Source organism: Erythrobacter ani, from assembly GCF_019204025.1.
Taxonomy (GTDB): Bacteria; Pseudomonadota; Alphaproteobacteria; order Sphingomonadales; family Sphingomonadaceae; genus Erythrobacter; species Erythrobacter ani.
Window position 1 is genome coordinate 113,274 of sequence record NZ_JAGSPB010000003.1, and the last position, 113,374, is coordinate 226,647.

The following is a 113,374-nucleotide window of genomic DNA, read 5'->3' on the forward strand; positions in this document are numbered from 1 at the left end:
CGCTTCCGTGTTCCCGCGTCCTTCCAGCACGTCAAGGGTCGAGGGGATCTGTGGCGAAGGCTCGTAGCCCGGGAAGCCATGGACATTGAGCCCCGCACGGTGCGAGAGCAGTCGCCGTATCGTCACCCGCGGCGCATCCTCGAAGCCGGTGTAATCGACTTTCCAGCTTGTCAGGTACTCATTGATATCGGCATCGAGGTCCAATCCGCGCTGTTCCACGAAGCGCAGGATACCCAGAGCGCTCACCGGTTTGCTGATCGAAGCGGCCTGGAAGCGCAGGGGGGCGTCCGAAAATCTTTCATCGGCAGCAACGGTTCGAACGGTCGCGAGCTCGCCATTCTCGATCGTCGCATAGGAAATCGCCTGGACTCCAGTGCTTTCCATTGCAGCATTCAGCGACTGGGGTGCGGCTGTTCGCCCCTCGATCACGAGGTATGGCGCCAGTGGAGGTTCCCCCATATGCGTTGCCGGCTCCGCCACGATTGGCGCGGCTAAGCAAAGGCTGGCCACCCCTGCCAAAATTCCAAGGGTTTTTCCCGAGTGCTGTTCCTTAGTCTCTAAATCGTGAGCTAATCATCGCGCACCTATCGAGAGGCGTCCAGCATTAAGAAAACCCATGGAAACCATTCGCTCCCTTGACCTTCAGCTAGAAATCGCTATTTGCGCGCCTTCGCGAGTTGGCCCCGCACCCCGGTGAAGCGGTGGCCGCGTTGAGAGTGATCTTTCAGCGGTGCGATGCCGGGTTGAATGGCCACCATTCCGGGTGGCTCTGCAAATTTGAAGGAAAGACTTATGTCGAAGCGCAAGAGCGCCAAGTACAAACTCGACCGCCGGATGGGTGAAAACATCTGGGGTCGCCCGAATTCTCCGGTCAACAAGCGTTCTTACGGTCCCGGCCAACACGGTCAGCGCCGCAAGAGCAAGATGAGCGACTTCGGCCTGCAGCTCCGCGCCAAGCAGAAGCTGAAAGGCTATTACGGCGACGTAACCGAGAAGCAGTTCCGCTCTACCTACAAGGACGCCACCCGAATGAAGGGTGACACCGGTCAGAACCTGATCGGCCTGCTCGAGCGTCGTCTCGACATGATCGTGTACCGCGCGAAGTTCGCCCCGACGATCTTCGCCGCGCGTCAGATCGTGAACCACGGTCACATCTATGTGAACGGCGTGAAGTGCAACATCCCTTCGCGTCGCTGCGATCTCGGCGATGTCATCAGCCTCGGCAGCAAAGCCAAGGAAATGGCGCTGGTCATCGAAGCGCAGAGCCTGCCAGAGCGCGAGATTCCCGACTATGTTGTTCCAGAAGGCAATGACAAGGTCGCCTTCACCCGAGTCCCGAAGCTCGACGAAGTGCCTTACCCGGTCACGATGGAACCGAACCTCGTGGTCGAGTTCTATTCGCGCTAAAAACTTCGCGAATATCCGATTTCAAGAAAGGGCGGTCCGTGTGGGCCGCCCTTTTTATTTCCCCCTTCGCGACATACAAAAAAGGCGGCCCCGAATGGACCGCCTTAAATTGTGCCTCATAGAGAGACTTATCTTACGCATCACTTTCGAATTCGATCCCAGATTTCAAATTCATATGCGATAGAGCCTTCGACAAGCCGCTCCCAGATACTGGCAACGACGTCGGCCGGAAGTCTGCGGGCCTCTGCATCCTTCACCGCTGCACTGATTACCTCAGCTTTCCGCGCCTCATCGCGAACCGCATCGCGGGTGGGCTTTATACGAGCAGCGGCGCGCATGTACCCGAACCGGCGATCCAGCAATTCGAGCAGCTCGCGATCGGTCGCATCGACGCCCACGCGAACTTCGGACATTGATTGGCAATCTTCAGGGCTTTTGAAATCAGCAGACATGGCCGGGCATGTGGCCTTTCACGCGAGATTTGTCGAGGGGCATGACAGGCCTTCGGCGCTCTCGTCACGTCCCGAAAGCTTGCACAAGGAATTTGTCGATTTCCATCAGCATTTCGGCGCGCACATCGCTGTCAGCGATATTATGCTGGAGGTCGTCAAACTCACTGTAGCTCACTTGCTTGCCTGCTTCTTTCAAGGCTTCGGCCATTTCGCGAGAATGGCGCACTTCGACATTCACATCGTGCGTTGCGTGAAACAGCGCCACAGGCGCGCTGAATTTCTCTGCATGGCGGCGCGGGCTCCCTGCCCCGATGTGCGGCCCTTCACCCAGCTGTTCGTCACGCAAACGAGAACTCGTATACGCCCGCGCGTCGCTGCGAAGGTATTCAAGATCCGTGACAGGGGCGATCGCAACCACCGCTTTGTAAAGGTCGGGCGCGACGACTTGAGATTGCAATGCCGCATATCCGCCATAGGACCAACCTGCGATGGCGAGCTTATCGGGATCGGCGATTCCTTCGCTTACCAACCATCGGCCAGCATCATTTACGTCACCGATCGCAACGTCCCAAGCCTGATAACCGTTTTTACCGAACCAGGCCTCTCCATATCCAAAGGATCCTCGGAAATTCGGCTGCAACACTGCATAGCCGCGGGCAACCAGATATTGCACGATCCAATCGAAACCCCACACATCACGGGCTCCTGGTCCCCCGTGCGGTGAGACAATCGCCGGAAGATTCTGGCCGTCAGAATCTGGTGGGAGAGTGAGATAACCGGGAATTTCCGTGCCGTCATTGGCGGGAAAAGTGACCGGTTTCATGGGCCCCATCGGTTGATCGACCAGATAATTTCGCACAGCGAGCAATTGCTCAAGCTGGCCCTTGCTCTTGTCGTAGAGATAAACCGTGCCCGGATTAGTGTCGCTGGATGCCACAACCAGCAGCTTACTTTCGTCCTGGCTCGCGCCCACTATGTCGATCAAAGGCTGATCGGGCAGAGCCTGCTCCAGCTTCGCAGATAAGGCAGCAAGCTCTTCATCGAAATATGCGATCGCGCGCTTTTCCGTCGCATAGGCTACACCGACCACGCGTCGCTGACGTCCGATGGCGATCAATGCATCCACATCCACATCGTCTCGGGCGAACACAATCTTGCCCACAGTCGGATTGTTCAGTGACACCTCGATTAGCGCATCGAAGCCGTCCTTTTTCACAATTGCAAAGGCACGGTTTCCGCTCGCATCGACCGCGACCGGAAAAAACTTCTCAGCTGGCTCCCCGTCGACCATTACGTCGCCAAACTGGCGCCATTTGTTGCTGCCTTCGTCGCGAAAGAAGTGATAATAATCGCCGCTCAACACACCGCTGGCATCGTACTCAGCTCTCGTTTTGAGCCTGACTTGGCCGGTTTCGTCAGCGATATAGGATACCGCGCGATCATCCGGTCGCTCCTCTACGCGCTTGCGACCATTACTCACATCAACCCGGTTGATGCCGAGCCCGACCTTCTCGTTGGCAAGCCGGGTTCCGGTCGAGCGATCTTTGACATAGCTTTGTGTCATCAGGATCAGGCCGGGCTCATTTTCAACATCGAAGGCGACAACGTCGCCGCCATGCTGGCTGCTCCATATCGCACGGCTACTTTCCCGCTCGGAAAGGGATTGGATGTTTGTTCCGTCGTAATCGATTGCGAACATGCGAGTATACGGCAGCAAAACACCCAGATCGCTCTTGTTCATGCCATAGAGATTGCACACCAATCGTTCGTCTGTCGCCCATCGGCACCATGCGAGATCCCCGCTTGGCTCCGAATTCGTGAGAATCTGCTGAACGCCGCCGCCTGCGGCAAGATCGACGACATGGATAATCTCGCCATGCCCTGGTCCCGCGCCGATCCACGCGATCTTTGTTCCCGAAGGCGAAAGACTGATATCAAGGACTGACGCACGCGCGCCATAGCGCTTGGCCACTTCCGCGGCGTCCGCGTCCTGAGCCACTAAAGGCAATTCAAACGCACTGACTGCAACAGTAAACGCTCCGGCATAGCCGAGCATTTTTCTTATAGATTTCATAGATTGCGACCCCGTTTTGACCCGTCAGGAGCATAATCAACGGCTTCGCCGGCGCAAGTACGGAATTGACCTACTGTTTCAGATAATCGCACCTGAAATCGTTAGCGAATGTCGCGAACCGCTTTTCGGAAATCGCATTGCGCATCGCGCGCATCAGCGACTGATAGAATGCGAGGTTATGCTCTGTCACCAGCATCGCTCCGAGTATCTCGCCCGATTTTTGGAGATGGTGCAGGTAGGCGCGTGAATAACTGGCGCATGTGGGACATTCGCAGCGCTCGTCGAGCGGGCCGCTATCCTCCGCATGGCGCGCATTTCGCAGGTTGAGCGGGCCATTCCACGTAAACGCCTGACCATTGCGCCCGGACCGTGTCGGAAGGACACAGTCGAACATGTCGATCCCGCGCTCCACGGCCCCGACCAAATCGTCCGGCTTGCCGACCCCCATGAGATACCGAGGACGATCCTCTGGAAGCATGGACGGTGCGTAATCGAGCACACCGAACATCGCCTCTTGACCCTCACCGACGGCCAACCCACCAACCGCATAGCCATCGAACCCTATGTCGATGAGCTTCTGGGTACTGACTCTCCGTAGATCCTGGTCGAGTGCGCCCTGCTGGATACCGAACAAAGCAGATCGCGACGCGTGTTCCTCGCCGCTGTCGAACCCGTCGCGGCTGCGTTTCGCCCAACGCATGGACAGTTCCATGCTCGCAGCGATCTCGTCTCTCGGACGGTCCGCCCTTGGGCATTCATCGAAGGCCATGACGATATCACTGCCGAGCAACCGCTGGATCTCCATGGAACGCTCAGGCGTCAGCATGTGCTTCGATCCGTCGAGGTGGCTGCGAAACTCCACACCCTGTTCGGTCAGCTTACGCAGGTCCGAAAGGCTCATCACCTGGTACCCGCCGCTATCGGTCAAGATCGGGCGATCCCAGTTCATGAAGCTGTGAAGCCCGCCCAATTTCGCAACGCGTTCCGCTCCGGGCCGAAGCATCAGGTGATAGGTATTGCCGAGGATAATATCCGCGCCGAGCGCGCGGACGGCCTCCGGTTTCATGGCCTTGACGGTCGCCGCGGTTCCGACGGGCATAAAGGCAGGCGTCTGGATATCGCCGCGCATCATCGTAATCGCGCCGGCGCGCGCGCGTCCATCGGTCGCTTTCAACTGAAAAGAAAATCGCTCGGTCATATGCGCGCCGCGCTTAGACCGCTGTCAAACATCTGTCACGTGTCGGTTGAAATGAACAGGGCCCGAGCAGCATCTGCCACCCGCGCCCTGGAGTTGCGAATGAAGGCTGGCTCAGAACGCCAGAAGCACACCGCCTGTCACACGGGTCGAATCGAACGCGATGGTATCGACGCCGACCCGCAATTTGAGCGGACCGTCACCGATGCCGAAATCCGCGCCCGCTCCGACGAGGTAATCGCCATCGGTCGTGTCGAACCCGGCTGGCAGTGCAACGGGGGCAAACTGCGAGAAATCGAAATCGACTTCCTGATAGCCTCCGCGGACATACACCTTTCCGGTTTCGCCAACGCGCAGGCCCAACCGGGCCGCTACGCCGTATTCATTATCGATGAAGCCATCGCCAAAGTGAAAGTTTGCCTCCGCCCCGACAAAAATCTTTTCGCCAACGGGGACGTCGACACCGGCCACGACGCCGTAAATTCCGCCATCATCATCGGGGAGATCGGTGCCGATATCGTGGTAGCCGATCGACGCCCCGACAAAGGGCTCTGCAGCGCCATCGCCGCTTTGCGCGTGACCAACTGCGGGGATTGCCAAGGCAGCGCAGGTCGCCACAGAGACTGCAGCAGTTTTGAAATACTTCATTGAAATTCCTCCATATGCGTCCGTTAGGGGGACGAGGAGGAATTGCATCTACGCCTCTGTCGATTGCCTGAACGTGGACGTCCATCGGGACCGGATCGACAAGCGGTTCTCACACTCCGACCAACGTGCGAGCTGGCGCGACAAAGCGCTCTATTCGCGCAGCCTCCAGCCGGTCTTGAAAATAAACGCGATGATTGCCGTGCAAGCTGCGAGGAAACCCAAGGTGAGACCCAGGGAAATGCCGATGGATACATCGGATGTGCCATAGAACGTCCAACGAAGACCGCTGACCAGAAAAGCAATCGGGTTTGCGAGCGCGATCTTGTCCCACGGAGCCGGCAGCATCTCGAGCGAATAGAACGTGCCGCCAAGAAACGTGAGCGGCGTAAGGATAAGAACCGGAATGATGCCGAGCTTCTCGAAGCTGTCTGCCCAGATGCCGAGGATGAAGCCGAACAGAGAAAAGCTCGCCGCGACGAGCATGATGAAACCCACTGCCAAGAACGGATATTTAATCTGATAATCGACGAAAAGCGTGGCTGTGGCCAGTATGATCGCTGCGAGGATCAGGCTCTTCGTCGCGGCCGCACCGACAAAGCCGACAAGTGTTTCGGCCACTCCGACAGGGGCCGACAACAGTTCGTAAATGGTGCCGGTAAATCGCGGCATGTAGATACCGAAACTCGAATTGCTGGTCGTCTCACCGAGCAGAGTCAGCATTAGGAGGCCGGGTATGATAAACGCAGCGTACTCGGTGCCCTGGATCGGTTCCATCCGGCTGCCGATGGCCGAACCGAATACGATGAAATACAGCGACGTAGTCAGCACTGGCGCGATCACGGATTGAAAGGCTGTGCGAAAAGCCCGCATCAGCTCACGTTGGTAAATCGACCATGCGCCGCGTAGGTTGAAACCAATCATGCCTCCTCCGTTTCGGAAACGAGGCCCACGAAGATATCCTCAAGCGAGCTGTCGTGAACATCGATACCGCGATAATCGATGCCCGCGCGGACAAGCGCCTTGGTCAGCGCGGCCACATCCTCGCGGCCCTTACCGCTGCCATCGCCGCCGCGGTACCACAGCTCCAGCCCATCTGCGCGAAGTTCTACCGGGAACACAGAGATGCTGGCCGGAAGTTCATCGAGCGGCTGGCTCATTGTGATTACCGCTTCGGTTCGTCCCATACGCTGCATCATCGCGTCTTTGTCATCGACCATAAGGATCTTCCCGTTGCGGATGACGCCAACACGGTCGGCCATTTCCTCGGCTTCCTCGATGTAATGGGTTGTGAGGATAATGGTCGTACCGCGCTCGCGGAGGGCCGCAATCTGGCGCCACATGTCCTTGCGCAATTCGACGTCGACGCCCGCCGTGGGCTCATCGAGGAACAGTAGGTCGGGTTCATGCGCCAAGGCTTTCGCAATCAGCACACGGCGTTTCATTCCGCCCGAAAGCTCTCGAATCTGGCTGTCGCGCTTCTCCCACAGCGAAAGGCTGCGGAGGACCTCCTCGATACGGGCCTTGTCCGGCGGGAAGCCGAAGAGTCCGCGGGAATAACTGACCGCGCGCCGCACGGTTTCGAACATGTCGGTGCTGAGTTCTTGCGGAACGAGGCCTATCCGGCCCCTCGCCTCGCGCCAATTGCGCGCAAGATCCTCGCCAAACGCTGTGACTGTGCCGCTCGTCGGCCGCACCAGACCGCAAACCGCACCAATCAGCGTTGTCTTGCCTGCTCCGTTCGGTCCGAGCAGCGCGAAAATTTCGCCTTTGCGGATAGTCAGGTCGACATCGTCGAGAGCTCTGACGCCGCCTTTATAGACCTTGCTCAGGCCCGAAATTTCCAGGATCGCTTCATCAGTCACCTCCGCCATTTGGCACAGGCGGTCGGGAATGCAAGCTCGCGCTACGGCAGAAGCAGCGAAGAATCTCCATAGGAGTAGAAACGATAATTATTGGCGATGGCGTGATCGTACGCCGCCATCATGCGATCGCGTCCCATGAGCGCGCTTACCAGCATCATCAGTGTCGATTTCGGCAGGTGAAAATTCGTCATCAATCCGTCGACACCTCTGAAGGTATAGCCAGGCGTGATGAAAATGTCGGTGTCGCCTGAAAAAGGCTGGATAGTGCCATCTTTGCCCGCCGCGCTCTCAAGGAGGCGCAGCGCAGTGGTGCCGACCGCGATGATCCGTCCGCCCGCCGCGCGCGCGGCGTTGAGGCGCTCTGCGGTTGTTTCGGTGATGCGTCCAAACTCGGCGTGCATTGCGTGATCGTCGGTGTCGTCGGCCTTCACGGGAAGGAATGTGCCTGCGCCGACATGCAGGGTAAGGGTTTCGCGGTTGATCCCACGCCGATCAATTGCATCGATCAGTTCCTGCGTGAAATGCAGCGACGCAGTCGGCGCGGCTACCGCTCCATCCTCTTGCGCGAACATCGTCTGGTAGTCGGTGAGGTCCTGTTCATCCACACCCCGCTTCTGCGCAATATACGGCGGAAGCGGCATAGTCCCCGCGCGATCGAGCAAGACCTCCACAGGCTCATCACCTTCGAAGAGCAGCGTGATGCTGCCATCCGCGTGGCGCTGTTCGGCAATGGCGGTAACCCCTCCGCCGAACACCAGTTGATCAGTCTGTTTGACGCGTTTCGCGTTGCGGACGAAGGCCTGCCAACGGCGCAAGTCGATCCGTTTGTGCAAGGTTGCGCCGATTTTGGCCTCGCCACCCGCGCGCCGACCTTCGAGCTGTGCTGGGATGACGCGGGTGTCGTTGAAGACCAGGACATCGCCGGGTTCCAGCAGATCGGGAAGGTCGCGCACTCCGCGATCCTCGAATTCAGCATCCGCACCGCGCACCAGCAACATGCGCGCCGCGTCACGCGGGCGCACAGGACGGAGCGCTATCCGGTCCTGCGGGAGCTCGAAATCGAATAGGTCAACACGCATGGCAGCGCGCCTAGCGCGTGTCTCTTATTAGGAAAAGTCTTACTGCTCCTCGATCGGAGCGCTTAGCAGATCGGCAGTGATATCCTGCTCGGGAGGTGCTGGAGGCGCGATGACCGGCCGTGCCTTGTTGTCGCTGGCAATGGAAGCCTGCAGGATACGCGTTGGATCCTGGGGCGGCTCGCCACGATTGATCTCGTCCACAGCATCCATGTTGTCGATCACGCGGCCGAGGTTCGTGTACCTCTTGTCGAGACTGAAGCGCGGATAGAAAACAATGAAGAACTGGCTGTTGGCGCTGTTTTCTTCGGTCGCGCGCGCCATCGACACGGTCCCGCGGACATGCGGCATGGGATTGAATTCCGCCTCGAGGTCGGGAAGCTCGCTACCGCCCTGCCCTGTGCCCGTCGGATCCCCGCCCTGCGCCATGAAACCATCGATCACGCGGTGAAAGATGATTCCATCGTAAAAGCCTTCGCGCGTCAGCGTCTTGATCCGCTCCACATGCTCGGGAGCCCATTCGGGCATCAGGCGGATCGAAACCCGCTCACCCGTCGACAGGTCGAGAACCCAGACATTTTCCGGATCCTCGGTCTCGTCGAAATTCACAGGGACGAAGCTGCGGGTCTGGACTTCCGCCACCGCTTCATCTTGCGCAAAAGCCGCCGAAGGAACGGCGAACAGCGAAAGTGCGGCAAGCGTGCCAAGTGTTTTCTTGATCATTGGGTTCTTCATAAAGCTGAGGGTATGGTTTGGCGTTTAGCCGCGCGCGGCTGACACTTCAATGAACGAAGCTGGTCAATCGACAGGTCCGAATGAGGCCATGCTTGGTCAATAATCGCCTTTGCGCCCGATTTTCTCAACCCTGGCGATGACTTCGTTGCACACAGGCTCGCTGACGAACGGTGTTATGTCCCCGCCGTAGAGCGCGATTTCCTTGACCAATTTCGATGCAATCGGCTGCAGAGATACGTCTGCCATCAGGAATATCGTTTCGATATCGTCGTCGAGTTGCTGATTCATACCAGCCATCTGGTATTCGTATTCGAAGTCTGCGACCGCACGAAGTCCGCGAATAATCACGCTCGCGCCCTGCTTCTGCGCAAATTTCACGAGCAGCGCGTTGAAGCCGACGACTTCGACATTATCGAGGCCAAGATTGTCGACCTCTCGCGCGACCATCGCAAAACGCTCTTCAGTAGAGAACATCGGATTTTTCGATGGATTGGTCGTCACGCCGAGGATCAACTTGTCGACCAGTTTCGCCCCGCGCCGAATGATATCAGCGTGGCCGAGAGTGATGGGGTCGAAGGTTCCGGGATAAATGCCGATGCGATTGGTCATGGATTGATCTCCTCCCATTGGATGCCGCCGCGTCGCTGATCCTCAGCGCGTTCGATCGTTACCGTTTCAAGCGAGTTCCGCTCGCCGTGACGCGTGAACGAACCCGGCCCGGCCTCTTGGAAATCGAGGGCTGCAAGAGCCTTCACGAGGCTGTCGAGACAGGGCGCTTCCGCTGTGAATGTGCGCACGACTTCTCTCCCGTCAGGACCCTCCTTCCGCATAAGCCCTGCAGGCAATGCATTGGCACAGGCTGGCACATCGAACCGATCGACCAACATGTCCACAATCGGGTCAGCCTCGGAAACGGACGCGGTGGAGGCAGCGCCTGCAGGCTCAATGGTGTCCGCAGCCCGATCGTCCGAACACGCAGCAAGCAGTGCTGGAAGGTAAGCAAAAGCCAAGTATCGCCTCACCGATCACGCTCGACGATAAAGCGTGCAAGCGCGCGCAGCGTGTCGGCTTCCTCCCCGTGGCTGCCAAGATGCGCCACCGCCTGATCGACAAGCGCACGGGCCTGTTCGCGCGCTTTGTCGACGCCCATCAATGTGACGAAAGTCTGCTTGCCCTGACGTTCGTCCTTGCGAAGCGCCTTGCCCGCCTTTTCCTGATCACCGGTAACATCGAGCAGGTCGTCGGCAATCTGGAAAGCCAAACCGATGTCGCGCGAATAGGCGCGCAGGTGGGCGCGGCCTTCAGGCGGAACTTTGCCGAGTATGGCGCCCATCTCGACAGACGCGGCGAGCAACGCGCCGGTTTTCAATTGCTGAAGCCGGGTGATCGAATGCAGATCGTATTCCACGCCCTCTTCGTCCGCGACCATATCCATGATTTGACCGCCAGCCATACCGTTCATGCCGCTGGCCGTGCCAAGCGTCGCAATCAATTCGCTCCGCACGAACGGATCGCTGCTGGTTTCTGTGTCCGCGAGGATTTCGAATGCGAGCGCATGAAGCGCATCGCCAGCAAGCACTGCTGTAGCTTCATCGAAAATCTTGTGCAAAGTCGGCTTGCCGTGCCGCAGATCATCGTCGTCCATGCAAGGCAGGTCGTCATGGATCAGCGAATAAGCATGGATCGCCTCGACCGCTGCGCCTGCCCGCAGCGCTGCCGTGCGATCGACGCCGTAAAGTTCCGCGGTGCTCACCACAAGGAGCGGGCGCACCCGTTTGCCGCCGCCGATGGTCGCATATCGCATCGCCTCGACCAGCCTCGCGCGAGTGTCATCGGGCACCGGCAGAAAAGCGTCGAACACCGAATCGATCTCAGCCTGCACCCGTTTGAGCCCGCCGCCGAGCGGGTCGTTTTCGACACCCGTTACGGTCATCTCAGTTGGACCCGTCGAGCGGGGCCGTACCGCTCGGTTTACCATCGGCACTGGTCACGATTTTTTCGATGCGCGCCTGCGCTGTGTCGAGCCGTTTCTGGCAAGCGGCGCGCAATTGTTCGCCGCGCTCGTAAAGCGTGATCGATTCGTCGAGCGGAACGTCGCCGCGCTCCAGCTGCTGCACAATGCTTTCAAGCGCGCCGAGCGCCTGCTCGAAGCTCATTTTCGCGATGTCATCCGCACTAGGCGCGGAACCATTTCCCTCGTCCATGCGCTGGAGCATTGACCGCGCCAGACTGCCCGGTCAAGGCTGGCCAGATACAAATGCCGCCTGAATCGAAGCGCGTGCAACGGGGAACGCACATATGACCAAATTCATCGTCGCTTATGTCTGCGCAGCAATCGTGTTCGGGGTCCTCGACTCATTGTGGCTCCGTTGGGCCGGACCCAACCTTTACCGGCCAGTAATCGGCGAGATCATGGCGAAAGACTTCAACGTCGGAGCAGCTGCCGCCTTTTACCTCATCTATCTTGCCGGCATGGTTTGGTTCGCAATAAAGCCCGGGCTGGACAGCGGCTCGGTCGCGACGGCGCTCCTGAACGGCGCTTTGCTTGGCGCGCTTTGCTATGCAACGTTCGACTTGACTAGCCAGGCGGTGTTCAAGGTGTGGGCCACGAAGATTTCCGTGATGGACATCCTGTGGGGCGCATTCGCGACAGGCACGACCAGCGCTGTTGCTACATGGGCGACTTTGCGCTTCACCAATTAAAGTCAGCGCCACGGGATCAACACCATGTTCATAGGACATTTTGCGCCAGCTTTCGTCGCCGCAGCGATCAGCCCGAGCGGACCCAAACTGGCGACGTATTTCATTGCTGCGCAGCTTGTCGACTGGGGGTTTTTCTCACTCGCATTGTTCGGGATTGAACGAATGCGAGTCGATCCCGGTGCCACAGTGATGGTCCCATTGGACCTTTACTACATGCCGTTCACGCATTCCCTGCTGGGCACGGGGATCTGGGCCATCGCGATGGCCGGGGTGGTGCTTGTCCTGAACCGCAACCTGGTCGGCGGCCTGCTCGCAGGCATGGTCGTCATGTCCCATTGGGTGTTAGACTGGGTGACGCACGGCCCGGATATGACCATTGCGGGCGGCGAGGAAGCCTACGGTCTGGGACTCTGGAACTACCCATATGCTGCCATCCCGCTGGAGGCAGGTATTACGCTCGCGGCTTTTGCATTCTATCTGAAGCGGACCCGGGGTCCGATCGGACCACCGCTTATCCTGCTATTTGTGCTCACCGCGTTTCAAGCCATCAACTGGTTCGGACCTCAACCATCCGCGGCAGGCCCCGTGCTTTATCTTCAGGCGTTGCTGGCCTTTGCAATCGCCACCGCATTTGCATGGTGGGTCGGGGAGAATCGCTATTTCGTTCGACGTGGCGGGTTGGCGACAACGGCGGTCTGAATTACAGGGGCGCGCATGAGCGAAATTACCCCTGAAATCATCGAGCAGCATGGCCTCTCTCCCGAAGAATACGAGCGCGTCCTCGCAGGGCTTGGCCGTGAACCGAATTTGGTCGAGCTCGGGATATTCTCTGTCATGTGGTCCGAGCACTGCTCCTACAAGTCGAGCCGCCTGCATCTAAAGAAGCTCCCGACCGAAGCGCCGTGGGTGATATGCGGTCCCGGCGAAAATGCCGGTGTGATCGATATCGGGGACGGACAGGCGGCGATCTTCAAGATGGAGAGTCATAACCACCCCTCGTATATCGAGCCCTACCAAGGCGCGGCGACCGGAGTGGGCGGTATTCTGCGTGATGTCTTCACCATGGGCGCGCGGCCCGTGGCGAACATGAATGCGCTGCGCTTTGGCCGTCCCGATCATCCGAAGATGAAGCATCTCGTCCAAGGCGTGGTCACAGGGATCGGTGGCTACGGCAATTGCGTCGGCGTCCCGACCGTGGGAGGCGAGACCAATTTCCACCCAGCCTATGACGGCAACATCCTTGTCAACGCGATGACAGTCGGCGTCGCGGATGCGGACAAGATCTTCTATTCCGCAGCCACAGGCGTCGGCAATCCGATCGTCTATGTCGGGTCGAAGACCGGACGCGACGGCATTCACGGCGCGACCATGGCGAGCGCGGACTTCGAGGAGGACGCCGAGGCCAAGCGCCCAACCGTGCAGGTCGGCGACCCGTTCACCGAGAAGCTGCTGATCGAGGCGTGTCTTGAGCTGATGGCGACCGACGCAATCGTGGCCATTCAGGACATGGGTGCGGCGGGGCTCACCTCTTCAAGCGTCGAAATGGCAACCAATGGCAAGGCGGGCATCCGGCTCGACATGGACAAGGTGCCGTGCCGCGAAGAGGGCATGACGCCTTACGAAATGATGCTTTCCGAAAGCCAGGAGCGGATGCTCATGGTCCTAAAACCCGGCAAGGAAGAGATGGCTGCGGCGATCTTCGAGAAATGGGAGCTCGATTTCGCGGTGATCGGCGAAGTCACCGATACGCAACACATGGTTCTGGAATGGCAGGGCGAAGTCGTGTGCGACATCCCGCTCGGCCCGCTTGCCGCCGATGCGCCGGAATATGATCGTCCTTACCTCTCGAAAGAGAAGTATGCGGAGTGGGCCGGTATTAGGCCGATGAAGGATGTGCCCGACACCGACAATCCGGGCGCCGACCTGCTCAAGATGCTTGCCAGCCCCAGCCTCGGATCGCGGCGCTGGATTGCGGAGCAATACGATTCACAGGTTATGGGCGACACGCTGCAGACCGGAGGCGATGCAGCGGTGGTGCGCGTGCATGATACCGAAAAGGCGCTCGCGATCAGCACCGATTGCACCCCGCGTTATGTCCATGCCGATCCCTATGAAGGCGGGAAGCAGGCGATTGCTGAGGCGTATCGCAATTTGTGCGCGGTAGGCGCGCGCCCGCTCGCCGTCACCAATTGCCTAAACTTTGCCAATCCTCAGCGACCCGAAATCATGGCGCAGTTCGTCCATGCGCTGGAAGGCATGGGCGATGCCTGCCGCGCGCTCGATTTCCCGATCATTTCGGGAAATGTCTCGCTCTACAACGAAAGCAAAGCCACAGGCGGCGGGTCGGCAATTCTGCCAACTCCGGCGATAGGCGGTGTCGGAATACTCGACGATGCCTCGAAAATGGTCACGCCAGCTTTCAAGAACGAAGGCGACGCGATCTATCTGCTCGCACCGGAATTCTGGGCCAAGCCTGACCCGACCCGCTCGCATCTGGGCAAATCGCTGTGGCTGGATGTCGTCAAGGGCCGCGATGAAGGCCGTGCGCCTCCCGTAAATCTCGCTCTCGAATTCGGCGCGGGCCAGATCGTGCGCAAGCTGATCGGCGAAGCATTACTCAGCGCTGTCCATGATCTGTCGGATGGCGGCCTCGCCGTGGCGCTCGCTGAAATGGCGATGGCCGGAGGCATCGGCGCAGAGGTCACCGCAAACAACGCCTACTCCGCCGCACAATGGTGGTTCGGCGAAGACCAGGCGCGCTACGTGCTTACCGTCTCTCCGGAAAACGCCGAAGCCTTCAATCGCATCGTGGCCGAAGGGCCCGAAATACCCGAGGCTGAAATGGTCGGTTTCCACCGTATCGGGACGGTCGGCGGCGACAGCTTGCTGGGCGTCTCGCTCGATGATCTGCGCGAGGCGCACGAGAGTTTCTTCCATGCCTGGATGGAGGGGTGAGATTTAAGCACTCCGGCGCGTGCCATTGCGGCGCAATCGGGGTGGCACTGTCGACCGACCTCGCTGCGCACGAGATCGCTCCAAGAGCATGCGGGTGCGATTTTTGCCTGAAGCATCGACCAAACTGGTTCTCGGACCGGTCGGGACATCTAACCATCATCCACTCGATCACGCCCAATCGCTACCGGTTCGGAACGCAAACCGCAGACTTCCTAATCTGCCCGAATTGCGGTGTGGTGGTCGCGGCGGTCTGTGAAAGCGATGGGGAAGCCCTAGGTGTTTTCAATCTCAATTGCCTAGAGGCGAATCACGACTGGTCGCAACGCGCCGTGAGTGTCGATTTCGATGGCGAAGACACGGGTGACAGGCTCGCACGGCGCGCTGCTAACTGGATGCCGGTCGCATTGAAAGATGCCGATTGACCGAAAGCGCAAGTATCATCCAACCCTTGCTCCATTATAGCGGGCACTGGCTCGTTCCCTTCGCGATCGGATGGCTGATCTGGCGCGACAGCTGGCTGCGCGCCGGGGCGATAATTGCGAGCGCCAACCTGATCGACCTCGACCACTTGCTCGCCGATCCGATCTTCGATCCCGGCCGGTGTAGCATCGGCTTTCATCTCCTCCACGGTTGGGAAGCCACCATCGTCTACGCCGCCTTGCTCATGGTTCCGCATAGGTGGGCGCGCGCGTTGGGCATCGGCGCGTTGCTGCATCTCGGCGTAGACTACGGCGACTGCTTGATGCAGAACCTGCCCGCATGACGGCAGGCTACTCAGGCACACCACTGGCGAAGAAACTCACCCTGAAGGACGGCATGCGCGTCTGGTTCGACGATATGCCGGCGTCGATCCGTGCCGAGATAGAGGAATACGGCGTACGCCTGAGCGAACAGAAAAGCCCCGATGACGGCTTCGAAGCTGCCCACATCTTCGTCACTGCCGGAGCCAGCCTGATCAGCAAGATCAACGATTTACGCGGGAGAACGGACAAGAATGGCCAAGTATGGGTGAGCTGGCCGAAGAAGGCCTCTGGTGTCGAGACCGAGATCGACGAGCATGACGTGCGCAAGGCCGGGCTCGATGCGGGGTTCGTCGATACCAAGAAATGCGCCGTTGATGAAACCTGGTCGGGCCTGAAGTTCGTAATCCCCAAGGCTGATCGATGACCACGGCATCACCGGAGATGGGCGCAGAAACAGGCGCCACGAAGGCAACGCTCGGCTTCGTCGCGTTCATCGTATTCGTCGACATGGCGGGCGTCGGGCTGATTATTCCGGTCATGCCCGCATTGCTTAAAAACCTGACCGGGGAATCGATCGACCGGACAGCCGAGATCGGCGGATGGCTGATTTTCGCCTACGCCGTCATGCAATTCCTCTTTGCCCCTATTATCGGCGGACTGTCAGACCGCTATGGGCGCCGGCCGGTGTTGCTGGTTACACTTTTCCTGCTCGGTATCGACTACATCATCATGGCCCTGGCACCAGACCTGTGGTGGCTGTTTGCCGGCCGCATCCTGTCAGGCGCGATGGGTGCCAGCTGGGCCGCGGCCAATAGCTGTGTGGCCGATGTTGCGACACCGGAGGAACGAGGCAAATATTTCGGCATTCTCGGTGGTGCGGGTGCGAGCGGCTTTGTTATCGGCCCCGCCGTAGGAGGAGTTCTGGGCAGCTACGGTGATCGTTTGCCTTTCGTCGCGGCGGCGGTGCTTTGCATGATCGGGGTAGCGCTTGGCTATCTTGTTCTCAGGGAGACGCTACCCGCAAACAAGCGCAGGCAGTTTGCTGTGGCGCGCGCCAATCCATTCGGCACGATCGTGCAGATGGCCAAGACACCGGTTGTGCTCGCCTTCCTCTGCATCATCTTTCTGATGCAACTGGCCTCGCAATCGACATTCTCGGTCTGGGCCTATTACAATGTCCTTGCCTTCGGCTGGGACGAGATCGAGATCGGCCTGAGCGTGGCACTATACGGCTTGTTGCTTGCCATCGTGCAGGGTGCACTGACAGGGGTCTCCATCGCCAGGTTCGGGGCAAAGGCGACGTGCATGCTGGGGTTCCTGTTCGCGATCCCTGCCTATATCCTCTTCGCCTTCGCTCCGGGCAGCTGGGCTATGATTATCGGGATTGTGCTCGGCAGCTTTGCGGGGCTCACCTTCCCGGCCATGCAGCAATTGATGACCGAGCGGATCTCGGACGATGCTCAGGGAGAATTGCAGGGTGCCATCGCCTCGATGGTCAGCCTGACGAGCATCGTCGGACCGATCGTCATGACCGGCTTGTTCGGAGCATTTGCCGACGATCAGGGGTTGTTCTTCCCTGGTGCGCCATTCCTACTCTCAGTCGTGATCCTGTTTGTCGCGCTCGCCGGACTGCGCTGGAATCTTCGCCGAATGCAGCCGGCCTGATCTTCAGGCAGCAGCTTTTCCGCTTAGCGCGAGGTCCTCGCGCCGGTTGCCTTCGCTTTCGAGGATTTCAAGGCATTCTCGGTAGATTTCCGGCTTACCGATATTCAGCCGGGCACGCGCCGCGCCAATGTCCTCGCGCATCACGGCCTCGACATCCATATGCGCCAGCTTGGCCGCGGCTTTGCCGAGCCGCTGTCCTTCGCGGACGGCGGAAAAGAGCGGTGCCTTGGTGCCACTGACCTTCTTAATCTGGCGCGCCCCTGCATAGGCGATGAAGAGCACGCCCTTGTTGTGGTTCTGCGAATAGGAAAAGCCGAGCAGACTCGCCTCGCCCAGCGCGTCGCGGCCATAGCCCGTCAGCACGTGGAACAGATCGTGTGTGTCGCGCAGCCGGTCGAAATACCACTGCGTCAGATCCTGCGGCAATTGTTCTGGCGGCGCCCATTTGTGGCTTTCGGAGACAAGACCCGCAGCGGTCAGCCCTTCGCGCTTCATGAACGCCATGTAATGCTTGCCCACGCTGTTTTCAGGCAGCTCTGCCCAACGCGCGTGATCATCGAGCATGGCCGGAATATCGACCTTCTCCCGCAAAAACCGCTGTCCTTCGGGCGACTTGATGAAATCCCAGCCCTGTCGAACGCTCTTCTTGCCCTTCGTCGCCTCGATGATGTGGAACACCTGTTCGGTGTCTTCCTTGTCCTCGACCAGCTTGCCGAAATGCCGCAGCACCTTAAGCGGCTGGAATCCGGAAATCTCACGGTCAGAGGCAGCAAGTGGTAAATCGATAAGCGCCATCAGACATTCTCCAGCACGATTCAATTTAGGTTCTGGTAATGCAACCTACATCTGTGTCAGTAAATTGTCGAGTCGCCATTACGCTACGTCATACTTTCAATCGGGGTCCGTAATCGGCAAAGCAATTCTATGCGTGACCATGAAACCATACCCTATTCGCTTGCCGCCCTTCCCTCAGAGGAGAGCGTCGCCCGTGCACGGGCCATGCGCGACCGGTTGAAAGTGAGGCGAACCTGCCGATACTTTTCGGACGCTCCGGTCCCGCGCGAAGTCATCGAAGCCGCGATTGAGGCGGCGGGCACGGCTCCCAATGGCGCGAACCACCAGCCGTGGCATTTCGCGGTCATCTCCTCACCGGAGAAGAAACGTGCGATCCGCGAAGCGGCGGAGGCGGAAGAGCGCCGATTTTACGGGACCGATGGAGAAAACCCAAAGGCGAGCGAGGAATGGCTCGGTGCGCTAAAGGATCTGGGGACCGACGAGGATAAGCCGTTCCTGGAAACCGCGCCGTATCTGATCGTCGTCTTTGCGCAGCGCAAGGGTGGGATCGAAGAAGATGGCCAGACGCAGAACTATTACGTCAATGAAAGTGTCGGGATCGCCTGCGGCATGCTTATCACGACGCTGCACGAAGCGGGGCTGGCGACGCTCACGCATACGCCTTCGCCTATGGGCTTCCTGCGCGAAGCATGTCAGCGGCCAGAATGGGAAAAGCCGCTGATGATCGTGGTGGTCGGTCATCCGGCCAAAGACGCGACAGTCCCTGCTCACGCGCTAAAGAAAAAGTCGCTGAGCCAGATTGCAAGCTGGCTCTAGCGGCCTTTTTTGACCTGAATTTCAGCGGCTCAGGCGGACACCAGCTCGTCGCTCGGACTATTCTCGCTGCCGAGCAGGTTGTAGGGATCGATACCCTCTTCCTTCCAGATCCGGTGACAGTCACGATACTTTGTCGGCTCGGGAATGTTGAGCGCCTGGCGCACTTCGTCGATCTGCAGCTTGAGCAGCTCCCGGATCGGTTGTTCGATGAGACGCGACGCGCCTTTGCCGGTTGTCTTGGCTTGCATGACAGCCCCCATGACCGGTGCCTGACTGCCTTTGACCTGCATTTTGATATTAGCCGCGCCTGCAAAACCGATAAGCAGGTGGCCCTGCGTGGGTGACTGCCCGTGCGTGAACAGCAAGACGCACTGCTCGCCCAGCGCATCGCGGCCATAGCCGGTGAGCACATGGAACAAGTCATGCGTGTCGCGCGAACGATCGGCAAACCATTGCACGAGATCGGGATATTTGGGCCGTCCAAGCTTGTCGGCCTCGGCGACGAGACCCGCGGCGGAAAGGCCTTCGGTTTCCATGAAGTCGCAATAAGCATGCGCGAGGCTGCCCTTTGGAGTCTTGCGAAGCGCGGCATGGTCATCAAGGATTTCGGGCAGGCTCGGCTCGGTACGGCGCAAGCGCTCGCCGCGCTCGGACAGAGCGAGGTCGCGGACGCGCGGCATGAAATTGCGCGAAGGAAGCGATTCGTAAATCTTGAAGACGAGGCTGGTGTCTTCCTTGTCTTTCATCAACAGGCGGAAATTCTTGACCGCGCGCGGTAGAGAATAGCGCGGCTGCGGGCGCTCGGGATGACGCAGGACAGTGCCATCGGCGGCGAACTGAGAAGAGAAATCGGGGGCGGACATTTTCTTTTGGCCTCTTTGATGTGTTTCCAGGGCTGTCTAGCAGCTCTTACTTACATCAATGTTAATAACAGATTTCGGTTCCCGTTCAAAACTGTTTTTTCTTGCCCGCGGCTTCAGCCCTTCACCCAGTCTTTTGTCGGAATGCCAAGCAGCGAAAGAACGGCCGTGAGGTCACCGCGATCGATGCGGCCATTTGATGCGGCGCGAGCTTTCGGCTTAGCGCGGTAGGCGAACCCGTAATTTGCAGCCGCGATCATAGGAATGTCGTTGGCCCCATCGCCTGTCGCAAGGCTGAGCGCGCCCTGCCCCAACGCGGCAGTTTCTTCGGTCAACACCGATTTCTTCGTGCTCGAATCGGATATGTCTCCTGCAAGCTTTCCGGTCAGCTTGCCGTCTGTAACGTCGAGGCGATTGCCCACCACGCGGTGGAAACCGAGGCGTTCCGCCACGGGATCCGCAAAATGATGGAAACCGCCTGTCACCAGAACGCATCGCGCGCCGTGTGCGGCGAGCGTGGCGGTAAGCGTCTTAGCTCCGGGAGAGGCGCTTATCCTCTGATCGAGGCACAGCTGGATCGCCGCTTCTTCAAGCCCCTCAAGCAAAGCGACCCTCTCCCGCAGCGCGGTCTCGAAATCGAGCTCGCCCTGCATCGCGCGTTCTGTAATGGCGGCAATCTCTGGTTTGAGTCCGGCATAGTCGGCAAGCTCATCAATGCACTCCTGCCCTATCATGGTTGAATCCATGTCTGAGACGAAGAGATGCGGAACCGCAATCTCCCCTGCGCTCACCAACGCATCGGCCGGCGCGAAGAACTTGTCGAGACCCGCCAGCACGAGCACCGGATCGGCCTCAGCGAAGCTCAGTTGCAGAACCTCGCCACAAAAATCGAGCATCACTGCCGATGCGAGCGGTATACCTTCGTTCGCGAAAGCATCGGCAGCTGCATCAAGCCGTGTTTCAAGATCAGCCATGTCTGCTATCAGGCGGGCAATGAGCACAAAGAAAACTCCGAAATCGTCATCACAGGATCGGCTCGCGCTCATCGCAGGGCCGACCGCCAGCGGCAAGAGCGCAATCGCGCTCGAGCTCGCGGAGGCCCGCGCCCAGGTAAAACTCGACACCTGGATCATCAACGCCGACAGCATGCAGGTCTACAAGGACATCCCGATCCTTTCCGCCGGGCCGAGCGAAAAGGATCGGAAAAAGCATCCGCACCGACTCTACGGCGAATGGGATGGAGCTGAAAGCTGTTCGGCTGCCGAGTGGGCGCGCAGAGCAAAAGACGTCATCGCCGAAGCGCACAAGGCCGGTACACTGCCGGTGCTGGTCGGCGGCACCGGGATGTATATGAGAGTGCTGCTTGAAGGGATCGCGCCAATCCCAGCCATCGACCCGGAAATCCGCGAAGTGGCGCGCTCGCTCGATACGCAGAGTGCCTATTCCGCATTAATGATCGAAGATCCGCAGCGCGCGGCCGAGCTTGAACCGGGCGACAGCCAGCGGATCGCCCGCGCGCTCGAGGTAAAACGATCTACCGGGGTGACGCTGGGCGACTGGCAGCTCGCCAAGACGGGCGGGATCGGTGACTATGTCGATCTCCACGCTGCGGTCGTCCTGCCAGAACGTCAGTGGGTCTACGACCGCTGCGAACAGCGGTTCGAAGCCATGTTGAAAGAGGGCGCGATCGCTGAGGTCGAAGCATTGCTGAAGCGCGACCTCTCGCCTGAAATGCCCGTAATGCGCGCTATCGGAGTGCCCGAGATTGCAGCGTTTCTGGCCGACGAGATCGACCGCGACACGCTGATAGCGCGCGGTGCGCAGGCCACTCGAAACTATGCGAAGCGGCAGTTCACCTGGTTCAGGCGGCAGACGCCAGACGATTGGGCAAATATCGAGTCCGAAAATATCGATATCAAGGATGTCTTTGCATCAATATTACGTGAATAACCGTTGACACGTTAGAATATAACGAATAGCGGTGCGAACTCCGGCCCGACGCATCCCCCCTGCGCCGGGCCTCATCTTTTGATAGAAGCGCCATTCAATCACCGGGCCGCTCCGGCCCGCCAATGACAACGAAGTGAGAGAAGCCCCGTGTCGGATCAGCCAAAGCCGGACAAACAGACTGGTGCCGCCATCCTGACCCAAAGCCTGGTCGATCAGGGCGTCGAATTCGTCTTCGGTTATCCAGGCGGTGCGGTGCTACCGATTTACGACGAGCTTTTCGGGCATGAGCGCCTGCGGCACATCCTCGTCCGTCACGAAGCGGGCGCGGCTCATGCGGCGGAAGGCTATGCCCGCGCGACCGGCAAACCGGGCGTTGTGCTCGTCACGTCAGGCCCAGGCGCGACCAATGCGGTGACCGGCATCGCCGACGCCTTCATGGATTCCATACCTATGGTCGTCATCACCGGGCAGGTCCCCACCGCGCTGATCGGGACCGACGCTTTCCAGGAAGCCGACACTGTCGGCATTACGCGTCATTGCACGAAGCACAATTACCTCGTCAAAGACCCAGCCGACCTCGCCGCGACAATTGAGGAGGCGTTCCGCATTGCAACGACGGGTCGCCCCGGCCCGGTCGTCGTCGACATTCCCAAAGATGTGCAAATCGCTGTCCCTTCGATGAGCCGCGCCTCCAAGCTGACCGCGTCTCACCGCTATGCGCCGCAGATGGCGGCCTCTCCGGAGCACATCATCGAAGCGATCGAGATGCTCGAAAAGGCCGAGCGCCCCGTGTTCTATACCGGTGGTGGCGTGATCAACTCCGGTCCTGAAGCATCCAGGCTCCTGCGCGAATTTCAGGACATCACCGGCGCACCGGTCACGTCCACACTGATGGGCCTCGGTTGTTTCCCCAACACCCATCCAGACTGGCTCGGGATGCTGGGAATGCATGGCACGTTCGAGGCAAACATGGCGATGAACCGCTGCGATGTGATGGTCTGCATCGGCGCGCGTTTCGATGACCGGGTGACCGGCAGGCTCGATGCATTCTCGCCAGACAGCAAGAAAATCCACATCGACATCGACCGGTCGTCGATCAACAAGAACGTACGCGTCGATCTCGGCATTGTCGGCGATTGCGCCACGGTACTCGGTCAGATGATCGAAGCCTGGGGCGATAGACGGGCGCAGGATCTCGGCGAATGGAAGGCCCGCATTGCTGGTTGGCGCGCTCGCGAATGCCTGGCCTATCCGGACAAGTCGAAAAAGAATCCCAAGGCGATCATGCCGCAAAAGGCGGTGGAACGGCTATACGCCCTCACCCACGAACGTTCCCCGATCATCACCACGGAAGTTGGTCAGCACCAGATGTGGGCGGCGCAATATTTCGGGTTCGACCAGCCGAACAAGTGGCTCACCAGCGGCGGACTCGGAACGATGGGTTATGGCATGCCCGCAGCGATCGGCGCGCAGCTTGGCTTTCCCGATGCGTTGGTGATCGACATTGCCGGTGAAGCGTCGATCCAGATGAACATTCAGGAGCTTGGCACGGCGAGCCAGTACCGGCTGCCGATCAAGGTGTTCATCCTCAACAACGAATATATGGGCATGGTCCGACAGTGGCAGGAACTGACCTATGAAAGCCGCTATTCGAACTCCTATTCGGACAGCCTTCCGGATTTCGTGGCTTTGGGAGAGGCGTATGGCTGGAAAGGCATCCGCATACAGGGTGACGATGAACTGGATGCAGGCATCACGGCAATGATCGAGCATGACGGCCCCGTCATTGTCGATTGCTGCGTGGCGCAGGACGCAAACTGCCTGCCGATGATCCCTTCGGGCGCGGCACACACCGAAATGCTGCTTTACGGCGACACCCACGAAGGCACGATGGATGACGAAGCGAAGGCACTGGTCTAAAGCCGCGCTTGAGGGGGAAACCGAACATGAAAATCAAAAGCGCCGCATCGGAGCGCCACGTACTCAACGTGACGGTCGACAACGAACCCGGTATCCTCGCCAAGATCACAGGCCTGTTCACAGCGCGCGGTTACAACATCGACAGCCTCACCGTGGCCGACATCTCGGACGATCACGCGATCAGCCGGATCACGGTCGTCACCAACGGACCGCCCGAAGTGATTGACCAGATCGAAGCGCAGCTGGAACGTCTGGTCCCGGTCCACGGCGTCAGCGACCTCACCACCGCAGGCCCGCATGTCGAGCGCGAGCTGGCGCTCATCAAGGTTGCGGGCACCGGAGACAAGCGGGTCGAGGCCCTCCGTGTGGCCGATATCTTCCGCGCGAGCGTGGTCGACACGACCACCGAGAGTTTCGTTTTCGAGCTGACCGGCGCGCCGGACAAAATTGACAGTTTCATCGCCCTGATGCGCAACCTCGGCCTTGTCGAGGTTGGCCGGTCGGGGGTCGTGGGAATGATACGCGGCGCGACAGGCGCCTAAGGAGAACAGTACACATGAAAGTCTATTACGACGCCGATGCCGATCTGGGTCTGATCAAATCGAAGAAGATCGCCGTTCTCGGTTACGGTTCACAGGGCCATGCCCACGCGCAGAACCTGCGCGAGAGCGGGGTCCAGGAAGTCGCCATTGCCCTTCGCGAAGGCTCGAAGACTGCGAAGAAAGCGGAAGACGCCGGGTTCAAGGTGATGTCGAACACCGAGGCGGCTAAATGGGCCGATATCCTCATGGTTCTCGCTCCGGACGAGCATCAGGCAGGCATCTGGGAAAACGATCTTGCCGGGCACATGAAACCGGGAAGCGCGCTTGCCTTCGCTCATGGTCTGAACGTGCACTTCGGCCTTATCGAGCCGCAAGACGATATCGACGTCATCATGATCGCGCCCAAGGGGCCGGGTCACACCGTACGCAGCGAATACCAGCGCGGCGGCGGCGTGCCTTGCCTGATCGCAATCCACCAGGATTCCAGCGGCAGCGCACATGACGTTGCGCTCGCTTATGCCAGCGGCGTCGGTGGCGGCCGCTCCGGAATCATTGAGACAAATTTCCGCGAGGAATGCGAGACCGACCTGTTCGGAGAGCAGGCCGTGCTGTGCGGCGGTATCACTCACCTAATCCAGGCCGGGTTCGAAACCCTGACCGAAGCGGGATACGCGCCAGAAATGGCCTATTTTGAATGCCTCCATGAGACCAAGCTGATCGTCGACCTGCTGTACGAAGGCGGCATCGCCAACATGCGCTATTCCATCTCGAACACTGCGGAATACGGCGACATCAAGACCGGCCCACGCATCATCACAGATGAGACGAAGGCCGAGATGAAACGCGTTCTCGCTGACATTCAATCTGGGCGGTTCGTGAAGGATTTCGTGCTCGACAATCGCGCAGGTCAGCCTGAGCTTAAAGCGAGCCGCAAGACGGCAGAGGCGCACCCGATCGAAAAGACCGGAGCGGAGCTGCGGGCCATGATGCCGTGGATCAGCGCCAACAAGCTGGTCGACAAATCAAAGAACTGACCCCACCTTTGCGGGCGATATGTCGATCACTCGCAACAATGCCCTGATCCTGTTCGCCTGCGCGGCGGTCTGGTTGCTGATCGTCTTGCGGGTCGCCAATCGCGAGCCGGTGTACGAGCCGCGCCAGACCATCGCCGCGCGTGCGGACGTGCAAACCTATGCGCGCCAGCAGCTGAATGACCTGCAGCGGCGCTCATTCAGCGAAGGGCGCGAGTTTTGCGGCGTCATCGTCGAAGATGAGCGTGGCCAATTGTCGACCATGTCGGTCAGCGAAGGCGATATCGCGAGCTGTCAGTACAATTTTCAAGGCCGCTTCGGACTGACGCCCGTCGCCAGCTTTCACACACATGGCGGCGCCAGTGTCCAGTACGATGATGAGGCACCGTCCCTGCAGGATTTGCAAAGCGACATCGCGAGCCGCATGGACGGATACCTCGCAACTCCAGGCGGCAGATTCTGGAGAATCGATTGGCAGTCGCAAACTGCAAACCTGATCTGCGGCGAAGGCTGCCTGAAGATGGACCCGAGTTACGAGCCCTGCCCCGCTCACGCGCCAGCGGAGCAATACGATTTGAAACGGCTTCAGGCGCGGTATCGCAGCACGCCAGCGTATTGCTGAACATGCGCGCAAATGGCGAACGGCCCGCAAAAGCTTTCGCTCTGCGGGCCGCGATTTCCTCCTAATAGGATGGACCGATAAATGGTCCGGCTTAGTCTAAAAAGGTGTGACCGGAACACCTAGGAGGAAGTATATCCCGGCCACACCTCAAGTGGCGCACCGTCAGGCTTTCGGTGCGCAAGCTCCAGCTTCGCAAGCACTGGCCGAGCATGCGCTCGCTGCACAAGCGCTTGCCGCGCAAGCATCAGCTGCCGCACCGCAGGCCGCCGCGCCGCATGCTGCTGCGCCGCAAGCTGCCGCGCCACATGCTGCCGCGCCGCAGGCGCTGGCTGTGCATGCTGCCGCCGAACACGCGCTCGCTCCGCACGCTGCACCGGCGCAGGCATTGGCTTTCTGCTTCGAATAGCTGCTCGAGGTGCTTGGGCCGCAAGGTGCATCAGCAAGTGCGGGCGTTCCCATGCTGGCGACCGCAAGGCCACCGGCAACCATCAGCATTTTGGCGAGGCTCTTTGAATTCGACATAGTATTTTCCTTTCAGACTTTCGTCTCGTGTTGGGTGTATTCTCGACGTGTTGTTAGTATCGGACACCCCGGCAAAGGGTCGGAGGGGTCAGGGTGATGCCGGGGTGCCCAATTCGTAAATTCGATCAGTCGCCGAAGCGCTTTCCTTCAGGAATGGTTGGCCATGCAGCGTTCGCTTTTGCGATGAAACCGGGAATGTCCTTCAACCACATCTGCTGGACCTGCTTGTTGACGTTCAGGTAGAGCTTGCCGTCGACCAGCTTGTAAACTTGCGGATCACCCGGTGCGAGCGAGCCGCGGCTCATGGCCCAAGCGCAGTGACCGCCATATTGAGGCGCATATGCTGCGGGGTTTTCCTTGAACGCGTCGGCATTTGCCTGGCTCGAGAAATGCCATTCGGCATCCATGTACTCGACCGTGTAGCGAGCGTCGCCTTTAACCGGAACGCCGTCGCCCTGGAAATAGCTGACAGTGTCGAAGCCGCCCACGGCAACGTTGCCCTGGTTGACGCCGACGAAAATGCCGCCATCGGCTAGAACGGGTGCGCTGGTCAGCGCGAGCGGCGCGGTAATCGCGGCTGCTGCAATAAGTAGGGTACGAAACTTCATCGGGGTTCTCCTATAAACTTCTGTGAGGCGACCACTTGGGATGGGCTTCGGGAGGGGTCATCAGGGGGACGCCAGTAGGGGGGTCTGGCTGGGATTTCCTGAAGGCCGCCAAGTGGCCGCTCACATCATGGAGTTCGCCCAGTTCCCGGAATTGGTGACACAGTGTGAAAATTTTTTTCGGAAACTGCGATTATTGTTGCAGCAGCGCCGCTCTCGACACGTTTCCTGCAATCCGCCAAGGCTCAGGTCATTGTTGAACGGGGACCGAATGCGCCTTTCCGATTGCCACAACATTGACGATTTTCGCGCTCTTGCGAAAGCACGGCTGCCCTTCCCTGTGTTCGATTATATCGACGGGGCGGCGGACGACGAGCTTACCAAGGCGCGCAACACCGCCGCCTACGCGGAAGTCGACCTGGTGCCCGATGTACTAGCGGGTGTGAAGGACATCGACACCTCCTGCATGATCCTTGGTCGGCAAAGCGCCCTTCCCCTGATGCTCTCGCCCACGGCGGTCCAGCGCGCGTTTCACTGGCAGGGCGAAACCGCCGTCGCCAAAGCAGCCGACAAATTCGGCGTGTGGTTCGGCATCTCTAGTCTTGCGACGCGCTCCATTGAAGAAGTGGCCGCGCTCACCAGCGGCCCGAAGCTGTTCCAGCTGTACGTGCATAAGGATACCGGGCTCAACGATCACATGATCGAGCGGTGCCAGGCGGCGGGCTTCGATGCGCTGGCGCTAACGGTTGACACGATCGTTTCGGGAAAACGCGAAAGATGCCTGCGATCAGGGTTCACGACCCCGCCCCGTTTCACTCCCGCAAGCATGTGGAGCTACGCAACACGCCCTCGCTGGACGCTCGATTACCTCTTCCGCGAGAAATTCCGCCTGCCCAACCTCGATACGCATGTGGCCGAGGGATCGAGCAAGGCGGTCAGCATCGCCGAATACTTCAACACCATGCTCGACACCTCGATGGATTGGTCGAAAGCCGCCGCGATCCGAGAGCAATGGGGCGGTACTTTCGTACTGAAAGGGGTGATGAGCGCAAACGATGCACGCCGCGCGGTCGAGATCGGCGCCGATGCCATTATGATCTCCAACCACGGCGGCAGGCAGCTTGACGGAAGCCGTTCCCCCTTCGATCAACTGCCCGAGATTGTCGATGCGGTTGGCGGAGAGATCGAGATCATCTGTGACGGAGGCGTGCGCCGCGGAACGCATGTGTTGAAAGCGCTCGCGAGCGGAGCGACAGCGGCATCTGGCGGACGGCTTTACCTCTATGCACTGGCAGCAGCGGGTCAGGAGGGCGTAGAGCGGGCGCTCACAATTCTCAAAGACGAGATAGAGCGCGGAATGCGGCTGATGGGTGTAACGCGGGTGGGCCAGCTGACAGGCGAAAGGCTCAGGCAGCGTTAAGGCGGTTTGGATAAGATGTCAGACCATGAAAACAACTGGTTACTGCGGACTTTTAGCGGGTGTTCCCTTGGCGCTATCGGCCTGTGCGCAAGTGGAAGACGACGGGCCGTCCACCGACGTGCCTCCGTCCGTATCGGTTCCGGCGGATACGCCTCCGCCCATTCCGCCGAGCCCGCCCCTGGCTGAACGGCAGCGAGGCGATCTTCCTCCATGCCCGGGCATCAACCCAGACATCCGCCGCCCGCCGGGCAGCAACTGTCTTGGCATTACTCCCGATCAATGCGGTGCCGATCGCGCGCAGGACTTTGTCGGCCGTCGCGGCACAGATAATCTTCGGCGGGAGATTTCGCAGCTTGCGGTGGGAGGATATCGCTGGATTCCGTATTTGACGCCGGTAACCGACGATTTGAACCCGGTGAGGATGAATGTGCTTCTCAGTGAAGGTGGCCTGATCGACAGGATCGACTGTTACTAAAAATCTGGCAAGGCACGTGCCATCGCCAGACATCGACAGACGATTGCTGTCATAAAAACGAAACCTCGCTGACGCTTTACAGGGTCTCGATTTTCCAAAAGACGGGATCGGTGATGAAGATGCGTCATATTCTTGCGTTGCTTGCGGGGTCGCTGGCTCTGTCGGCGTGTAGCGGTGCCGATGATGAGACCGTTTCAACGGAGGCAGCCGACGATTTCGCCGCGCGCATCAACAGCTCCGGTCAAGGGGCCGCCGCCCCGGTCAGCCCTCCTGCAATAGCGCCCAGCGTCGCACCGCCGGTCGTCGAGACAGTCGTCGAGACAAATGCCCCGGTCGCTTTCACACCCGGCACTGCTACCGATCCGGAATCGGCGACGTGCGGCGCAAATCTGCTCGGATCCTACATTGGTATGATCGCCGATATCACGGTTCGTGCGGAAATTGTCGGAATCGCGACGCAATCGGAAGAAATCCGCTTCCTCGAGCCGGGTGCACCCTTCGTCGCTCCCGATGCAAGCAGCGCGCGGCTTAATGTCATGCTCGACGCGCAGGATATCATTCGGGATGTGCGCTGCGGATGAAGCCGAGGTTTCAATCCACAATCAGTGTGACAAGCGAAAACCCCCGCTAGCGGTAGGGACGCTAACGGGGGTTTTACATGCGACCCAGTCGGGGCTGGGTTGATTGATCAGTCTTGGAAATGCTCGTCCGGAGAGTGCGTCGGGTAGTTTTCGTCACCCGATGCAATAAAGCCCGGAATGTCGGCCTGCCACCGGCCCTGAACATCTTCGCTGAAATTCAGATAGAGCGTGCCATCGACGATTTCGTAGACGTTGGGATCACCCGGTGCGAGTGCATCATTGGCACCGATCGCCCATGCGCAGTAACCGCCATAAGCAGGCGCATACTTGGCTGGGTCTTCGATGAACGTGTTCGCATTGCCTTCACTCGCAAACTGATAATCGTACCCGTTATAACGCACGGTGTAGTCTTCAGAGCCTTCGACAGGAACACCGTCATCGGTGAAATAGCTGACCACGTCGAAACCGCGAACGGCGAGAGTATCACCCTTCGTTTGGGTGTAGACCGGGCCAGCGGGCTCACCGCCGAGATCGGCGAAAAGCGCTGCTTCCGCGGGTGCTTCGGCGGTCATGCTGTCGCCCGCATCGACCGTTTCTTCTGCCGGTGCGCTGCAGGCCGCTGCCGTAGCGAGCAATGCGATTGCAAAAAATGACTTCTTCATGGGGTATTCCTCCTAGAACTTTTTAGTGGGTATTCGATCAAACTCATTGTCATGTACCGGATAGCCTTCTGCCCGGTGACACTCGGTAATTCGCGCGAATGCGACCTGAGGTTACAGGTACGAAAAATTTCCAAGAAAATAAATTGATCGGCCTCCATGCCGCCGCCTTGGAGCTTGCACCCGGCGAAGTAATCGGCAACAACACACCGCAATGACACCGATGACCGGCCTGCTTCTACGACTTACGCGCCCTTGGGCGTGAGCGGCTGCGCATAAAATCGGCGCGGCCCCGCATCCAAGGGAACCGCAGCAGCCACCTTCTCATTGATACCGCGAAAAGTCGTACACCATGACCATGCTCAAGAATCCGTCCGTCAAATACCGTCCGTTCGGCCAGATCGACCTGCCCAATCGCCAATGGCCGGGGCGCCTCATCGATCAGGCGCCGCGCTGGCTTTCCACCGATCTTCGCGACGGAAACCAGTCGATTATCGATCCGATGGACGGGGTGAAGAAAGCGCGCTTTTTCGACCTGCTAGTAGAAATCGGGGTGAAGGAGATCGAGATCGGCTTCCCCAGCGCCGGGGCGACCGAGTTCACCTTCATCAAACACCTAGTCGAATCCGGCACCATCCCCGATGATGTGATTGTCCAGGTGCTCACCCAAAGCCGTGAAGACCTTATCCGAACCAGCTTCGAGAGCCTCGAGGGAGCGCATTCGGCGATCGTCCATCTCTACAATGCTGTAAGCCCGGCATGGCGCGACATCGTGTTCCGCATGTCGAAAGACGAAGTGCGAGAAATAGCGGTCGCAGGCGCGAAGGTTATGCGCGACGAAGCAGCCAAACGCCCCGACACCGACTGGCATTTCCAATATTCACCCGAAACGTTCTCAACCGCCGAACTCGATTTCAGCATTTCGGTGTGCGAGGCGGTGATGGAGGTGCTTGCTCCTACGCCCGAGCAGCCGATTATCCTCAATCTGCCCGCAACGGTCGAGGCGGCGACACCCAACATCTACGCCGATCAAATTGAATATTTCTGCCGCAACTTGCCGAACCGCAATTCGGCGGTCATCTCGCTTCACACACACAATGATCGCGGCACTGGAGTCGCGGCAGCCGAGCTCGGCCTTATGGCAGGCGCGGACCGGGTCGAGGGATGCCTGTTCGGAAATGGTGAGCGCACCGGCAATTGCTGCCTCGTTACGATGGCGCTCAACCTCTACACTCAGGGTGTCGATCCCGGCCTCGATTTCTCAGACATCGACCGCGTGATCGAGACGGTGGAATATTGCAACGATCTGCCCGTCCACCAGCGGCATCCCTATGGTGGCGAACTGGTCTACACGGCGTTCTCCGGCTCGCATCAAGACGCGATCAAGAAGGGTTTCGAAGCGAACGACGCGCAAAACGACGAGTACTGGCGCGTGCCCTACCTCCCGATCGACCCGGCGGACCTTGGACGCGATTACGAGGCTGTGATCCGCGTTAATTCACAAAGTGGCAAAGGCGGCTTTGCTTGGGTGCTCCAGCAAAAGCAGGGGCTTAAACTGCCAAAAGCAATGCAACGCGATTTCTCCAAGCATGTCCAGCGGCTCGCCGACCAAACCTCGCGCGAGCTGAACAGCGATGATATCTGGGACGCGTTCAGGGCAGCCTACCACGTCCAGACGCCAGACAAACACTTCCAGCTAGTCGATTACAACGAAACCCGGGCAAGCGATGGCACCCGCATTTTCAGCGGCACGATAGCGGTCCAGGGCCAGGAACAGAGCGTGAGCGGTCGCGGCAACGGCCTCATTTCAAGCGTCATGGCAACTTTGCGCGAAGTGTTCGACGTCGAACTTGAAGTGGTCGATTATTCGCAGCAATCGCTGGGTGCAGGCACCGACGCGAATGCCGCCACGTATCTTGAATGCGTGACGCCCAACGGAAAGACGATATGGGGCTGCGGCATTGACGAAGACGTAGCGACTGCGAGCGTGCGGGCCGTAATAAGCGCAGCAAACTCTGCGATCGCCCCCAGCGTGGCAGAATGAGCGGCTCGCTGCTCGGTGAGGAAACGCCTGCTGCGGCCGTCGAGGTGCTGCATTTCTGGTTTCTCGAGTTGATGCCGGAACACTGGTTCGGCGGATCGGACGCCGTCGACAACGCCTGCGAAAGCCGATTTGGCGGCACCCTCGCCGAAGCTGCTGCGGGGAAGCTGGATCACTGGGCCGAAACCCCGCGCGGTCTGCTCGCGCTGGTCATCGTGCTCGATCAGTTTTCACGCAACATCCACCGCGACACCGCGCGGGCATTTGCGCAAGATGACAAAGCGCAGGAACTGGTGAGACAAGCGCTCGAGCGCGAGTGGGACGACAAGCTCGGTATGGATGAGCGTCAGTTTCTATACATGCCGCTGATGCACGCAGAGGACCGAACTCTGCAAGAACTCTGCTTAGACAAGTTCAAGGCTATGGCCGAAACCGCGTCGCGCATTGTCGGATTTGCTGAAAAGCACCAAGCTATCGTCGAACGCTTTGGCCGGTTTCCCTATCGCAACCAGGTGCTCGGACGGGAGTCGACAGCTGAGGAACGCGATTTCATCGACAAGGAAGGCAATCCCTTCTCCTGAGCGTGCCGACAATCCTGGCCGCACACAACTGTTCCATGGAGCGGCTGAGGTTCAGCTTTAGCCCTTGGCAGCCTTGCCCTTGTGCGATTTGACCTTGTGTGACCCGGCCTTGTTCGACTTGCCCTTGAACGGTTTGCCCTTTCCTGCGCCGTTGCTGCTCCCCTTCTCTTTCCCTTTCTGGAAATTTCCGGGTTTGCCCTTGCGGAACGGCTTGGCTTTGACGTGGCCTCCCGGTCCGTCTTTGCGGTTGCGACGTCCGGCATCGCGCGGAGCTTCATCCGAAAGTTCGATGTGCACAGGCTTGTCGTCCTGTTCGCTCTCGGCGGTGCGCTGTACGGCGTCGGCAAACTTATCGGCATGTGCACGCGGTATCTGGAATAATGTCTCCGTCTGGGCGATGCGGATCGCGCCGATCTCGTTACGGGTCACATGACCGCGGCGGCAGATCAGAGGCAGGATCCAGCGCACATCGGCGTTTTGGCGGCGGCCTATGTCCATCTTGAACCATACCGTGTCCTCGAAGCCGGGTCGCTCGCGTTCCTTCTGCGCTGCGCGCCGGGCCTCAGGTGTGTTGGCAGTCAGTTCTTCGGGCTCGGGCATCTTGGAGCGATGCGACTGGACAAGCATTGCGGCGATGTCCTCTGCACTGCGCTCGGCAAGTATCTTCTTCGCCAGAGCGCGGTCGGCATCGTCGAAATCGACCGGCGCGAGGAACGCAGATAACAGACGTTCGTGATCTTTCGCCTTGATCGCATCACGGTCTGGCGCGTCGGTCCACTCGGCCGTGATCTTGGCACCGCGCAGCATGCTTTCGACCCGGCGGCGGCGCGAAAACGGCACGATCAGGACCGCAGTGCCCTTCTTGCCCGCGCGTCCCGTGCGCCCGGACCTGTGCTGGAGAGTTTCGGCATCGCGCGGTATCTCGACATGCACAACGAGGCTGACGGAGGGCAGGTCGATCCCGCGCGCGGCAACATCGGTTGCGACGCAAACGCGCGCCCGCTTGTCGCGCAGCGCCTGAAGCGCCTGATTGCGCTCCTGCTGGGAATGCTCGCCTGACAAGGCGACGACACCAAAGCCGCGCTCCTGCAAGGTCGCGTGAAGATGCCGGACCTTGTCGCGCGTTCCGCAGAACAGGATCGCGGTTTCGGCTTCGTGATAGCGGAGCAGGTTCACCACCGCGTTCTCGATTTCGGGCGGAGAGACCGTGACGGCCTGATAAGCTATGTCGCCGTGCCCGCGTTCTTTGCCGATCGTGGCAATGCGCAGCGAATTGAGCTGATACCGGCGAGCCAGCGCCTCGATCGGGCGCGGCATCGTGGCAGAGAACAACAGCGTGCGGCGACCTTCAGGCGTCGCGTCGAGAATAGCCTCAAGCTCTTCGCGAAAGCCCATGTCGAGCATCTCGTCAGCTTCATCGAGCACCGCGACTGCCAATTCCGACAGGTCGAGCGCCCCACGTTCGAGGTGGTCGCGCAAACGCCCCGGTGTGCCGACCACGATGGTCGCACCGCTTCGCAGCGCCTTGCGTTCCTGAGAGGGATTCATACCGCCAACGCATGTCGTCACGCGCCCTCCGGCCTTGCCATAAAGCCATGCAAGCTCGCGGCTCACCTGCAGGGCAAGCTCGCGCGTGGGCGCGATCACCAGTGCTTTGGGCGGAACGGCGAAGGGAACCCTGCCATCCTCACCGAGCAGTTCATCGGCCATCGCCAGGCCGAAAGCGACCGTCTTTCCCGAGCCGGTCTGTGCCGAGACCACGAGGTCGCGCCCGCGCGCCTCTGGTTCGAGAACGGCAGCTTGGACATCGGTAGCGGCGCTGTATTCGCGTTCGGTCAGGGCCTGCTGCAGGGTGGAGGGAAGTTCGGGAAATGACATAGAGTATACTCGGGGCAAATTGATAAGGATCGCACACGCGCGCAAGCGCCGTGAACGCAGGTCAGTGGCCGACAGTTTTCAAGGTGCTGGCGGGCGGGATGCACAGCGGATAGCCGGGCGATCTCGCAGAACGTTGGCGCGCGTATACCCGATGTTTGCCGGTTTGGCTTGTGAAAAATGCTGCAACCGCGAAGTCAGCCTTCGTCTGCCATTCGGCAATTTGATCCAGCGCAATGACGCGGGCCGGAACACGGTGCATCTTGCGGATGCCTTTTGGGAGAGGGAGGCGAGAATATGACCACGCTCGAGAATTCATACGAGCCACCGCAGCCGCCTGCGAAGATCGCCGATGACCTCACCACAAGCGATCTTTGGTCTGCGCTTGCCGCCGGTTGGAAGGACTTCGCGGCGATGCCGCAATACGGGACTGCGATCGGCGGGGTCTACGTCCTAACAGGTCTCGCGCTCGGCTATCTCGCGCTTGTCATGGGTCAAACCAGTCTCCTCATTCCGGCGATGGCTGGATTCCCGCTCGTCGCCCCGTTCGTGGCGGTCGGACTATACGAGGCAAGCCGCCGACGCGAGGCGGGCGAGCCGCTGACATGGGGTAGCGTGCTTGGTGCGTTGAAGGGAAAAGGCGACGAGCAGATTCTCTCGATGGGCGTGATCGTATTCGTGGCCTTCGCCTTCTGGATGATTATCGCCCACGCTGTTTCCGCCATCTTCATGGCCGAGGCAGGTCCAGGTTCGGAATCGCTGGCGTTTCTGGCGACAAATATGGGGATCGCGATGCTGGCCATTGGAAGCGCCATTGGTGCCTTGATGGCCTTTGCTTTCTATTCGATGACCGTCATGAGCCTACCGATGTTGGTGGACCGACCGGTCAGTTTCGCCACGGCAATCATAGTCAGCTTCAAAACGGTGCGATCAAATTTCGCGGTGATGCTTTTTTGGGCGGTGATTATCGCCGCTTTGCTCTTTCTTGCGATGATTCCGGCGTTCCTCGGCTTGATGGTCGCCCTGCCCCTGTTGGGTCACGCGACATGGCATCTTTATCGGCGCGCAGTGCACTGACCAGCAATTTCGCTGGACGACAGCACGCGAAGTCTATCCTAAAGTGCCTCGAACTTGGGAGCATGACAGCATGACAGAAGACATTCTCGAACCGGACCTGCCAATCATCGATCCACATCACCACTTGTGGGATTTGCGGCCGATGCTGCCGATGTTTCCCGAACCCCGCCATCGCTTCCTGGAAACGCTGGTTCCGGTTGCCCATTACACCTTCGACCAATTCCATGCGGACGTGACGACGGGCCACAACATCGTTGCCACGGTCTTCATGGAATGCGGGGCATTCTACAATGCCGACTACGGCGAAGCGAAGAAGCCGGTGGGCGAGGTCGAGTACGTCAACGGCGTCGCAGCACAATCGGCTAGCGGACTTTATGGCGACCTGCGCGCTTGCGCCGGAATCGTGGGCCATGCCGACCTGACGCTAGGCAGCGCGGCTGGAGAGGTGCTCGACGCGCTTCACGCCGCTTCGCCAATGCGCTTCAAGGGCATCCGCCATCAGGGCGCCTGGGACGCCGATCCCGAAGTGCTCGGCCCTCCGTTTCACGCACCTCCAGAGCTCTACCGCGACAGCACTTTCCGCGAAGGTTTTGCAGAGATCGGCAAACGCGGGATGAGCTTCGATGCGTGGATACTCGAGCCGCAGATCCCCGATGTCGTCGATCTCGCGCGCGCCTTCCCCGATACGCCGATCTGCCTCGATCATTGCGGAACTCCGCTCGGCTCGGCGAGCTACGCGGGCAAGTTGCATGAGCGTTTCGACACATGGCGGCACAGCATCAAGGAACTCGCTGCATGTGAAAATGTGGTCGTGAAGCTCGGCGGACTGGCGATGCACAATTGCGCACTGCCCGAGAAGGGGCCCGCCGCGGGATCGACATCCGACCATCTCGCAGGACTTTGGCGCCCCTACATTGAAACGTGCATCGAGGCATTCGGCCCGCAGCGCGCCATGTTCGAAAGCAATTATCCTGTAGATCGGTGGGGAGCGACCTACCCGGTTCTCTGGAATGCTTTTAAATGGCTGACCCACGGCGCGAGCGCGGACGAGAAAGCCGCACTCTATGCCGGGAACGCAGCGCGGTTTTATCGCATTGAAGAGGTGCTTGCGTAGAATTGCAGTGCCACCTACCGCGCTGCAAACGCATTTCAGGAGACATTGATGCCGCTTCCCGCCCCCTTCGACCGCCTTCGCCTGCCGCTGATCGGATCGCCGCTGTTCATCGTCTCCGGTCCGGAACTGGTAATCGCGCAGTGCAAGGCCGGAGTCGTCGGCAGCTTTCCCGCGCTCAACGCTCGTCCGCAGACGTTGCTCGACGAATGGCTTCACCAGATCACAGAGGAATTGGCGAAACACAACCGTGAGCATCCGGACCGCCCCGCTGCTCCGTTTGCGGTGAATCAGATCGTGCACAAATCGAACGATCGCGTCATGGCCGATATGGCAACCTGCGAGAAATGGCAGGTGCCGATGATCATCACTTCACTCGGTGCACGCGAAGAAATCTTTCAGGCAGTGCGCAATTGGGGCGGGATCACGATGCACGATGTGATCAACAACCGGTTTGCAAAAAAGGCGATCGAAAAAGGGGCCGATGGCCTCATCCCGGTCGCCGCGGGGGCTGGCGGGCACGCCGGGGCGCTGTCACCGTTCGCGTTGATGCAGGAAATCCGTGAATGGTTCGATGGGCTGGTCGCGCTGTCCGGCTCGATCGCTCACGGTTCGTCTATTCTCGCCGCCCAAGCGATGCGGGCCGATTTCGGTTATTCTGGCAGCGCCTTCATCGCAACCGAAGAAGCAAACGCGGATCAGGCATACAAACAAGGCATCGTCGAAGGTGACGCGAGCGGAATAGTCTACACCAACCTGTTTACCGGTGTGCACGGCAATTATCTGCGATCATCGATCGAGAACGCAGGCCTTGATCCCGACGATCTTCCGACGAGCGACCCATCGAAGATGAACTTCGGCAGCGGCGGTAACACCAAGGCGAAAGCGTGGAAGGACATCTGGGGCTCCGGACAAGGGGTTGGCGCGATCAAATCCGTCGGCACGGTCGAGGATCTCGTTGCGCGTATGGAACGCGAATATCACGAGGCGAAGGCGCGGTTGTCGGCCAATTCCAACTATTCTGCATGGACTGGCCTGGCAGAAGCCGCGGAGTAACTGCCTAGGTTTCCCTCCAAAGCGTTTCGGCCATTGCATCGAGTTCGCGAAAATCGAACCCGGTACCGAGCGGGTCCTTGCGGTTCAGCACAAACCTCCGCTGTTCCGTCAACAAACGGCGGCGCAGCGCCGATTGGAGGAGCGTCAGCCGAAAGATCGCTTCGCATAAAGCCGCCGCCGGGTCGGCCAAGCGAACTTGCGCCCAGCGGCGTTCGACGCTGCCCACCCGCTCAATGACGATCTCGTTATAACGCCGATGCGGCCCGCGGTGCAGCGGCAAGCCTGTACGCAATGTTGCGCTTTCGGTCGCAGGCAGGAGCAGCCCGTTGCTGCGAAAGTCATCGAAACCGACATTCGCGCGTCCAATCTCATCGAACATCGCGCCGAAGTACCGATATGACAGCAATTGCTTCGGCAGAATGTGATGCCGCTGGAGACTGGGATCGTAGTTTGCGGATAGCCTGCGATTGACCGTTTTAAACGGAATATTCGCGCGCAGAGGCGAGGATGTCTTCGTAGCCCCAAGTACAAGTTCAGTTGAATGAATTGCGACCCCGGCCAACTGCTATTCGCGCCAGACCCGCACAAATTTGGCGTTGCGGGACGGTTTTAAAACCAGCCGGCTGTTGTCCGGAGCCGTGATGCGCTCACTTTCGCTTAGCCCGCCCACGATCACGAGGTGGTTGATAATGCGCACGCCCAGGCGCGTCGCCGCCACCCGGTCATTGGAAATCGGAGGTTCTATGCGCAATTCTTGCCCCGTCCAATGCTTGAGCCCGACACTCTCCAACGCACCGTCGCTGGTTTCACGAAAAGCAGTCAGGCCAAGTGCGGGAAACGCCCCTCCATCGATCCATGCGGTCGCGACGGATTCAAAAAATCGCCGGCCGATCAGACTCTGCGCAGGCTCCCACAGCACAGCTTCCAAATGGTCGAAGGAATGGACAGCGTCGCGCGCGATCTCGACCATGCTCCGCAAGACCGGGACCACACCGGCACCAGTCCCCATATGTTGGCTTGGCAAGAGATGAACCCCTTCCAAGCGACGGGGTGTGGACAGCTGCTCTGTATCGAAACGGTACTTGATTTCGGGAAGCATGCTGGCCCTGCCGGGTGCAAGACCTTCCAGCTCGAAAGTCAAGCCATCCTTGAGAAGCTCAAGCCAGATCGCCTTTTCGGATGTTTGCCGAACTGATGGCTTTTGTTCATCACCTGAGGAATCGGCAGGGACGAGATGAAGCGAGCGTTCGCCACCTGGATCATGCGAAACGACCAGCGACCTGTGACCCTCGGCAAAATCCCGGATCGCAGCGCTGGTTGGCCGTTTGCCGGTCGCAAACAGCAGATGCAGTCCTGCGACTTCCTTGTGCTGCGATTCAAAAATCTTGCAAGACCCCCAAGCCTCTTAGTTCGATGCGCACGTATCAGCGTGAAACCCTGACGCGAAATCTCGATAGCGTCGAGTCCGGTTTACCCACAGAATATTGCGAGTTTCACAAGATCAGAAGATGCCCATTCGCAAACCCTCGGCAATGCCCTCGCCCAATTCCGCGCATTCCTGCAAGATTCGCTCAGAAACCTGTTTTTCCGCGAGAATTTCTTCAGGCGTTTGCGCATCGAAATTGGCGATCTTGGGTTCGGCGACACGTTTCAATCGCCATCCTGTCGCGATTCGATCCAGCTGTCGCTGGGCGTTTTCTCCGTCCGACCCCGCCGCAATTATCGTGGCGTAAGGACGTCCTTCGATGCGTCCGAGCAGTGGATAATACGTCCGATCGAACATCTCCTTCATTTCGCCACTGAGCGATGCGAGATTTTCGGGGCCGACGAAAAGATATCCGGCGGCGTCGAGCATTCTGCCTGCCTCAACTTCGCGCGCGCGGATCAGCACCGCTCCCTTTGCCCTCGCCGCTGCTCGCGCCATCTGCGCACTCGCGCCCGTCCGGCTGTGCCAGATCACAAGCAATTCGGGGGAGGCAGGATCGCTCGGCATGGCGGAGACAAGACAAGAGCGCTGTCGATTGTCAATGCCGGGCGGCTGTTGCGCAGCTCATGAACAGGGTAAGACCAAACGATGGCAACCCAATCACTGTCCCATGTTTTAGGCGTATCGCAGTCCCTTTCGGGTAAGGCGTGGAATTGGCGCGGAGGCAATATGGACCTCGGCAACGCCTTGGCCGGCAGCAACACGCAAGATCTTGGCCATGACATCCTGTCGCAGCTGCTGATGACGCGGGGTGTCGCTGCTGATGACGTCGCCCGCCATGCCAAACCGACAATGCGAAATTTTCTTCCTGATCCGTCAGAATTTCGGGACATGGATCAGGCTGCACAGAGGATCGCACAGGCTGTTCTGACCAATGAGGGGGTCACGATCTACGGTGATTACGATGTCGATGGGGCAACCAGCGCGGCCTTGATGGTCGAGCTGCTCCGCGGGCTCGGACTTGAGGCGGAATACTACATCCCCGACCGCTTGCTGGAAGGATACGGGCCCAGCGGCGAAGCGCTCGTCAAACTGGCGGAGTCTGGGTCCAGCCTGATCGTCACAGTGGATTGCGGTGCCATGGCGCATGAAGCCCTTGAGATGGCGCGCGATGCCGGCGTGGACGTGATCGTGGTCGATCACCATAAGTGCGCCGCTGACCTTCCCCCTACCGCCGCCCTGGTGAATCCGAACAGGCTGGACGAAAACGATCTCGCGGCAAGCCACGGTCATCTGGCGGCAGTCGGGGTCGCTTTCCTTCTCGCCATCGCGCTGGTTCGTACACTTCGTTCCCAGGGGTTTTTCGAGCAGCGCAAGGAGCCCGATTTGCTTGGCCTGCTTGATCTGGTTGCTCTGGGTACAGTGGCAGATGTTGCCGCGCTGCATGGACTCAACCGTGCGTTTGTTTCGCAAGGCCTGAAAATTCTAGCCCGGCGCGAGCGTGTTGGAATGGCCGCATTGCTCGATGCGAGCCGCTTGAAACGCGCTCCGCAGGCCAGCGATCTCGGCTTCGCACTGGGTCCGCGCATAAATGCAGGCGGGAGGATCGGCGAATCGACGCTGGGGGTGCGCCTGCTGACGACAAACGATCCCGAAGAAGCGCGAGAAATTGCAGAGCAACTTTCCGCCCTGAACGAAGAACGCCGTGCGATCGAAGCCGAAGTGCAGGAGGAAGCCGAAGCGCAGCTTTCCGGTCAGCACAACATGTCGGTGCAAGTTCTCTCCGGCGATGGCTGGCACCCCGGCGTGATCGGCATCGTCGCCGGACGAATCAAGGAGAAGACCGGCAAACCTTCGATCGTCATCGCAAACGAAGTCTCCAGCGGCACAGGCAAAGGCTCCGGTCGCTCGATCAGCGGCGTCGATCTTGGTGCGGCCATTATCGCTGCGCGCGAGGAAGGCCTGCTGGTTGCGGGCGGCGGACACGCAATGGCTGCCGGTCTCACGATATCGATCGATAAGCTGGCTGCGTTCACCGAGTTTCTCGACACCCGCCTCGCGCGCGATGTCGAGCGCGCGCGCGTTGGACAATCGATGCAGCTCGATCTTTCACTAGCCCCCGGAGGCCTGACACCCGACCTCGTCACGACACTTGAGACTGCCGGCCCTTACGGCGTTGGCTGGCCGGCGCCGCGCATCGCCGTGGGTCCGGTCCGCATCGTGAAAGCGGATATCGTCGGCACGGATCACTTGCGCATCATCGCATCGGGTGATGACGGAAGGTCATTCAAGGGAATCGCCTTCCGGGCGGCAGAGACCGAGATGGCGCAGACATTGCTCCATCGCAGCAAAGGACGCCGTTTCCACCTCGCCGGGCGAGTGAAGATCGACGATTGGGGCCCGCGCCCCGCAGCAGAATTGCATCTCGAAGACGCCGCTTTCGCCGATTAGTTGCCCTGCCGCGCAATTTTTCGCGAAACGGAGGCCAACAGGGCTTGACCCGTTCCTCGCTCCCTCCTAGATGCGCGCTCTCGCAAATGAGCGTGGCCCCTTCGTCTAGCGGTTAGGACGCGGCCCTTTCACGGCTGAAACACGGGTTCGATTCCCGTAGGGGTCACCACTCTCCTTTTACAGGTTTGGGAAATGGTGACGGCGCTTTTTGTGACGCCTGTGCGCACGCGCGCGCTCTACGCTTCCAACCGGCTGCGCTTGCGGTTAAGGCGCTAGCGCAATGGGCATCAGGCAGACCATCCCTCTCGCTGGCATATTGTTGGCCATCGTGACTTTCCTCGCGATGCTGATGCTTGGTGTGGATCCGATCGTGACAATTGCCGTTCTGGGAGTCTGGGTCGGTTCACTGATGCTGGCGAGCGGTCGCCCGCCCGAACCGCCCAAGGTCGTGGTTGAGCAGTCGTTCAGCATCGAGGCGATGCGCAAGCTGATCGAGAATTCCTCGACGCCCGTCCTCGTGACAAAACGCAACACGATCGCCATCGCCAATGCTGCCGCTCGCAGGATTCTGGGCCAGCACATGGTCGGTCAGGACGCGCGTGTCGCCTTTCGCCAGCCCGAGGCGATTTCCCTGCTGAGCAAGGATCGCAACGGCCGCGCCATTGTTCGCGGTCTCGTTCGGCGTCAGGACATCTGGGAAATCAACCGGCAATCGGTGGACCGAAGTCTCGCTGTGATCGAGCTGATCAATCAGACGGCAGAGGCTGATATCAGCCGCGCACACACCGATTTCGTGGCCAATGCCAGTCATGAACTGCGGACGCCGCTCGCCGCGATCCTCGGCTATGTCGAGACACTGAGCGAGAGCGCCGAGAGCCTCGATTCACCGACATCGCAGAAATTCCTCGGCACTATAGAGCGCGAGGGCAAGCGCCTGCAGAACCTGATCAGCGACCTGATGAGCCTTTCCCGGGTTGAAGCCGAAAAACACGATTTACCAAGCGAACTGGTCGAATTGGGACCGCTCGTCGAACGCGCGGCCCGCGATGCGGCTGGCCCGGGCCGGGTCGATCAGCTCTCGCTTGAAATTGCTCATCAATCGAGTGTCCATGGGGATCGCCAGCAACTAGAACAATTGGTTCGCAACCTCGTCGACAACGCTCTGAAATACGGAACCCCAGGTTCCAAAGTGGAGGTGTCCTTAGACGTTTCTCGGGACAATCAGGCGAGAATATCCGTTGTCGACCAGGGAGAAGGCATCGCGCCTGAACAATTGCCTCATCTCACGCGCCGTTTTTACCGCACCGACCCTGGTCGCAGCCGCGCCTCCGGAGGAACGGGGTTGGGGCTTGCCATCGTCAAACACATTGTCGAGCGCCACCGCGGAAGGCTCGACATCGATAGCGACCTCGGCAAGGGAACGCGCGTCGTTGTGCGAATTCCCAAGGCAGAACAGAAAGATACGGCTGATAACGTCCAAATCACGGCGGATACTTCAACAATTAGCCGAGAATTGTCTTAGCAGTGTCTTATTTTTTGAACATCGCACCGCCAAAGGACTTTGTCTCGTGTGGCTTCATGCGGGCAAAAACCGTTGTTCAGCACCTGCTGCGTAATTCGCTTCGGGTTTGCCGTTCATTCTATCTATCGACCTCGGGCAACTGACACCGCGCAACCAGCGTTCAGGGGAAACAGGTTTAATTCATGTCGCCGATTACGCTCATTCTGATTGCCATTGGGCTCGGGCTTGCAGGCTGGCTGGCTGGCCGCGCCAAGGCATGGAGCTTCCAGAAAGGCAATCCGGACGCGCGTCCGGTCGCTCGCCCGACTTATCATGCCTGGTACGTGGCAATCTGGATCGTCGTTCCGGTTCTCGCTTTTGTAACCCTGTGGTCGTTTATTGCACCGCAATTGATTACACAGAGCGTCCTTGCTTCACCCGGAGCACAAAACCTGCCGGCTTTCGGTTTCGAACGTGATTCGTGGCTTGCGGAAGCGCGCGCTGTTGCATTGGGCAACGCGCCGGGCGTCTTCAATGCAGGCGCGGAACCTCTGATCGAACCGTTCCGTGAAGCGATCGGCAGGTACAATCTGATAGGCGTCGTGCTCACGATCATGATCGCTTTTGCCGGAGGGACGTTCGCATTCCTGAGGATCCGCCCGGATTTCACGGCGAGAACGCGGGTCGAGCGCACGGTGATGATAGTCCTGCTGCTCGCTTCGCTGGTGGCGATCCTCACCACCTTCGGGATCTTCGCGAGCCTTGTGTTCGAAACCTATCGTTTCTTCAGCCTTGTTTCTCCGGTGGATTTCTTTTTCGGCACCTTCTGGGGTCCCGATCCCATGAGCAGCGCAGACAACCCCGATGGATCGCGCTACGGCGCGATTCCGCTGTTCTGGGGTACCCTGTTCATAGGCGCCATCATCGCCATGATCGTCGCCATCCCGCTGGGATTGATGAGCGCGATCTACCTGACCCAGTACGCCGATCCGAGATTGCGCCAGTGGGTGAAGCCCGCGCTTGAGATACTCGCCGGTGTCCCGACAGTGGTTTACGGGTATTTTGCAGCACTGACAGTCGCGCCGGCGATCCGCGATGCGGCCGTTGCGATCGGCATTTCCAGCGCCTCGACGGAAAGCGCGCTGGCTGCCGGTGTAGTGATGGGGGTGATGATTATCCCGTTCGTCTCTTCCATGGCGGACGATTCCATTGCCGCAGTCCCGAGCGCGATGCGTGACGGCAGCTACGCGATGGGCGCGACGAAATCCGAAACCATCAAGAAAGTGCTGTTCCCCGCTGCCCTGCCCGGGATCGTCGCTGGCATCATGCTGGCGGTAAGCCGCGCAATCGGCGAAACCATGATCGTGGTGATGGCCGCGTCGACGGCTGCGAACCTCAGCGCCAATCCGCTCGACCGCATGACCACTGTCACGGTGCAAATCGTCAAGTTGCTGACCGGTGAGCAAAGCACCGACCACCCGACCTATCTGAGCGCGTTTGCTCTTGGATTCGCGTTGTTCCTCGTAACTCTCGTTCTCAACGTCATCGCCTTGCGCGTCGTAAAACGGTTCCGTGAAGCATATGAGTAATTCAGCCAACCCTCCCGCGGGCGCCCTCGCCAACCCTGCGATGTCGCAGTCCGCAGACGATGTCGGCCCGACCCGCACGCCGAAGTTCGAGAAGCGCCTCGCGAAGCGCTACCGGTCGGAGCGCAATTTCAAGCTCATGGGACAGGGCGCGATTGTGTTCTCGGTTGCGGTGCTGATCTTTCTGCTTGGCAACATGCTCCTGAACGGCATTGGCGGTTTCCAGCGAGCCGAACTCGAAGTGCCCATCGACTTCCCCGAAAGCGGCATTACCGGGGACGAAGTCTCCCTGAGCGCGCCCTCTGCGCTCCAAGTGCTCGAAATGCAGGGAATATCGGAAGTCGTCCAGTTCTACGCTGAAGAATCGCTGGGGACGGAAGCAGCAGAGGAACTCAGCCGCGATGCTTGGCGCGATGTGGCGGCTGCCCTGACATCGGATCCGTCGCTTATTGAGCGGTCCGAGACATTCAACCTTCCCGCATCTTCCGATCTGGCGGCCGGCCTTGCCGGTGAGGGATCACCCGAAATGCAGGCGCTTGCGCAGCGGTTGCAGTCCGAAGGTAAGTTGGCGGAAAACTGGGATGCCGGGTTCCTCACACGCTCCGATGCGACCAGCCCGCAGGCAGCGGGTATCTGGGGTGCGCTGAAGGGATCGATCCTCACGATGATCGTAACCTTCATTCTCGCGTTTCCAATCGGCGTTCTTGCGGCGCTCTATCTTGAGGAATATGCGCCGAAAAACCGTTGGACCGATATTATCGAGGTATCGATCAACAACCTTGCGGCCGTCCCCTCGATCATTTTCGGGCTACTCGGGCTTGCCGTATTCTTGTGGCTATTTCCAAATTACCGCTCGGCCCCGCTGATCGGGGGTATGACCCTCGCGCTGATGACGATGCCGGTTATCGTGATTTCGGGCCGCAATGCGATCAAGGCGGTGCCGCCTTCGATCCGCGACGGCGCGCTCGCGGTGGGCGCCTCACCAGTGCAAGTGGTGTTTCACCACGTCCTGCCGCTCGCGATGCCGGGCATGCTTACCGGCACCATTATCGGAATGGCACGCGCGCTGGGCGAGACCGCACCGCTTCTCCTGATCGGGATGCGCGCTTTCGTTGCAACCCCGCCCGATGGCTTTACCTCTCCATCCACCGTATTGCCGATGCAGATCTTCCTGTGGTCCGATGAAATCGACCGCGGGTTTGTCGAGCGCACAAGCGCTGCGATCATCGTCCTCCTGCTGTTCCTCCTGTTAATGAACGGCCTCGCAATCTATCTCCGCAACAAATTCGAGAAGACCTGGTGACTGTCATTCACGAAAATATGGAAGACACCGGCGCCAAGATGAAGGCGCGCGATGTCTCGGTCTATTACGGCGACAAAAAGGCGATCGACGATGTGTCGATCGACATCTCGCCCGACTATGTGACCGCTTTTATCGGCCCGTCCGGCTGCGGTAAGTCGACCTTCCTGCGCTGTTTCAACCGGATGAACGACACGATTCCGTCGGCGAAGGTAACGGGGCTTATCGAGCTTGATGGTGAAGACATCCACTCGAATGCAATGGACGTCGTTCAGCTCCGTGCGCGGGTCGGAATGGTGTTCCAGAAACCGAACCCGTTCCCGAAATCGATCTACGACAACATCGCCTACGGCCCGAAAATCCACGGTCTCGCCGAGAAGAAACCCGATCTCGATGCCATCGTCGAAAAGTCGCTGACACGCGCCGGACTCTGGGACGAGGTAAAGGACCGGCTCGAGGATTCCGGCACTGCGCTGTCGGGCGGCCAGCAGCAGCGGCTCTGCATTGCCCGCGCGATCGCGGTCGATCCCGAGGTGATCCTCATGGACGAGCCTGCATCGGCCCTGGACCCCATCGCGACTGCGAAAATCGAGGAACTGATCGATGAACTCTCGGGGCGGTACGCAATCGTCATCGTGACCCACTCCATGCAACAGGCCGCACGTGTCAGTCAGCGCACGGCATTCTTCCATCTTGGACAGATCGTGGAATACGGTCGAACTTCTGATATCTTCACGAATCCGATCGAAGATCGCACCAAAGACTATATCACAGGGCGGTACGGCTAATGGCTGATCATACGGTCAAAGCATTCGATGAAGACATCACGCGCCTGCGCGGCTTGATCGCCGAAATGGGCGGCTTGGCCGAGGTCGCCATCCAGGAGGCGCTCGATGCCATGGTCCGCGGCGACGAAGAACTTGGCGACAGGGTGGTTGCGCGCGACAAAAAGATCGACGCGCTCGAGACCGAAGTGGACAAGCTCGCTGTCCGCATCATCGCCCTGCGTGCGCCGATGGCCGATGACCTCCGCGAGGTCATCGCCGCGCTGAAAATTGCCGGTGTCGTCGAGCGGATCGGCGACTATTCGAAGAATATCGCCAAGCGCGTTCACATGATCGAGGGCCGCGACCGCTTCGAACCGCTCACTCTGCTTCCTGCCATGGGTGATCTTGCGGGAGAAATGGTTCACGATGTGCTGACAGCCTATGCTGCGCGCGATCCCGGCCTCGCTCGCGAAGTCATCGCCACCGATGCCAAGGTCGATGCGTTCTACAACAGCATTTTCCGCAATCTTGTCAGCCATATGGTTGAAAACCCTGCGACCATTTCGAGCGCGGCGCAGTTGCTGTTTGTTGCCCGAAACCTTGAACGGATCGGCGACCACGCCACCAACGTCGCGGAGATGGTACACTTCGCCGCAACCGGTTCCTATCCTCCGGAGGAAGATCGGCCCTAATTCGAGCCGCCCGGAATAACCCGGACCGCCATGTCATCAAACGGTAGCCCAACTGAAACATATGATGGTCGTAGCTCCGGCCCGCACGGAGCAAGGGGTTAGGGAGGCCATCACCATGTCCGCTGCCAAATTGCTCTTGGTCGAAGACGATCCGGCTCTGTCCGAATTGCTCGAATACCGGTTCCAGAACGAAGGATACGACGTCCGCTCCACCAGTGACGGCGATGAAGCCCTGGTTCTGGCCAGCGAGGACGTGCCCGACCTCATCATCCTCGACTGGATGATCGAAGGCACCAGCGGCATCGAGGTATGCCGCCGCCTGCGCCGCGACAAGGAAACCGCCCACGTACCCATTATCATGCTGACCGCGCGCGAAGCGGAAGACGACCGTGTGCGCGGTCTGGAAACGGGCGCCGACGATTACCTGACCAAACCATTCAGCCCGCGCGAGCTGCTTGCGCGCGTTGCCGCCGTGATGCGCCGGATACGCCCTGCCCTTGCCGGAGAGGTGATCGAAGTTGGCGATATCAAACTCGATCCTGTCGCCCATAAGGTCCAGCGTCGCGGACGCTCCCTGCAGCTTGGCCCGACCGAATACCGGCTGCTGAAGTTTTTCATGGAAAGCCCGGGGCGAGTTTTCAGCCGAGGACAATTGCTCGACGGGGTCTGGGGCACGGGCAGCGATATCGAGCTTCGCACGGTCGATGTTCATATCCGCCGCCTGCGCAAAGCGATCGTGATCGATGGCGCGAAAGACCCGATCCGGACCGTAAGATCAGCGGGTTACGCGCTGGAAGTGAACTGACACCCTGCTACCGGCAAACGCCCGACCACCGACTTTCCTGATCGAGATGGAAATGATCTGAGTGGGCAGCATTGTAATCCGGTGACAGCACTGTCGCGAAAACTCCGCACGCTCCGTCCCGGACTTCGCGCAGGAAGCGGGCTTGCTCATCATCGGCGTCCCAATCGGAAAACACACTGATCCGAGTCCCGTCTTCGAGCACGAAGGCCGAGATATCGATGGCATTGCCAGTCGCGTGTTCGCTCCAAGCGCCTTCTTCGCGTCCATAAAGCCGGCGGCATGAATAGGCCCCAAGATGTTCGATCCGTCCAAGCTCGCTGCCAAGGATATCGCGCGCAGCGGGAGCCACGGTTTTCGCACGCCACAGTTCGAGCGCTGCGGCCACAGGACAGGTCACCGCTGGCGTATCGGGCGACAGCGGATAACTTTCGAGCTGGGTGCGGTCGGGCCGTTCGCACGCACCGTCGCCCGTGCTTTCTAGCGCGCGAAATTCAACATCGCTGCGATCCAGCGTCACACGGCACAGCTCGATATCTTCCTTAAGCGCGAGCAACTTGTTTGCGGTCGCCATCCCGATCGGATCACGCAGATCGAGCGGCGTCCAGGGGTTGTGTTCTGGGTGTTCTCCAAGCCAGCTCCAGCCCGCCACTAGGACAGCGAATACGATCATCAAGGACAGGACACGCCGATCCGCCGTAAAACGGCCTATGCGGCGGCTGATGGAGGGCTTGTTCGGGTTGCTAGGCATTGCAGGCACCTAGTGAAAATCGCGCGATTTAGGAAGTATCCTCACATTGCGCGGATGAACCCTCGTGTTGGGAGCATGCACTCGGCCGCGTTTCGGCGCTACGCCTGCATCGGGCAATTGATCGATCAGGTCGCGCGGGCGGATCGTATCGTTCTCCGCCTCGATCAGATTGTCTCTTGGGTTCATCACGCGTTTCCCGCCAACTTGTGAGGGGAGCGGCGAGTTCACATGATCGGCGCGCGCGATCGGCGCGTTCAGCATATCATCGGACAGTCGGTAAAGTTCATCGGTCGCATCGGTCATGTGATGCGCAATGACATGGATCACTTCGTCATCATATTCGACCCGCCCGCGCACTTCCATCAAGCGCGCGCCCATCACGACGCGGCGCTGCTTCTCCTTGAGATCGGGCCAGACGACGAGGTTGACGACACCGGTCTCGTCCTCGAGCGTGATGAAGCACACACCTTTCGCGCTGCCGGGACGTTGGCGGATCAGAACCACTCCTGCGACCTGCACCATCGAGGCGAACTTGCGATCACGCAGGTCGCATGCCCTTACGAAGCCGCGCTCGCCAAGCGATGCACGCAGGAATGCCATCGGATGCGCTTTCAGACTGAGCCGCGTGGTCTGATAATCGGCCACGACCTCCTCCGACATCGGCATTTGCGGCAGCTGTACCTGAGTGCGTTCCGCCCCCTCGTCACGCTCCGCAGCGGCACGGAAGAGCGGCAAGTCGGGCCCGGCGATCAGGCTGCGCGCATCCCACAATGCCTGCCTGCGCGACAGACTTAGAGACGAAAAGCAATCCGCGCTCGCAAGACGTTCGATATGCGCAGGGGAAAGCCCCGCTCTCTCTCGCAGTTCAGCGGCATCGCGATAGGGCCCGTTCTCCTCACGCGCCGCAACCAGCTGAGCGGCAATATGTTCGGGAAAACCATCGACCTGCCTCAGTCCGAGCCGCAAGGCGATGTGATTGTCCAACCTGTCGGTGCGCCTTGCCTCACCCCCTACTCCTGCTTCGCCGATTTCCTCCAGCGTGTTGTCCCACATGCTGCAATTCACATCCGCCGGAAGCACTTCGACGCCGTGCTCGCGTGCATCGCGGACGATCTGTGCGGGTGCGTAGAAACCCATCGGCTGCGAATTGAGCAGGCCGCATGCGAAGGCGGCCGGGAAATGGCATTTGAGCCAGCTGGACACATAGACAAGATGCGCAAAGCTCGCCGCGTGGCTTTCGGGAAAACCATATTCGCCAAAGCCGCGGATCTGGTTGAAACATCGCTGCGCAAAGTCGCGCTCGTACCCGCGTTCGACCATCCGTTCGACCATCATGTCCTGAAGCTCGTCGACCATGCCGCGCGATCGGAAAGTCGCCATCGCCTTGCGCAGCCGGTTCGCTTCCTGGCTTGAGAATTTCGCAGCATCGAGCGCGATCTTCATCGCCTGTTCCTGGAAAATCGGGACGCCGAGCGTGCGCTTCAGAATACTGCTCAGTTCATCGGGCGGCCCATGCTGGGGCGACGGCGCCGGTATCTGCACCGGCTCCGCCCCGCGGCGGCGCTTGAGATAAGGGTGTACCATGTCTCCCTGAATCGGTCCCGGACGGACAATCGCGACCTGGATCACGAGGTCGTAAAATTCGCGCGGACGCAGGCGCGGAAGCATGTTCATCTGCGCGCGACTTTCGACTTGGAAAACCCCCAGCGAATCGCCCTTGCGCAGCATCGAATACGTCTCCGGGTCCTCGCGCGGTACCGTGGCGAGGGTCAGTGCCCGGCCATGATGCGTCTCCAGCAGGTCGAGGCATTTCTTGATGCAGGTGAGCATGCCAAGCGCGAGCACATCGACCTTCAGAATGCCCAGCGCCTCGATATCGTCCTTGTCCCACTCGATAAAACTGCGATCCGCCATCGCGCCATTGCCGATGGGGACAGTCTCGCTCAGCGCGCCTTCGGTCAGGATGAAACCGCCGACATGCTGCGAGAGGTGACGGGGCATCCCGATCATCTGTTCGGTGAGTTTCAATACGCGTTTGAGGTGCGGATCCGAGATATTCATGCCGGTTTCGGCGGCGTGCTTCTCGTTGATTTCGCGGCCCCAACCACCCCAGACGGTTTTCGCCAGACTCGCGGTGACATCCTCGCTCAAACCCATCGCCTTGCCCACTTCGCGGATGGCCATGCGTGGGCGGTAATGGATGACGGTCGCGGTCAACCCGGCGCGGTGGCGACCATATTTTCTGTAGATATACTGGATCACCTCCTCGCGCCGCTCATGCTCGAAATCCACATCGATATCGGGTGGCTCCTTGCGATCTTCGGAAATGAAACGGTCAAACAGCAGCGCATGCTTGGCCGGATCGACCGAGGTGATGCCAAGGCAATAGCAGACGGCCGAGTTCGCAGCGCTCCCGCGCCCCTGACACAGGATCGGCGGGTCGACCCCATTGCGGGCGTAATCGACGATATCCTTGATCGTCAGGAAATAGCGCGCCAGTTCCATCTTGCCGATCAGTGCCAGTTCCTTGCCCAATGTTTCGCGCACGTAGTCCGGCACACCGGAAGGATAGCGCCAGTCGGCTCCCTTCCAGGTCTCGCTTTCGAGATATTCCTGCGGACTCATCGCGTCTGGGTAGATTTCATCCGGATATTCGTAGCGCAGCTCATCAAGGCTGAAATTGCAGGCATCGGCGACCTCGCGCGCGGCGGCGATGGCGTGCGGCCAGCGTGCGAACAGGCGGACCATTACGTGCGGAGGCTTCAGGTGCCGCTCCGCATTGGCGTGGAGCAGGTGTCCCGCTTCTGCCACCGTGGTTTTGTTCGCGATCGCCGTCATCACGTCTTGCAAGGGGCGGCGCTCGGGCGCGTGATAGTGCACATCGTTGGTGGCGAGCAGGCCAAGGCCACTGGCCTGCGCGAGAGCATCAAGCCGGTCGATCCGGGCGATGTCGTCACCGCGATACAGATAGGACGCTGCGAGATGACGGAGGCTTGGCAGGCCGTACACCAGATGTGGCAGCAAATCAGGAAAAGATCCGCTGATATCACCCTCCAGATCGCTGCCATCGAGCGTCACGACGTTGCTCGCCCAGGCGGGAATGGTGAAAAGCGTTTCCAGATCGTCCGGAGGAAGCAGTATTAACTGGCTGCCCTCGGCATGCTCAGCCAGCATCGCTAGATCGATCTCGCACGCCCCCTTTTCCTGCCACTCTCCGCTGAGCGTTTGCATCCGGCCCTGACTGATGAGGCTGCATAGGCGTCCATAGGCAGTGCGGTCTTTCGGATAGGCAAGGAAGCGCAGCCCCTCGACCGTCTCGATCCGTGTCCCGATCACGGGCCGCAGTTTGAGCGTTGTGGCTTCGGTATGGATGCGCACCACCCCTGCCATGGAATTCGCATCGGCAATTCCGATCGCATCATATCCGAGCGCGCGTGCGGTCATCACAAGATCCACCGCATCCGACGCTCCGCGCAGGAAGCTGAAACAGCTTGCAAGGCCAAGCTCGACGAAAGGCGCACGTTCCGGAACATCGATCAGGTCGGGATCGAGCTCTAACGTACGTTTGTCGGGAGTGAGCGGTGCGTCGGGCATGTCACGCCATCTGCTGCGCGAGCCGCTCTCTCACTGCGAAAAGATCGGCCGCAAAAAGTGCGGCCTGCTTTTCCTGAGCTTCGCCGTCGAGCCTGAGCAGGTAAGAGGGATGCGAGGTCACCCATAATTCTGCCCCGCCCTCCAGCGGGATCGGCGTACCGCGTGCCTTGGAAATGCTCACCGTCTTACCGATGAGGCCTCGCGCCGCGCTTGCTCCCAGAGCCAGGATCACGCGCGGTTTGATAATTTCGCGTTCTGCTTCGAGCCACCAGCGGCAAGTATCGATTTCCTTCGCCTGAGGCGTCTGATGGACTCGGCGCTTGCCGCGCTGAACGTATTTGAAATGCTTGACCGCATTGGTGACGTAAGCGCTGCTGCGGTCGATCCCGGCGCGCTCAAGATACTTGTCGAGCAATTGCCCTGCTGGCCCCACAAAAGCCCTGCCGACCACATCCTCCTGATCACCCGGTTGTTCGCCGACGATCATCAAGGGAGCGCCAACAGGCCCCTCGCCCATCACCGCACGGGTGCCGCATTCGGCAATGGGACAATCACCGCAATCGGCAATCGCCTTACCTATGTCGGCAAGGCTGGCTGGGCGCTGGCGTTCTTCACGCATCCCGGCTGCGACCATCCCAGCCTCACGCGCCTGCGCACCGGCGATCAGGCCCGGAATCAGTTCAGCCTCAGGCATGTTCTTCCAGTATTTCTTGGGCATTTCAGCTAGCATTGCGCCCACTTTCAACCGCGCCGGATTGAAGATCGAGGCGTAATAAGACTTCCACAAATCCTCGACCGGATCGCCTTCGGGGGCATCGCTGCGCTGCGCAGGGCCGCTTTCTCGCATTGTCTCGCCATCCCAATGGATGCAGCCGCGCGGCGTGAGGATCGACCAGTTCATATTGGCGAAGCGGCGCATGAAGAAACTGGCATTGGCCCGCACGATATGATGATCGGGTTCGAACCACGCGACATAGTGTTCTCCATCCTCGCTTTCGATTTCCCGAAAGCGCACGAATGCATGCATTTTATGACTGTCGCGGCGCACCGATTTGTCGAGCTCCTCGATCCGGCGCACGTCCGTATCGGCCTTGTCTTCCATTGCGCGATGGTTGGACTGTAGCCTCCAGAGCATTCGGTAGAGCAGGCCGAAACGTTCAGGGTCGGAATGCAGCGCAGCGTTACGGGCAAGCTTCATGAAGCGTTTGGAGGCGCGGACCGGCCGCGCGTCCTTTTCAGGCACGGGCAGCCGCTTTTCACCGCGAGAGGGGCCTTCAACCGCGAACAGATCGCTCGTCCCGCCCGGCTCGACCCAGCTGACCCGGTCGGGCGGTACATCGCATTGGATCAGCCCTCTTGCCCGCTCACGCCAGAAGGCGAAATCATCAGGCGCAGGCAGGTGGACGACGTAATGCGCTCCCAGTGAAACGTTCTGCATATTCGCTCTCTGCGCCGCCATCAGAACAGCTCCAGCTGCTCTTGTTTGGGTGCCAGCAGCGTGCGCAGGTCCGCGCGGTCGGTGAGCATCGTCGGTCGCCAATCGAGCGCGACAAGGAAAGGGCGCACCTTGGCAATCGACTGAGTCAGCTTCGCCACATCATCCAGTCTCAGCGTGCGATGCCTGCGCGCAGCCAATATGCGCCCCACCGCCGTCGTCCCCAGACCCGGCACCCGCAGCAATTGTTCCTTCGACCCACGATTGACGTCGACCGGGAAACTGCCGCGAAATTTGAGCGCCCATGCAAGTTTGGGATCGATATCGAGCGGCAAATTACCATGGGCATCCGTTGCCTGCGCCACTTCACCGGGAGCGTAGCCATAGAATCGCATCAGCCAATCGGATTGGTAGAGCCGGTGTTCCCGCATAAGGGGCGGACGTTTCAGCGGCAGAACGGCGCTCGCATCGGGGATCGGCGAAAACGCGCTGTAATATACCCGGCGCAGGCCGAATGCACCGTAGAGCTTGCTCGCCTTGCCCACGATATCCGCATCACTGGCATTGTCCGCGCCGACGATCATCTGGGTCGACTGGCCTGCGGGCGCAAAGCGCGGGGCATGCTTGAACCGTTTGCGCTCGTCCTTCGCCTCGATGATCCGTGATTTCGTCTTTGCGAGCGCGCTTTCGATCTGGCGTTCGTCCTTGTCAGGGGCGAGGCGGTTCAGCCCCTGGCGTGTCGGCAATTCGACATTGATCGACACCCGATCGGCATACAACCCTGCCTGATGAATCAATTGCGGGTCCGCCTCGGGAATGGTCTTCAAATGAATGTAGCCGCGAAAGTCGTACTCTTCGCGCAGGATCTGCGCGCATTCGACCATCTGCTCCATCGTGTGGTTCGAACTTTTGACAATGCCCGATGAGAGAAACAGCCCTTCGATATAATTGCGCTTGTAGAAATTGATGGTGAGGTCGGCGACTTCCTGCGGGGTGAATCGCGCGCGCCGCACATTGCTGCTCTTTCGATTGATGCAGTAGTGGCAATCGAAAATGCAGTGATTGGTCAACAGCACTTTGAGCAGCGAGATGCACCGCCCATCGGGGGCGTAGGCGTGGCAGATGCCCATCCCCTCGGTCGATCCCACACCTTTACCACCCAGCGAGTTTTTCTTCGCCGTTCCAGAGGACGCGCACGACGCATCATACTTTGCTGCATCAGCGAGGATTTCTAGTTTCTGTCTCAGAGTGTGTTGCGGCATTGGAACATCCTTATGTTCCTTTTATGTTCTCATGCCGGTTTGAGCAAATGCAAATGTTGCAATTCGTTTGGAACCGATGGCGAAATGGTACATTATCTGAGCACGGACCGGGCCCCTCTGGCGAGCAATCCTGCTCGTGATGTCGGACGTAACCTGCGGCAAAGCCGCTTGTGATACTGGGGGCGCGTCATCGCTCCCAAGGGAGCTAGAATGATGAAATACGCAATACCCCTCTTCGCTACTGCAGCTATCGCTATGGCCACTGTTTCCGCCACGGCGCAGGATTGGGACTATACCGACGGCGAAACGGCCGAGAACTGGTCGGAAGCGAGCCCTGAATTCGCTGCGTGCGATACAGGCATGATGCAATCCCCGGTCGATATCGATTCGATGGGTGCTTACGGAAACATCAGGATCGCCGCCGATTACGGGATGACTGACGGCACACTACGCCTTGGCAAGCATCAGGTTCAGATCGATGCAGCACCTGGCCAAGGAATGGTATCCGGCGATCGCCTGTTCAATCTCGTGCAGGTTCATTTTCACACACCTTCCGAGCACGCTATGAGCGGTGAACGCTATCCGCTGGCCGGACATTTCGTTCACGCAACGCGCGAAGGTACGCTGGGCGTGCTCGGCGTGCTGTTCGAAGAAGGCGATGCCAATGAAGGTCTGCAGATGATCATTGATGCCATGCCGGACGGTGACGGCGCTAACATATCGATCGACATGAGCAGCATGATCCCGGACGAGCTTGAAGTGTACCGTTACATGGGTTCGCTCACCACGCCGCCATGTAGCGAGAACGTAAACTGGCACGTGGTCGAAGACACTGTCGAGGCGAGCGCCGAACAGATCGCTGCTATGGAAGCGGCACTTGGCATGAGCGCGCGTTCGATGCAGCCACTGAACAACCGGTTGGTCGTCGCCCCGGCCGATTGATAGACCCACATTACACAAGAGGGCGGTGCTTTCGCAGCATCGCCCTCTTTCTTTATCGACATATGCGCGGCTTAAAGGCGGCGTTTATCGTCTTTTTCTGTGTCATGAAATTTGATGGACTGGGCTTTGCATAGATGGTCGAGCACAGCCGGGTGCATCTCCCCTTCGAATGCCACGCCGGCCAATTTCCCTTCGATCCAGGCTACCGTGCCTAGTGGAGCATTGACGCCGTTCACTCTCATCGTGACGCGGTCGCCCACATTTGCGAAACCGGCGGAACCCCTGATTTTGCAGCCGCCTTCGGAAATATCGATCAGATCTACATAGACGGGACGCGATTTGACGCGGCCTTTGACCGTCAGGCTAAGCGAGCGGCGCTCCGCAGCGCGCGAGATGCTGTGCATGTTCATAGTTAAGCTCTAGCAAGCAATCGTAAAAAAATGCTGAGCAAGATCGATCTTGCGTCACAGTAAGAATACTGATCGAATTCAAGCATATAGCCCTTGCAAATACCATTGCGGTATTCCCCCGCGACCATCGCCAGCAATTCCGTGGCGGTAAATCCAGTATCGCTGGCCTTCGGTATTCTCGATCCGGTAGTAATCGCGCAGCCGAGCAGTCGATTTCTCACGCCACCATTCAGGTGCAATTCTCTCCGGACCTTCGACCCGTGCCACCTCGCAGACCTGACCGCGCCATCGGAAACGCTGCGGCAAACCATCAGGTGAAGCATACAGCACCGACATAACCTCAGGCTTGTCCAATATTTTCAATGGTCTCTCATGGAATTCTAAAGTGTCCTGCGAACTCGGCTCGGGTTCCAGCGGCGGCTGCCAAGTTTGCGCGTGTTCAGGCAAGTGGCTGGCGCGCGGCACCGGTCGACGGACCGCATGCGCACCGAGGCGGACGGTCAGCCGGTCGATGCAAGCACCCAGCGACGTTCCGTGACGTTCGGATGCCTCTTCGACGTCGTCCTGCGATACATTGAGTGTTTCAGCCCAGCTGGCACGCAGGCGCACCGTCTCGATTCCGAAACCCGCCTTTATATCGTCCAGCCTGCCTGCAAAAAGCCGCGTGATATGGTCCGCTTCCCGCGTCGCCGCTGCCAGTTCGAGCCGCCGCACGATCACTTCACCATCGACGCGCCACAGGCCCAGCTCTAGCCGCCTTGCCCCTTCGCCGCGGGCCTCCAGCTCTCGCACCATGTCCTTGGCAAGATCGGCGAGAACCTGGTCGAGCAGCGAGCGATGCCGGATCGGTTCCATCAACCGGCGCTGCACCAGTGGCGCATGATGCGGGACCACGGGCAGCAGCGGCTCTGGCACTTTGCCCAGCAATTGATCGAGCCTGACCAGCGGATTGGCCGCTGGCGATTTGCGGTTGCGAAACCGGCGGTGAAACGCATCGCGGGCAGCGGCTTCAGTGCGGTCAACCGGACCGGTCGCAATGGCGGTGAGATCACCAAGCCGTTTGAGACCCAGCCTGCGCAAAACTGTCAGCACATCATGGTCGAGCCGCAGCGCAGCAACGGGAAGGTTGCCGAGACGCCGTAAGCAATCCTCTGTTGGATCCAGTATTGCACGGTCAGGGCCAAAATGCGCCAGCGCCCAGGCACCCCCGGCAGTGGGAGCGATCGCACAACGAGTCTGGAGGCCGCGGCTGGCAAAAGCTTTCTTGACGTCGTCAAGCAGCTTTACCTCGCCTCCAACCAGATGCGCGGCTGCGGTTATGTCCACCAGCACACCGTCGGGCGGATCAAGTGCGCTCCATGGTCCCCAGCGCTGACACCAGAGCGCCAGTCTCTCGAGATGATCGAGATCACCTGCCGGATCTGCCGGGGCGGTCCGTATGCCCGGACACAGCGTACGTGCATCGGCCAGCATCATGCCCACCTGCGCGCCCGCCGCGATGGCCGCATCGTTGGCGGCATCGATCCGCGGCCCATGGGCGGTTTCGGTGATCAGGGCAGTGGGGAGAGCATCAGCAGCCTCTCCCGCTTCACATCCTTGCGAAAGCCGCCAGCGATCGACCGACAGTCGGGCGAACCAGATCGCCAATATCCTGCGTGCCTGCTGCGACCGGACCTCCGGTGCGCCGCGCTCGCAAATGTCCGTTGTCATTGTTCAAAATCCATTCTCCGGGTGCATGGCTGCGCGCCCGGAACAGTTCGGCTTTCCATGCAGGCGTACCCGGTGCAGCAGCGTTCCAGCGTGCGGGTGCGGAGGGAGCCGAACTGACCCGCCAACGCATTCGCGCAGAGGATAGCTCCGCCCCGGCATCGAGCCGTACCAGCCACAGCGCTACGTCATGCTTTTCCGCAGCGAGGCTGAGCCTGCGCGAAGCGGTGAAATCGAGCGCACGCGGATTGCCGGATATCTCTCCGATTACGCAGGCAAGATCGCGGCACCGCAGTCCCTCCTCCAATGCGAACAGCGTATCTTCCGGACTGGCGGCTTGCACATGGATCAATCGGTCCCGCAATTCAGTCGGCAAGCCATGGCGATAGGGCCGGCCGCTACGCTGCGCTGCGCCCTTATCCTGTACCCACAAGACCTGGCGACGATCCTCGGCATGCGCCAATGGGTTTGCTGTTTTCACGGCTGTTTGAAGCGCATCACGCGCCAGCGCCAAAGCGAGCCCTGCCCCGCCCGCATCCGAGGAGCTGGAGAAGATTTCGCTATGCAAAGGCTGGTCGGAAAGGCCCGGACGCCAGCGACCTTCACGCGCTTTCGAAAGCGCGGCGATGTCCCTGGCGGAAAGACGCGGCATCGCGGCACGCTCCACGCCGGACGACTGGAAGCAATCCGGCACCGGAAAATCTTGGAGCGCCTTTGCGCCGCTGGAGCAAACGGAAACGGTCATCTGGAACCTTGAGAACACTTGGATGAAGACTCGCCTGAGTCTCATTTGTTCCCAATATGTTCCACACTCGATACTCAGATGCAATGCCCTTTGCGATCCATCCACCAAGAGCCTCATCCTGTCGCCCACCGCGGAACATCGAGCGAGTCTGGCCGTTAATCGAGCAAATATAGGAGATTAGAATGCGCTACGACCAAGGCAACGCCGACGAACTGAAAACGAAATTCTGGAAAGCACTGGACGATTCCCCGTTCCTCTTCCTTCAGCGCGACGGCGAACCGCAAACAGCCGTGCCGATGACCGCGCAGACCGACAAGGAAGCCGATAGCGCAATCTGGTTCTTCACTCAGAAGAACAGCGATTTTGCAAAACTCGGTCCGGTCACCGCCACCTACGAAAGCAAGGGCCATGACGTTTACGCCCGTTTCCACGGCAGCCTTTTCATCGAAGACAACCAAGAACGCTTCGAGCATTTCTGGAACAACTTCGTGAAGGCCTGGTACGATGGCGGCAAAGACGATCCCGACATCCTCTTCCTGCGTATGGATCTGCGCGAAGCAGAAATCTGGAGCGGCGAAATGGGTCTGCTTACAACCGCCAAGATGGCGATGGGCATGACCGTGCATGACGACGTTCAGGACAAGCACGCCGAAACGACACTCTAAAACGAATAGCCGGTAACAAGAACATAATACCGGGCCGCAAAAGGGCCGCTCCTTTCATCGGAGCGGCCCTTTTTTTGTCAGTCGCCGAGGATGGCGGGGAACAGCCCAGTAATCAGGATCGTCCCCACAGCCAGCGGACAGAGCCACGCAATCAGGAAACGCCAGACCGACAGCCAGATCCCGGAAATGCCGGTCATCTTCTCTACCAGGCTGCGATCTGCTTTCCAGCCGACGAATATTGCGGTGAAGAATGCCCCGAGTGGGAGCATCACCTTACCGGTGAAGCCATCGACCGTGTCGAGAATGTCCAGCTCTGCAAACAGTGGCCAGAACGCCAGCAGGCGAACGTCCGACCACACATTATAACCCAGCAGACACGCGATCCCGACCAGGAACGCCCCTCCCCCGAAGATCAGCGAGGATTTGCGACGGCTCCAGCCCATTTCGCCAATTCCCCATGCGGTCGGCACCTCAAGCAAGGAGATCGAGCTTGTAACCGCCGCGACGAGGATCAGGATAAAAAACAGGAGCCCGATCAATGCGCCCGCAGGCATGGTCTGAAACGCGAATGGCAAAGTCTGGAACACCAGCGTCGGACCAGCTGCCGGGTCGAGGCCCACTGCAAACACGATCGGGAAAATCATGAGGCCCGAAAGCAGGGCCACGCCCGTATCCGCAAACGCAATGGTCAGCGAAGTCGGCCCGAGACCCGAAGCGCCCTTGATATAAGAACCGTAGGTAATCAGGCCCGCAACGCCGAGAGACAACGAAAACAGCGCCTGGCCAAGCGCAGTGTTCATCACCTGCGGCGTCAGCTTCGACCAATCCGGAGTGAAGAGAAATGCCACCGCTTCATCCATGTCACCGACGAACGCACCGTAAATCGTGATCGCAATCAGCAGCACGAAAAACATCGGCATCAGGATCGTCGCCGCCGCCTCGATGCCGGAGCCTATCCCACGCGCCACGATGAACAATGTTACGCCCATGAAGGCGAGATGCATGCTGAGCAGCAGCGCCGGACTTGCGAACAGGTCGCCCATGCGTCCCTGTATCGCTTCCTGGCTTTCGCCGATCAGAGCGCCTCGAAACGGATCGCCGGCGAGCAAGGCGCTCACGAAATCGCCCCCCATCACCCCGACATAATAGAGTACCCAGCCAGCGACGACCGAATAGAAAGATACGATCAGAAACGCGGCTATCACGCCCAGAATACCGAACGCCGACCATGCGCCGGACGCACCGGACTTTTCGGCTACTTTACGGATCGATCCCACCGCATCGTCCTGCCCAGTCCGGCCGATGAAGATTTCCGATATGACAAGCGGCAGGCCGAGCAGAAACACGCAGGCGACGTAGAAGAGGACAAAGGCGCCGCCCCCGTTTTCACCGGCCAGTGTCGGAAAGCGCCAGACATTTCCAAGTCCGACAGCCGCTCCGACCGCTGCCAAGATAAACGCACTGCGAGAGGACCAGCCCTCCCGTTCGCCCGAAGCGGTGGATGCTACCATGATCGAAAATATACCCTCTTGCCGCGCGTTCCCGACGCGCAATCCCATATAGACCTCTCTGCAATGTTTCTGGTCCTACGCCAAGGGCTCAAAGAGATATCAACAATTGGCCTTTCCTCCGCAGGCCGTTAAAAGCCGCTGTCATGTCTACGACCTTTCAACTCGATACGAGCACCAGCCGGGCCAATCCCACTCCCAAACCGCGTAAACGGCTGACCGTCCCGCGTATCCGCGACCACAAGAAGGACGGCCAGACCAAGGAACCGCTGGTGATGCTCACCGCCTATACGGCGCGGCAGGCGCAATTGCTGGATGCGCATTGCGATATCCTGCTGGTGGGGGACTCGCTTGGGCAGGTCATCTATGGGCTGGATTCGACCCTTCCGGTTACTGCCGAAATGATGATCGCGCACGGTGCTGCTGTCGTGCGCGGCAGTTATCACAGCCTGGTGGTCGTCGACATGCCGTTTGGAGCGTATGAGAAATCGAAAGAGCAAGCCTTCGACACGGCGAGCAGGATCATGGCAGATACGGGCTGCGCCGCGGTGAAGCTTGAAGGCGGTGAAGCGATGGCTGAAACGATCGCTTTCCTTACCAATCGCGGCATCCCCGTGATGGGGCATGTCGGCCTCACCCCGCAGGCGGTCAATGTTCTAGGCGGATATGCTGCGCGCGGTCGCAGCCAGCAGGAACACGAAAAAATTCTGCGCGATGGCAAGGCTGTTCAGGACGCGGGCGCATTTTCGCTGGTCGCAGAAGGCGTGATCGAACCGATAGCAATCGCGCTCACTCAATCGCTGGAAATCCCGGTCATTGGCATCGGCGCATCTGCTCAGTGCGACGGGCAGGTGCTGGTGACCGAAGACATGCTCGGCATGTTCGAAAGGGTCCCGCGCTTCGTCAAACGGTATGAAGACATTGCTAGCGTGATCGACAAAACGGTTGCAAAATATGCCGAAGAGGTCCGTGACCGCAGTTTCCCCACGGAAGAACAGACTTATCAGCCCAAGGGCTGAAGCACTCTCTCAAGGTTTTCAGGCACATGCAAACGCTGCTGCGTTACTACACATTCTCATTATTGTTCACCGCGGCCTGCTTTGGCCTTGCCGCCTGGTATGGGTGGAGCAGCACGGGCACGCTCGGCGGTATGCTCTCGATCCTCTGGATCGTGTTCGTGCTGTCCATTCTCGAAGTCTCGCTGAGCTTTGACAATGCCGTGGTCAACGCGACCGTGCTGCGAGAAATGGATCCGGTCTGGCAGCAGCGCTTCCTCACGATCGGGATCTTGATCGCCGTGTTCGGGATGCGGATCGTTTTCCCCATAGCAATCGTCTCCATCGCAGCGCAGATCGGGCCTTGGGAGGCCGTGCAACTGTCGCTCGGCAATCCCGAAGAATATGAGCGGATTGTCTCGGCAGCACATATCGGGATCGCCGGCTTCGGCGGCGCCTTCCTAGCCATGGTGGGGCTTACCTTCTTCTTCGACGAGGAGAAGGACATTCACTGGATCGCGGTGATCGAGCGTGCGGTGAACAAGTTTTCGAGCGTGCCTGCGGTCGAAATCGGGTTGGTACTCCTGACGCTCTATGGCGTATCGACCTTGTTGACGCCCGAGGAGGCGCTCACTTTCCTGACCGCCGGCGTCATGGGGGTGGTCACGTTTATCGGTGTTCATGCTCTGGGCGCAATCATCGAAGCATCCGAAGCGAAGAAAAAGGCGGCAGGCGAAGTCGTCCGCTCGGGCCTCGGCGGGTTCCTTTATCTCGAAGTGCTGGATGCCAGTTTCAGCTTCGACGGGGTGATCGGCGCATTCGCGCTTTCGAACAACATGATCGTGATCGCCATCGGTCTTTCGGTGGGCGCGATGTTCGTGCGTTCGATGACGATTCACCTGGTCCGCGCCGGGACGCTTTCCCAGTTCCGTTATCTTGAACACGGCGCCTTTTGGGCGATTATTGCGCTCGGCTTCATTATGCTGGTGTCTGCCAAGTATCACGTGCCGGAAACCATCACCGGTCTCATCGGCGCGGTGCTGATCGGCATATCGCTGTGGTGGTCGATCCGGCACAATCGGCGGCAGCAAACTGCTAGTGCGCAGGCGGGTGCGCCAGCCGAGTAGCGAGGGGCGCGGCGACCAACAATTGCAGCAGGTGATACAGCAGCAATGGCGCGATCACAAAACCTGCCATGGCGGGGGCGAACAGAATTGCCGCCAAGGGAGCGCCGATTGCTACGCTTTTTTGTGGGCCCGCAAACAGGAACGCGATCCTGTCCTCGCGGCTATACCCGCCAAGGCCTCCAACTTTCCATGCAAGGAAATATGCCAGCGTCATGAAATTGAAGGTCACGATGACCAACCACGCGCCTGCGACCGGGGAGATATCGGAAATCAGACCCTGACCAACCGCGCCTGACATGGCGACATAGACGGCAATCCCGATCACGATGCGGTCGAGCCAGACGATCCGCGCTTTACGTTCGATCAGCCAGTCCCGGGTGAAGCCTTGAACCGCTTGGCCAAGCGCGAAAGGCAGCAAAAGGATGACGCCAATCCTGATTATCGTCTCAGTCCCGAGATCGACCGCCTCGCTTCCCGCGATCAGCGCAAAGAGCGGTGCGCTCAAAAAAACGCCAAGTATGTTGATCAGAGCGGCTCCCACGACCGAGAGGGCAGCATTGCCACCGGCGAGCGTCGTATAGCTTGTCGCCGACTGAATGGTCGAAGGTAGAACACCGAGAAAGATGAACCCGAGCGCGATCTCGGGTGGAACAAGCAGGCCAGCAATGCTTGCAGATGCGGCTCCCAACAAAGCCATCGCGCCGAACACGAATAGGACCAGTGGCACGAAGAATCGCCAATTGGCTGCTGCCCGCGCAATCTCGCCACGAGCTATGCGCATGCCGTTGACGAGAAACAGAAGGAAAATCGAGACATTCGAAATCGTCTGGGCACTCTCGCGCGCTTGACCCGTCGCAGGCACAATCAACGCGAGGCCGGTCGCAATCAGCAGAACCGCTATCATCGGGTCCGATAATGTCGACTTCCATTTTGTCATGGAAAAGCGCCCTGCCCGCACTCCCAGCCGATGTCGAGGAGGTTAGCACGGCGGGCCGAGTCCGGGCGCGCCCTAGGCTTCCAGTGTCCGCCAGCGCTGTACGCGCCTTCAGGTTTGAAGATCGTACTGCTTGAGTAAGTCGTAGAGGGTCGGCCGGCTGATTCCGAGGAGCTTGGCCGAGCTCGAAATATTGCCTTCACTCCGAGCGAGCGCGTGACGGATGACGCGGCGATCGGCCTGTTCGCGGGCAAATTTGAGATTGAGCACTTCCGCGCTGTCCTCTTCCTGACCGTCGAAATCGAGATCGCCAGCATTTACCAGTTTTCCATCTGCCATGATCACGGCGCGCTTGATGCGGTTTTCCAGCTCGCGAACATTGCCCGGCCAATCGTGAGCATCGATGGCGGTGAGTGCGTCGGGCGCAAAGCCGGTAACCGCCGGATTCATTTCCTTCGCAAATCGCTTTAGAAACGCCTTGGCAAGCAGGGTGGCGTCGCCGTGACGCTCTGCAAGACCGGGAATTCGAACGACGATCTCTGCAAGCCTGTAAAACAGATCCTCGCGGAAGGTCCCTGCACCGATCATCGCCTCGAGGTCCTGATGGGTTGCGCATACGATCCGGGTGTCGACGGAGATCGTCTTGCGCCCGCCGATCCGTTCAATCGTGCGTTCCTGCAGAAAGCGGAGCAATTTTACCTGCAGCGGCAGCGGAATGTCACCGACTTCGTCGAGGAACAGCGTGCCGCCATTCGCGCTTTCGATCTTCCCTTCCGTCGTCTTGACCGCCCCGGTGAAAGCGCCCTTTTCGTGGCCAAACAGTTCACTCTCGAGAAGATTTTCCGGAATCGCGGCACAGTTGATTGCGATAAAGGGCCCTTCGCTGCGATTGCTGGCGTCGTGCAGACCCTGGGCCAGCAATTCCTTGCCCGTACCACTGGCGCCCAGCAGCATGACAGAAACGCTCGTGCTCGCGACACGCTCGATGGTGCGCGCGACTTTGACCATCTCGGGCGCGCCGGTGATGAGCCTGCCCAGCACGGTCTTATCCTCGCTGGAATGCTCCAGCAGGCGTCTATTTTCCGCCTCGATCTGATGAAGGTTGAATGCGCGGCGAACGATCAGCCCCAATGCGTCGATATCGACGGGCTTCTGATAAAAATCATATGCACCGCGTTCGATCGCCTGCAACGCGCTCTCGCGCGCGCCGTGACCACTTGCCACGATCACCTTCGTATCGGGCTTCAATTCCATGATCGCGTCAAGGACAGCGAAGCCTTCCTTCGTGCCGTCAGGATCCGGCGGCAGGCCAAGATCGAGTGTCACAACAGCGGGAACCTCGCTTCGCAGCGCCGCAATCGCTCCGTCGCGGTCCCCCGCGATCACGACTTCGAAATCTTCGTAAGCCCATTTCAACTGGGCCTGCAGACCTTCATCATCCTCTACGACGAGCAGAGTGGGTTTCTTTTCAGCCATTGGCGACCTCGATCGGCAGTTCGCTGCCTGGATTTGAGTTGAGAGAGAGGCGGTGCGTTTCGGCCACTGGTAGGATCACACTGAAACGGGTGCCGACCCCTTCGCGCGATTCGACCATCAGTCGACCGCCCAGCGCCTGGATCATTTCCCGCGCTTCGAAAGCGCCAATCCCGAAACCGCCATCCTTGGACGAAATGAATGGCTTGAACAGTCCACTCCGAACGAATTCCGGGCTCATCCCATGCCCGGCATCGACGATATCTATCTGCCCATTCAATCCCTCGTGGGAGGCGCTGATATAGACTGGCGAGTTTGGCTCGCTCGCGTCGATGGCGTTCTGGATAAGATGAACGACTGCCTGCTCCAATACTTCCCGGTCGGCCATGACACGAACCATCTGTGTTTGGTTGAAGATGACAGGGTGAACCGGTTTGAATCGAGCGGCCAGCGACCGCCCAAACTCAGCCAAATCGAGTTCCGACAACTTTTGAACAGGCCCAGCGCCATAACGGCCAAGGCGGGCGAGAAGCGCGGATAGTTTCTCGGACGAATTTCGCAAGGTCACGAGCATATCCTTGCGAAAGGCGGGATTGTCCGCATGTTTTTGAGCGTTTGCGGACAGCAGGGACAGTTGGCTGGCCAGATTCTTGATGTCGTGCATCACGAACGCCATGCGCCGATTGAATTCGTCAAACCGATTGGCGTCCATAAGCGCCTGCTGCCCGGCCTGCTCCGCGAGATAGCTTGCGAGCTGCTGACCAACGACCCGGAGAAGATCGAAGTCCTCCCAATCGAGCCGTCGCTCTATTCTGGGCCGCGCAAGGACAATCGCACCCACCAGGCGATCGAAATGGATCAGGGGCACGAGGGCCCAAATGTCCTCCTCCTGTCGCATCCAGCAGGGTATATGCGCCAGCTCACCGTGATGCTCGATACCGGTTCGCACCTCGCCCATGTCGACGATGTGAATGTGCTTTTCGAGCAGGCCGGAAAGGCCATAGCCTCCCGCAACCGCAGGCACCTCAATTGTCGGCCAGTTCCAACGCGCAGTTAGCTCAAGATTGGCTTCTTCATTCGCGACCAGCAGCAATCCGGCGGGGCTGTCGGTGATATCGGCGACCGCCTTCACCGCGCGCTCGTGAAAACTCGCGCTATTGTTCGTGCCTCGACCAATCGTCGCGGTGAACCGCAGCCATTCCTCGCGATAATCGTAGCGATGCTGAAAAAGATGCTTGGTCGCGGTAACGCGCAGCCTGCCTCGAACACCCTTGGATGCGAGGAGGACGGTCGCGGTGCCTATCCCGAGAACCAGAAACAGAATTTGTCCAGCACGAGCGAAATCGCCGCCCAGCAATGTCAGGGACCGCGTCACGAGCGTCATGACGAGCAGATAGCTGCAGATGAACAGCAGCGAGAGCGTCTGGAAGGTGACCGCGCGCGATGGGCGGAATTGCAGGTCGCCACTGGCACCGGTGCCGCCAATGACAAGAACGCCCGCCATGGCGCCGACAAACAACCCGCGGGCAGCGACCAGGTATTCTGGATACTCACCCATGAGATAAGCGATCGTGAAGAGGTTCAGGTCATATGCGAAGATCGCTGCGAGCGCCGCCGCGCTCCAGCGAAGGACCCGCCGGGACACAGCTCCCGCGCCGGCATAGAGATTATGGACGAGCAGCAGCGCGCCGACCGCAACCAACATGTTTAGAACCGCAGAAGCCTCGAATGTAAGAGCTGCTATTTCTGAAACGAGACCGAGGCGGAGGTGGATATAAAGCAACAGCGGCTGAAACAGCTGCACCAGCGCGACAGTGATGATCACGGGGCGGATTGGCTTCAAGCTTTCATCGCGTCCATCCGCCGAAAACAAGCGGAAAATCATGACGATATATGCGAGGTTACGGCCGGTTTCCGCGAGAATCGCCAAAGGGTGGAACGCTCCGAAAGCGGCTGCCAGCCCGCACCAGATCGCAGTTAGCAGACACGCCGCAATGAGCGGCAAACGGTCGTGACGTGTGCGGTCGCCGTATCGGAGGATCCAGACCGCTGGGCCTGTGCTGATTACGGCTCCTGCGAGATAACAGGCAATGCTCACATAGAGCACAAGGCCGGCCGAACTGTCGATCACCGCAGGCTCTCAGCGCGCGAGGCAAATTCGGCTGCGCCACAAGAGACGAAGCCAGACCGCATCGCCATTTGCGCTACCCAAATTTGGAACAGTCGGATCATGCGTGGAAACTCACCGATAAGAACACGTTCTAGCGGCAGTTTTACAGCGCAGACCTTAAGTGTCGGTAAATTTTACAACAGGACCCGAAATGCCTGTGTTTCCACGAAAAGCGAGGTTAATTCGCCTGAAGTTGACCCGTCCAGTTTATCACCTCACGGACCGGATTCGGCAGCTAGCCGCCGCGACGCTGGCGTCAGACAATCGGCACGGCCGCATCGCGGACATCCAACGCCGAGCGGGACAGCATCCTCAGGCGAAAGCGAAATGCCTCTGGCATGAGCCAGTTCGCCTGCAAATCGTGCCTCGAGACCCAGCACCACCACTTTACGAGACGAACACGCCACCCCATCGACTTCAACTGTCCGTGCGATCGTGAACCAGTGCTTAGACACAGACTCGCCTTCGCCAAAAGTCACCGCCTGTGTCAGTAACGAGCCGCGGTTCTCGAACGCCGCGTAAGGCACCCATGCGGGCCATCGCGCGCCATCGATCGGATGGATCGCCCCGCTCGCTCCGGCAGTGAAATGAACCATCCGTCCTGTACGCCCAAAGCGCGCGCTGAAAAACGGAAGACCTCGCTCTCCAACCCTTTGCAAGGTCGTCAAGCGCTGCGCAATCTGGTCGAAGCTGGAGGCGAAACGGCGTTGCAGTATATTCACGTCGTAGCCCGTCTGCTCGCACGCGCGCAGGAACCGGCGGTATGGCATTAGCAGCGCGCCCGCGACGTAATCGGTGACATGCTCGCGAAACGCATCGCGCGCCTCGGAGGATGACAGGTTCGCTCCTTCGACCAGCGTATCGATATCCTCTCGCTGCTCAAGTGCGCCGACTTGTCGCGCGATCTGGAACCGACGTGCGGCTCCGGGAAGCATTTCAGACAGTTGCAATTGGCGCGCGTGAAGGTCGAGCCGGTGCACGATGCCCGGCATGACTTCGGTTGGCAGAATTCGGACCGCGAGCTGATGCTTCTCTCGCAAGCGCTCCATCAATGCAGCCCCTGTGTCACCGCGCGAAAGGCGCAATTCATCCGCTGTCTGCTCTGCTGCATGGTCCAGATCGGCGAAATGGTTTTGCCACCGTTCAACCGCTCGCCGCGCGTCGCCCGCAGGATCATCTACCCGACCAGACCCCTCGCCTGCGGTGTCATACAGCCTTGCAAAAGCGGCGGCCACTTGCGGCGCCGCAGCGAGAAACTCCTGCACCTCTTCCCGGTCGATCCCGAGATCGGCGAAGCGCTTGTCCGACATGCGGCGTACAAGCCCGTCGATCCCGCCGATCGCCTCGTCTTCACGCAAGGATCGCGGATCGAAATCGAAGCGCTCGATCACCTGAACGAGCACGCGCGCAGAGAGCGGACGCTGGTTCCGCTCGATCAAGTTGAGATAGCTTGGCGAAATGCCCAGGGACGCCGCCATAGCGGCCTGAGTGAGCCCTTCACGCTTCCGCAGGCGTCGCAGGGCAGGCCCTGCCAAGAGTGCTTTTTCAATCATCCCGATTCTGTAAATAATTTTACATCATTACACAAGTTCTGGCGCAGTTAGCGGCATATAGACAAGAAAATTTGTAAGTTTTCCTGTTATGTTGCGGCGCAACAGGGCAAGTCGATTTCATAAACCTCCCCACAGATTTTTAGGAGATCGCTATGACCTACCAGAACACAGTCGCCCAGATGCAAAGCGTTATCGAGGCAAACGGCCCGAGCTGGGGCGCCATCGACGCGGAAGCCACCGCGCGCATGGCAATCCAGAACCGCTTCCCGACCGGCCTCGACATCGCCAAATACACGGCAAAGATCATGCGTGCCGACATGGAGGCTTATGATGCCAATCCGGCCGATTACACGCAGTCGCTTGGTTGCTGGCATGGCTTCATCGCGCAGCAGAAGATGATCGCAATCAAGAAGCATTTCGGTTCGACCAAGCAGCGTTACCTTTATCTGTCGGGCTGGATGGTTGCCGCTCTCAGGAGCGAGTTCGGCCCGCTTCCCGATCAGTCCATGCACGAAAAGACCAGCGTGCCAGCCTTGATCGAGGAGCTTTACACCTTCCTCAAGCAAGCCGACGCGCGCGAGCTGGGCGGTCTGTTCCGCGATCTCGACGCTGCGCGCGAAGCTGGCGATCAGATGAAGGCGAAAGACATCCAGAATCAGATCGACAATTATGAAACGCACGTCGTGCCGATCATCGCAGACATCGATGCCGGTTTCGGCAATGCCGAAGCGACCTACCTACTCGCGAAGAAGATGATCGAAGCCGGCGCGTGCGCGCTCCAGATCGAAAATCAGGTTTCGGACGAAAAGCAGTGCGGCCACCAGGACGGTAAAGTTACAGTCCCGCACGAGGACTTCCATCAGAAGATCCGCGCCTGCCGCCATGCTTTTCTCGAGCTGGGTGTAGAAGACGGTGTGATTGTCGCACGTACCGACAGCCTCGGTGCTGGCCTGACCAAACAGATCGCCTACACCAAGGAAGAAGGCGACCTGGGCGACCAGTACAATTCTTTCCTCGATTGCGAAGAAGTCGATCCCGCCAACATCAAGAATGGCGACGTCTTCCTCAGCCGCGACGGCAAGCTTCTGCGGCCCAAGCGTCTTCCATCGAACCTTTACCAGTTCCGTGCAGGCACGGGCGAGGATCGCTGCGTTCTCGACGGCATCACTTCGCTGCAGGCGGGCGCCGATCTGCTGTGGATCGAAACCGAGAAGCCGCACGTCGAACAGATCGCCGGAATGGTCGACCGGATCCGTGAAGTCGTCCCGAATGCGAAGCTTGTCTACAACAACTCGCCGTCGTTCAACTGGACGCTCAATTTCCGTCAGCAGGTTTTTGACGCATGGTCCGAAGCGGGCAAGGACGTGTCGGCCTATAACCGCGATGCTCTGATGAGCGTCGACTACGACGGCACCGATCTTGCTGCCGAAGCAGACGAAAAGATCCGTACCTTCCAGGCTGACGCCGCAAAGCGGGCCGGCATCTTCCACCACCTGATCACTCTGCCGACCTATCATACGGCGGCGCTCAGCACCGATAACCTTGCCAAGGAATACTTCGGCGAACAGGCTATGCTTGGCTACGTCAAGAACGTGCAGCGCAAGGAAATCCGCCAGGGTATCGCCTGCGTGAAGCACCAGAACATGGCCGGTTCCGACATCGGGGACGATCACAAGGAATACTTCGCCGGTGAAGCCGCGTTGAAGGCGGGCGGTGCCGACAATACGATGAACCAGTTCGAAGCTGCTTAATCGATTGAAGTTTCTGCAGGACCGGACCTGATCCGGCCTTGCGGGAACCATCCTCCACCTCCATTAGCTTAACCATCGTCACCACGTCCGCAGAAGGACCAGGGAGAGAGAAACGATGAGCGATACAGATACCCCGAAGACCGAGCCGGCCCGCGCGCGTGCGCTGCTTTCGACCGCAGACATGAAACTGCTGCGCCGTGCGCTCGAAAGCCATGCCCGCGGGACCGAGGACCGGGACGAGCTTGCCAAGATCAACGCGCTGCACCACCGGCTCGGCACCTACGTGCCTTCATCCGACTAACACCGCGTTTGCCCGAACCAGTTCTCCTGGGGAGGAGAATACGGCCGTCGATATGCTGTGACCCGCAGCATGTCGGCGGCCGTTACCTTATCGCATTTCCCATACCGTGATGTCAGGCGGGCAGGCGACCCTGCGACCTGCCGGAACAGGCCAGCCTCACCCTCCGCTTTTCGGCATCAGGTCAAGCGTGGCCGCAGTCATGGCCTCCGTAGCAGTAGCAATCACGGCCTCTGCATCAGGTGCCCAGAATGGCGAATGAAGGCTGACCAGCTCCACTTCACCGCGCTGTGACGCTTGGTATTGTTCCATCGGAACCCCGCCGACCCAGAAGATCAGCGACTCGATGTTTTCCGGGTCCGCGAGGTAGAACTGTCCGAAATCCTCACCGCCCATGACCGGCGGCACCTCCTTCACCCGGTCGCCAAAGCGTTCCGCGAGGCCGGCCATCACCTGTTCGGTAAACTCGGGCGTGTTGTATGTGGACGGAAGGTAAGGTTCCTGCACGGTTACCGTCGGCAGCATGTCGTCGGAAAGCCCTGCTGCCATCGCCTCGGCCCTGGCGATCCGCCTGATCCCTTCGAGCAGCGCAGCGCGCGATTCCTCGCCGTAGGACCGCACCGTCAGCTGGAGCTTAGCCTCGTCCGGAATGATGTTGTGCTTGGCACCGGCAAGGAAGCTTCCAACCGATACGACGGCGGAATCCAGCGGGTTTGTCTCCCGGCTTACCAAGGTCTGCAGCCGCATCACGATCGAGGACGCGATCACGATCGGGTCCTTCGTGGTGTGCGGATAAGCGCCGTGCCCGCCCACACCCTTCACCGAGATGTCGACGCTGTCGACATTGGCGAGCGCGTATCCCTTGGCATAGCCGATGAAGCCAGCAGGCGCGCCAGCGGCATCGTGGAAGCCGAGCACATATTCAGGTTTTGGGAAGCGCTCGAATAGGCCGTCTTCCAGCATGGCGAGCGCACCCAGTCCCAGCTCCTCTGCTGGCTGGAGGATCATCACCAAAGTGCCGCTCCACTCGTCCTTGCTCTCGGCCAGCAGCTGCGCAGCGCCGACCCACGCGGCCATGTGCGTATCGTGCCCGCAGGCGTGCATGATGCCGCTTTCGACACCGCTCGCAGGCACGCCGCGCGCCTTGGAGGCATAGGGCAGTCCGGTCTGCTCCGTCACCGGAAGCCCGTCCATGTCTGCGCGAAGCATCACCGTCGGCCCCTCGCCGTTGCGCATGACGGCGACGACGCCCGTCTGCCCGACTCCCTCCGTCACTTCGAAGCCAAGTTCTCTCGCTCGCGCAGCCAGCTTCTCGGCTGTCTTGAACTCCTGAAAACTCAGCTCCGGATTGGCGTGCAGGTCCTTGTAGACCTCAATCAGGCCCGGCATGTCTGCCATCACTTCAGCACGCAGGTCGTCCCCGCCGTGGTTTTCCGCAAATGCAGGCGATCCCAGTACTACGGCAAACGCCGCCCCTGCTGTCAGTACACGCTTAAGCATCACTCTCTCCCCTTACCTGAAAGCTCTCATGACCGCTCGGTTCGTCGCAGCTGAGAGGCATATGGACCGCATGTTACACGGCCCTAGCGTAGAAATCCGTTCGATGGGAAATGCGCCCAACAATCGATCTTGCCAACGATAAATGCGCGCTGAAATTGCCATGTCGTCTCCGTGGCACAAGATCGCATCCGTAGGAAAGACGCCCTCCAGCGATCACAGGCCGTACCAAAGCACCAGCACTACCGAGAGCGCAGTCACCATCAACGCGACCAAGGGCACCCCGGTCCGGATGTAATCGGCAAAGTCGTAATTGCCCTCCGCCATGATCAGCATGTTGGTCTGATAGGCAATCGGGGTCGCGTAGCACAGGTTGCAGCCGAACAGCACAGCGAGCACCAATGGCTCTGCCGGAAGGCCGAGTTCCGCTGCGATGCTGAAGGCGATCGGGGTCCCGACGGTCGCCGCCGTAGCGTTGGAAGCAAAGTTCGTCAGCACGGTCACGAATGCCATAATTGCGGCCAAGACCAGCGCTGGCGGAAGAAGCCCAAGTCCAAGCGATAATGCTTGTCCGAGCCAAGCCGCTGCACCGCTTTCATCGATGACACGCCCGATGGCGATACTCGCCGCGACAAGTACAATGACCTGTCCCGATAACGCCCTGCCCACACGGTCGAACTTCACGCACCCCGTCACGAACATTAGGATGGCTCCCGCCAGAGCGGAAATCGCGATCGGGAATATGCCGAAAGATGCCGTCAGAACCGAAAAACCCATGATGACGGCGGACAGCAATGCCTTGGATCGCCGCGGCAATTCACGCGCGCCCTCGAGCATCAGCAGACTGTCGGCACGGGCAAACGATTGCAGGTCGTCCTGCAGTCCCATGACGAGCAGCACGTCGCCTTCCATCATCCGCAGGTCGCCGCCGCCGGAATACTGGTCCTTTTCGCCAAGCAATCTGTCAGGGCGGTGAATCCCGAGCACGGCAACGCCGTAGAGATCGGCAATTCCGGAAGACGGAAGCGTCCTGGTGATCAGGCGGGAATCCGCAGTGACGGTCATCTCGACGACCAAGATGTCTTCTCTGGTCGTCGATGCGTTGCGCTTGATCCGGTCGAGCACCCAGTTGGGGGCAAGTTCCCCCTTCAATTCGCGAACCGCATCTTCGAGCGCTTCGTGCGAACCCGAAATATGCAGTCGCTGCTGCACTTGCATCGGGCCGGTTGGCTCTCCGTGATACCGGATGCCCTCGGGCAGGGCGGTTACGAGCTCGGCCGCGCTCTTGCCGACAAGGCTGCTTTCGCTTCCGATCCTCAGCCTGGTGTGAAACCGCCTGAAATTCTGTTGCGCTTCAACCCGGTTATCATCGAGCAGGCGCGGCATGATGAGCCACATGTAAGGGAGCGCGACAAGCGCGGCGAGGAGCACCAGCGGCGTGAAGTCGAATACGCCGATCTCGCGCATGCCGAGATCGACTGCGATTGAGACCACGAGAATGTTGGTCGATGTGCCGATTGTCGTCGCCAGGCCGCCGATCAGCGAGGCCGAGTTGAGCGGCATGAGCGTTTTCGATGTCGGTAATGCGCCGCGCTGCGCCAGCGCCGCAAAGATCGGGATCATCAAAACCAGCACCGGGGTGTTGTTGACGAACATCGAAAGGAAGAAAGCGATCAGCAGCGAAACCAGCAAACCAAGCTGCAAATTCACTCTGAAAACACGCTCGAGAATGCGGGCGGCAGGCTCCAGCGCGCCGGTCACCACGAGCCCCCGGCCCATGACCATCAGAGCGCAAATCGTAATGAGCGCGTAATGCCCAAAACCGCCGAATGCGAGCGCAAGCCCATCTATCGGACGCGTGCCTTCGAGCGGGAAGAAATAGAGCCCGACCGCAATCACCGCGATCGTCAACAACGAGACGATCTCGATCGACATGCGTCCGCGCACGAAACCCACAAACATGAGGATTGTGACCACCATTGCGGCCAGTGCATGATAGGAGGGGAAGTCGATCATGTTCGGTTCCAGCGACTTCTCAACTTAGGACAAGAAGATCAAGCGAATAAAGTCGGGCACCGCGCTTGCGTCGGTTGGATTGCGCGTCGATGGTGACCGGAAAGATCATTCAAGGAAGCATTTCGCATGAAAGCCCTCGTTTTCAACGGACCGCGCGACATCCGCTATGAAAGCTATGCCGATCCGGAACTGCGCACCGCCAACAGCGCCATCCTGAAGGTGGAAAGCTGCTCGATCTGCGGCAGCGACCTGCACATGTATCACGGCGCGCATATCGGCAGCATGGAATACAGCGCCGATGCTCCGAAATTCTGCTGCGGGCATGAGTTTATCGGCGAAGTCGTCGAAACCGGCTGCGATGTTCACACATTTAAGGTCGGCGACAAGGTGCTGGCTGCGGGCGGCACCGGCTGCGGCAATTGCCCGCAATGCCTTGTCGGCAACGTACTGGCCTGCCGGGAGGCCACGGCATTCGGCATCGGGCCGGGGCTACAGGGCGGACAGGCGGAATTCGTGAACGTGCCGAACGCTGATGCGACGCTGTATTCGACAGACGGCCTGACCGCTGAGCAATCGCTGTTGCTGACCGATGGGATGGCGACGGCGTATTTTGGACTGACGCGGGCGGAGCCACAGCCGGGAGGCACTGTCGCTGTAATCGGACTTGGCCCCATCGGGCTGATCGCAGTGGAGCTTGCATTCCTGCTTGGCGCTTCTCGGGTATTCGCGATTGATCCGGTTGCCTCGCGCAGGGACATGGCCGCCGCACTCGGCGCAGAAACCTACGCGCCCGGACCCGATCTTACCGCGCAGATCATGGAGGCAACCGACCGGATCGGCGTGCAATCCGTGTTTGAAGCGTCCGGTGCGAAAGGGGCGATCAATTCGGTGCTCCCGCTTGTCGCGCGGCAAGGGACGGCGAGCTTCATCGGCATTCCCGAGCCTGACGATGTACTCCCGCTGCCGCTTATCCTGTTCAAGAATATCACCGTGCGCGGAGGGATTTGCGAGGTGCAGAACATGTGGCCGCATCTGGTGCCGCTGGTGCAATCCGGGCGGATCAAATCGGCGGGAATGTTCAGCCACACCTTCGACCTCAGCGAAGGCGCCGAGGCGTACAGGCTATTCGATAGCCGCGACGAAGGTGTGATCAAGCTTCGGATAGACGTGAGCTGACGCGCACAGTGGCGATACGTCATGCTGGCTGCCTAGTCCCGAGCCGGGAAGCGGCAGGCCCGCACGCGAATGCGAGAAAATGCGCTCTTGAAGCCCGAGAAGGACCCCGCTAACAGCCGCGCTCTGCTCAGGTGTGCCCCTGTGGTGGAATTGGTAGACGCGAGCGACTCAAAATCGCTTTCCTTCGGGAGTGCCCGTTCGAGTCGGGCCAGGGGCACCAGTTTTTCAGGCGGAAGGAACAGGCTTGGGCCAGCTCAGTTTCCGCCCGGAACCTACCGCAGACTTCCCGCCAGGATTTTGTGAAGACGCGAATGCAGCGCGTCGTTCGCGGCGAGCACCTGCGCAGAATGGATCGGATTGGACCGACCGCGAAAATCGGACACGAACCCTCCAGCCTCGCGGACCAGCAGACAGCCAGCCGCCGTATCCCAGTCGTTGAGCCCGCTTTCCCAGAACCCGTCGAAGCGCCCTTGCGCCACATAAGCCATGTCGAGCGAGGCGGCGCCGAACCGGCGGATACCGGCGACTTCGGGACCGACGGCGCCGAAGATACGGCTCCATTCGGCAAAATCGCCGTGGCCCTGAAACGGAATGCCAGTGGCGATCAAAGCCTCGGAAAGCTGGCGGCGTCCGGATACACGAAGACGCGCATCCTGCAGCCAGGCACCGCGTGATTTTTCGGCCCAGTAGGTCTCGTCGTTGATCGGGTGATAGATGACCGCAGCAGTGACATCGCCCCAGCCCTTCCCATCCAGACGTGGTTCCTGCACGGCGATGCTGATCGCGAAATGGGGTATTCCATGAAGGAAGTTGGTGGTGCCATCGAGCGGATCAACGATCCAGCGCGGCATGCCTTCATCACCTTCGATCACGCCCGCCTCTTCCAGCACGAAACCCCAGCCGGGCCGGGCACCGAGCAGTTCGTCATAAAGAATGCGTTCGGCGCGCATATCGGCTTTGGACACGAAATCCGCTGGCCCTTTGCGGCTGACCTGAAGGTGTTCGACCTCGCCAAAATCGCGGCGCAGACGGTTACCTGCCTTGCGCGCGGCACGTTCCATGACGCGGATCAGGCCTGAAAACATCGACATGCGCGCTTAGCTCGCTTTCCCGACATAGGTCTGTTCGTACACATCGACCACGATCCGTGTTCCGCTTTCGATATGCGGCGGGACCATGATGCGCACGCCATTGTCCAGAACGGCGGGCTTGTAGCTGGAGGAGGCAGTCTGCCCCTTAACCACCGCATCGGCCTCGACGATCTCGGCCTCGACCTGCTGTGGAAGCTCGACACTGATCGGCTTTTCTTCCCACAGCTCCAGCTTCACCTGCATTCCGTCCTGCAAGAACGGACGCGCATCGCCAAGCAGATCGCTGGGCAGGGTTATCTGTTCATATGTATTCTGGTCCATGAAAACCAGCATATCGCCATCTTCATAGAGAAACTGGTATTCCTCCGTGTCGAGACGAACTTTTTCGACGCTGTCGGCGCTGCGAAAGCGAACGTTCGTTTTTCGGCCATCCTGCAGGTTCTTCATCTCAACCTGCATATACGCCCCGCCCTTGCCCGGCTGGGTGTGCTGGATCTTAGCAACTTTCCAGATGCCTTTTTCGTATTCGAGGATGTTGCCGGGACGAATGTCGACGCCGCTGATTTTCATGGGGCCACGTGCCTTTGTATCGGGAGAAACGGCGCGCCGCATGATGGCGCGCGCGGGAATAACAGATGCGCGCCAATAGCGAAGGCCGCTGCTCTCGGCAAGCATCGCAGAGCCACAAACCGCTCGTCCGCCGTTTTCAGCTTCAATTCAGCCTGCGGCCGCTAAACATGGCGTGAACATGTGCGAACCGCTATAAGACGTGGTCGCGGCGAGGGATTCCGGAATGCAGTCGAAACATGTCTTTATGCCAGCGGCATTTGCCGCCTGCCTGATTTTTTCTGGGCCGGCGTTTGCACAAGCGGCAGAGGCCAACCCTCCCGGCGGGATGTTGCGGACGATGCCGCACGGGGTGTACCAATGCGCGCTGCCGGGAGACGCCGCGGCATCGGCGTACAGAGTGGTGGAAGCAGAAGGCTTCACCATTGGCCCGGCGTCGAGCTACACCAGTCCCGAAGGGCGCGGCACCTACATTCTCCGCGGCGATAAGCTGAGCTTTACGCGCGGCCCGAAAAAGGGCGAGCAGCTTCAACGCATTGGAACGAACCAGTTGAAGCGCGGCAAACTGCGCTGCACGCGCCTCGGCGGGACAGGCTGATTATTCCTGAGCGGCTTGGCCGGTCTCCGGCGCTCCGACTTGAGGCATCTCGCCAGGATCGTCTCGCGTTTCAATATCCGTTTCAGCATCCGGGTCCGCTATCGGCGGAGCGGTAGGAACAAATGTCGGCTGAGGAGGCGGCGATGCCCCCGGAGCCACCATGTCCTCGGTACTATCCTGGCGGTCTTTCGCCATTTCCAGAAGCGAGCTTCCGAATACGATCCAGACGACGGAAGTGAGCGTCGCAGTGACAACGATGGTGAGAAGGCGGTCGAAGAATTTCATTCGCCAAGGTTAGCGGCTCCATCGTTTCCGGTCACGCAGCGTTTTCATCCTAACTGTTGCTCAACGTGATGCCAGCGGGAACCTTGGCTACGACAAGCGGTTGTTTCGCTACGTAAATAGTACCTGTGCATTTTTCGCAAAGCTGGTCAACCAACTGACTCTCAGGCGAAACTTAACCTCAGACAAGGCGACAGCTCTGCAAAATCCGACCCGCCTGATCCCGATACTCTTTCTCGCGACGATTGCCTTGGGGACCATCCTGCTCCTGCTGCCAATCGCCCGCGTCGACGAAGGCAGTGCGCCCTTCATGACCGCGCTCTTCACCGCGACCTCGGCCGTGGCTGTCACCGGTCTGATCGTGGTTGATACACCCACCTACTGGACGGGATTTGGCCAGGGGGTCATTCTGTTCCTGTTTCAGATAGGCGGCTTCGGTATCATGACGGCTGCCACCTTGCTTGGCCTAGTGGCGGGGCGCACATTCGGTCTGCGGGACCGCATGGCAACGCAGATAGAGCGCAGCCGGCTCGACATCGGCGATGCCAAATCGGTGCTCAAACTGGTGCTGGCCATCACACTGATCGTCGAACTCATCGTGACCCTGATCCTGACGCTTCGACTGCGCTTGGCGTATGATTACGACTGGGGTTCAGCCTTGTGGAATGGCCTGTTCCAGGCAGTGAGCGCCTTCAACAATGCAGGATTTTCGACCTATTCCGACAGCATGATGGGGTTTCAAAGCGACGCGATCATCCTCGGACCGATCATGATCGCAGTCGTCATCACCGCTCTCGGTTTTCCGGTGATGCAGGAACTGCGCGAACGCCCGTTCGAGTTCGAGAAATGGACCTTGCATTCGAAAATCACGGTAACCGGAACGGTCGTACTGCTGCTTGCAGGCTGGGCTGGCATGATGGCCGCGGAATGGACCAATCCGGATACTCTGGGGCCGATGCAACTGGGAGAAAAGGCTCTCAACGCCGCCTTTCATTCTGTCATGCCGCGCACGGCGGGCTTCAACAGCCTCGATGTCGGTAGTTTCCGCGACGAAACCCTGATGGGCAATTACCTGCTCATGTTTATCGGCGGCGGCAGCGCAGGCACGGCGGGCGGTATCAAGATCACGACCTTCGTGCTGATCCTGGCGATCGTCGTGTCCGAGGTTCGCGGCCAGCGCGATGCGGTGTTGTTCGGTCGGCGCGTTCACCAGGATGTCGAGCGACAGGCACTGTCGGTGGTCGTGCTCGCACTGCTGCTGATCGCGATAGCCACGTCAATCCTGCTCGCGATTACACCTCATTCGCTGCGTGATGTGCTGTTCGAAACCGTTTCCGCGTTTTCGACTGTCGGACTTTCGACAGGAATTACCGGCGACCTGCCTTATCTCGGCCAGCTGGTGATCATCGTCCTGATGTTTGTGGGCCGAGTAGGCACAATCACCGTTGCGACTGCTCTGGCGCTCGGCGCGTCGCGCCGCCCCTATCGTTATCCTGAGGAGAATCCCATTGTCGGTTGATAAGCGCAAACCCATTCTCGTTATTGGACTGGGCCGTTTCGGACAGGCGGTCGCGAAATCCCTGAAGCGCATGGGGCACGAAGTGCTCGGCGTCGATTGCAATCCGCTGAGTGTGCAAACGATGGCGGATACGCTCACCCAGTGTGTTGAGGCCGATACGACCGATATCGAAACCCTCCGCCGGCTCGGAGTTGAAGATTTCGAAGCCGCCGTCGTGGGTATCGGCAGCGATATCGAGGCAAGCGTGCTGACCACCCTCGCCCTGTCCGATCTCGGTGTACTGCAGATCTGGGCGAAAGCGGTCAATGACAATCATGGCCGCATCCTCGACCGCACCGGGGCGACGAATATCGTCTATCCCGAAGCCCGCATGGGCGAGCGCGTGGCCCATATCCTCAGCGGGAAGATGATCGATTACATCGAATTCGACGATGATTTCGCCATAGCCAAACTGGCCTCACCCAAGAGCATCGCTGGAAAGACTCTCGGCCAGAGCGCTATCAGAACGCATCAGGGCATCACCGTTGTCGGTGTGAAAAGCCCGACCAAGGACTTCGAATATGCGCAGCCGCACACGATGATCGAACTTGGCGACTTGCTGATCGTGTCGGGCACGCGGCAGAATGTCGAGCGCTTCGTGGCCGAGGCGGGGAGCTAAGGGGGAACTACAGGCATCGCTTGCCTGCTCACCAGCTCATATCATTCGGAACCGATGGCTTTCACAAAGGCCTCAATAGCGGCAACTTCGTCGCCTTCCCAAACGGCCCCCGATACGGCGAGAAAATCCGCACCAGCCGCGATCAACGGCCCGCAATTCTCCGGATTGATCCCGCCGATGGCGACGCATGGTATTTCGAAGAGGTTGCTCCACCATTCGAGGATTTCGGTCGTCGGCCTCTCGGCATCGCCCTTGTCCTTGGTCGCGCTGTCGTAGAATGCGCCGAAAGCGACGTAATCCGCGCCCGCTTCCCCCGCTTCCATCGCCATATGCCTGGAGGCATGGCATGTAACGCCTATCTGCGCATCGCGCCCCAATTCCTCCCGGGCCTCCCGCGGATCTCCATCATCCTGGCCGAGATGGATGCCGTCTGCTTTCAATCGCTTTGCCAAAGGCACGCTATCATTGACGATGAAAGCGACGTCATGTTCCGCACACACAGCCTGAAGCGGCGCGGCGAGCGTTGCGGCTTCGTGCTGATCGACGCTCTTCACCCGGAACTGAAAAGCCGTGACGATACCTTTCCCAGCGACAATTGCGCGTTCGAGCCGCGCCGGAAATTCGCCGGTCACATCAAGCGGGGAGATGAGGTATAGCTGGGTGGTCGTTTCGCTCATGCGCGCCCCATAGCGCGCAAAGCCCGCCGCGCCAATCGCCGCCAGACCGGGCGGCTAACGCGGCTGACTGTCCCATGGTGAACCAATCGTAAACCATGGAGGATTTTTGGGACCATTCAGGCTATGGATCAGGCAGAAGGAGCAGACCCGATGACCGCATTGACCCGCACCGTTCTTGCCATGACTGGCGCGGCAGCGCTTGCCGCATCGGCGAGCGCTCAGGACACGTATTACACCGTTTACGACGTGGCCTTTTTCGAACGTGTCGCGGTGGGCGAAGTCGAGATCACGCCGTACGGTATCATCGAGGATTCGCGCTGTATCGACAGCCGCATCTGCTTTAAAAATGATCGCCTGGTCATCGCGACAGTGCTGCACCAGGGCACCCGCGTTCGGGAAATCCCGCTGCGGCTGGGTGAACCGACGCTGGTTCCTGGCGGCGTCTTGCTGCTTACGCGAAGCGGCGTCGCGCCGGTCGAGAATGGCGCAATCCCGCTTGGCCGCTACAGCCTCGATATCGAATATATCCCCGACCTCTGATCGCGAGATTGCGCCGCGTCAGCTGGAAACGCTCGCCTCGGCGATCTGGCCAATGGCCTGGCTAAGTGTGTTGTCGAATTCCTCATCCGACTGGCCTTTGCGCAGATCCTGCAGCAGGCCGCGGCTAAAGCTGGCTATCATGCCGCCATTCTTCGCGAGTTTCGCACAGGCCTCGTCGGTCGAATAACCGCCGGAAAGCGCAACAACCCGCAACACATTGGGGTGATCGATGACCGGCTTGTAGTGATCGGGTTTCACAGGGATCGAAAGCTTCAGCATCACTTCGCGGCCTTGGGGCAGCGTATCGAGATGCTTGAGGATTTCCGCGCGCAGGATTTCTTCGCCGTCCGCACGATCCGCCGCGTTGATGTCGTATTCCGGTTCCAGCATCGGCATCAGCCCGGCATCGGCGATCTGGTTACCGACTTCGAATTGCTGCTTTACGATGGCAGCGATACCGGCCGGATTGGCCGACTTGATCACGGACCGCATCTTCGTCCCGAACATGCCCATGCCGACAGACTTTTCGAGCAGCGCCGGGAGCTTGTCGAGGGGCTTCATCAGCTGGACGCCGTCTTTCTCTTCCGCAAGACCCTGATCGACCTTGATGAAAGGGACGATACCGCGATCCTTCAGCGCATCGGCGGTCGGTTTGCCATCGACCGTCCCGTCCATGGTTTTTTCGAACAGGATCGCGCCGATCACCTTCCCACTGCCGAAGCAAGGCGAGGTAATCACCCGGCTGCGCATCGAGTGGATCTGCCCGAACATTTCATCATCGCTCGACCATTCGCTGTCATCGACACCGTATCCCCGCAGCGCTTTCGGCGTCGATCCACCGGACTGATCGAGCGCCGCGATAAAGCCTTGCCCGTTCCTGATCTTGGCGGTCATCTGTTCGGTGTTCATGGAATTCCTCGTCGTTTGCATTGCGCTGCATGAAGTGGTCGCGCGCGCCTTACTAAGGGCACCCGAGTACTGCAACATCGCGACCGGAAACAATCCTCTCTTGAGGCGTAAGTCTTTTGAAAACAGGAGGAAGTGCGATGCTCGATGAAACGCAGGAACGTCTCTGCAAGCAGAACGAAACCGATTTCAGCGATCTGAAGGCGCTGTTCATCAATTGCACGCTGAAATACAGTCCGGAAGAGAGCCACACCGAAACACTGATCGACATGTCGGCGAGCATCATGCGGGAAACGGGCGTGGCGATGGAACAGGTCCGCGCCGCCGATTTCGACATCGCATATGGTGTCTATCCCGACATGACGGAGCACGGCGCGGCGACCGACGAATGGCCTGCGCTTTGGACGAAAGTCGAGGCGGCGGACATACTCGTGCTGGGAACGCCGATCTGGCTTGGCGAGAAAAGCTCGGTCTGTCAGATGATTATCGAGAAACTCTACGCGCATTCCGGTGAGCAGAATGATCGCGGGCAATATGTGTTTTACGGCAAGGTCGGCGGCTGCCTAGTCACAGGCAACGAGGACGGGATCAAGCATGTCGGCATGGGTGTGCTTTACGCGATGCAGCATGTGGGGTTCACCATCCCGCCGCAGGCCGATGCGGGCTGGATCGGCGAGGCTGGTCCCGGCCCTTCTTTCGGAGACAAGCTCGATGACGGATCGCGCGCCGGTTTCGACAACGGCTTCACCCGCCGCAACACCACCTTCATGACCTGGAACCTGATGCATCTTGCCCGCATGCTCAAGGATGCAGGAGGCATTCCGGCGTACGGCAATTCGAAGGAGCTGTGGGACGACGGCTACCGCTTCGACGCGCCCAATCCCGAATATCGTTGAGCCGTCAGCTTTTGCTGAAACGCCGAATGATCCCGGTGAAGCTTAGCGCAGGCTCACCGTCGCCAGTGACGAGGCCGCGCACGAAAATGGTTTTGCCCCCTCCCCGCGTGACCTCACCGCGTGCCTCGACCAGCGCTCCGGATGCGACAGCGCCGAGAAAATCACCAGACAAGTTCATGGTCACTGCATTGGCGCCGTCCAATGCATCGGTCGCGATCGCGAACAGGGCGAAATCGGCAAAAGTCAGCAGACAGCCGCCGTGCATGAAACCAGCGCCGTTCATATGCCGGTCTTCGGCGCGAAACGCGCTTAGATACGAACCGTCGTCCTCGCGCCGCATGAAGAACGGGCCAGAACGCGTTTCATAAGGGTCGTGGTTCCAGTGATGCCATCCAGCGAACTCACCGTCCTGGCATTGAACCGCATTGCCGTAGCCATATTCGGTTTCGCTCATTCGAACATCACTTCCACAATTGTAGCTTCCGGATGCTGTCCCCGAGACTTTCGTCGCTTTCGGTCCGCGCCAAGCTTCGTTCGGCCAGTCGCCAACCTCCGAAGCGAACCTTGCGCCACATGTCCGTAATCATGAACTGGCCTGACCAGTCCCGCGCGCCGAGTTTCAGTTCGAGCTGGGCCCCGGCGACATACCATGCAGCCCGCCCGTATCGACGCACGAGCGACTCGCCGAGGCGAAAGCCGTTGCAACGAAAGCCATGCTCCATCCCCGCGACGAAGCTAGGGCGGTCGAGCAGTTCGGGTGGCCTGGTCCCTATCATCATGGTCAGATCCCGCGTGGCAAGCTTCCGGATCGATCCCGCATCGCGGTGCATCCACGATTGCATGAAATGAAGCTCATTCGCTTCGATGATTGCAGCAATGTCAGCCATAGAACGTATCCTGCGTTCAGCCCTTCAACGCCGCGACGCCGGGCAATTCCTTGCCCTCCATCCATTCGAGGAATGCGCCGCCCGCGGCTGAGATATAGGTTACTTCATCGGTCACGCCCGCTTGGGCGAGCGCGGCAACCGTGTCGCCGCCGCCCGCGACGCTGATGAGCGAGCCTTCCTGCGTGAGCGCAGCCGCATGACGAGCCAACGCCATGGTCGCGGCATCGAACGGTTCGGTTTCGAATGCGCCGAGCGGACCGTTCCACACCAGCGTTCGGCAAGTCTTGAGCACGTCGGCAAGCGCCTCTGTCGCTTGCGGTCCGATATCAAGGATCATTTCGTCTGCCGCGACCTCGTGGACATTGCAGGTACGAAGGCTGCCCGGATTTTCCGCGAATTCCTTCGCGACCACGACATCATAGGGCAGATGCACGGTGCAACCGGCATGGTCCGCCTCATCCATGATCCGGGATGCTGTGTCGGTGAGGTCATGTTCGCACAGCGACTTCCCGACATCTACGCCGCGCGCGGCGAGGAAGGTGTTGGCCATTCCGCCGCCAATGATGAGGTGGTCGACCTTACCGACGAGGTTTTCGAGCACAGCGAGCTTGGTCGAAACCTTCGCTCCGCCGACTACGGCAGCGACCGGCGCTTCGGGATTGCCCAGTGCCGCATCGAGCGCCTTGAGTTCCGCCTCCATCGCGCGGCCGGCATAGGACGGAAGGAAATGCGTAATCCCCTCGGTCGTCGCGTGCGCCCGGTGAGCGGCGCTGAACGCATCGTTGACGTAAAAATCTCCATGCGCCGCAATGGCCTGAGCGAAGTTGGGATCGTTATCTTCCTCGCCCGGCCAGAAACGGGTGTTGTCGAGCAGTCCGATGTCGCCATTACGAAGGATGCCGATCGACTGTTCGACGACCGGACCCGAGACCTCGGGAATGAACATCAACTCTTTGCCCAGCACCCCCTCCACATCGCCAACGACCATGCTGGTCGACAGCACCGAAGACCGCATCCCGCCCGGACGCCCGAAATGCGCGAGCAGCAGCACCTTCGCGCCCTTCTCGCTCAGTTCGAGGATGGTCGGCTTGACCGCTTCGACGCGCGTTACGTCCGTCGCCGAACCGTCCTTCATCGGCAGGTTCAGATCGACGCGGACGAGCGCGACCTTGCCGGTGATATCACCGAGGTCGTCGAGTGTCTTGAAAGCGAGCATGGCAGGAGACTCCGGTTTGACGAATGTTAGAGGAACTTCGCCATGACGCCTGCGGTGTCGATCATGCGGTTGGAGAAGCCCCATTCGTTGTCGTACCAGCTTACCACGCGGGCGAGCTTGCCTTCCATGACGCTCGTTTCCAGGCTGTCGACAGTCGAGCTGGCTGGATGATGATTGAAGTCCGATGAAACAAGCGGTTCGTCGGTGTAATCGAGGACACCTTTCATTGCGCCATCCGCAGCTGCTTTCAACGCTGCATTGAGTTCTTCAGCGCTGGTGTCGCGGCCTGGCTGGAACACCAGATCGACCAGGCTGACATTCGGCGTTGGTACGCGAACCGACGAGCCATCAAGCTTGCCTGCCAGCTCTGGAAGAACGAGGCCGACTGCGCGGGCAGCGCCGGTGGTGGTCGGGATCATGTTCTGTGCTCCACCGCGCGCGCGGCGCATGTCGGAATGCATCTGGTCGAGCATGCGCTGATCATTGGTGTATGAATGGATCGTGGTCATGAAACCACGCTCGATACCCACGGTGTCATGCAGCACCTTCGCCACCGGCGAGAGACAATTGGTCGTGCAGCTTGCGTTCGAGACGATCACGTCATCGCCGGTCAGAACGTCGTGGTTCACGCCATAAACGATGGTCGCAGTGACATTCTTCGCCGGTGCCGAGATGAGCACGCGCTTCGCGCCCGCTTTCAGATGCGGTTCGGCGGCTTCACGGCTCTGGAAGAAGCCGGTGCATTCGAGCACGATGTCGACGCCCTGGTCGGCGTGCGGGAGGTTTCCTGGGTCACGCTCGGACGTAACCGCGATCGACTTGCCATCGACGACGATCGCGCCATCCTTTACGTCGACCGAGCCGGGAAAGCGGCCATGGGTGGAATCGTATTTGAACAGCAATGCGTTTGAATTGGTGTCTGCCAGATCGTTGATCGAAACGAGTTCGAGATCGTGATCGCTACGCTCGAGAATGGCGCGTGCGACAAGGCGTCCGATACGGCCGAAACCGTTGATGGCGACTTTGGTAGCCATGAAAGAAACTCCTGCTTACTTGTTCAATTTGTTCTGGATTTTCGGGACGATAGTGTCCGCTGTGAAACCGAAATGAGCGAAAAGATCGCTCGCGGGAGCGGAAGCGCCGAAGCTATCGATCCCGATATTGATGCCGTCGCGCCCGGTATACCGCTCCCAGCCCAGCGTGCTTCCCGCCTCGATCGAGACGATAAGCGCGTCCGCCGGCAGCATGTCGGCGCGGTAATCTTCGTCCTGCTGGTCGAAAAGTTCGGCGCAGACCATCGATACGACATCGGCACCGACCCCGCCCTGTTCAAGCTGGTCGGCGCATTCGATTGCAAGCGAAACCTCGCTTCCCGAGGCGACGATCACGACCTTGCGATCTGCCGACGCCGCTCGCATCCGGTAAGCACCCTTGGCGCTGCGATTTGTCTCTCCCGACCAATCCGGGTCTCCGTCTCCGCGCAGCTGCGGCAAGCCCTGGCGCGAGAGCGCGAGGACCGACGGCGTTTCAGGCGTCTGCAGCGCCAGCGCCCAGCATTCTGCGGTCTCGATCGTGTCGCATGGCCGGAACACATTGAGGTTGGGCACGAGGCGCAGGCTCATCACCTGCTCGACCGGCTGGTGCGTGGGACCGTCTTCACCAAGACCGATACTGTCATGGGTCATAACATAAACCACGCCGACCTTTTGCAGCGCCGACAGCCGGATTGCATTGCGGCAGTAGTCGGAGAATATCAGGAACGTGCCGCCGTAAGGGACCACACCGCCATGCAGCGCCATCCCGTTCATCGCGGCGGCCATGCCAAATTCGCGAATCCCGTAATAGACATACCGGCCCGAATAATCGTCCGCGGTAAACGGCGAGGTGAACGATGTCTTTGTGTTGTTCGATCCCGTCAGGTCGGCGGAGCCACCGATGAGGTGCGGAATACTTTCTGTAAGCGGTCCGAGCGCCATTTCGGACGCTTTGCGGGTTGCGACCTTCTGCGGCTCGGCTGCCAGATCCCGGACATGCTCGGATAGAGCGGCAGAGGCGCTGTCACCGATACTGTCCATCCGCCTCTCAAAGCGATCGCGCATGTCCGAACCAGAAAGCCGGGTCTGCCACTGGCCATTGGCCTCGCGGCCCGCGTCTCCTGTCGCGCGCCAATCGGCAAGAATATCGGCAGGCACTTCAAAAGGTTCGGCATCCCAGCCCAACGCGTCGCGAGCGCCGGCAATCTCTTCAGGACCGAGCGGAGCGCCATGTGTAGCGGCCGTTCCCTGCTTGGTCGGTGCGCCCTTCCCGATAATCGTTCGGCAGGCGACAAGCGAAGGGCGCTCGGCCGCTTTCGCTTCTTCGAGAGCACGGTCGATGTCGGCAAAATCGTGCCCGTCGCACGACACCACATGCCATCCCGTCGCTTCGTAGCGTGCCTTGATATCTTCGCTCGTAGAAAGGTCTGCAGGCCCGTCGATCGTGATGTTGTTGTCATCCCACAGAACGATCAGCCGCCCGAGATGGAGGTGGCCTGCAAGGCCTATCGCTTCGTGATTGATCCCCTCCATGAGGCACCCATCGCCTGCGACGACCCATGTGCGGTGGTCGACAAGATCGTCGCCGAATTCCGCATTCAGATGCCGCTCCGCCATTGCCATGCCGACAGCCATCGCCAGGCCCTGACCCAGCGGCCCCGTCGTGCATTCCACGCCTTCGAGAAGGAAATTTTCTGGATGGCCGGCACATGGGCTGCCGAGTTGCCGGAAATTGCGGATGTCCTGCATGGTCGGGCGAGCATAACCCGACAGGTGAAGCAGGCTGTAAATCAGCATCGATCCATGCCCGGCGGACAGGACGAACCGGTCGCGGTCGGCCCAGTCGGGACGCGAGGGATCAAATTTCAGATGATGCTGGAACAGCACCGATGCCACATCGGCCATGCCCATCGGCATGCCTGGATGCCCGGAATTGGCAGCCTGCACCGCATCCATCGAAAGCGCGCGAATGGCATTGGCCATGTCTTGCAAGCGGGCAGTATCAATCGTCATGCGGCTCGGGTGCCTCCTGCTGGCGTGCGGCGGGATATGTTTCGCCGGTGGGATTGCCGACCGCGGTTCCGGTCGATTCGATCCGTTACGCGATGCCATTGCCGAGGCCTATTGTGAGGTCAAGCGGTGGGCGCAAGCGCACGGCACTTGCTCCCCGATTGGCAGTAAGCTTTTGGGTTCAAGAGCACTTATCAACAGGCCCCGTCAAAGCTTTGCGCAGCAACGGCAATCTTGGTATTTATGAAGGCATGGGCGAGAGCCGGATCGTATCCGCCATGACGCGTATCGACGCCGCTTTGGAGCGGATGGCTTCTGCGCGTTCCGCGATTTCGGAAAAACGCGATAACACCGCCAACGGCAGCAGCAGCCAGGTAAAGATACTTGCTCTGGTCAATTCTCACGAAAAGCTGCGCGAGGAAGTCGCTGAAACCTTGAGCGAACTCGACTCGGTGATTGCCGAGCTGGAAAGGTGACGAGACAGCCATGAGCGAAGTAACTCTGACTGTCGGTCCAAAATCGTACACCATCATTTGCGCGGACGGTGAAGAGCAGCACATCGAGAATCTCGGCGCCATGATCGCGGAACGATATGCGAAACTGGGCGCGTCGCGCACGCCGCAAGAGGCGCAGAACATGCTGTTCGCGGCCTTGTTCCTGGCCGACGATCTTGCAGAGGCGCGAAAGGTCGCGAAGAAATCGACCCAAAATGTCGAGCACGAGAAAGAGCGATCCGGCGGCAAGAAAGCCGAACTGCGCGCGGAGATCGAAACCTTGACCAAAGCCGAGGCGCGCGCCCGCGAGGAAGTAGCGGATCTGAAAGGTCAGCTAGCCGAGTTGCGCGAAGCGGCCAGCCATCAGCACGACCTCTTCGGCGCTCCATCGGTGAGCGATGAGATCATTGAAAAGCTGGAGGCGCTGGCATCGCGCGCGGAGGAGACCGCTGCGGCGCTTGAAGAGGCGAGCGCGGCGTCCTAAGTTACTTGATGGCGGGGCTGCCCGGCACGAGCCGATTGAACATCCCTGAGGCTATAAGCAATCCATTGGGAGCTGTCCCTGTCCGAGTTTATGGGCCACTGCGTTCTTCGGAATGGAACCTGGGAGCTTGGACATACGGCACCCACCTGACGTTTTCGCGTCAGAGGATTTCTAGCGCAACGACCCATGGTGGTCCCGTCACTGATTTTGTTACGCGCGCCGTCTGGCGGAGCCGATATGATGAATGTGGGATCTTGAGCTTGCCGCAAAGCAAAACCGAACTTCGCAAGACACTTAGGAAAACGCGCCGCGAACATGTCGCAGCGCAGTCCGATGCGATCCGCGCGCTGCTGTTCCACCGCCCTCCAGCACCGCTGCTAGCGAAGATCGGCCATGATGCGGTAATCGGACTTTACAGCGCAGCCGCATCTGAAGCACCTGCAGGCGGCTATGCCCAGTTCTTTCAGGAAGCGGGACACACTATCGCCCTGCCCGCATTCACCGCAGCAAACGCTCCGATGACCTTCCGCGAGCACACTGATCCCTTCGGTAGCGGCGATCTGGAGATGGGGCCTTTCGACATCGCTCAACCTGGTGCCGACGCGCGCGAAATCCTGCCCGACGTGCTGTTTGTGCCGCTGGTCGGCTTTACCGCATCCGGTGAGCGATTGGGACAAGGCGGCGGGCATTACGATCGCTGGCTGACGGAACACCCCGGACGTATGGCGATTGGTCTGGCTTGGGATGCACAGCTTTGCGACACGCTTCCAACCGAACCACACGACATCGTGCTAGACGCCGTCGTAACGCCAACCAGAATGTACGGAATCAGCTGATGCGAGAGACACCCACCTGGCGCATACCGGCAGGGATCATTGGCCTGTTCGTGTTCCTTATCATATATGGAGTGGTGATCGCGAGATACGCGCCGGATATCATCGGTGGCTGGCCCGGCTGGGCGCAGACCGTGATCTACCTCGTGCTTGGCCTCATCTGGTTACTGCCGCTGCGGCGGTTCCTGATCTGGATGGAGACCGGCAGTTGGTCACCGCCGCCCAGCGAGCTTGCGGAAGATCCGGCTGAAAATTGACGCGATAGCAAAGCTGAGACCGAGTTACTCTGACAACGAAGAGGCAGGCGTTTCAGAATGGCGTTCTGCCAACGCGTCCAGTAAGCCATCGAGATAATCGCGTGATCGCAGCCGACCACCAAAAACGACCGCATCGATATCTGCGGTGTTGCCGATGTCAGTCAGCGGATCGGAATTGAGCACCACAAGGTCAGCGATCTTTCCTTTCGCAATCCCCCCGAGATCCGCAGTTCGACCGAGATATTCGGCTGGGACCGACGTTGCTGCCCGCAAGATATCCATCGGTTCCAAACCCGCCTCGGCGAAGCGTTTCATTTCGTCGTGCACGCCAAAACCAGGAAACATCATAGTATCGTTGGCATCTGTGCCGATCATAAGTTTGACGCCCGCATCGCTAGCGAACTTCGTAATCGCGAGACCGTGACGGTAATAAGCTTGGAATTTTGGCAGCTGGTCCGCTGGAATCTGAGCGGTCCGATCGAGATCCTTTTTCCAGTCTCCAACGACGAACGGGTGCATATATTTAAGGCGAGGATCATTGCGGTATGTGTCCTCGCGCGCGCGAACGTCCATTTCGCGAGTGCCATGCGTAGGAACGTAGTAAGTTGAATTGGCGACCAATACTCCCATGACCTGCGCACATATTTCGGGATCGAACTGGGTTACGCTCAGCACACGCAGATCATCCTGCTTAGGCCATGACGCGCCGTCTTCACCGCGCAGAGTTGCCATGTTGCCTTCGCGATAGACTTCCCCAAACCGGCTGCAATCCGTCAGCAAGTCGCGCGCGTGCTCAATCGAGCGATGTCCGAGACGGGATGCCTCTGCGCTTCCGATAAAGATTGGCAGATGTCCGGAAACCTCCAGATCGAGCGCCGAAGCTGCAGCGAGCATTGCGAGATAGGAATCCGGGTGAAATCGATCATACGTTTTGATCAGGTCAACGCCGCGCTGCTTGAGCATCCGCGCGATCTGCGCGCCTTGCTCGGCTGTCGCTGGCGAAAAGGCGGGATCGGGGCTTTCCGGCAATTGCCAGGTCGGCGCGCTCTGCACGATGGGGCTCGAGAGACGCAGTAGTCGCGGGCCGTCCAGCTCGCCTGCCTCGATCTTGCGAGCATATTCTCGCATCTGATCGATACACAGGAAAATCTCCCCCCGCGGCTCCCAGCAATCTGCGCTCATGTCGCGAATGCCCGTGACGCCGTTGGCGAGCATGAGGGCAAATGTGGCCTCAGCCACCGGCGCGACGGCGGAATGCGCGTGCATGTTCATCAGGCCGGGGATCACGAATTTGCCCGATCCATCCACCTCATCCTGAGCGTAGAACCGCTCTCCACCGGCCGGAGCGATAGCCGCGATGCGGCCGCCACTGATCAGGATCGTCTGTTTTGGCGATGAGATGCGCGATTGCGGGTCGATGACGGTCGTATTTGTGATTGCCAAATCATACCGTGCAGGTTCCGGAAGGGTCGCACAGGCTGCGACCAGCAAAGCCAACACGGAAATTAGTATTCGCCTCATCGCATCCCCCCCCCTGCAATCACTCGGCAACCTGCGGTGCTGTATTGCATCAGTGATACAGAGTGACGGCGATCACGCAACCTGTCATCTCGCAGCAGGGGCTAAAGTAGATCACAGCAGAGTCGAATATTCTTCTTCGAGCTCGGTATCACGCACCCAGAAATCGGTTGTGCGCTGTCCGGTGAGGACCTCGGCCAAGAGGTCGAAATGGCTATGCCAACCCGCCAGCACGCCAATCAGCATATCGCGCCCTGCAACTCCCGTGTGAACGAGAAGAAGCTCGGTCTTGCCAGCCTCGCTTTCACGCAAACTGATATCCACCGTGCTCTCACCCTCGCCTTCGGCCTCGAACCAGGTGAAGACCAGATGGCGAGGCGGATCGTAGGTGATGACCTCGCCAAAATGCGTCACGACCTCCTCAGAAGCGTATTTTTTCGGCGGTGAACGATCCGATAACCTCCGGTGGTCGAAGTCGAAGACTATGCGGCCTCCCGGCCGATCTGCTGTCGAGCCGCCACAAAACCACAATTTGCGTTTTTCTCCGTCTACCAGGAATTCCCAGACTTTCGCCGGGCTGGCATCGAACATGCGCGTGAATTCCAGCTGCGTTGGTCCGGTCTGTTTTCCGTAGTCAGTCATCGTTTTCCTCCCTTATCGCAGCTTCCAGCGCGTCGAGCCGGTCGTTCCAGAATGCGCTGTATTTCGCGGTCCATTCGCTAGCCGCGTGGAGCGCTTCGGATCGCAGCCGGCAGACCCGCTCGCGCCCGCGCTTTTCGCGCGTCAGCAGACCGGCCTGTTCAAGCACGCCGACATGCTTCGATGCTCCTGCCAGCGTCATGTCGAGCGGCGCGGCCAGATCGCCGACAGTGCGCTCTCCGCGGCTGAGTTCCTGCACCATCCTCAACCGAGTGGGCTCTCCGAGTGCGCGGAATATGACGTCGATACTCGTGCTATAATCAACCATAAGGTTTAGTATTTCACCGAGACGCGCAAAAGTCAACCAAATGGTTGATAGTCACGCAGCGATGGCGAGAGCCCGCCGCAATGACTTCGCTGTTTTTGAGGTATCCCAAGTGGCGCGAGTGACGAGACTTGAACTCGCGACCTCCGGCGTGACAGGCCGGCGCTCTAACCAACTGAGCTACACCCGCTTAAACTTGACCCGTTTAAACCAGGGTTTGCACCGCTTGGGAGCGAGGCCATTAGGCCCCACAAACTTTGCTGTCAACGGCTCTGACAGCGATATTTCGATCTTTATTCGCCGAGAAGCAAAACCGGCGTTTCAATCAGCTTTTTCATCTCCTGAATAAAGCTTGCCGCGTCGTATCCATCGACCACGCGGTGGTCGCAGCTGATCGATATGTTCATCAGCTTGCGCTTCTCGATTCGCTCGGTCCCATCGGGACCAGTGACGAACATGGGGCGCTCGATAATGCGATTCGGCCCGATAATCGCCACTTCAGGACGATTGATGACCGGCGTCGTCGCAACACCGCCGAGCGGACCGAGCGATGTCACCGTCAGTGTGGAACCGGAAAGCTCATCCGACTTCGCCGAACCATCGCGTGCTGCCTCGGCGAGACGCCCGATCTCACGCGCGAGCTGCCAGATATTCCGGCTCTGCGCGTTCTTGATGACCGGCACCATCAGGCCATTATCGGTTTGCGCCGCCATCCCGAGATGAACTGCGCCGTGACGGGTGACCACGTTTGTCTCGTCATCGTAGCGCGCGTTGATCATCGGATAGTCCGGTATCAGCTTGCAGATCGCAGTAACAAGCAGCGGCAGCATCGTCAGCTTCGGCTTGTCACCGCGGGCGCTGTTCAGATCGGCTCGCATCCGCTCCATGTCGGTGACGTCGCATTCCTCGACATAGGTGAAGTGCGGAATGCTGCGCTTCGACGCACTCATGTTCTGAGCGATGCGTTTCCGCAGTCCGATCACCTTGATCGCTTCGTCCTCGCGCGTCGCGCCCGCAGCCGCGAAACCGCCGCCAGCATTGTAAGAAAGAAACTGGTCGAGGTCGCCATGCCGCACGCGTCCGTCTTCAGCGGCTTTCACATCGGCGAGATCAATGCCAAGTTCGCGGGCGCGCTTGCGCACCGCCGGCGATGCAAGCACCTTGGCCGTCTCGGCCGGTGTGGGCGCTGGAGTTGGTGGGGGCACCGATGGCGGGCTCGGATCGGCAGCATGCGCATCGTCCGCGTCGGAGGCATCGGGAGTTTCAACCTCGATCCGGGTCTCGATTTCCTCGCTGACCGCGGCGGGAGTCGGTTCGGGCGACGATTCTTCCTCGGCTCCGTCAGGAATTTCGCCTTCGACTTCGACGACCAACAGCATTGATCCTACCGCGATCACATCGCCGACTTCTCCGGCGACTTCCAGAACCTTGCCATCGACCGGGCTCTCGATGTCGATGGTCGCCTTGTCCGTCATCACATCGACCAGGTGCTGGTCTTCATTGACAGTGTCGCCGACCTTGACCTGCCATTCGACGATCTCCGCTTCGGCGACGCCTTCGCCCACGTCGGGCATGTTGAATACGAACTTAGCCATTTTCAAACTATCCTTCGAACTGCGATTGCTCGCGCCGTATGTGTAGGGAACGGGTGACAAATATGAAAAGTGTCATGCGGTGCCTACACCATCAATTCTTTGTTTTTGCTTGTGATTATCGGGATTGGCTCGGGTGACACTTTTCCAACTTTTTGCGTTCCGGCGGTTGGTTTCATAGCCAATGCCATGCCACCGGAACGGGTAAGTAGGAAAGTGCCGCGTGCCACCGGATCAATCCTTCAGGATCGCGTCGAGTGCTTCGCCGATGCGAACGGGGCCGGGGAAATAGGCCCATTCGAGGCTGTGCGGATAGGGTGTATCGAAACCGGTGACGCGCTCGACCGGCGCTTCGAGATGATAGAAACACCGTTCTGTGACCAGAGCGGAAAGCTCCGCTCCAAAACCGCTGGTGCGGGTTGCCTCGTGCACGATCAGGCAGCGCCCGGTCTTTTTGACCGAGGCTTCGATCGCTTCGATGTCGAGCGGGACGAGCGTGCGCAGGTCGAGGATTTCCGCATCCACGCCTTTTTCGCGGCAGACTGCCTCGGCGACGTGGACCATGGTGCCATAGGTCAGCACGGTGACCGCCTCGCCCTCGGTCACTCGGCGCGCCTTGCCGAGTGGGATCTTGTAATACCCTTCCGGAACCACGCTGTCCTTGTGCTTTTTCCAAGGTTCGACCGGCTTGTCGTAATATCCCGAGAACGGACCGTTGTAGATCCGCTTCGGCTCAAAGAAGATCACCGGATCGTTGTCTTCGATACAGGAGATCAACAGGCCCTTCGCGTCATAGGGAGTGGCCGGGATCACTGTTTTGAGGCCGGAAACATGGGTAAAAATGCTCTCGGGACTTTGCGAGTGCGTCTGACCGCCGAAAATCCCCCCGCCAAACGGCGATCGAACCGTCATCGGAGCGATATATTCGGTGGCCGAGCGATAGCGCAACCGGGCCGCTTCGGAAATGAGCTGGTCGAGTCCGGGATAGATGTAATCGGCAAACTGGATTTCCGGCACCGGACGCAATCCGTACGCTCCCATACCAACCGCGACGCCGATGATACCGCATTCGCTGATCGGCGTGTCGAATACTCGCGTTTTGCCATGCTTTTCCTGAAGGCCGGCGGTGCAGCGAAAAACGCCCCCGAAATAGCCGACATCCTCGCCCATGACGATCACGTCGTCATCGCGCTCCAGCATGATATCGAGCGCTTCGTTGATCGCCTCGATCATGTTGATCCGGCGCTCTTGCGTGTCCACAGCAGGAGCTTCGGTCTTGGCTTCAGCGCTCATTGTTTCGGCCTCCCCTCGGGCCATTTCGTCTCGCGTTCGTGAGCCGCCTGCGCGGCCTGTTCCTTGAGGTGCCATGGAAGCTCTTCGAACACGTCTTCGAACATCGTGTGGAACGGGTGATGGAGCCCGTGGCCAAGAATGCCGTTCTTCTCGGCTTCCTTTGTTGTCGCCTTCACCTCCTCGGCGCACTTCTTGTCCATCGCCGCCTGTCGATCTTCGTCCCATTCGCCGATCGCGATGAGGTGGTTCTTGAGCCGCATGACCGGATCGCCAAGCGGCCATTCCTCACGTTCCTGAGCCGACCGGTATCCGCTGGGATCATCCGAGGTGGAATGCCCCTCCGCGCGGTAAGTGAAGTATTCGATGAGCGTCGGCCCCTGATTGGCCCGCGCCCTGTTCGCCGCCCATCGTTGCGCGGCATAGCATGCGAGCGCATCATTGCCGTCCACACGCAAACCGGCAAGTCCGTATCCCAACGCGCGCGCGGCGAAGGTCGTGCGTTCGGAACCAGCAAAGCCGGAGAAGCTCGAAATCGCCCACTGGTTGTTGATAACATTGAGGATAACCGGTGCATTATAAACCGCTGCAAAGGTGCAGGCGCTGTGGAAATCGCCTTCTGCGGTGGAGCCTTCGCCAACCCAGGTCGCGGCGATCCGGCTGTCACCCTTGATCGCGCTCGCCATCGCCCAGCCAACCGCTTGCGGGGTCTGCGTCGCGAGGTTGCCGGAAATACTGAAGAAACTGTGCTCGCGGCTCGAATACATGATCGGCAGCTGACGACCCTTCAGCTTGTCCCCCTTGTTCGAGTAGATCTGGTTGATCATCTCGATTAGTGGATAACCGCGCGCGATCAGGATGCCTTGCTGGCGATAGCTCGGGAAGACCATGTCGTCGCTGGCGAGCGCCATGGACGCCGAAACGCTGGTCGCCTCTTCGCCGGTGCACTTCATATAGAAGCTGGTTTTGCCCTGCCGCTGACCGCGGAACATGCGCTCATCGAAAGCGCGGACCATGGCCATATGGCCGAGCATCGTGCGCAAGGTCTCAGGATCGAGCTTCGGATCCCATGGCCCGTGTGCCTTATCGTCGTCACCCAGCACGCGAACGAGACCGTAGGCAAGGTCCTTCATATCCTCGGGCTTGGTGCTTTCATCCGGACGCGGCTGGGCGCCCGCCTCGCCGACATCGACGTCTTTGAAATTGACCGGGTCGCCGGGCCGCGAGCGCGGCTCTGGCACATGCAGCGCGAGCGCGGGCCGGTTGTCACCGGATTTGGAGTTCGGTTCGGCCGGGTCGGCCATAAGGGTGCTCTCCCACCATAGGGTGCGCAGACAATTGCGGAATACAGCGATCAAAGACCGGCTGCGAACGCTTTTTAGCGCTTGAGCGTAAGCGGTTATGTCAGGCTTTCCCCATGGTCAAGCGGGCCAGATCAAACCGCAACAGGAGCCTTGATCGGGGGCTGCGGTGCGTAATCATGCACCACGAAATCCTCTATTCGGTAATCGAATATTGTTTGTGGCTTTCTGGTGATTTCCAAACGGGGATTGCCGGAAGGCTCTCGACCGAGCTGTTCGGTAATCAGGTGCTCGTGATTGAGATAAAGGTGCACATCGCCGCCCATCCATACGAGCTCGCCCGGTTCCAGATCGGTTTGCTGCGCCATCATCCGGGTCAGCAGCGCCGCCGACCACAGGTTGAACGGCAGGCCGAGCGCCACATCGCAGCTGCGTTGATAAAGCATGCAGTTGAGCCGGTTCCCGGCGACATGGAACTGATAGGTCTTGTGGCACGGCGGAAGGGCCATCCGGTCGAGCTCGGCGACGTTCCAGCCCTCGATGATATGACGGCGGCTGCCCGGATTGTCGCGCAGGCTTTCCACGACTTGCGCGACCTGATTGATCCCCTCGCCTTTTTCATAAAGCCCGTCCTTGCGATAGCGGTATGTCGGCCAATCCACCCACTGCTTGCCGTAAACCGGGCCAAGATCGCCCCACCGCTTCGCAAACTCCTCATCGTCGGCAATCCGCTGAACGAAGGCATCCAGGTCGATTGTCTCGCCCGTTTCCTTGACGTAGCGCGCATGCGGCCACTCGTTCCATATCTTCACCCCTTGCAGAACCAGGGGGCGAATATTGGTCTCGCCAGTCAGGAACCACAGCATCTCGCGGGTCGCGGTTTTCCAGTACACGCGCTTGGTGGTGAGCAGCGGCATGGCGCCATCGGCAAGATCATAGCGCAGCATCGCGCCAGCGATCGAGCGCGTGCCGATGCCGGTGCGGTCTTCCCGCTCGCTGCCGGTCTCCCAGATCTGCCGCATCAGATCGAGATATTGCCACTCGGCATGTCCGGGGCCCGTGATTTCGGAAGGAATCGTCTGCGCGGTTTCGAGTGTCGCCATGACCAAAACTATACGCGGCAATTGCCCGCTTGCCACCCCGCCCATCCACACTTATAGGCGCGCCCCTACCCCGCTGAGCCTCGGGTTCAGTGGATATGAGTCGGGAAGTAGCTCAGCCTGGTAGAGCACCGTCTTCGGGAGGCGGGGGCCGGAGGTTCGAATCCTCTCTTCCCGACCAGCTTTTCTTTCAGACAATCGCATCGGCAACGAAACCGAGCAATATCGTCAGCACTCCGAGACCCACCGATAGCTGCACTCGCAGCCGCATGAAGTCTTTCGCGGCAATACCGAGCGCGCGATCGACAAGTGGCGATACCATGATCAGCGTACCAAGATAGATGAGCGCAGGGCCCGGCCATTCCCAGCCGAAACTCCAGGGCAGGAATAGCGCGACGGCGAGGAGGCTGGGAGCGACCGCGACGAGATAGGCTCCGGCCCCGCCCTTGCCGCTCGCAATCGCCTGTCCCCACCAGACACCTCCGAGAAAACTGAAAATGGCTGCAGCATAGGCAAACCCGCCCGCTAGCGCCGAGAAACGGTACTCGTGGCCGCTTACCGCCAGAGCCACGCAGATAATCTGCGGCAGCAATCCGGCATAGCCCAGCCAGCGCGATGCGGGGGTCAATGTCGTATTTCCGTCCATGCACGGTCAAGCGCGCGGAGCATCGCGTTGTTCCCGCAGGCTTGCCCCTCTTCAGGGTTTGAGGCACGTCTGCAATCATGGACCTGTTCGATCTCACCGGCCGCGTCGCGGTCATCACCGGCGGCAATGGCGGCCTTGGACTGGGCATGGCGCGGGGGCTGGTAAAGTCCGGCGCGAACGTCGCGATCTGGGCCCGCAACGAGGAGAAGAACGCTAAAGCGCTGCTCGAACTGCAATCCATTGGCCGGGCCGAGGTCAAAACGCTGGTTTGCGATGTCGCCGAAGAAGCACAGATCGAAGATGCAATGGGCGCGACGCTCGCCGCGTTCGGCCGCGTCGATGCCTGTTTCGCCAATGCCGGGCGCACCGGATCGGGTGCAGGCGTGCCCGACATGACCGAAGCAGGCTGGGACGCGGTCATGGCCGTGAACGCCCGCGGCCCCGCTCTTACGTACAAACACGTGACGCGGCACATGGTCGAACGGGCGAAGGCCGGCGATCCGGGCGGCAAGCTGATCGCGACAAGTTCCGGCCAGTCGATCATGGGCGTCAATCGCAGCTCCGACTATGCGGCATCGAAAGCTGCTATCAACGGCCTGACACGCGGTGCGGCGTTCGAACTTGCCAGGCACCAGATCACCGCCAATGCCCTGCTGTTCGGCTATTATGAGACCGACATAACCGCCGCTGCAGATCCGAAATTTGCGGCATGGATGGAAAAGCGCATTCCATTGCGCCGCCCCGGCGATCACGAAGGGCTGGAAGGTCTTGCGGTGTTCTGGGCATCCCCTCACAGCGATTACATCACCGGACAATGCCTGCCGGTCGACGGCGGTCTTTGTATCAGTTGAACGGGCTGAACGGCCGATCAATCATTCCCGCACAAACGCCAAACCAAGCGATTGGTTCCAAAAGGTTTTTAGGAACGAAATCGGGGTCCGCCCCGTTGATTGGGTGAACGACGACGCAAAACAGCGTCAGATTAGAAACCCAATTCAGGAGCCCCGCTCAATGCTCGAACTTATTGCACTTGTCGCCACCATTCTTCTTCCGCCGCTCGGCGTTGCACTGAAGAAGGGTCTTGGAACAGACTTCATCATCAACCTCATCCTGACGCTGCTGTTCTTCATCCCCGGCCTCATCCACGCCGTGTATGTGAACTACATTGCAGGCGGAACCCGCGCCATCGCGTAATCCGATAAAACAATTCTCTCGACAATTATCGAGCGGCTCGGGCCCGGGATCATTCCCGGGCCCGCGTCGTTTGTGTATGGGATCATAAAGGACACTGCCGAGAACATGGCCGATAAACCCGATCGTTCACGCGAACGCTCCGTTCCTTCGGGGCGCATCTCACGCTTTGCCAGCTTCGGCAGGCTTGCGAGCGGCGTCGCGGGAGGTATGATGGCAGAAGGCGCCCGGCGGCTGCGATCGGGCGACAGCCTTTCGCCCCGAGATCTCATTCTGACGCCCGGCAACGCAAAGCGCATGGCCGATCGCCTTTCGCATCTGCGCGGAGCCGCGATGAAGATGGGCCAGATGATCAGCCTGGATGCGGGAGATTATCTGCCGCGCGAGCTTTCCGACATACTCGCGACCTTGCGCGATCAGGCAAATTTCATGCCCGCCCGGCAGCTCGACAAGGTGCTCAAGGAAGAATGGGGCACCGATTGGCGTAAGCAGTTTCGCTGGTTCAATCCGCGCCCGATTGCGGCAGCATCGATCGGACAGGTGCACAAAGCGCTGACCCGAGATGGTCAGGAGCTTGCGATCAAGGTGCAATACCCGGGCATCGCCGAAAGTATCGACAGCGATGTCGACAATGTGATGACTCTGCTCCGCGTCGCAGGTTTCGCCCCGCCGGAGCTCGAAATCGACATGCTGCTCGCCGAGGCCAAGAAACAACTCCACGAAGAAGCGGATTACCGCCGCGAAGGCGCTCAGATGGCGATGTACCGGGAACGCCTCGCGGGCACGCCCGGGTTTGTCGTTCCTACCTTGCACGAAGGCCTCACGCGGGACCGTATTCTCGCGATGAGTTTCGAGGATGGCGTCAGTATCGAGGAGCTTTCCAACGAAACCGACGAACGCCGCGACGAAATCTATTCTCGGCTGCTGAAACTCGTCGCGCGCGAATTGTTCGACTTCGGCGTGATGCAGACCGATCCCAACTTCGCCAATTTCCGTTACCGCAAGGACTCTGGAGATATCGTGCTGCTCGATTTCGGTGCCTGCCGCGACGTCGATCCCGATGTTTCAAACGCCTATCGGGCGATGCTCAAGGCAGGAATGGCAGGCGACAAGCAGCGCGTTCTCGAAGAAACGATCAAGGCAGGCTTCATGCTGCCCATCGTCGTCGAGAAACACGGTGATCGGGTCGACCGGATGATCGAAATCGTCGTCAACGAAATGCGCGAGGACAAACCGTTCGATTTCGGTGACCGCGCCTTCGTGCCGCTCTTGCGCGAAGAAGGATGGGAGATCGCGCAGGATAAAGACACCTGGGCATTTCCCCCGGTTGAGACGCTCTTCGTCCAGCGCAAGGTTTCTGGCACGGCGCTGCTCGGTGCGCGGCTCAAGGCCCAGGCGAATGTTCGCCGGATTACCGAGGAGGTGCTCGGTTCGACCGAGCCTCTGCCCGCAAGAGCAGCCTAATCCTCGCTCAGTTGCTCCGCGATCCAGCGCTCGACATATTCTTCCAGTACCGACAGCGGTATCGAACCGTTCTCCAGCACCGTATCGTGGAAGGCGCGCAGGTCGAAATCGGCGCCCAGCGCTTCTTCGGCCCGCGTGCGCAATTCACGAATTTTCAGCTCGCCGATCTTGTAGGCAAGAGCCTGACCCGGCCAGGTCATGTAACGATTGACCTCGGCGTCGATATTTCCGGGTGAAAGCGCTGTGTTGTCGAGCATGAAATCCACCGCCTGCTGTTTCGACCAGCCTTTCGAATGGAGGCCGGTATCGACGACCAGACGCGCGGCGCGCCACATTTCATACGACAGCCGCCCCATCTCCTTGGCGGGCGTATCGTACAGACCCATTTCGATTCCGAGCCGTTCCGAATAGAGCCCCCACCCTTCGACAAAGGCGGTGAAGAATGTGCCATTCGCCCGAAGCGGGTGAATGTCGAGTTCCTGCTGGATCGATATCTGGTGATGGTGCCCCGGCACTGCCTCATGCACGCCGAGCGCAGGCAGTTCCCAGAGCGGGCGCTGGTCGAGCTCGGTAAGATTGAGCCTGTATATCCCCGCTTGCCCGGTTTCGAGCGATCCGGGCTCATAATAGGCGGTCGTATTTCCCGGAGCATTCGCGGCCGGGATCGGCAAGACGGTGTAAGGCTGACGCGGCAACCTGCCGAAGAGTTTGGGCATCCACCCGTCTATCTCCTTCGCCAGTGCCTGCGTGTAGCGAAGGTATTGTCCTTCATCGGTCATGTAATATTGCGGGTCGGTCCGCAGATGTTCGATGAACGCTTCTCTCGTGTCGAAGCCGGCTTCAATCGCGGTTTCGACCATCTCGTCGCGAATACGCGCGACTTCCGACAGGCCGAGATCGTGCACCTGATCAGGCGTCATGTCGGTGGTTGTAAAACTACGAACCCGGTAGGCGTAATAGTTTTCGCCGTTGGGCGTCGCGAGAATGCCAGGTGTGCCCGTCCGGCAATTCGGCGCGTAATCTGTCCGGTAGAAACTCAAAAACCGCTCGTAGGCCGGGAACACCGACGTTTCGAGCGCGCTTCGGGCGTCAGCCTGCAACCTCTCCCAATCCGCTTCGGAAATCGAGGCTGGACGGTCGCCTGCAAATGGCTGCCAGAACGGCGACGCAGTATAGTCCTCGGGGATTTGCTGGGCGATGCGAGCGTCCAGCCCCTCCATCGGCACGCACGGCTGAGTCAAGCCGAGCGCCACCGCTTCACGGCTTCGCGCGATACCTTGCGCGTTCATGTCGGCGAATTTGGTCAACCGCCCGACATAGCTTCGATAATCGGCCAGCGTGAACAAGGGCGAACTATGGGGTAGCGAGGCGAAGCTGGAAAACCAGCCGCCACGATTGGTGAAGAGAATATAGCGATTATGATCGAATTCCGCCCCGGCGATCAGATCCTCGAAGCTGCTTTTGAGGATTGCGTAATCGATCTGGAGATCGGCGGGCAATTGTGCCGCATCGATCGCCTCCAGTCTCGCCAGGTGGATGCGAGTCTGCTCGATCTGCCGTTCATATTCTTCCAGCGACAAATCGGCGAGCTGACCGTCACCGCGCCGGTCACCCACGCTTGTCGCCAGCTGCGGTGACGCATCGAGAGCAGCTTGCCAGACTTCTTCACGAAGTTCTTCGTAATCCTCCTGCGGTCCGGCCCATGCGGGGACCGTCAAAGTCGTTGTGGCAAGAGCGATGGCGGCAAAGATCGGACGCATGATAGTCTCCCGTTTGTTGCAATGCATATTGCCTGGGCCACGTACGGTCCAGTAGGATGCACGTTATGTCGAAACCCGCGCTATTGTTTGTCTGCCTCGGCAATATTTGCCGCTCGCCACTGGCTGAGGCGGCCATGCGCCGCGCCGCCGCCAATGCCGGGCTCGACGTGGTCATCGATAGCTGCGGAACGGCAGCCCATCACATCGATTCCCCGCCCGATCCACGTTCCGTCGAGACGGCGGCAGCGAACGGCATCGACATATCGGACCTGCGCGGCCGGCAATTGGTGGTCGAGGATTTCACCCGCTTCACCCACATCTTCGGCATGGATCACCAGAATTTGCGCAATATCGAAGCATTACGGCCCGAACTGTCGACGACGCATGTTTCCCTGCTGATGGACATGGTGCCGGGCCGCGAAGGCGCTGCGATCGCCGATCCTTACTATGACGGCGAGGATCAGTTCGGCGATACCTGGGCCCATGTCTGGATGGCAGCCGAAGCGCTGGTCGAACGGCTCCGTTAGGCGCGGTCGCCGAAAGGCGATCCGCCATAGCGACGCTGGAAGTAGACGAGCATTGCCAATCCCACCAGGACCGGACCTGCCACCAGCAGTGGATCGGGAAGATTGTAGAATCCCGCCGTTTCAAACTCGACCAGCGGAGCTCGCAATACGATGACGAAAGCCCAGACCATCCGCGCAAGATGCCGCTGCACCCGCAGCTTGCCGCGCTTCTGTGGTTTCAGATAGAAGTTCATATCACCGATCAGCAGCAGGATGGGCACGATCAGGACGATACCCGGACCGATCACCGGCACCACGCCGCTGAGCACATTCGGCAAAGCCAGGGCGATGAAGCCGATAACTGCCAGCACTTCGATGGCGGTGAGAACGTACTCTGATCCACGCACCCGCGCCGTTCCGGGTTGCAGCGCCAACCAGGCGGTGAGAACCGCATAAGAGGACGTAACGGCATTGAGGGCGAGCGGCGGAACCATCTCAATCGCGAGCATCACGATTGCCGTAACTGCGACCAGCAGCACCCCCATAATACAGATCTGGCCAGCGCGAATATGGGTTTTGCTGCCCTTGGTCGCGAAGAACGCCACCAATGCGGCGACGAACCAGAGCGCGCCGATCAGCATGTGACCCTGATATTCGAGCAAGCCGTAGGGCAGCGGATCGAAGAAATCGATAGGGTCAGGCGCGAATAGCCGGGTATTCATGGCTGCTTGAACTCCCCCTAATGTCCAGCTCACCTGCTGTAGCATGTTGGTGCGTTGCTTGCGAGATCCAGGCCTAGCCCCCTCGCAGCAATTGCACGCCCCAATCGCGTTCGAACAGGTACAGCAATTGCCTAGCGGCCTCGCCTCTCTCGCTGGTGAGCCCTCCGTCGCGCTCCATCAGCAGGCGCGCATCGCCGTGGGCGACTGGCAGTAGCCTTTGTACCTGGTCGAGATCGGCGATGCGAAAGGCGGCCTCGCCCGACTGACGCGTGCCCAGCAGTTCGCCGCCTCCACGCAGTTCCAGATCCTCTTCCGCAATACGAAACCCGTCCTGCGTTTCGCGCATCAAGGCGAGACGTTTCTGCGCGGTCTCGCTCAATTCCGAACCGCGCAGCAATACGCAGCGGCTTTTTTCGCTGCCTCGGCCCACGCGCCCGCGCAATTGGTGCAATTGCGCAAGGCCGAAACGCTCCGCCTGCTCGATCACCATCAATGTCGAAGATGGCACATCCACGCCGACTTCGATCACGGTCGTGGCCACGAGCAGTTTCGCCTTCCCGTTGGCGAAGCGTTCCATATTGGCGTCCTTTTCCTCGGGCCTGAGCTGCCCGTGGACCAGCACGACGTCCTCGCCGAACCGCTCACGCAATTCTGCATAGCGCGCTTCGGCAGCGGCGATATCGGAGGCCTGGAAAGCGCCATTCATTTCGCGCACCATCGGACAGACCCAATAGGCCTGCTGACCTGTGGCCAGATGACGCTGCACCCCGGCGATCACGTCTTCGGCGCGGTCCTGAGAAACAACCAGCGTCTCGATGGCTTGCCTGCCGGGCGGGAGTTCATCCAGGCGGCTGACATCCATCTCGCCATATTGTGCGAGCGTCAGAGAGCGCGGGATCGGCGTCGCTGTCATTGCAAGGGTGTGCGGCGCGCGCTTTCCCTTGGCTGCCAGTGCCAGCCGCTGCGCCACGCCGAACCGGTGCTGTTCATCAATCACGACGAGACCCAGATCCCTGTAGCTCACGGTGTCCTGAAAAATAGCATGGGTGCCCACGAGGATATCGATCGACCCGTCGAGCAGTCCCATCAATATGCCTTCGCGCTCTCGCCCTTTCGCCCTGCCCGTCAAAAGAGCAACCTCGGCTCCGGTGGGCGCCGCCATTTTTCGCAGAGTTTCGAAGTGCTGGCGGGCGAGAATTTCGGTCGGTGCAAGCAGCGCGGCCTGCTTGCCTGCCTCGACCGCGATCAGCATCGCAGCCAACGCGACCACCGTTTTTCCGGCACCGACATCACCTTGAAGTAGCCGCAGCATTGGCGCCTCCTGCTGCAAGTCACCTTCGATTTCGGCGATCGAACGCTTTTGCGCTCCGGTCATCTCGAACGGCAGGTCTAGCTTCGCACGCATTCCGCCGCCACCGATCAGCGCCTGACCTTTGCGGCGGCGGCTGTCGGCTTTCACCAGCAGCAGGGCGAGGCTGTTGGCCAGCAGCTCATCGTAGGCGAGGCGGTCGCGCGCCTGCTCGTCGCGATCCCTATGGGCAAGATGCAGCGAATCGCGCCAGGTCGGCCACCCCTCTCGCTCAAACTGGCCCGGCTCGATCCACTCAGGCAGTTCGGGAAGGCGCTCCAAAGCTTGCGAGGCGAGCGACGCCACTTTGGGCTGCGTCAGCCCCTCCGATAGTGCATAGACCGGTTCGACCAGCCGGCCCATATGCGCAGCGCTGTCCTTTTCTATGTGGTCGGGGTGCACGATCTGGAGCATGTCGCCGTAGCGATCCAGCCGCCCTGCAACCCAGCGTTTTTCACCCACAGGCAACTGTTTCTTGGCGGAATAGGACGCACGGCCGAAATAGGTCAGCGCGCAGATATTGCCCGCGTCATCTTGCGCGAGAACCCGGTAAGGTCCGCGACCCGGATTCCGGCTGGCCCGGTGCTCGGTCGGGGTGAGAGCGACGATGACTTGTTCGCCCTCCGCGCCTTCATCCAGATTGGCAATCGCGCGGCGCATCACGAAACGTTCGGGCAGATGGTACGCGAGGTCTTTGACCCGCGTCAGGCCGAGCTTTTCCAGCGGCTTCATCAGCTTCGGTCCCACGCCATCGAGATCGCGGGCTTCGGCAAAAAGGGGATTGAGTGCCTCGGGGCGCATACCGGCACTCTATACCGCCTTGAACGCGATTGCCGAGTGCCTTACCGGTCTCAGCATGACGTATATGCCCACATTCGATGAGCGTCTCGCACGGGCCAAGTTCCGCGCATGGCATCGCGGCACGCGAGAGGCCGATTACATGATGGGCGGTTTCTTCGACCGCTATTCTGCGCAGTGGGATGCCGATGCGCTCCAATGGTTCGAGGACCTGCTGGCCGAAGACGATGTCGACGTCATGGCCTGGGCACTGAAGACCGCGCCCGTACCGGAGCGTTTCCGGGGCGAGCAAATCACGAAGATGCAGGCGCTCGACTACGTCGATATCCCGCGCTAATCGCAGCTCTCTTCACACGCCGGGGAACACTCGCCCGTCCCGGCCTTTGACTGGACAGATATGCCCGACCTGAACCGCATTCTGGCGGCGGAGACCCCGCTTACGCTTTCGTCGCTGCCTCGCGGAGCGGTGCCGCTGATCATGAGCGATCTGGCGCGCGCGGTGAAACAGCGTGCCGTGTTCATCGCAGCGGATGATGCGGCCATGCGCGCAGCAGCCGAAGCAGCGCGGTTTTTCGCGCCCGAGGTGGAGGTCATCGAATTTCCCGCATGGGACTGTCTGCCCTACGACCGCGCAAGCCCCGCCCTTTCGGTCAGCGCGGCGCGTCTGTCGGCACTTTTCAAACTGCAGCAACCGGCTGGCGGATCGCAATTGCTGGTCACGACGATCAATGCCGTCCTGCAACGCGCGCTGACGCCCTTTCGCATTCGCGAAAGCGTGCGCGAGTTCAAACCCGGCACGGCGATCGGGCATGAAAGTCTCTCGGCACTGCTCACGCGCCTGGGTTACACGCGCACCGACACCGTGATCGACCACGGCGAGTTTGCAGTTCGGGGGTCGATTGTCGATATTTTCCCGTCCTCGCTCGACGAGGGTTTACGGCTCGATTTTTTCGGCGATGAGCTCGAAAGTCTGCGCCTGTTCGATCCGGGAACCCAGCGTTCGACCGGCACACTCAAATCGCATTTGTTGCTGCCAGCATCCGAAGCGCTTCTGGATGAAGACAGCATCAAACGGTTCCGGTCGCGCTACCGCGAAATGTTCGGCGCCCCTGCGACGCAAGATCCTTTGTACGAGGCGGTCAGCGAAGGGCGGCGTCTCGCGGGCATGGAACATTGGCTGCCGCTGTTCGAAAAGAAACTGGCAACACTGTTCGATTATCTCGGAGCGGACGATCTCGTCGTCATCGATCAGAGCGCGCTCGGCGCAGCAGATGAACGCCTGACCGACATCCAGGATTACCACGACCAGCGTGAGCGCATCGCCGCAGACAAGACCGGCAGTTATCGGCCTCTCGAACCCGGCGCTCTCTATCTGCAGAAGAATGAATTCGACGCCGCCCTGAAAGCCGCTCCGGCGCACCGCGCCAGCGTTTTCGCCGCGCCCGAAAGCGAGGCCAGCATTGACTTTGGATTCAAGGCCGCCCGCGACTTCACTCCTGAACGCGGACGCGGCGACAATGTTTACGAATCCGCGGCAGCCCATTTCAAAGCGGTTGCGAAGTCAGACCGAAAGCCGCTTTTCGCCGCTTACTCTACCGGAAGCCGATCGCGGATCGCGTCCATCCTTTCCGAGGCCGGCTGCGAAAGCGTCGAGGCTGAAAGCTGGCAGGAAGCGCTGGGCCTCGCTGCAAAGGGCAAGATGGCGGCCATGGTGCTGCCGCTCGAAACGGGGTTCGCGAATGACGATCTCGAACTCCTTACCGAACAGGACGTGCTCGGCGACAGGCTCGTCCGGCGAAAGAAAAAGCGCAAGGGTTCCGATGCCTTCCTTGCCGAACTTCAGGCGCTCGCGAGGGGCGATCTGGTGGTCCATGTCGAGCACGGGATCGGCAAATATCTCGGCCTCGATCCCGTGGCAGTCGGGAAGAGCCAGCACGATTGCGTCGCGCTCGAATACAGGGGCGGCGACAAGCTTTTCATTCCGGTCGAAAATATCGACGTGCTTTCACGCTATGGTTCGAGCGAGGAAAGCGTCCCACTAGACCGGCTGGGCGGCGAAGCATGGCAGAAACGCCGTGCGAAGCTGAAGGAGCGCATCACCGCGATTGCCGGCGAGCTGATGAAAGTCGCTGCCGAACGCGCACTCAAGAAAGCGCCCGTTTTCGAGACCGAAGAAGCGAGCTACAACCAGTTCATCGACCGCTTCCCTTGGGAGGAGACCGACGATCAGGATGCGGCCATCGGCGATGTGCTGCGCGATCTTGAAAGCGGGAGGCCGATGGACCGCCTCGTCTGCGGCGATGTCGGCTTCGGGAAGACCGAAGTGGCCCTGCGCGCCGCCTTCGTCGCGGCGATGAACGGGCAGCAAGTGGCCGTTGTCGCCCCCACCACATTGCTGGCACGCCAGCATTACCAGAACTTTTCCGAGCGCTTCGCCGGATTTCCGCTAAAGGTAGGGCGTCTCTCGCGGCTGGTGTCATCGAAAGAGATGTCCGAAACACGCGAGGGACTGACCACCGGGCAGATCGACATTGTCGTCGGCACGCACGCGATCCTTTCCAAATCTACCGAGTTCGCCAATCTCGGCCTTGTCATCGTCGATGAAGAGCAGCGCTTCGGCGTAACGCACAAGGAAAAGCTGAAGCAGCTTCGCTCCGACGTGCATATGCTGACCCTCACTGCAACGCCGATCCCGCGCACGCTGCAAATGGCGATGACCGGATTGCGGGAGCTTTCAACCATCCAGACCCCGCCAGTCGACCGCCTCGCCGTGCGAACCTATGTGATGGAATGGGACGACATGGTCATGCGCGAGGCATTGCTGCGTGAGCACCATCGCGGCGGACAGAGCTTCATCGTGGTACCGCGCATCTCCGACATGGCGGCGGTCGAGGAATGGCTGCATGAAAACGTGCCCGAGGTGAAAGCGATCTCCGCACACGGTCAGATGGGAGCGGGCGAGATCGAAGAGCGGATGAGCGCATTCTATGAAGGCAAATACGAAGTGCTGCTTTCGACCACGATCGTCGAATCCGGCCTCGACCTGCCGAGCGCCAACACGATCATCATTCACCGTGCCGACCGTTTCGGCCTCGCTCAGCTTTACCAGCTGCGCGGGCGCGTCGGCAGGGCGAAACTGCGCGCCTATGCTTACCTCACCTATGAGAAAGACGTGCAGCTATCAGAGGTTGCAGAGAAACGGCTCAAGGTGCTGAGCGATCTCGACAGCCTTGGCGCGGGCTTTCAGCTTGCCAGCCACGATCTCGACATTCGCGGTGCGGGCAACCTGCTCGGCGACGAACAATCGGGGCACATTCGCGAGGTCGGCTTCGAGCTGTATCAATCGATGCTGGAAGACGCGATTCTCGCCGCGAAAGCCGGCGAAATGGGACTGGAGGCGGCGAAGGATAAGGTCTCGCCGCAGATCACCGTCGATGCGCCGATCATGATTCCGGAGGAATACGTTCCCGATCTCGCAGTCAGAATGGCGTTATACCGCCGGCTCAACCAGGCCCAGGACAAGGCCGAGATCGAAAGCCTTGCAGCCGAAATGATCGACCGGTTTGGCGATCTTCCACAGCCGACAAAGAACCTGATCCGCCTGATCGAGATCAAGCATCAGGCAATCGAAGCCAACATCGCAAAGATCGATGTCGGCGCACGCGGCACGCTGGTAACATTCCACAATGATGATTTCCCGGATGGGCCCGGCCTCATCGCCTATGTCGACAGGCTGCAGGGAACGGCGAAGCTGAGGCCCGACATGAAGCTTGTCATCAGCCGCGCCTGGGGCGATCCGCAAAGCCGCCTCAACGGGCTTTTCCAGTTGACCAAGGGATTGTCCGGTATCGTCAGGAAGGCACGGAAGAAAGCTAAAGAACCCGCCTGACCGATTCCGCCGACTAGCCGTGCCCTTGCCCGCGTGCGGTCGCCGCCAATGCGAGCATATCCGCGCTTTTCATCGGCGGTGCGCGCAGAAAACCCTGCCAAAATTGACAGCCCTCGGATTTGATTGCCGCGCGCTGTATCTCGCTTTCAATACCTTCGGCATACACATCGAGTTCCAGCGCCGCGGCGAGCGCAATGATCGCCCGCAAGACCGCCAGCGCCTTGGCATCGCCGGGCACCTTATCGACCATGATCTTGTCGAGCTTGATTGCGTCGAGCGGCAGCTCTCGCAGGTATCGAAAATTGCAGAACCCGGCTCCGAAATCGTCGAGCGCCGTCCGAAACCCGAGATTGCGCAGGGCCTTGAGAGCCTCCCCGGCCTGCCTGATGTCCCGCAGCAGAAGGTCTTCGGTTATTTCCAGCATGAGCCGCTCGGGAGCGATTGCACTTTCTCCGATCAATCTGGCGAAATCGGACGCGAAATGCGGGTCGCCCAGTTCTTCGGGCGTGATGTTGAGCGAAAGCGATAGTTCATGAGGCCATGATGCCGCCTCTTCGAGCGCGCGTGCGACCAGATGGCGCGACAGCGGCGCGACCAGCGCGGCGCGCTCGGCAATGGCGAAGAGATCACGCGCACCGATCTCGCCCAATGTCGGATGCTGCCAGCGGGCCAATGCCTCGGCTCCGACCAGAGCGCCTGACGCTGTTTCGAATTGCGGCTGAAACAACACCTCAATTTCGTCACGATCCAATGCGCGCAGCAAATCCTTATCGCGCGCAGACGAGCTCACTCCCGGCAATGAGCCCTGCAGCGACTTTCGAAGCGATGGATAAAAAGGCGGTTGCTCGTTTGACATATCTTCTCTTTGGCCCGGCCTCTCTTATGCGGCAGTTTCGGACAAGGCTTACAGCATTTGCAATCCGCCCGAAATTGGAACAACAGGATATCATGCAGGATAAGCATCGCCTCGGCCGCATTGATCGAAGCGTATGGACCCGAAAAGGGCGATTTTCGATTGAGGTTGAGGGGGCCTGACCGGTTTATGACTAAGTCGATCAACGGCCATTCCCATCCGTACAAACGGATGGCGCTGCTCGCATCAGAGACGGAGCGCGCACAAGAGGCCTACGCAGCGATGTTTGCGCAGCAGGATTGGGTTCCCATTGAGGAGGCCGATGTCGCCGTGGTGCTCGGCGGGGATGGTTTCATGCTTCAAACACTCCATTCCATGCTCGATTGCGGGCGGGTCATTCCGGCTTACGGCATGAATTTGGGCACTGTCGGGTTTCTGATGAACCGGTATGACAAACGCGCGGTCATCGCCAATCGCTTGGCCAAGGCCAACAGCAAATCGATCGCCCCGCTCAAAATGGACGCTGTGACCCAGGACGGAACACAGCACACGCTTAGCGCGATCAATGAAGTTTCCCTGCTTCGCGAAACCCGCCAGACCGCCAAAATTGAGGTAACCGTGGGAAGCCGCGTTCGGATCAAGGAACTGATTTGCGACGGGGTGCTGGTGTCGACGCCTGCCGGTTCGACAGCGTATAATCTTTCTGCCAACGGACCAATCCTGCCACTGGACAGCGAAGTGCTCGCGCTCACTCCGATCAGCCCATTTCGTCCGCGTCGCTGGCGCGGAGCCATTCTGCCAGACCGGATGCGGATAAAGCTGCGCGTGCTCGACCCTGACAAACGCCCCGTTGCCGCTGTCGCCGATCAGAAAGAACTGCGCGATATCGCCGAGG

Annotated in this window: 111 protein-coding genes, 4 tRNA genes and 1 other RNA gene (2 of these 116 only partly in view); 57 read left to right on the plus strand and 59 right to left on the minus strand. The window is 59.7% G+C overall.

Annotated features, from left to right (window positions below):
• Positions 1-459 carry the 5' portion of a serine hydrolase gene (locus KCG45_RS13305; protein WP_218317796.1) on the minus strand. 78 nt of this gene lie to the left of the window's left edge, so only the first 459 of its 537 coding nucleotides appear in the window; its start codon is at positions 457-459; its stop codon lies off the left edge, out of view.
• Between the two features lie 333 nt (positions 460-792).
• On the opposite strand from KCG45_RS13305, the gene rpsD reads away from it, so the two are divergent.
• Positions 793-1,407 carry a 30S ribosomal protein S4 gene (gene rpsD, locus KCG45_RS13310; RefSeq protein WP_218317797.1) on the plus strand — a complete coding sequence of 205 codons (615 nt, stop codon included), beginning with the start codon at positions 793-795 and terminating at the stop codon, positions 1,405-1,407.
• A gap of 140 nt (positions 1,408-1,547) precedes the next feature.
• On the opposite strand, the gene KCG45_RS13315 is transcribed toward rpsD, so the two are convergent.
• From KCG45_RS13315 to KCG45_RS13370, 12 genes are all read right to left on the minus strand, one after another.
• Positions 1,548-1,820 carry a chorismate mutase gene (locus tag KCG45_RS13315; protein ID WP_439648930.1) on the minus strand — a complete coding sequence of 91 codons (273 nt, stop codon included), beginning with the start codon at positions 1,818-1,820 and terminating at the stop codon, positions 1,548-1,550.
• A 103-nt stretch (positions 1,821-1,923) separates the two neighbouring features.
• Positions 1,924-3,933: an alpha/beta hydrolase family protein gene (locus tag KCG45_RS13320; RefSeq protein WP_218317799.1), complete on the minus strand. Its 2,010-nt coding sequence runs from the start codon at positions 3,931-3,933 to the stop codon at positions 1,924-1,926.
• A 70-nt stretch (positions 3,934-4,003) separates the two neighbouring features.
• Positions 4,004-5,131: a tRNA guanosine(34) transglycosylase Tgt gene (gene tgt / locus KCG45_RS13325; RefSeq protein ID WP_218317800.1), complete on the minus strand. Its 1,128-nt coding sequence runs from the start codon at positions 5,129-5,131 to the stop codon at positions 4,004-4,006.
• A 111-nt stretch (positions 5,132-5,242) separates the two neighbouring features.
• Complete coding sequence (locus tag KCG45_RS13330) at positions 5,243-5,776, minus strand: outer membrane beta-barrel protein (protein ID WP_218317801.1); 534 nt, start codon at positions 5,774-5,776, stop codon at positions 5,243-5,245.
• Positions 5,777-5,926: 150 nt separating this feature from the next.
• Complete coding sequence (locus KCG45_RS13335) at positions 5,927-6,697, minus strand: ABC transporter permease (RefSeq protein ID WP_218317802.1); 771 nt, start codon at positions 6,695-6,697, stop codon at positions 5,927-5,929.
• Positions 6,694-7,638, minus strand: coding sequence for an ABC transporter ATP-binding protein (locus KCG45_RS13340; protein ID WP_369410795.1), 945 nt, complete (start codon positions 7,636-7,638; stop codon positions 6,694-6,696). Before KCG45_RS13340 ends, KCG45_RS13335 begins: the two co-directional genes overlap by 4 nt.
• Positions 7,639-7,679: 41 nt before the next feature.
• Positions 7,680-8,717 (minus strand): tRNA preQ1(34) S-adenosylmethionine ribosyltransferase-isomerase QueA, encoded by a 1,038-nt coding sequence (gene queA, locus KCG45_RS13345; RefSeq protein ID WP_218317804.1) that lies wholly within the window; start codon positions 8,715-8,717, stop codon positions 7,680-7,682.
• A gap of 39 nt (positions 8,718-8,756) precedes the next feature.
• On the minus strand, positions 8,757-9,437 hold the full coding sequence (locus KCG45_RS13350) for a peptidylprolyl isomerase (protein ID WP_218317805.1): 681 nt from the start codon (positions 9,435-9,437) through the stop codon (positions 8,757-8,759).
• Positions 9,438-9,545: 108 nt separating this feature from the next.
• On the minus strand, positions 9,546-10,058 hold the full coding sequence (coaD, locus tag KCG45_RS13355; RefSeq protein WP_218317806.1) for a pantetheine-phosphate adenylyltransferase: 513 nt from the start codon (positions 10,056-10,058) through the stop codon (positions 9,546-9,548).
• Positions 10,055-10,459 (minus strand): hypothetical protein, encoded by a 405-nt coding sequence (locus KCG45_RS13360; protein ID WP_218317807.1) that lies wholly within the window; start codon positions 10,457-10,459, stop codon positions 10,055-10,057. The genes coaD and KCG45_RS13360 overlap by 4 nt, the downstream gene beginning before the upstream one ends.
• Before the next feature lie 8 nt (positions 10,460-10,467).
• Positions 10,468-11,382: a polyprenyl synthetase family protein gene (locus KCG45_RS13365; RefSeq protein WP_218317808.1), complete on the minus strand. Its 915-nt coding sequence runs from the start codon at positions 11,380-11,382 to the stop codon at positions 10,468-10,470.
• 1 nt (position 11,383) lies between these two features.
• A complete protein-coding gene (locus tag KCG45_RS13370; protein ID WP_369410796.1) occupies positions 11,384-11,665 on the minus strand; it encodes an exodeoxyribonuclease VII small subunit in 282 nt (93 codons plus the stop codon).
• Positions 11,666-11,747: 82 nt separating this feature from the next.
• On the opposite strand from KCG45_RS13370, the gene KCG45_RS13375 reads away from it, so the two are divergent.
• Genes KCG45_RS13375 through KCG45_RS13405 form a run of 7 tightly spaced genes read left to right on the plus strand, consistent with a single transcriptional unit; the run spans position 11,748 to position 17,515 of the window.
• On the plus strand, positions 11,748-12,152 hold the full coding sequence (locus KCG45_RS13375) for a DUF2177 family protein (RefSeq protein WP_218317809.1): 405 nt from the start codon (positions 11,748-11,750) through the stop codon (positions 12,150-12,152).
• A 24-nt stretch (positions 12,153-12,176) separates the two neighbouring features.
• Complete coding sequence (locus tag KCG45_RS13380; protein ID WP_218317810.1) at positions 12,177-12,851, plus strand: hypothetical protein; 675 nt, start codon at positions 12,177-12,179, stop codon at positions 12,849-12,851.
• Between the two features lie 15 nt (positions 12,852-12,866).
• Positions 12,867-15,107, plus strand: a complete 2,241-nt coding sequence (gene purL, locus KCG45_RS13385; RefSeq protein ID WP_218317811.1) for a phosphoribosylformylglycinamidine synthase subunit PurL — start codon at positions 12,867-12,869, stop codon at positions 15,105-15,107.
• The gene (locus KCG45_RS13390; RefSeq protein ID WP_218317812.1) at positions 15,104-15,529 is read left to right on the plus strand and encodes a GFA family protein; all 426 of its coding nucleotides are present in this window, start codon (positions 15,104-15,106) and stop codon (positions 15,527-15,529) included. The genes purL and KCG45_RS13390 overlap by 4 nt, the downstream gene beginning before the upstream one ends.
• The gene (locus KCG45_RS13395) at positions 15,526-15,870 is read left to right on the plus strand and encodes a DUF6122 family protein (RefSeq protein ID WP_218317813.1); all 345 of its coding nucleotides are present in this window, start codon (positions 15,526-15,528) and stop codon (positions 15,868-15,870) included. Before KCG45_RS13390 ends, KCG45_RS13395 begins: the two co-directional genes overlap by 4 nt.
• Entirely contained in the window at positions 15,867-16,274 is a 408-nt protein-coding gene (locus KCG45_RS13400; RefSeq protein ID WP_218317814.1) for a DUF3052 family protein, read from the plus strand. Before KCG45_RS13395 ends, KCG45_RS13400 begins: the two co-directional genes overlap by 4 nt.
• The gene (locus tag KCG45_RS13405; protein WP_218317815.1) at positions 16,271-17,515 is read left to right on the plus strand and encodes a TCR/Tet family MFS transporter; all 1,245 of its coding nucleotides are present in this window, start codon (positions 16,271-16,273) and stop codon (positions 17,513-17,515) included. The genes KCG45_RS13400 and KCG45_RS13405 overlap by 4 nt, the downstream gene beginning before the upstream one ends.
• A gap of 3 nt (positions 17,516-17,518) precedes the next feature.
• Here KCG45_RS13405 and KCG45_RS13410 read toward each other — a convergent pair whose 3' ends face one another.
• Positions 17,519-18,310, minus strand: a complete 792-nt coding sequence (locus tag KCG45_RS13410) for a Coq4 family protein (RefSeq protein ID WP_218317816.1) — start codon at positions 18,308-18,310, stop codon at positions 17,519-17,521.
• 129 nt (positions 18,311-18,439) lie between these two features.
• Here KCG45_RS13410 and KCG45_RS13415 point away from each other — a divergent pair, with 129 nt between their 5' ends.
• Positions 18,440-19,126, plus strand: coding sequence for a nitroreductase family protein (locus KCG45_RS13415; protein ID WP_218317817.1), 687 nt, complete (start codon positions 18,440-18,442; stop codon positions 19,124-19,126).
• 29 nt (positions 19,127-19,155) lie between these two features.
• On the opposite strand, the gene KCG45_RS13420 is transcribed toward KCG45_RS13415, so the two are convergent.
• Together KCG45_RS13420 and serB are read right to left on the minus strand one after the other, a co-directional pair.
• Positions 19,156-19,989 carry a Coq4 family protein gene (locus KCG45_RS13420; RefSeq protein ID WP_218317818.1) on the minus strand — a complete coding sequence of 278 codons (834 nt, stop codon included), beginning with the start codon at positions 19,987-19,989 and terminating at the stop codon, positions 19,156-19,158.
• A 113-nt stretch (positions 19,990-20,102) separates the two neighbouring features.
• Positions 20,103-20,960: a phosphoserine phosphatase SerB gene (gene serB, locus KCG45_RS13425; protein ID WP_218317819.1), complete on the minus strand. Its 858-nt coding sequence runs from the start codon at positions 20,958-20,960 to the stop codon at positions 20,103-20,105.
• 19 nt (positions 20,961-20,979) lie between these two features.
• On the opposite strand from serB, the gene miaA reads away from it, so the two are divergent.
• From miaA to KCG45_RS13455, 6 genes are all read left to right on the plus strand, one after another.
• Positions 20,980-21,936, plus strand: a complete 957-nt coding sequence (miaA, locus tag KCG45_RS13430) for a tRNA (adenosine(37)-N6)-dimethylallyltransferase MiaA (RefSeq protein WP_218317820.1) — start codon at positions 20,980-20,982, stop codon at positions 21,934-21,936.
• Between the two features lie 147 nt (positions 21,937-22,083).
• Complete coding sequence (gene ilvB, locus KCG45_RS13435) at positions 22,084-23,856, plus strand: biosynthetic-type acetolactate synthase large subunit (protein WP_218317821.1); 1,773 nt, start codon at positions 22,084-22,086, stop codon at positions 23,854-23,856.
• A 26-nt stretch (positions 23,857-23,882) separates the two neighbouring features.
• Entirely contained in the window at positions 23,883-24,398 is a 516-nt protein-coding gene (gene ilvN / locus KCG45_RS13440) for an acetolactate synthase small subunit (protein ID WP_190787456.1), read from the plus strand.
• A 14-nt stretch (positions 24,399-24,412) separates the two neighbouring features.
• Positions 24,413-25,432, plus strand: a complete 1,020-nt coding sequence (gene ilvC / locus KCG45_RS13445; protein WP_218317822.1) for a ketol-acid reductoisomerase — start codon at positions 24,413-24,415, stop codon at positions 25,430-25,432.
• A 19-nt stretch (positions 25,433-25,451) separates the two neighbouring features.
• Positions 25,452-26,051, plus strand: coding sequence for a DUF4329 domain-containing protein (locus KCG45_RS13450; protein ID WP_218317823.1), 600 nt, complete (start codon positions 25,452-25,454; stop codon positions 26,049-26,051).
• Between the two features lie 151 nt (positions 26,052-26,202).
• Complete coding sequence (locus KCG45_RS13455; RefSeq protein WP_218317824.1) at positions 26,203-26,457, plus strand: hypothetical protein; 255 nt, start codon at positions 26,203-26,205, stop codon at positions 26,455-26,457.
• 241 nt (positions 26,458-26,698) lie between these two features.
• On the opposite strand, the gene KCG45_RS13460 is transcribed toward KCG45_RS13455, so the two are convergent.
• Positions 26,699-27,181, minus strand: coding sequence for a YHS domain-containing (seleno)protein (locus tag KCG45_RS13460; RefSeq protein WP_218317825.1), 483 nt, complete (start codon positions 27,179-27,181; stop codon positions 26,699-26,701).
• Between the two features lie 268 nt (positions 27,182-27,449).
• Between KCG45_RS13460 and KCG45_RS13465 the strand changes: the two genes are divergently transcribed.
• The 3 genes from KCG45_RS13465 to KCG45_RS13475 all read left to right on the plus strand — a co-directional run bounded on the left by KCG45_RS13465 (position 27,450) and on the right by KCG45_RS13475 (position 29,654).
• On the plus strand, positions 27,450-28,598 hold the full coding sequence (locus KCG45_RS13465) for an alpha-hydroxy acid oxidase (RefSeq protein WP_218317826.1): 1,149 nt from the start codon (positions 27,450-27,452) through the stop codon (positions 28,596-28,598).
• 25 nt (positions 28,599-28,623) lie between these two features.
• Positions 28,624-29,073, plus strand: coding sequence for a hypothetical protein (locus KCG45_RS13470; protein WP_218317827.1), 450 nt, complete (start codon positions 28,624-28,626; stop codon positions 29,071-29,073).
• A gap of 119 nt (positions 29,074-29,192) precedes the next feature.
• On the plus strand, positions 29,193-29,654 hold the full coding sequence (locus KCG45_RS13475; protein ID WP_218317828.1) for a hypothetical protein: 462 nt from the start codon (positions 29,193-29,195) through the stop codon (positions 29,652-29,654).
• A gap of 107 nt (positions 29,655-29,761) precedes the next feature.
• On the opposite strand, the gene KCG45_RS13480 is transcribed toward KCG45_RS13475, so the two are convergent.
• Positions 29,762-30,316, minus strand: a complete 555-nt coding sequence (locus KCG45_RS13480) for a YHS domain-containing (seleno)protein (protein ID WP_218317829.1) — start codon at positions 30,314-30,316, stop codon at positions 29,762-29,764.
• Positions 30,317-30,665: 349 nt separating this feature from the next.
• On the opposite strand from KCG45_RS13480, the gene leuA reads away from it, so the two are divergent.
• On the plus strand, positions 30,666-32,357 hold the full coding sequence (gene leuA / locus KCG45_RS13485) for a 2-isopropylmalate synthase (protein WP_218317830.1): 1,692 nt from the start codon (positions 30,666-30,668) through the stop codon (positions 32,355-32,357).
• On the plus strand, positions 32,354-32,935 hold the full coding sequence (locus tag KCG45_RS13490) for a DUF924 family protein (protein WP_218317831.1): 582 nt from the start codon (positions 32,354-32,356) through the stop codon (positions 32,933-32,935). The genes leuA and KCG45_RS13490 overlap by 4 nt, the downstream gene beginning before the upstream one ends.
• A gap of 57 nt (positions 32,936-32,992) precedes the next feature.
• Here the strand turns inward: KCG45_RS13490 and KCG45_RS13495 are convergent, their stop codons facing one another.
• The gene (locus tag KCG45_RS13495) at positions 32,993-34,813 is read right to left on the minus strand and encodes a DEAD/DEAH box helicase (protein ID WP_218317832.1); all 1,821 of its coding nucleotides are present in this window, start codon (positions 34,811-34,813) and stop codon (positions 32,993-32,995) included.
• A gap of 294 nt (positions 34,814-35,107) precedes the next feature.
• Between KCG45_RS13495 and KCG45_RS13500 the strand changes: the two genes are divergently transcribed.
• From KCG45_RS13500 to KCG45_RS13510, 3 genes are all read left to right on the plus strand, one after another.
• Entirely contained in the window at positions 35,108-35,887 is a 780-nt protein-coding gene (locus KCG45_RS13500) for a DUF2189 domain-containing protein (RefSeq protein ID WP_218317833.1), read from the plus strand.
• Positions 35,888-35,957: 70 nt separating this feature from the next.
• Positions 35,958-37,001, plus strand: a complete 1,044-nt coding sequence (locus tag KCG45_RS13505) for an amidohydrolase family protein (protein WP_218317834.1) — start codon at positions 35,958-35,960, stop codon at positions 36,999-37,001.
• A gap of 48 nt (positions 37,002-37,049) precedes the next feature.
• Positions 37,050-38,054 carry an NAD(P)H-dependent flavin oxidoreductase gene (locus KCG45_RS13510; protein ID WP_218317835.1) on the plus strand — a complete coding sequence of 335 codons (1,005 nt, stop codon included), beginning with the start codon at positions 37,050-37,052 and terminating at the stop codon, positions 38,052-38,054.
• A gap of 4 nt (positions 38,055-38,058) precedes the next feature.
• Here KCG45_RS13510 and KCG45_RS13515 read toward each other — a convergent pair whose 3' ends face one another.
• From KCG45_RS13515 to KCG45_RS13525, 3 genes are all read right to left on the minus strand, one after another.
• Entirely contained in the window at positions 38,059-38,616 is a 558-nt protein-coding gene (locus tag KCG45_RS13515) for an AHH domain-containing protein (RefSeq protein ID WP_255548228.1), read from the minus strand.
• 3 nt (positions 38,617-38,619) lie between these two features.
• The gene (locus tag KCG45_RS13520) at positions 38,620-39,195 is read right to left on the minus strand and encodes a hypothetical protein (protein ID WP_218317836.1); all 576 of its coding nucleotides are present in this window, start codon (positions 39,193-39,195) and stop codon (positions 38,620-38,622) included.
• Positions 39,196-39,555: 360 nt separating this feature from the next.
• A complete protein-coding gene (locus KCG45_RS13525; protein ID WP_218317837.1) occupies positions 39,556-40,047 on the minus strand; it encodes a flavodoxin family protein in 492 nt (163 codons plus the stop codon).
• 81 nt (positions 40,048-40,128) lie between these two features.
• Between KCG45_RS13525 and recJ the strand changes: the two genes are divergently transcribed.
• The 8 genes from recJ to phoB all read left to right on the plus strand — a co-directional run bounded on the left by recJ (position 40,129) and on the right by phoB (position 48,582).
• Positions 40,129-41,931 (plus strand): single-stranded-DNA-specific exonuclease RecJ, encoded by a 1,803-nt coding sequence (gene recJ, locus KCG45_RS13530; RefSeq protein WP_218317838.1) that lies wholly within the window; start codon positions 40,129-40,131, stop codon positions 41,929-41,931.
• 94 nt (positions 41,932-42,025) lie between these two features.
• Positions 42,026-42,100, plus strand: a tRNA-Glu gene (locus KCG45_RS13535).
• 111 nt (positions 42,101-42,211) lie between these two features.
• On the plus strand, positions 42,212-43,453 hold the full coding sequence (locus KCG45_RS13540) for a sensor histidine kinase (RefSeq protein WP_218317839.1): 1,242 nt from the start codon (positions 42,212-42,214) through the stop codon (positions 43,451-43,453).
• Positions 43,454-43,635: 182 nt separating this feature from the next.
• Positions 43,636-45,021: a phosphate ABC transporter permease subunit PstC gene (gene pstC / locus KCG45_RS13545; RefSeq protein ID WP_218317840.1), complete on the plus strand. Its 1,386-nt coding sequence runs from the start codon at positions 43,636-43,638 to the stop codon at positions 45,019-45,021.
• Between the two features lie 40 nt (positions 45,022-45,061).
• Positions 45,062-46,321, plus strand: coding sequence for a phosphate ABC transporter permease PstA (pstA, locus tag KCG45_RS13550; protein WP_218317841.1), 1,260 nt, complete (start codon positions 45,062-45,064; stop codon positions 46,319-46,321).
• 17 nt (positions 46,322-46,338) lie between these two features.
• Entirely contained in the window at positions 46,339-47,106 is a 768-nt protein-coding gene (gene pstB / locus KCG45_RS13555) for a phosphate ABC transporter ATP-binding protein PstB (protein ID WP_218318055.1), read from the plus strand.
• Positions 47,106-47,777 carry a phosphate signaling complex protein PhoU gene (gene phoU, locus KCG45_RS13560; protein ID WP_218317842.1) on the plus strand — a complete coding sequence of 224 codons (672 nt, stop codon included), beginning with the start codon at positions 47,106-47,108 and terminating at the stop codon, positions 47,775-47,777. Before pstB ends, phoU begins: the two co-directional genes overlap by 1 nt.
• A gap of 115 nt (positions 47,778-47,892) precedes the next feature.
• On the plus strand, positions 47,893-48,582 hold the full coding sequence (gene phoB / locus KCG45_RS13565) for a phosphate regulon transcriptional regulator PhoB (protein ID WP_190787478.1): 690 nt from the start codon (positions 47,893-47,895) through the stop codon (positions 48,580-48,582).
• Between the two features lie 7 nt (positions 48,583-48,589).
• Here phoB and KCG45_RS13570 read toward each other — a convergent pair whose 3' ends face one another.
• Genes KCG45_RS13570 through KCG45_RS13585 form a run of 4 tightly spaced genes read right to left on the minus strand, consistent with a single transcriptional unit; the run spans position 48,590 to position 55,621 of the window.
• Positions 48,590-49,330, minus strand: a complete 741-nt coding sequence (locus KCG45_RS13570; RefSeq protein ID WP_218317843.1) for an extensin-like domain-containing protein — start codon at positions 49,328-49,330, stop codon at positions 48,590-48,592.
• Between the two features lie 9 nt (positions 49,331-49,339).
• Complete coding sequence (locus tag KCG45_RS13575) at positions 49,340-52,924, minus strand: error-prone DNA polymerase (protein WP_218317844.1); 3,585 nt, start codon at positions 52,922-52,924, stop codon at positions 49,340-49,342.
• Position 52,925: 1 nt separating this feature from the next.
• Complete coding sequence (locus KCG45_RS13580) at positions 52,926-54,383, minus strand: UdgX family uracil-DNA binding protein (RefSeq protein WP_255548229.1); 1,458 nt, start codon at positions 54,381-54,383, stop codon at positions 52,926-52,928.
• On the minus strand, positions 54,383-55,621 hold the full coding sequence (locus KCG45_RS13585; RefSeq protein WP_218317845.1) for a putative DNA modification/repair radical SAM protein: 1,239 nt from the start codon (positions 55,619-55,621) through the stop codon (positions 54,383-54,385). Before KCG45_RS13585 ends, KCG45_RS13580 begins: the two co-directional genes overlap by 1 nt.
• A 210-nt stretch (positions 55,622-55,831) precedes the next feature.
• Between KCG45_RS13585 and KCG45_RS13590 the strand changes: the two genes are divergently transcribed.
• Positions 55,832-56,563 (plus strand): carbonic anhydrase, encoded by a 732-nt coding sequence (locus KCG45_RS13590; RefSeq protein ID WP_255548230.1) that lies wholly within the window; start codon positions 55,832-55,834, stop codon positions 56,561-56,563.
• A gap of 71 nt (positions 56,564-56,634) precedes the next feature.
• Here the strand turns inward: KCG45_RS13590 and KCG45_RS13595 are convergent, their stop codons facing one another.
• The 3 genes from KCG45_RS13595 to KCG45_RS13605 form a co-directional block, all read right to left on the minus strand.
• Positions 56,635-56,973, minus strand: a complete 339-nt coding sequence (locus tag KCG45_RS13595; protein ID WP_255548231.1) for a PilZ domain-containing protein — start codon at positions 56,971-56,973, stop codon at positions 56,635-56,637.
• Positions 56,974-57,051: 78 nt separating this feature from the next.
• The gene (locus tag KCG45_RS13600) at positions 57,052-58,620 is read right to left on the minus strand and encodes a DUF6504 family protein (RefSeq protein WP_369410806.1); all 1,569 of its coding nucleotides are present in this window, start codon (positions 58,618-58,620) and stop codon (positions 57,052-57,054) included.
• Positions 58,562-59,425, minus strand: coding sequence for an ImuA family protein (locus KCG45_RS13605; protein WP_439648932.1), 864 nt, complete (start codon positions 59,423-59,425; stop codon positions 58,562-58,564). Before KCG45_RS13605 ends, KCG45_RS13600 begins: the two co-directional genes overlap by 59 nt.
• A gap of 182 nt (positions 59,426-59,607) precedes the next feature.
• On the opposite strand from KCG45_RS13605, the gene KCG45_RS13610 reads away from it, so the two are divergent.
• Positions 59,608-60,090, plus strand: a complete 483-nt coding sequence (locus tag KCG45_RS13610; protein ID WP_218317847.1) for a pyridoxamine 5'-phosphate oxidase family protein — start codon at positions 59,608-59,610, stop codon at positions 60,088-60,090.
• A gap of 77 nt (positions 60,091-60,167) precedes the next feature.
• On the opposite strand, the gene KCG45_RS13615 is transcribed toward KCG45_RS13610, so the two are convergent.
• Entirely contained in the window at positions 60,168-61,601 is a 1,434-nt protein-coding gene (locus KCG45_RS13615; protein ID WP_218317848.1) for a sodium-dependent transporter, read from the minus strand.
• Between the two features lie 143 nt (positions 61,602-61,744).
• On the opposite strand from KCG45_RS13615, the gene panB reads away from it, so the two are divergent.
• Complete coding sequence (gene panB, locus KCG45_RS13620; protein WP_218317849.1) at positions 61,745-62,617, plus strand: 3-methyl-2-oxobutanoate hydroxymethyltransferase; 873 nt, start codon at positions 61,745-61,747, stop codon at positions 62,615-62,617.
• A 26-nt stretch (positions 62,618-62,643) separates the two neighbouring features.
• A complete protein-coding gene (locus tag KCG45_RS13625; protein WP_218317850.1) occupies positions 62,644-63,720 on the plus strand; it encodes a DUF475 domain-containing protein in 1,077 nt (358 codons plus the stop codon).
• On the opposite strand, the gene KCG45_RS13630 is transcribed toward KCG45_RS13625, so the two are convergent.
• From KCG45_RS13630 to KCG45_RS13645, 4 genes are all read right to left on the minus strand, one after another.
• A complete protein-coding gene (locus KCG45_RS13630) occupies positions 63,689-64,657 on the minus strand; it encodes a bile acid:sodium symporter family protein (protein ID WP_218317851.1) in 969 nt (322 codons plus the stop codon). The two genes, KCG45_RS13625 and KCG45_RS13630, sit on opposite strands and share 32 nt — an antisense overlap.
• A gap of 108 nt (positions 64,658-64,765) precedes the next feature.
• Positions 64,766-66,130 (minus strand): PEP-CTERM-box response regulator transcription factor, encoded by a 1,365-nt coding sequence (gene prsR, locus KCG45_RS13635; RefSeq protein ID WP_218317852.1) that lies wholly within the window; start codon positions 66,128-66,130, stop codon positions 64,766-64,768.
• Positions 66,123-68,258, minus strand: a complete 2,136-nt coding sequence (gene prsK / locus KCG45_RS13640; RefSeq protein WP_369410797.1) for an XrtA/PEP-CTERM system histidine kinase PrsK — start codon at positions 68,256-68,258, stop codon at positions 66,123-66,125. The genes prsR and prsK overlap by 8 nt, the downstream gene beginning before the upstream one ends.
• A gap of 254 nt (positions 68,259-68,512) precedes the next feature.
• The gene (locus tag KCG45_RS13645) at positions 68,513-69,850 is read right to left on the minus strand and encodes a helix-turn-helix domain-containing protein (protein ID WP_218317853.1); all 1,338 of its coding nucleotides are present in this window, start codon (positions 69,848-69,850) and stop codon (positions 68,513-68,515) included.
• A 152-nt stretch (positions 69,851-70,002) separates the two neighbouring features.
• On the opposite strand from KCG45_RS13645, the gene KCG45_RS13650 reads away from it, so the two are divergent.
• Positions 70,003-71,601: an isocitrate lyase gene (locus tag KCG45_RS13650; RefSeq protein ID WP_218317854.1), complete on the plus strand. Its 1,599-nt coding sequence runs from the start codon at positions 70,003-70,005 to the stop codon at positions 71,599-71,601.
• Positions 71,602-71,716: 115 nt separating this feature from the next.
• The gene (locus tag KCG45_RS13655) at positions 71,717-71,902 is read left to right on the plus strand and encodes a hypothetical protein (RefSeq protein ID WP_218317855.1); all 186 of its coding nucleotides are present in this window, start codon (positions 71,717-71,719) and stop codon (positions 71,900-71,902) included.
• Positions 71,903-72,058: 156 nt separating this feature from the next.
• On the opposite strand, the gene KCG45_RS13660 is transcribed toward KCG45_RS13655, so the two are convergent.
• Positions 72,059-73,399 carry an amidohydrolase gene (locus KCG45_RS13660; RefSeq protein ID WP_218317856.1) on the minus strand — a complete coding sequence of 447 codons (1,341 nt, stop codon included), beginning with the start codon at positions 73,397-73,399 and terminating at the stop codon, positions 72,059-72,061.
• Between the two features lie 213 nt (positions 73,400-73,612).
• Positions 73,613-75,412, minus strand: coding sequence for an SLC13 family permease (locus KCG45_RS13665; RefSeq protein WP_218317857.1), 1,800 nt, complete (start codon positions 75,410-75,412; stop codon positions 73,613-73,615).
• Positions 75,413-75,538: 126 nt separating this feature from the next.
• Here KCG45_RS13665 and KCG45_RS13670 point away from each other — a divergent pair, with 126 nt between their 5' ends.
• Together KCG45_RS13670 and KCG45_RS13675 are read left to right on the plus strand one after the other, a co-directional pair.
• Complete coding sequence (locus KCG45_RS13670) at positions 75,539-76,588, plus strand: zinc-binding dehydrogenase (RefSeq protein WP_218317858.1); 1,050 nt, start codon at positions 75,539-75,541, stop codon at positions 76,586-76,588.
• A gap of 135 nt (positions 76,589-76,723) precedes the next feature.
• A tRNA-Leu gene (locus tag KCG45_RS13675) sits at positions 76,724-76,808 on the plus strand.
• A gap of 52 nt (positions 76,809-76,860) precedes the next feature.
• Here the strand turns inward: KCG45_RS13675 and KCG45_RS13680 are convergent.
• Positions 76,861-77,679 carry an inositol monophosphatase family protein gene (locus KCG45_RS13680; RefSeq protein WP_218317859.1) on the minus strand — a complete coding sequence of 273 codons (819 nt, stop codon included), beginning with the start codon at positions 77,677-77,679 and terminating at the stop codon, positions 76,861-76,863.
• A gap of 6 nt (positions 77,680-77,685) precedes the next feature.
• On the minus strand, positions 77,686-78,249 hold the full coding sequence (efp, locus tag KCG45_RS13685) for an elongation factor P (protein WP_218317860.1): 564 nt from the start codon (positions 78,247-78,249) through the stop codon (positions 77,686-77,688).
• A 223-nt stretch (positions 78,250-78,472) separates the two neighbouring features.
• Here efp and KCG45_RS13690 point away from each other — a divergent pair, with 223 nt between their 5' ends.
• On the plus strand, positions 78,473-78,844 hold the full coding sequence (locus tag KCG45_RS13690) for an elongation factor P (protein ID WP_218317861.1): 372 nt from the start codon (positions 78,473-78,475) through the stop codon (positions 78,842-78,844).
• On the opposite strand, the gene KCG45_RS13695 is transcribed toward KCG45_RS13690, so the two are convergent.
• Positions 78,845-79,129 (minus strand): hypothetical protein, encoded by a 285-nt coding sequence (locus KCG45_RS13695; protein ID WP_218317862.1) that lies wholly within the window; start codon positions 79,127-79,129, stop codon positions 78,845-78,847.
• Positions 79,130-79,283: 154 nt separating this feature from the next.
• Between KCG45_RS13695 and KCG45_RS13700 the strand changes: the two genes are divergently transcribed.
• On the plus strand, positions 79,284-80,645 hold the full coding sequence (locus tag KCG45_RS13700) for a TrkH family potassium uptake protein (RefSeq protein WP_218318060.1): 1,362 nt from the start codon (positions 79,284-79,286) through the stop codon (positions 80,643-80,645).
• On the plus strand, positions 80,635-81,303 hold the full coding sequence (locus tag KCG45_RS13705) for a potassium channel family protein (protein ID WP_218317863.1): 669 nt from the start codon (positions 80,635-80,637) through the stop codon (positions 81,301-81,303). The genes KCG45_RS13700 and KCG45_RS13705 overlap by 11 nt, the downstream gene beginning before the upstream one ends.
• Positions 81,304-81,344: 41 nt before the next feature.
• On the opposite strand, the gene thiE is transcribed toward KCG45_RS13705, so the two are convergent.
• Positions 81,345-81,980 carry a thiamine phosphate synthase gene (gene thiE, locus KCG45_RS13710; protein WP_218317864.1) on the minus strand — a complete coding sequence of 212 codons (636 nt, stop codon included), beginning with the start codon at positions 81,978-81,980 and terminating at the stop codon, positions 81,345-81,347.
• Between the two features lie 150 nt (positions 81,981-82,130).
• Between thiE and KCG45_RS13715 the strand changes: the two genes are divergently transcribed.
• Positions 82,131-82,520 carry a hypothetical protein gene (locus KCG45_RS13715; RefSeq protein ID WP_218317865.1) on the plus strand — a complete coding sequence of 130 codons (390 nt, stop codon included), beginning with the start codon at positions 82,131-82,133 and terminating at the stop codon, positions 82,518-82,520.
• 18 nt (positions 82,521-82,538) lie between these two features.
• On the opposite strand, the gene KCG45_RS13720 is transcribed toward KCG45_RS13715, so the two are convergent.
• A complete protein-coding gene (locus tag KCG45_RS13720) occupies positions 82,539-83,429 on the minus strand; it encodes a fructose bisphosphate aldolase (RefSeq protein WP_218317866.1) in 891 nt (296 codons plus the stop codon).
• Positions 83,430-83,566: 137 nt separating this feature from the next.
• On the opposite strand from KCG45_RS13720, the gene KCG45_RS13725 reads away from it, so the two are divergent.
• Positions 83,567-84,322 (plus strand): flavodoxin family protein, encoded by a 756-nt coding sequence (locus tag KCG45_RS13725; RefSeq protein WP_218317867.1) that lies wholly within the window; start codon positions 83,567-83,569, stop codon positions 84,320-84,322.
• A gap of 4 nt (positions 84,323-84,326) precedes the next feature.
• Here KCG45_RS13725 and KCG45_RS13730 read toward each other — a convergent pair whose 3' ends face one another.
• The 5 genes from KCG45_RS13730 to tkt are packed head-to-tail and all read right to left on the minus strand — an operon-like array spanning position 84,327 to position 89,472.
• Positions 84,327-84,776 carry a PaaI family thioesterase gene (locus KCG45_RS13730; protein ID WP_218317868.1) on the minus strand — a complete coding sequence of 150 codons (450 nt, stop codon included), beginning with the start codon at positions 84,774-84,776 and terminating at the stop codon, positions 84,327-84,329.
• A gap of 7 nt (positions 84,777-84,783) precedes the next feature.
• Positions 84,784-85,209 carry a Cif family virulence factor gene (locus KCG45_RS13735; protein ID WP_218317869.1) on the minus strand — a complete coding sequence of 142 codons (426 nt, stop codon included), beginning with the start codon at positions 85,207-85,209 and terminating at the stop codon, positions 84,784-84,786.
• A 16-nt stretch (positions 85,210-85,225) separates the two neighbouring features.
• Entirely contained in the window at positions 85,226-86,425 is a 1,200-nt protein-coding gene (locus KCG45_RS13740; RefSeq protein WP_218317870.1) for a phosphoglycerate kinase, read from the minus strand.
• Positions 86,426-86,451: 26 nt separating this feature from the next.
• Positions 86,452-87,459 carry a type I glyceraldehyde-3-phosphate dehydrogenase gene (gap, locus tag KCG45_RS13745; protein WP_218317871.1) on the minus strand — a complete coding sequence of 336 codons (1,008 nt, stop codon included), beginning with the start codon at positions 87,457-87,459 and terminating at the stop codon, positions 86,452-86,454.
• A gap of 15 nt (positions 87,460-87,474) precedes the next feature.
• The gene (gene tkt, locus KCG45_RS13750; protein WP_218317872.1) at positions 87,475-89,472 is read right to left on the minus strand and encodes a transketolase; all 1,998 of its coding nucleotides are present in this window, start codon (positions 89,470-89,472) and stop codon (positions 87,475-87,477) included.
• Positions 89,473-89,525: 53 nt separating this feature from the next.
• Between tkt and KCG45_RS13755 the strand changes: the two genes are divergently transcribed.
• From KCG45_RS13755 to KCG45_RS13775, 5 genes are all read left to right on the plus strand, one after another.
• Positions 89,526-89,945 (plus strand): hypothetical protein, encoded by a 420-nt coding sequence (locus KCG45_RS13755; protein ID WP_218317873.1) that lies wholly within the window; start codon positions 89,526-89,528, stop codon positions 89,943-89,945.
• A gap of 10 nt (positions 89,946-89,955) precedes the next feature.
• Positions 89,956-90,447: a cell division protein ZapA gene (locus KCG45_RS13760; protein WP_218317874.1), complete on the plus strand. Its 492-nt coding sequence runs from the start codon at positions 89,956-89,958 to the stop codon at positions 90,445-90,447.
• A gap of 11 nt (positions 90,448-90,458) precedes the next feature.
• Positions 90,459-90,647: non-coding RNA, 6S RNA (ssrS, locus tag KCG45_RS13765), on the plus strand.
• Positions 90,648-90,707: 60 nt separating this feature from the next.
• Positions 90,708-91,283, plus strand: coding sequence for a 5-formyltetrahydrofolate cyclo-ligase (locus KCG45_RS13770; RefSeq protein WP_439648933.1), 576 nt, complete (start codon positions 90,708-90,710; stop codon positions 91,281-91,283).
• A complete protein-coding gene (locus tag KCG45_RS13775; RefSeq protein ID WP_218317876.1) occupies positions 91,283-91,537 on the plus strand; it encodes a DUF2842 domain-containing protein in 255 nt (84 codons plus the stop codon). Before KCG45_RS13770 ends, KCG45_RS13775 begins: the two co-directional genes overlap by 1 nt.
• A 24-nt stretch (positions 91,538-91,561) precedes the next feature.
• On the opposite strand, the gene KCG45_RS13780 is transcribed toward KCG45_RS13775, so the two are convergent.
• The 8 genes from KCG45_RS13780 to thyA form a co-directional block, all read right to left on the minus strand.
• Positions 91,562-93,058 carry an amidohydrolase family protein gene (locus KCG45_RS13780; RefSeq protein ID WP_218317877.1) on the minus strand — a complete coding sequence of 499 codons (1,497 nt, stop codon included), beginning with the start codon at positions 93,056-93,058 and terminating at the stop codon, positions 91,562-91,564.
• A gap of 111 nt (positions 93,059-93,169) precedes the next feature.
• Entirely contained in the window at positions 93,170-93,697 is a 528-nt protein-coding gene (locus tag KCG45_RS13785; protein WP_218317878.1) for an SRPBCC family protein, read from the minus strand.
• The gene (locus KCG45_RS13790) at positions 93,690-94,022 is read right to left on the minus strand and encodes an ArsR/SmtB family transcription factor (RefSeq protein WP_218317879.1); all 333 of its coding nucleotides are present in this window, start codon (positions 94,020-94,022) and stop codon (positions 93,690-93,692) included. Before KCG45_RS13790 ends, KCG45_RS13785 begins: the two co-directional genes overlap by 8 nt.
• A 110-nt stretch (positions 94,023-94,132) precedes the next feature.
• Positions 94,133-94,209 (minus strand) — tRNA-Asp (locus KCG45_RS13795).
• Positions 94,210-94,312: 103 nt separating this feature from the next.
• Positions 94,313-95,614 (minus strand): dihydrolipoamide acetyltransferase family protein, encoded by a 1,302-nt coding sequence (locus KCG45_RS13800; RefSeq protein ID WP_218317880.1) that lies wholly within the window; start codon positions 95,612-95,614, stop codon positions 94,313-94,315.
• A gap of 231 nt (positions 95,615-95,845) precedes the next feature.
• A complete protein-coding gene (locus KCG45_RS13805) occupies positions 95,846-96,904 on the minus strand; it encodes an alpha-ketoacid dehydrogenase subunit beta (protein ID WP_218317881.1) in 1,059 nt (352 codons plus the stop codon).
• A complete protein-coding gene (locus tag KCG45_RS13810) occupies positions 96,901-98,205 on the minus strand; it encodes a thiamine pyrophosphate-dependent enzyme (protein ID WP_218317882.1) in 1,305 nt (434 codons plus the stop codon). The genes KCG45_RS13805 and KCG45_RS13810 overlap by 4 nt, the downstream gene beginning before the upstream one ends.
• 131 nt (positions 98,206-98,336) lie before the next feature.
• Entirely contained in the window at positions 98,337-99,305 is a 969-nt protein-coding gene (gene thyA / locus KCG45_RS13815) for a thymidylate synthase (RefSeq protein WP_218317883.1), read from the minus strand.
• 101 nt (positions 99,306-99,406) lie between these two features.
• On the opposite strand from thyA, the gene KCG45_RS13820 reads away from it, so the two are divergent.
• Positions 99,407-99,483: transfer RNA gene (locus KCG45_RS13820), tRNA-Pro, on the plus strand.
• A 9-nt stretch (positions 99,484-99,492) separates the two neighbouring features.
• On the opposite strand, the gene KCG45_RS13825 is transcribed toward KCG45_RS13820, so the two are convergent.
• Complete coding sequence (locus tag KCG45_RS13825) at positions 99,493-99,948, minus strand: DUF3429 domain-containing protein (RefSeq protein WP_218317884.1); 456 nt, start codon at positions 99,946-99,948, stop codon at positions 99,493-99,495.
• Between the two features lie 77 nt (positions 99,949-100,025).
• On the opposite strand from KCG45_RS13825, the gene KCG45_RS13830 reads away from it, so the two are divergent.
• The 3 genes from KCG45_RS13830 to KCG45_RS13840 all read left to right on the plus strand — a co-directional run bounded on the left by KCG45_RS13830 (position 100,026) and on the right by KCG45_RS13840 (position 102,603).
• Positions 100,026-100,799: an SDR family NAD(P)-dependent oxidoreductase gene (locus KCG45_RS13830; RefSeq protein ID WP_218317885.1), complete on the plus strand. Its 774-nt coding sequence runs from the start codon at positions 100,026-100,028 to the stop codon at positions 100,797-100,799.
• 160 nt (positions 100,800-100,959) lie between these two features.
• Positions 100,960-101,142, plus strand: coding sequence for a YqaE/Pmp3 family membrane protein (locus KCG45_RS13835; protein ID WP_218317886.1), 183 nt, complete (start codon positions 100,960-100,962; stop codon positions 101,140-101,142).
• 105 nt (positions 101,143-101,247) lie between these two features.
• Entirely contained in the window at positions 101,248-102,603 is a 1,356-nt protein-coding gene (locus KCG45_RS13840; protein ID WP_218317887.1) for an ABC1 kinase family protein, read from the plus strand.
• Here KCG45_RS13840 and KCG45_RS13845 read toward each other — a convergent pair.
• A complete protein-coding gene (locus tag KCG45_RS13845) occupies positions 102,600-104,363 on the minus strand; it encodes a DUF885 domain-containing protein (RefSeq protein WP_218317888.1) in 1,764 nt (587 codons plus the stop codon). The genes KCG45_RS13840 and KCG45_RS13845 overlap by 4 nt on opposite strands.
• A gap of 65 nt (positions 104,364-104,428) precedes the next feature.
• Here KCG45_RS13845 and KCG45_RS13850 point away from each other — a divergent pair, with 65 nt between their 5' ends.
• On the plus strand, positions 104,429-104,890 hold the full coding sequence (locus tag KCG45_RS13850) for a low molecular weight protein-tyrosine-phosphatase (RefSeq protein WP_218317889.1): 462 nt from the start codon (positions 104,429-104,431) through the stop codon (positions 104,888-104,890).
• Here KCG45_RS13850 and KCG45_RS13855 read toward each other — a convergent pair.
• The gene (locus tag KCG45_RS13855; protein ID WP_218317890.1) at positions 104,887-105,591 is read right to left on the minus strand and encodes a hypothetical protein; all 705 of its coding nucleotides are present in this window, start codon (positions 105,589-105,591) and stop codon (positions 104,887-104,889) included. The two genes, KCG45_RS13850 and KCG45_RS13855, sit on opposite strands and share 4 nt — an antisense overlap.
• A gap of 73 nt (positions 105,592-105,664) precedes the next feature.
• A complete protein-coding gene (recG, locus tag KCG45_RS13860; protein WP_218317891.1) occupies positions 105,665-107,740 on the minus strand; it encodes an ATP-dependent DNA helicase RecG in 2,076 nt (691 codons plus the stop codon).
• A 64-nt stretch (positions 107,741-107,804) separates the two neighbouring features.
• Here recG and KCG45_RS13865 point away from each other — a divergent pair, with 64 nt between their 5' ends.
• Together KCG45_RS13865 and mfd are read left to right on the plus strand one after the other, a co-directional pair.
• On the plus strand, positions 107,805-108,074 hold the full coding sequence (locus KCG45_RS13865) for an FAD assembly factor SdhE (protein ID WP_439648934.1): 270 nt from the start codon (positions 107,805-107,807) through the stop codon (positions 108,072-108,074).
• Between the two features lie 60 nt (positions 108,075-108,134).
• Positions 108,135-111,626, plus strand: a complete 3,492-nt coding sequence (gene mfd, locus KCG45_RS13870; protein ID WP_218317893.1) for a transcription-repair coupling factor — start codon at positions 108,135-108,137, stop codon at positions 111,624-111,626.
• A gap of 13 nt (positions 111,627-111,639) precedes the next feature.
• Here mfd and KCG45_RS13875 read toward each other — a convergent pair whose 3' ends face one another.
• Entirely contained in the window at positions 111,640-112,482 is an 843-nt protein-coding gene (locus tag KCG45_RS13875; RefSeq protein WP_218317894.1) for an EAL domain-containing protein, read from the minus strand.
• 186 nt (positions 112,483-112,668) lie between these two features.
• Here KCG45_RS13875 and KCG45_RS13880 point away from each other — a divergent pair, with 186 nt between their 5' ends.
• Positions 112,669-113,374, plus strand: partial view of an NAD kinase gene (locus KCG45_RS13880; RefSeq protein ID WP_218317895.1) — the 5' portion only. Its footprint extends 101 nt past the window's final position; the window shows 706 of its 807 coding nt (coding positions 1-706); its start codon is at positions 112,669-112,671; the stop codon falls past the right edge of the window.

Bases quoted from the DNA above. Each gene is read 5' to 3' on its own strand.
- KCG45_RS13655 (WP_218317855.1), top strand. From the start codon at position 71,717: ATGAGCGATACAGATACCCCGAAGACCGAGCCGGCCCGCGCGCGTGCG.
- efp (WP_218317860.1), bottom strand. From the start codon at position 78,249: ATGAAAATCAGCGGCGTCGACATTCGTCCCGGCAACATCCTCGAATAC.
- KCG45_RS13505 (WP_218317834.1), top strand. From the start codon at position 35,958: ATGACAGAAGACATTCTCGAACCGGACCTGCCAATCATCGATCCACAT.
- serB (WP_218317819.1), bottom strand. From the start codon at position 20,960: ATGGCTGATCTTGAAACACGGCTTGATGCAGCTGCCGATGCTTTCGCG.
- rpsD (WP_218317797.1), top strand. From the start codon at position 793: ATGTCGAAGCGCAAGAGCGCCAAGTACAAACTCGACCGCCGGATGGGT.
- KCG45_RS13790 (WP_218317879.1), bottom strand. From the start codon at position 94,022: ATGGTTGATTATAGCACGAGTATCGACGTCATATTCCGCGCACTCGGA.
- mfd (WP_218317893.1), top strand. From the start codon at position 108,135: ATGCCCGACCTGAACCGCATTCTGGCGGCGGAGACCCCGCTTACGCTT.
- KCG45_RS13415 (WP_218317817.1), top strand. From the start codon at position 18,440: ATGCGTGACCATGAAACCATACCCTATTCGCTTGCCGCCCTTCCCTCA.
- phoU (WP_218317842.1), top strand. From the start codon at position 47,106: ATGGCTGATCATACGGTCAAAGCATTCGATGAAGACATCACGCGCCTG.
- KCG45_RS13450 (WP_218317823.1), top strand. From the start codon at position 25,452: ATGTCGATCACTCGCAACAATGCCCTGATCCTGTTCGCCTGCGCGGCG.
- KCG45_RS13420 (WP_218317818.1), bottom strand. From the start codon at position 19,989: ATGTCCGCCCCCGATTTCTCTTCTCAGTTCGCCGCCGATGGCACTGTC.
- thiE (WP_218317864.1), bottom strand. From the start codon at position 81,980: ATGAGCGAAACGACCACCCAGCTATACCTCATCTCCCCGCTTGATGTG.
- pstC (WP_218317840.1), top strand. From the start codon at position 43,636: ATGTCGCCGATTACGCTCATTCTGATTGCCATTGGGCTCGGGCTTGCA.
- queA (WP_218317804.1), bottom strand. From the start codon at position 8,717: ATGCGTGTTGACCTATTCGATTTCGAGCTCCCGCAGGACCGGATAGCG.
- KCG45_RS13805 (WP_218317881.1), bottom strand. From the start codon at position 96,904: ATGAGCGCTGAAGCCAAGACCGAAGCTCCTGCTGTGGACACGCAAGAG.
- KCG45_RS13735 (WP_218317869.1), bottom strand. From the start codon at position 85,209: ATGGCTGACATTGCTGCAATCATCGAAGCGAATGAGCTTCATTTCATG.
- KCG45_RS13760 (WP_218317874.1), top strand. From the start codon at position 89,956: ATGAGCGAAGTAACTCTGACTGTCGGTCCAAAATCGTACACCATCATT.
- KCG45_RS13780 (WP_218317877.1), bottom strand. From the start codon at position 93,058: ATGAGGCGAATACTAATTTCCGTGTTGGCTTTGCTGGTCGCAGCCTGT.
- KCG45_RS13570 (WP_218317843.1), bottom strand. From the start codon at position 49,330: ATGCCTAGCAACCCGAACAAGCCCTCCATCAGCCGCCGCATAGGCCGT.
- KCG45_RS13660 (WP_218317856.1), bottom strand. From the start codon at position 73,399: ATGCTTAAGCGTGTACTGACAGCAGGGGCGGCGTTTGCCGTAGTACTG.
- KCG45_RS13510 (WP_218317835.1), top strand. From the start codon at position 37,050: ATGCCGCTTCCCGCCCCCTTCGACCGCCTTCGCCTGCCGCTGATCGGA.
- KCG45_RS13850 (WP_218317889.1), top strand. From the start codon at position 104,429: ATGTCGAAACCCGCGCTATTGTTTGTCTGCCTCGGCAATATTTGCCGC.
- KCG45_RS13320 (WP_218317799.1), bottom strand. From the start codon at position 3,933: ATGAAATCTATAAGAAAAATGCTCGGCTATGCCGGAGCGTTTACTGTT.
- phoB (WP_190787478.1), top strand. From the start codon at position 47,893: ATGTCCGCTGCCAAATTGCTCTTGGTCGAAGACGATCCGGCTCTGTCC.
- KCG45_RS13670 (WP_218317858.1), top strand. From the start codon at position 75,539: ATGAAAGCCCTCGTTTTCAACGGACCGCGCGACATCCGCTATGAAAGC.
- KCG45_RS13590 (WP_255548230.1), top strand. From the start codon at position 55,832: ATGATGAAATACGCAATACCCCTCTTCGCTACTGCAGCTATCGCTATG.
- KCG45_RS13580 (WP_255548229.1), bottom strand. From the start codon at position 54,383: ATGGCGGCGCAGAGAGCGAATATGCAGAACGTTTCACTGGGAGCGCAT.
- KCG45_RS13605 (WP_439648932.1), bottom strand. From the start codon at position 59,425: ATGACCGTTTCCGTTTGCTCCAGCGGCGCAAAGGCGCTCCAAGATTTT.
- thyA (WP_218317883.1), bottom strand. From the start codon at position 99,305: ATGGCGACACTCGAAACCGCGCAGACGATTCCTTCCGAAATCACGGGC.
- ilvC (WP_218317822.1), top strand. From the start codon at position 24,413: ATGAAAGTCTATTACGACGCCGATGCCGATCTGGGTCTGATCAAATCG.
- KCG45_RS13525 (WP_218317837.1), bottom strand. From the start codon at position 40,047: ATGCCGAGCGATCCTGCCTCCCCCGAATTGCTTGTGATCTGGCACAGC.
- coaD (WP_218317806.1), bottom strand. From the start codon at position 10,058: ATGACCAATCGCATCGGCATTTATCCCGGAACCTTCGACCCCATCACT.
- KCG45_RS13730 (WP_218317868.1), bottom strand. From the start codon at position 84,776: ATGAGCGAAACCGAATATGGCTACGGCAATGCGGTTCAATGCCAGGAC.
- KCG45_RS13845 (WP_218317888.1), bottom strand. From the start codon at position 104,363: ATGCGTCCGATCTTTGCCGCCATCGCTCTTGCCACAACGACTTTGACG.
- KCG45_RS13715 (WP_218317865.1), top strand. From the start codon at position 82,131: ATGACCGCATTGACCCGCACCGTTCTTGCCATGACTGGCGCGGCAGCG.
- KCG45_RS13405 (WP_218317815.1), top strand. From the start codon at position 16,271: ATGACCACGGCATCACCGGAGATGGGCGCAGAAACAGGCGCCACGAAG.
- KCG45_RS13470 (WP_218317827.1), top strand. From the start codon at position 28,624: ATGAAAACAACTGGTTACTGCGGACTTTTAGCGGGTGTTCCCTTGGCG.
- KCG45_RS13810 (WP_218317882.1), bottom strand. From the start codon at position 98,205: ATGGCCGACCCGGCCGAACCGAACTCCAAATCCGGTGACAACCGGCCC.
- KCG45_RS13375 (WP_218317809.1), top strand. From the start codon at position 11,748: ATGACCAAATTCATCGTCGCTTATGTCTGCGCAGCAATCGTGTTCGGG.
- KCG45_RS13315 (WP_439648930.1), bottom strand. From the start codon at position 1,820: ATGTCCGAAGTTCGCGTGGGCGTCGATGCGACCGATCGCGAGCTGCTC.
- KCG45_RS13720 (WP_218317866.1), bottom strand. From the start codon at position 83,429: ATGAACACCGAACAGATGACCGCCAAGATCAGGAACGGGCAAGGCTTT.
- KCG45_RS13785 (WP_218317878.1), bottom strand. From the start codon at position 93,697: ATGACTGACTACGGAAAACAGACCGGACCAACGCAGCTGGAATTCACG.
- KCG45_RS13490 (WP_218317831.1), top strand. From the start codon at position 32,354: ATGAGCGGCTCGCTGCTCGGTGAGGAAACGCCTGCTGCGGCCGTCGAG.
- KCG45_RS13330 (WP_218317801.1), bottom strand. From the start codon at position 5,776: ATGAAGTATTTCAAAACTGCTGCAGTCTCTGTGGCGACCTGCGCTGCC.
- KCG45_RS13585 (WP_218317845.1), bottom strand. From the start codon at position 55,621: ATGCCGCAACACACTCTGAGACAGAAACTAGAAATCCTCGCTGATGCA.
- KCG45_RS13350 (WP_218317805.1), bottom strand. From the start codon at position 9,437: ATGATCAAGAAAACACTTGGCACGCTTGCCGCACTTTCGCTGTTCGCC.
- KCG45_RS13595 (WP_255548231.1), bottom strand. From the start codon at position 56,973: ATGAACATGCACAGCATCTCGCGCGCTGCGGAGCGCCGCTCGCTTAGC.
- KCG45_RS13740 (WP_218317870.1), bottom strand. From the start codon at position 86,425: ATGCTCGCTTTCAAGACACTCGACGACCTCGGTGATATCACCGGCAAG.
- KCG45_RS13695 (WP_218317862.1), bottom strand. From the start codon at position 79,129: ATGAAATTCTTCGACCGCCTTCTCACCATCGTTGTCACTGCGACGCTC.
- KCG45_RS13645 (WP_218317853.1), bottom strand. From the start codon at position 69,850: ATGATTGAAAAAGCACTCTTGGCAGGGCCTGCCCTGCGACGCCTGCGG.
- KCG45_RS13825 (WP_218317884.1), bottom strand. From the start codon at position 99,948: ATGGACGGAAATACGACATTGACCCCCGCATCGCGCTGGCTGGGCTAT.
- KCG45_RS13365 (WP_218317808.1), bottom strand. From the start codon at position 11,382: ATGACCGTAACGGGTGTCGAAAACGACCCGCTCGGCGGCGGGCTCAAA.
- gap (WP_218317871.1), bottom strand. From the start codon at position 87,459: ATGGCTACCAAAGTCGCCATCAACGGTTTCGGCCGTATCGGACGCCTT.
- recJ (WP_218317838.1), top strand. From the start codon at position 40,129: ATGGCAACCCAATCACTGTCCCATGTTTTAGGCGTATCGCAGTCCCTT.
- KCG45_RS13495 (WP_218317832.1), bottom strand. From the start codon at position 34,813: ATGTCATTTCCCGAACTTCCCTCCACCCTGCAGCAGGCCCTGACCGAA.
- KCG45_RS13400 (WP_218317814.1), top strand. From the start codon at position 15,867: ATGACGGCAGGCTACTCAGGCACACCACTGGCGAAGAAACTCACCCTG.
- KCG45_RS13800 (WP_218317880.1), bottom strand. From the start codon at position 95,614: ATGGCTAAGTTCGTATTCAACATGCCCGACGTGGGCGAAGGCGTCGCC.
- KCG45_RS13840 (WP_218317887.1), top strand. From the start codon at position 101,248: ATGGCCGATAAACCCGATCGTTCACGCGAACGCTCCGTTCCTTCGGGG.
- KCG45_RS13575 (WP_218317844.1), bottom strand. From the start codon at position 52,924: ATGCCCGACGCACCGCTCACTCCCGACAAACGTACGTTAGAGCTCGAT.
- KCG45_RS13615 (WP_218317848.1), bottom strand. From the start codon at position 61,601: ATGGTAGCATCCACCGCTTCGGGCGAACGGGAGGGCTGGTCCTCTCGC.
- KCG45_RS13875 (WP_218317894.1), bottom strand. From the start codon at position 112,482: ATGTCAAACGAGCAACCGCCTTTTTATCCATCGCTTCGAAAGTCGCTG.
- recG (WP_218317891.1), bottom strand. From the start codon at position 107,740: ATGCGCCCCGAGGCACTCAATCCCCTTTTTGCCGAAGCCCGCGATCTC.
- KCG45_RS13540 (WP_218317839.1), top strand. From the start codon at position 42,212: ATGGGCATCAGGCAGACCATCCCTCTCGCTGGCATATTGTTGGCCATC.
- prsR (WP_218317852.1), bottom strand. From the start codon at position 66,130: ATGGCTGAAAAGAAACCCACTCTGCTCGTCGTAGAGGATGATGAAGGT.
- KCG45_RS13625 (WP_218317850.1), top strand. From the start codon at position 62,644: ATGCAAACGCTGCTGCGTTACTACACATTCTCATTATTGTTCACCGCG.
- KCG45_RS13380 (WP_218317810.1), top strand. From the start codon at position 12,177: ATGTTCATAGGACATTTTGCGCCAGCTTTCGTCGCCGCAGCGATCAGC.
- KCG45_RS13460 (WP_218317825.1), bottom strand. From the start codon at position 27,181: ATGAAGTTTCGTACCCTACTTATTGCAGCAGCCGCGATTACCGCGCCG.
- ilvN (WP_190787456.1), top strand. From the start codon at position 23,883: ATGAAAATCAAAAGCGCCGCATCGGAGCGCCACGTACTCAACGTGACG.
- panB (WP_218317849.1), top strand. From the start codon at position 61,745: ATGTCTACGACCTTTCAACTCGATACGAGCACCAGCCGGGCCAATCCC.
- KCG45_RS13410 (WP_218317816.1), bottom strand. From the start codon at position 18,310: ATGGCGCTTATCGATTTACCACTTGCTGCCTCTGACCGTGAGATTTCC.
- tgt (WP_218317800.1), bottom strand. From the start codon at position 5,131: ATGACCGAGCGATTTTCTTTTCAGTTGAAAGCGACCGATGGACGCGCG.
- KCG45_RS13680 (WP_218317859.1), bottom strand. From the start codon at position 77,679: ATGTCGATGTTTTCAGGCCTGATCCGCGTCATGGAACGTGCCGCGCGC.
- miaA (WP_218317820.1), top strand. From the start codon at position 20,980: ATGAGCACAAAGAAAACTCCGAAATCGTCATCACAGGATCGGCTCGCG.
- leuA (WP_218317830.1), top strand. From the start codon at position 30,666: ATGACCATGCTCAAGAATCCGTCCGTCAAATACCGTCCGTTCGGCCAG.
- KCG45_RS13335 (WP_218317802.1), bottom strand. From the start codon at position 6,697: ATGATTGGTTTCAACCTACGCGGCGCATGGTCGATTTACCAACGTGAG.
- KCG45_RS13830 (WP_218317885.1), top strand. From the start codon at position 100,026: ATGGACCTGTTCGATCTCACCGGCCGCGTCGCGGTCATCACCGGCGGC.
- pstB (WP_218318055.1), top strand. From the start codon at position 46,339: ATGGAAGACACCGGCGCCAAGATGAAGGCGCGCGATGTCTCGGTCTAT.
- KCG45_RS13865 (WP_439648934.1), top strand. From the start codon at position 107,805: ATGCCCACATTCGATGAGCGTCTCGCACGGGCCAAGTTCCGCGCATGG.
- KCG45_RS13650 (WP_218317854.1), top strand. From the start codon at position 70,003: ATGACCTACCAGAACACAGTCGCCCAGATGCAAAGCGTTATCGAGGCA.
- KCG45_RS13480 (WP_218317829.1), bottom strand. From the start codon at position 30,316: ATGAAGAAGTCATTTTTTGCAATCGCATTGCTCGCTACGGCAGCGGCC.
- pstA (WP_218317841.1), top strand. From the start codon at position 45,062: ATGTCGCAGTCCGCAGACGATGTCGGCCCGACCCGCACGCCGAAGTTC.
- KCG45_RS13465 (WP_218317826.1), top strand. From the start codon at position 27,450: ATGCGCCTTTCCGATTGCCACAACATTGACGATTTTCGCGCTCTTGCG.
- tkt (WP_218317872.1), bottom strand. From the start codon at position 89,472: ATGACGATTGATACTGCCCGCTTGCAAGACATGGCCAATGCCATTCGC.
- KCG45_RS13665 (WP_218317857.1), bottom strand. From the start codon at position 75,412: ATGATCGACTTCCCCTCCTATCATGCACTGGCCGCAATGGTGGTCACA.
- KCG45_RS13610 (WP_218317847.1), top strand. From the start codon at position 59,608: ATGCGCTACGACCAAGGCAACGCCGACGAACTGAAAACGAAATTCTGG.
- KCG45_RS13775 (WP_218317876.1), top strand. From the start codon at position 91,283: ATGCGAGAGACACCCACCTGGCGCATACCGGCAGGGATCATTGGCCTG.
- KCG45_RS13690 (WP_218317861.1), top strand. From the start codon at position 78,473: ATGCAGTCGAAACATGTCTTTATGCCAGCGGCATTTGCCGCCTGCCTG.
- KCG45_RS13725 (WP_218317867.1), top strand. From the start codon at position 83,567: ATGCTCGATGAAACGCAGGAACGTCTCTGCAAGCAGAACGAAACCGAT.
- KCG45_RS13475 (WP_218317828.1), top strand. From the start codon at position 29,193: ATGCGTCATATTCTTGCGTTGCTTGCGGGGTCGCTGGCTCTGTCGGCG.
- KCG45_RS13630 (WP_218317851.1), bottom strand. From the start codon at position 64,657: ATGACAAAATGGAAGTCGACATTATCGGACCCGATGATAGCGGTTCTG.
- KCG45_RS13855 (WP_218317890.1), bottom strand. From the start codon at position 105,591: ATGAATACCCGGCTATTCGCGCCTGACCCTATCGATTTCTTCGATCCG.
- KCG45_RS13370 (WP_369410796.1), bottom strand. From the start codon at position 11,665: ATGCTCCAGCGCATGGACGAGGGAAATGGTTCCGCGCCTAGTGCGGAT.
- KCG45_RS13500 (WP_218317833.1), top strand. From the start codon at position 35,108: ATGACCACGCTCGAGAATTCATACGAGCCACCGCAGCCGCCTGCGAAG.
- KCG45_RS13835 (WP_218317886.1), top strand. From the start codon at position 100,960: ATGCTCGAACTTATTGCACTTGTCGCCACCATTCTTCTTCCGCCGCTC.
- purL (WP_218317811.1), top strand. From the start codon at position 12,867: ATGAGCGAAATTACCCCTGAAATCATCGAGCAGCATGGCCTCTCTCCC.